The organism is Caulobacter sp. GW821-FHT12D05 (genome assembly GCF_058807295.1).
Window position 1 is genome coordinate 224389 of the sequence record NZ_JBXAQO010000001.1, and the last position, 115343, is coordinate 339731.

Sequence of the window (115343 nt, forward strand, 5' to 3'; positions counted from 1 at the left end):
TCAGCTGGAAGCCCAGCCAGACCGTGCGGCCGTTGTTCTTCACCTGATAGGCCGGGCCGTAGTTGGTCACGCCGTAGCGGTCGGTGATGTCCTGATCGAGCAGATTGCGGCCCTCGACCATGACCCGCAGGTTGCGGCTGACCTGCCAGCTGGCCTGCAGGTCCAGCAGGGAGTCGTACTTGGTGCGCCGGTCGTTGGCCGGGTTGTAGCTCAGGCTCGGGACCGACGATTGCTCCTGCAGGTACAGGTTCGCCGCGAACGGACCCTTGTTGTAGGCCAGCGAGGCGTTGAAGAAGTGGCGAGGCGCGGCGTCGACCAGGCGGGTGTCGCTGGGCGGGGTGCCGCCGCCGCCATTGATCGCCGTCACCTGGTAGACCAGATAGTCGTAGGACAGGGTCAGGCCCAGATTGCCCAGGCGCGCCGGGATCCACGGCAGCTGCGGATCGGACCACACCGCCTCCAGGCCGCGGACCTTGCCGTAGACCTTCTTGCCGTTCACCTCGCGGACGTTGCTTGTGTAGGTGATCACCTCGCGTACGCCGTCCGGGGCGGTCGACTGGCTGCTGCTGCTGGCCGAGATGTCGCGCAGGTCCTTGGCGAAGGCGCCGAACGAGAGGTAGGCCGAGCGGCCATAATAGTACTCGGCCGAGGCGTCGAAATTGGTCGAGCGGATCGGCATCAGGTACGGGTTGCTGTAGCTGATCGAGCGGGTGACCGGGATGTCGTAGCTGGTGATCAGGCGGCGCGAGGCGCTGTTGATCGCGGGCCGTTCCAGCGTCTTGGTGAAGGCGCCGCGCAGCTTCAGGTTCGAGGTCACGTCAAACGAGCCATAGGCGCTGGGCAGGACGTGCCAGTAGTTCTGTTCGTAGTGGCCCTGGACGTACTTGCCCACGGTGTCGGGCTCGTACTGGTCCAGCTCGCGGTGGGTGTGGGCGGCGCGGACGCCGGCCGACAGGCGTGCGCGGTCCCAGCCGTACGAGACGATGCCGTAGCCGACGCCGACCACTTCGGAGCCGTTGAAGTTCTGGCCGTAGCTGTCGGCCGGGTCGGCCGCATAGAGGCGATTGGCGTCCGGCGACGGGGTTCCACGGGCGTTCACCAGGTTCAGGAACGTGTCGACATTCCAGTCGACCGGCTGGAACTGGGTCAGGCTGGACGCGCCTGTGACCTCCGACAGCAGAACGCCGCTGGTCGGCAGGACGCGGGCGTAGCCGCGCTGGACATTGCTGCGGTCCAGGATCTTGAGCTGGGCGCCGGCCTTGAAGCCCAGGCCCTTGGCGGCCAGATCCATGTTGTGGGCGTAGTCGATGCGGGCGAAGTAGTTCTGGTCGCGGCTCAGCGTGTCGCCCACCGTCACCTTCGAGTTCAGGCGGTAGTTGGCCGGGACGCCGGTCTGGGTGTTGGCGCCGGGCGTGAAGGCCAGCGCCTCATGGTCGAAGCTGTAGCCGACCGGCGTCGTCAGCGCGCTGGAGCCCAGGACGAAGCCGCTGGTGGCGATCGAGCCGGACAGGACGCGGTTGTAGGTGACGCCCAGGCGAACCGACAGGCTGTCCTTGTCGCTGATGGCATAGTCGCCGCCCAGCTGGACGATATGGTCCATCAGCTTGGGATGGCCGGCGTTGAAGCCGTAGGTCGATGAGGCGGCGTTGAACTGTCCGGCGTTGGCGGTGGGGTTGCTGACGCCCGCCGCCGCGACGGTCACCGTCGACGTGCGCTGCTCGGTGCGGAAGTCGTGCTCCAGATAGAAGTACTCGCCAAACAGCGACAGCGCGTCGCTGGGCTTGTAGTCCAGGCGGGCCATGGCCGAGACGCGCTGGCTGGCGCTGTAGGTTTCGCCCTTGGTCAGGGCGCCGTTGGGGATCTGGGTCCCATTGATCACGCTGAAGCTGGCGACCGAGACGGCGTCCTGGCGCGAGCCCAGGCGGTCGAGGCTGGCGCCCATGGCCAGGCCCCACTTGCCGGCCTCGTCCAGGCCGCCCTTCCACGAGGCGGCCAGGCGCACCGGGCGGCGCGTGTCCAGGACACCGTCATTGCGGTTGTTGGCGCCGACATAGGCCCGGAAATCGGCGACGTGCTGGCCGCCGCTGTCCAGGCCGCTGATCGTGGTCAGGGCCACATGGGCGGAGTTGGCGTTCTCGTCCAGGTCCGGGGTGACCGTCGAGGTCACGGTGACGTTCTTGATGAAGTTGGCCGACAGCAGCTCGGTCGAGGTGGCGCGCGAGCCGTTGACGTAGTCGGTCAGCAGGACGCCGTCGATCGACTGCGAGGCGGCGGCGTTGTTCAGGCCGCGGATCTGGACGTAGCGGTTTTCGCCGCTCTGGGTTTCGTTGCGGCGCACGCCCGGCAGGCGGGCCAGGACGTCCGAGACGTCGAGGTTCGGCAGGCGCTGGATTTCCAGCTGGGTGATGGTGTTGACCACCGTGTCGCTGTTGCGCTTCAGGTCGCCGGCGCGCGGGCCGCTGGTGACGATGATCTCCTCTAGGGCCGTCGCCGCGTCGCTGGCGAGCCGAGCGTCGTCCCGGGCAGGGCCGGCCTGGAGCATGATCATCTTGCCGTCATCGCCGACGATGCTGAGGCTGGAGCCGGCGATCAACTGGGTCAGGGCCGCGCGCGGCTCCATCGTGCCCCGCACGGCGGGTGAGCGACGGCCGGCGGCGGCCTCGCCGGGGAAGAAGATCTGCACGCCGGCCTGGCGGGCGAACTGGTTCAGCGCCTCGCCCATCGGCTGGGCCTTGATGTCGAAGGCGCGTTCGGCGGCGACGCTGACGGCCGGAGCCATCACGATCGCGGACGTGACAAAGAGCGCCGCGAAAAGCGGCGTGCGTGCGTGAGCACCACGGTTCATGGCTTTGAAATCCTCTGGCCAGGCGCTCTTGGCGCCCCCCTACCTCCAAGGATGATTGGCGACGAGAACGCCTCCAAATCGGCTCAGGAATTTTTTCGCGACAGCAGCATGGCCTGCTGCGACGGCGTCACGCGGACGTTCATCGTCATCTCCAGCGCCTGCAGGAAGGCGCTCGGATCGTCGGCCACGAACCGCCCGCCGACCCGCAGGCCGCTGAGCTGCGGATCGGCGAGGACGATCTTGCGCGTCAGGTGGCGGTTGTACTCTTCGACGGCGCTCGACAGCGGCTCGTCCACGAACAGGATCTCGCCGCTGCGCCAGGCCAGGGTCGCGGCGATGTCCTGTTCGGACAGCGACCGGGGCAGGGGGCGTTCGGCGGTCAAAGCCAGGGCGGCCGGGCCGCGAACCGGCGCGGCGTTCGAGCCCTCCGCGCTGGCCTCGCCCTTCAGCACGACCAAATCCAGGAGGCCATCGCGCAGGCGAGCGTTGTAACGCCCAGGCCCGAGACTCGCGCCGACGGGCCCGCCCTTGAGGTGAACGGGCGGCGCGTTCGCCACGATGTCCAACGCGATCTCGCCGCGTTCGAGCCAGAGACGCAGGCCATCGTGGCCGGACTTCCACGACGCGGCGCTGTCGGTGTTGAGGGTGAGCTCGCCGGTCTTGGCCAAGTCGACGTGGCGCATGCCGCCTACGGGCGTGGAGGCGCGGTCGCGGGCGTTGACCTTGCCGGCGATGAGCGCGCCGCCGCCGAGCGAGAATACGGCCAGGCCCGCGGCGATCGCGCCGCGACGGGTCGGGTCCGGCTTGCGGGCGCGCTTGACGGCGGGGGCTTCGGCACCGTCGGCCGCGGCGCGTCTGGCGGCGTCGGAGACCCGGATGAACGCCAGGGCGTGGCGGGGATCTTCGGCGCGCCATTGTTCGAAGGCCGCCTCGTCCAAGGTCCCGAGGTCGGCGCGCGCCAGCCACTGCGCGGCCGCGCGCAGCACCGGATCGTCTCCGGCTTCTTCCGACGCTAGCGGCTTTTCGAACACGCCTGGGGCCCCCTTTCATCCGCCTATCTTAGGAAGATGTTTGGGCGCGCGAACGCCACCACATTTCAGGAGCGCTTGGTCGAATTTTTTCGACGACCCTCATCCGCCTTGGCCGGACGATCTTCCAGCGGCAGGGCGGGGGCCGGCGCTAGCGCCTTGGCGACGAGATAGTGGGCGCGCGCCAGGCGCTTTTCCAAGGTGGAGGGGCTCACGCCTAGGTGCTGGGCGATCTCGCGCGGCGAGCGCTCCTCGATGCGCCGCATGATGAAGACGCGACGGCAGCGCTCGGGCAGGTCTTTCAGCGCGGCGTCCAGCCGGGCCAGCTGCTCGCGGCCGGAGAGTACGCGGAAAGCGTCGGGGCTCTCGTCGACGACGTCGAAGTCCTCGGCCAGGGTCAGTTGCTCGAAGCGGGCGATCCTGGCGCGGCGCAGCTTCTCGAACGCCAGGTTGCGCATCATGCGCAGCAGATAGGGGTGAGGCGCCTCGATCTGGGCCCAACCCTCTACGGTCAGGAGCCGTGCGAACGCTTCCTGCACCAGGTCGCGCGCCGCGTCGGGATCGCTCACCAGCTTGCGCGCCGACGCCAGGAGCATCGGCTCCAGCGGCAGGATCTGGTCCATGAACCATTGGTCGATGGGGCGAAGGTGCGACAAGGCTTGGCCGTCCTGCATCGGGTTGGCCGTGGCTAGGCGCGATCGGTGTCAGACGCGTGACAGTTTCACGATTGTTTGGGCGGGGCTTCGCCGGGCGGTCGCGCCTGACTTCACCACGCCTTACAGCGCTTTACTGTCGCCTGTTCGCGGGGCGGGGCATCGTGGCGGGAGCCACATGTGAGGATCCGCGATGCCGAAACCCAGTCAGCCCGAGATCGTCCTGCGGCGCGCCGAAGTCGGCGACGTCTCGATCTTCTACCGCGAGGCCGGAGACCCTCAGCGCCCGACGATTCTGCTGCTGCACGGCTTTCCAACCTCGTCGCACCAGTTCCGCGACCTGATCCCACGCCTGGCCGACCGCTACCACGTGGTCGCGCCCGACCTGCCGGGCTTTGGCTTCACGACCGCGCCGGAAGGGTTCGACTATAGCTTCGCACACCTGGCCGAGGCGATGGCCGCCTTCACGGACGCCATCGGGCTGGAACGCTATGCGATCTACATTTTCGACTATGGCGCACCGGTCGGCCTGCGACTGGCGCTCGCACGGCCCGGCGCGATCACCAGCATCATCTCGCAGAACGGCAATGCCTATGAGCAGGGCATGAGCGACGGCTGGGCGCCGACCCGCGCCTACTGGGCCGATCCGTCGCCGGCCAATCGTGAGGCGATGCGCAGCATGTTCACCCTGGAGACCACGCGCTGGCAGTACACGCACGGCGCGCCGGACGAGACCCAGGTGGCGCCGGAGGCCTACTGGCTGGACTACGCCCTGATGTCACGGCCGGGCAATGCGGACATCCAGCTGGGCCTGATCGCCGACTACGCCAGCAACGTGGCGCTCTACCCGCGCTTTCACCAGTATTTCCGCGAGCGGCAGCCGCCGTTGCTGGCCGTCTGGGGCGCCAACGATCCGTTCTTCCTGCCGGCGGGGGCCGAGGCGTTCCGCCGCGATCTGCCCAAGGCCGAGGTGCATTTCCTGGATGCTGGGCACTTCGCCTTGGAGACGCACGGGGGGGTCATCGCCGGCCACATCCAGGACTTCATGGGGCGGCTCGCGACTTAGCGCTGGATCTGATCCAGCCGCTCGCGAAGGGCGCGGTTCTCGGCCTCGAGCGCTTCGAGCTTCTCGTGAAGCGGTTGGACCGCCCGAGAGATCTCGGCCTCGGTGAAGCGTGGGACAATGTGCTGGGGGCAATTCCAGTCGAACGCCGCCAGCCGCAGTCGGAAGATCCGCTCGGGCTTGGCGCGATAGCCGGGATCCGACACTCGCTCCAGCAAGCCCGGCTCGGCGTCCAGCGCCAGACGTTCGGCGTGCGCCAGGATCTTCAGGCGGGCGCGCCGGGGATAGTCGACCAGGATCAGGGCCACGCGGTCATTGGCGTCCAGATTGCCGACGCTGATGTACTGGCGATTGCCGCGAAAGTCGGCGAAGGCCAGTGTGGTTTCGTCGATGACCTTCAGAAAGCCGGGCGGCCCGCCTCGATACTGGACATAGGGCCAGCCCGTCTCCGACACGCTTGCCATGTAGAAGCTGTCGCGCGCAGCGATGAAGGCCTCTTCGTTCTCCGTGAACGCCTCGAACTGCCGATCGACCTGTCCGGGCGTCCACAGATGGTCGACACCCATCTCGGCCTGGGCGGATCTCACGCTCGCCGAGCTGGCGAGGTCCAGGAAGCTGTACCGGCTCACCAAGAGTCCTTCATCGCGCTAAGCCTATTCCACCAGGGCCGCGTCCAGCGTGATCTCGCAGTTCAGAAGCTTGGAGACCGGGCAATTGGCCTTGGCCCCGGCCGCCAGCTTCTCGAAAGTCGCCTGGTCGGCGCCGGGGATCCTGGCCTTCAGGGTCAGGTGCGAAGCGGTGATGGCGTAGCCGCCATCGACCTGCTCGAGCGTGATCTTGGCCGAGGTGTCCATCTGGTCGGCCCGCAGCCCGGCTTCGCCCAGCACCAGCGACAGGGCCATGGTGAAACAGGCAGCGTGGGCCGCGCCGATCAGCTCTTCGGGGTTGGAGCCCGGCTGGCCCTCGAACCGGCTGGCAAAGCCGTAGGGGTAGGCCTGCAGGGCGCCGCTCTCGGTCGAGATCGAACCCTTGCCGTCCTTGATGCCGCCGCTCCAGGCGGCTGCTCCGGTCCTGACGATCTTCATCACGTTCTCCTTGAGGCTGGATGTCGAGGCGACGGAGCCACGATGAGCGCCCGCCGGCTTGAACGAAAGCGTTGTTCTATCGCTTTGACTTGCCACGCGCCGCGATCTCGATCCGGCCATCCGCCAACGGAACCAGGCGAACGGGATAGAGCGTGGCGAGCGTCGTTGCGAACCGCATCGGATCGTCGGTGCGGAACGCGCCGCTGACCCGCAAGGCCCCCACTTTAGGATCGTTCACGACCAGCTTCTGGTCGGTGTAGCGGTTGATCTGCGCCACCGCTTCGGTGAGCGAGATGTTGTCGAACTGGATCACCTGGCGCTCTCCGTCCGACGCCGTCTTCGGCTCGACCTGCGTGATCGCATCGGCCTGGCCGCGACGCGCCACCAGCTCCTGGCCAGGGACCAGGATCTTGGCCGCGCCTGTCGCGACGTGGGGATCACTCCCGACCGTGACGCCCAGCGAGCCTTCGTCCAGGCGCACGCGGGTCTCATCGGCCTGAACCCGGATGTTGAACCGCGTGCCCAGGTCCGAGATCACCCGCTCGCCGGCCGCGACCCTGAAGGGGTGGGCCGGGTCATGCTTGACGTCGAAGAGCGCCTCACCGCGCTGCAAGCGCACCAGGCGTTGGCCGTCGACATAGGCGACGTCCACGGCCGTGGCCGGCTCCAGCGTCAGTTTGGTTCCATCCTCGAGACGCACGTTCAGTCGCTGACCGGCGCTGGTTTCGTAGTCGGCCCGTCCAAACCCATGGAGGTCGGGTTGGCCGGCGCTGGCGACCTGGGTAGGCGTGGGCGCGTGGCGCCCGCCTGCCAACCCCGAGAACAGCACGCCGCCGATGACGACGGCCGCGACCGACGCGGCGGCCAGATACCAGGCCGTCGGCGCGGGGGCCGGCCGGGCCCGCAAGGAGAGGGCGTCCTTGCGCAGGCTTGCCAGGACGTCGTCGGTCTGAGGGTCCTCGAACACGTCCCAGAGGTCGCGCGCACGCTCCCAGGCTCGGCGATTGTCGTCGCTCTGGGCCAGCCATTGCGCGAAGGCCGCGTCGTCTTCTGGCGAAGGGTCGCGCTGCAGGCGTTCCAGCCATAGCGCCGCGGCCGCCTTCGGCCCCAGGTCGTTCAGGGTTTGCGGGGAGGGCGGATAAGCGCTCATGCCTTGTCCTCCTCGTGCATCAGGTGGTCGATGGCGCGGGCCATGTCTTTCTCGACCGTGCTCAGCGAGACCTTCAGGCGCGCGGCGATCTCGCCGTAACGCAGGCCTTCCAGGCGGCGCAGGACGAACACCGCGCGCGTTCGTTCGGGGAGCGCCATCAGGCTTGCCGACACGGCGCGAAGCCGTTCCCTGGCCAGCATGGCGCGAAGCGCGTCGGCGTCTTCGGTCCGGTGGTCCTCAGGTTCGAGGGCGACATGCGCGTCGGCGCGCCGGACGCTTCTCCGTCTGTAGCGATCGGCCAGGACGCTCTCGGCGGTGCGATAGAGATAGCCTTCGAAATGGGCGACCCCTTCGGGCGCCTCGCGCTGCGTGACGCGCAGGAAGGTGTCCTGCAGGAGGTCCTCGGCTTCGGTCGGATCAGGGACGCGTCGCCGGAGCCAGCCCAGCAGCTTGCCCCTGGCGTCGCGGAACTGGCGCGCCACCGAATGGGTCGAATTCGACTGTGGATCCCCGTCCGACATCGACAAGACGTTAGCCCGATCATTTTCAAGAACCAGGGCTCCGTCGGGTGTGGCGAACATGGGTGGCGTCCCTTCATGCCACCCGAGACGCACGCTCGAGGAAAACCCGTAAAGAATAGTGCGGTCTCAGAACCGCGCGGTGGCGCTGAGCTCGAACCGGCGGCCTCGCGGGTCTCCATAGAAGCTGTAGCCGAGCTCTGAATCGACCTCCGCCGGCGGGTCTCGTCCCAGCAGGTTCTGGACCCCGAACCGAATGTCGACGTCGCGAGAGGTCGCCCCCGGTCCCGCGATCTGCAGCCGATAGGTGACGGTGGCGTCCAGGTAGATCCGCGCGGGGATGCGGCTGGAGGCCAGGTTCGCGGCGGTTTTCGAACTGGCATAGCTGGCGTCGACGGCGTGGTAGTCGCCGTAGTACTGGCCATCCAGCCGCAGTGCGAGATCACCGCGCTCCCAGGCGGCGCGGGCGACGCCCCGCCAACGTAGAGGGCCTTCCGCCGTGGCGGTGTACTTCACCAAGGGCGTGTCGGCGGAAAAACGCCGCGTCAGGCGCGGGGTCCAGGTCGCGCCGCCAAAGAGCCGCAACCGGCTGTCGGGGCCCAGGCGAAAGGCCTGGTCCACGTGCACGTCGATCGCGTCCACCGTCGTCCTGCCGATGTTCACGTCCGTCGTGTCGACCTGGACGATCACTCCGCCCGTGTAGCCGGCGGCGATGTCGGCGGGCGTCAGCGGGTCTCGCACGATGCGATCCGGATATTGGGCCTCATGGGCGAGCAGGAGCTCCAGGCTGCCGAAATTACCGATCTCGCCGTGCTTCTCGGTGTGGGTGTAGTCCAGCGATATCCGTGGCCCCCGGCCGCCTTCGGGATTGATGACGAAGCCGAGCGCCACGGTCCGGGCCTGCTCGGGGCGCAGCTTGGGCGAACCGCCCGACAACATCACCGCGGGCTTTTCAGAGCCGATCAACTGGTCGCCGCGCGCCGGGTCGGCCTCGCTGCTCACGGCGGTGTCGGGCAGCCCGACGGTGTAGCTGTCGAGCTTCATTTGCTGCGGCGTCGGCGGCAGCACTCCCGTGGCGATGCTGGCGCGCAGCAGCAGCGCATCCCAGGGGAAGACCCGCAGGCCGGCCGTATAGACGGTGGCGCCCCGGTCGTAGCCGCTTCGCGGGCCGCCGAGCACGGGGCCGGGTATGTCGGCCTGGATGCTGTCGTGGCGCGCGGCCAGTTGCATCTCCAGTCCGCGCAGGGCGGCCAGGTTCGACGCGCGCGAGACCAGTGGCGCGCGCAGCTCGCCGTATACGGAGGAGGTCACGGTCGAGAAGGAATAGTTGGCGAGGGGCGTGATGTCCGGCTGGCCTGCGATATCCCAGGGCGTCATCGTGGCGCTCTCTTCGCGGCGCTCGGCCACCAGCGACAGCACGACGTCTCCGGCCGGGCGGTGCAGGACGGCGCCGCCGAGTCTGAGGCTGGCGTCACGCAGTTGAAGCTTGCGCTCCAACCGCACGGGGTGAGGAACCTTGTAGGCCCGCATCGCGGTGACGAAGTCGTCCCAGGGGCCAAAGGGGTTGGGCGCGGGTTCGCCGCCGGAGCCGGGCTGCATCAGGGCGAGCGCGCGGATGAAGTTCAGGTCGAAGGCCCAGCCGTCCTGCCTGACCCGATTGCGTGTGGCGCCGACGCTGTAAGTGGCCCCGCCGCGCCAGGCCGCGGGCAGCTCGAACAGGACGGTGGCCGAGGTGCGCGTCGTGCGCAGGCGGTTGCGTGTTTCGTTTTCCAGGCCGACCATCGGAAAGGTCAACGCCACGGGCTCGCTGAACGGATAGCTGTCGGCGAGCACGCCGTTCCGGCGCTGCGCCACGGCGGCGCTGCCGGTTCGCCATCCCGTGATGTTGAAGTTCGAGGTCGAGCGGCCCTCGTTCTCCCAGCCGATGAAGTCGAGGGTGGCCTCGATGTGGTCGCCGAACCGATGGCGCAGGTTCACCAGCAGCGACGTCACGGTCGTGGCGCTGGTCAGGCTGCGAAGCTCGCCATTGCCGTCGGGCGACAGGCCGTCAGGGACCTTGCCGGCGTTGGCGAGCAGGACGGCGCCGTCACCCGCGCCAAGGCTGTCGAGCGGCAGGTAGGTGAAGGTCGAGCCCAGGGAAGCGCCACCGAGCGCGGGGCTCAGCGACAGAATATTGCCAGAAAGGCTGCGGATGAAGACGCCGTTGCTGATCGGCGAGTGGGTGTCGGCCGTCCCGCGTGCGATCCGCGCGCGCAGGGCGCTTTCGGCGAACGCGCGGTCGCCGACGCGCAAGCCATCGCCCTGGGCGCGCGAGACGTTGATCATGATGTCGGTGGCGCCGCCGTCGGGCGTGAAGCCGATCCGGCCGTCGATGCGTCGCCGCATCGCGTCGCCCCGGCCCGTGATCCCATACGTGGCGCTGACTTCCAAGCCGCGATAGTCGCGCTTGAGGATCACGTTGATCACCCCGCCGGTGGCGCCGGGACCGTAGATGCCGCCGGCGGTTCCCGTCAGGCTTTCGATCCGATCGATGGCCAGCAGGGGCAGGCCGTTCAGGTCGGACTGGAAGAATTCCAGCTGGTAGTCCTGCGAGAGCGTGGCCGGCATCCGAACTCCGTCGACCAGCACTAGGGTCTGGCTCGGCCCCAGGCCATGCAGGTCGACTTCCGATCGATTGGCGGCGTTGCTGGCCCTGGGGTCGCTGGTCGGGCCGAGACGTTCGGCATTGCTCGACAGTCGGGTTCGCAGGAACTGGTCGAGATTGTCGGCGTGCGAGGCGCGGATGTCCTCGGCCGTGGAGACCCGATAGCCCTGGATGTCGTTCTCGGTCCGCTGGATGTCGGCGTTCTGCGACTTGCGGCCGACCACCAGCAGTTCCGGCAGCGCCGTGGGCTGTTCCGGTTCCAGCCTGAAGACGATGTAGGTTCCTTCGCCGACCCGGCGGTAGCCAAGGTCGGTGCCCTCGAGCAGGCGCGACAGGATCGGCTCGACCTGGAGGGCGCCGACGACGCGTTTGTTTTTCAGGTTGCCCACGACGTCGGGCGCGAACAGCAGATCCGAGCCGCTTCGCACCGACAGGTCCCGCAAGGCGTCGGCGAGACGACCTTCCTTGAGGACGATCCTGGCGCCGCCAAGCAGGCCGCGCGCCTCGGCGCTTGGCGCGAAAGCCAGCGTGCCGGCCAGGGCCAGGATCGAAAAAGCGCGTCGTCTCAAATCATCGTCCCCACGGCGCAACCGTACCCGTTCCCGCGCGAGGGCTCCGGTAAAGAGATGTAAAAAACGACGTTCGCTTACGGGTTTTCCAAGGCCCTGCGTCTCGGGGTTTCAGGTCGCCTGCCAACGGGCTGCGGCTCGAACTCGGGACTGGAGGCACTCAGATGACGCCCTTTATCGAACACCCAAGGTCGTTCGCCTTCGGCCCGTTCGTGCTCAATCCCGAGCAGCAGATGCTCGTCGAGGACGAGGCGCCCGTCACGCTTGGCGGGCGGGCCTTCGACATCCTCACGGCCCTGGTCGAGCGCCCCGGCGTCGTCATCTCGAAGACCGAACTGATCGAGCGCGCCTGGCCCAACCTGACGGTCGAAGAGGCCAACCTGAAGGTCAACATCGCCGCCCTGCGGCGCGCGCTGGGCGAAAAGGCCGGCAGCCTCCAGTACATCGCCACCGTGATCGGCCGGGGCTATCGCTTCGTCGCGCCGGTCCGGTCGGGCCAGCCCGTCCGCGCTGTCCGCGAGGGCCCGGCCTGCGGCGGACAGAGCAACCTGCCGCCCGCCGTCGCCGGCATCATCGGGCGCGCCGAGGACATCGAGCGGATCCGCAAGGACCTGGAGACTGAAAGGGTGCTGTCGATCGTCGGACCCGGCGGCATGGGCAAGACCACCGTCGCGGTCGCCGTCGCCGAGGGTTTCGCGGCGCGCGTCAGGGATGGCGCCTGGTTCGCCGACCTGGCCAGCCTGGATGATCCGACCGGCGTGCCCGCGGCCATCGCCAAGGCCCTGGGCCTGGCGCTGCGCCCGTCGACGCTGTTCGCGGAGCTTCTCGACCACCTGCGCGGCCGCGATCTGCTGCTGGTCCTGGACAATTGCGAGCACCTGATCGAGGCGGCGGCGAGCTGTGTCGCGGATATCCTCGCCCAAGCCCCGGGGGTTCGGATCCTGACCACCAGCCGCGAACCGCTGAGGATCCATGAGGAGCGCGTCTATCGCCTGGCGCCGCTGGACGCCCCGCCGCTCGAGGAACGACTCCCGGCTGACGCGCTCCTGTCCTTCCCCGCCACGCAGCTGTTCGTCGAGCGCGCGATGGCCAGAAACCGGATGTTCCACCTCCAGGATGGCGACGCGCTTGTCGTGGCCGAAATCTGCCAGCGTCTGGATGGCGTGGCCTTGGCCATCGAACTGGCCGCCAACCGCGCCAGCGCCTTTGGGGTGCGCGAGCTTCGAAGCCTGCTGGATGGCCGGTTCCGTCTGACCGGAGGACTCCGCTCCTGGCCCGAGCGTCACCAGACCCTGACCGCGACGTTCGACTGGAGCTACAACCTGTTGTCGGCGGATGAACGCGCGGTGCTGCGACGACTGTCGATCTTCCCGGGCGCCTTCAGCCTGGAGGCGGCCTGCGTGATCGCCCGGGCGGAGTGCGATGTGGCCAAGACGATCGACGATCTGGCCAACCTGGTCGACAAGTCCCTGGTCACAGCCGAGTTGGTCGGCAATGCGGTGTGCTATCGCCTGCTCGACACGACGCGCGCCCATGCCCTGCAGAAGCTCGCCGAGAGCGACGAGGCCGACCAGGTCCGCCAGCGCCACGCTCACTATATCGCCGCGGAAGCGTACTGCTGAAGATCCGAGAGGTGAGGCTTCAGCTCAGATAGAGCTGGCGCAGTTTCTGGCGCATCGCGTCGGTCAGGCCATAGCGGGCCTTGGCCAGCGCCAGCGGACCACCCCATCGGGCGTCGATCGCGGCCAAGGTTCGACGCATGACTTCCGGATCGGAGCCCAGGACCACTTCCGACACCGCCCAAGGGGTCTTGGCGAAGGCCGGGAACTGGGACACGTATCGAGCCGGCGGGACATAGGTCTGGGATAGGGCGTAGTCGGCGATCACAGTCGCGCGCGGGACGCCCAAGGTCGACAGCACCAAGGCCGAGGCCAGGCCCGTGCGGTCCTTGCCGGCGCTGCAGTTCATCGCCAGCGGACCGGCGCCAGCCGCCAGGCGGGCGAAGAGGTCGCTGAAATGCGGGGCCAGGCGGTCCAGCAGCGCGACATAGGCGTCGGCGAAGCCCTGGACGGCCTGCTCGCGGGTGGTCATGGCCACGAACGGCGCGAGCGAGACGGTCTCGTAGTCGAAGGCCGAGACCTTCGGGCCTGCGGTTCTCAGGAACGGACTGGGCTCGGTCGCGCGTTCCTGCGGGCTGCGCAGATCGCAGATGACTGTGACGCCCAGGTCCCGGAGATAGGCGATGTCGGCCATCGTCAGGTCGGTCATGACGCCCGAGCGATAGATCTTGCCCCATTTCACCTGCCGGCCGTCGGCGGTGCGCCAACCGCCCAGGTCGCGGAAATTGCGGCCGCCGGTCAGTGGCAGCAGGCGCTCGGCCATGCGGGTCTGGCGGCCATCCGCGGCGCGGACCAGGAAGTAGGGGCGGGGGCTCACCGGGGCGGCGACTTCGGTCGCGGCGCCGACCAGCGTCTTCAGCGGCCGCATCGCCGACCTAGACGCATCCGGATCGCCGGAGACGAGGATCGAGACGGCTCGCGCGCCGGTCCAGGTCAGGCGGACGGCCTGCGCCGTGATGCGTTCGGCGCGCGCTTCCAATGGAGCGGCGGCGTGGCTGGCGAAGGGCAGCGCCAAGGTACTGGCGGCCGTCAGGAACTGGCGACGATCCATTCTCTGGGTCTCATACAGTCGTGGAAAAAGATCCCGCCCGAGCTCCATGCCCGGGCGGGACAAGTCGGGCGCGGGCCACGGGGCGCCCGCGCTTCAGGGGACTAGAAGGCGTACTTGGCGAAGACCCCGACCGTGCGGTGCGCCTCGCGCGAGACGCGGTGGGTCAGGCTCATGGTGCTGTACTGCTCGAAGGCGGTGGAGAAGTACTTGTCCAGCAGGTTGCGGCCGTAGAGGCCGACCTCGACGCCGCCGTTCTCCGGGGTGACGCTGATGCGGCCGTTGGCGATGCCGTAGCCGGGCAGCTCGGTATTGGCGGCCTGGCCGACCGCGCTCCAGGTGCGGGTCTTGTAGGCGTAGTCCAGGCTGGCCTTCAGGCGATAGTCGCCGATCTGGCGGTCGTAGTTGGCGCTGAACGAGCCCTGCCACTTGGGCGCGTTGGTCAGGCTGGTGCCCTTGTAGTTGGTCGTGGCGTTGTAGCGGAAGTCGGTGAACACCGCGTCGGCATAGGTCACGCCGCCGCTCAGGGTCAGGCCCTCCGTGGCGCGCCAGGCGAAGGTGGTCTCGAAGCCCCGGCTGCGCAGGCCGCCGGCGTTGCCGGTGGCGATCACGGCCACCGGATTGCCCGGCACGAAGGTCAGCAGCGAGGTCTGGAAGTCGGTGAATTCCGAGTTGAACACGCTGGCATTCAGGCGCACCCGGCGGTCGAAGAGCTCGGACTTGATCCCAGCCTCGACGCTTTTGACCGTTTCGTCCTTGTACGGCGAATAGTTGTTGCCGACGAACGCCGTGCCGCCGGGCTTGTAGCCGGTGGCGTACGAAACATAGGCCATGACGTCGCTGTTCAGGCGGTACTGGGCGGCCAGGCGATACGAGAAGTTGTCGCCCTTGACCTGCCCGTAGGGCTGGGTGGGCGCCTTGCCGCTGGGCGTGAAGGTCAGGGGCAGGCCCAGCGCCTTCATCGGGTCGATGTAGAAGAAGGTCTCGGTCTGGCTGTTGTCGTTCTTGGTGTAGCGGGCGCCGGCCGACAGGCTGAGCTTGTCCGAGACGTTGAACTTCAACTGGCCGAAGGCGGCCTGCGTGATGTTGGTGGTGCGGAAGCGTTGGGCGTTGCCCGGATCGCCGGCCACGCCGGTGGTGGTGGTGATATTGGTCAGCGGCAGCGGCGCGCCGAAGGTGGCCCACTGGGCCTGCGTCGCATCCTGGCTCAGGCGGTTGTAGTACAGGCCGGCCAGATATTCGAAGAAGCCGCCGGTGGGCGAGGCCCAGCGCAGTTCCTGGCTGAACTTCCAGGTCTTCACCGTGCCCTGGTTGAACGGCACGAAGGCCCACTTGTCCACCGGGGTGAAATCGCCAGGACCCGCGCCGAACGAGCGGGTGTCACGGTACGAGCTGACCGAGGTCAGGGTGTCGCGCCCGATCTGGAACTGGCCCTTCAGCGTCTGGCCCCAGCTGGTGTTCTTCAGCACGCCCATCTTGCTGTCGGCGTTGCTGTCGTTCTTCAGGCTGGGCGTCACGCCGTTGATGATCTGCAGGTTGGTGAAGAAGGCCGAGCCGCCGCCGACCGTGGTGCGGTTGTTGTTGTCCCAGTGGCGGGCGTAGTCAGTGGCGTAGATCAGCTCGATCCGGTCGTTGGGCGCGAACAGCAACCGGGCCCGGTAGCCGTGCTCCTTGTAGGCGTTCAGCGACTGGTTCAGCGTGGTGTAGCGGCCATAGCCCTCCTGGCCCTGGGCGAAGCCCGAGACGCGCAGCGCGATCTTGTCGCCGATCGGGATGTTGACCGTCAGGTTCGCGGTCCGGTCGGCGCGATCGCCATAGGCCGCGTCGCCCTTGACCGAGAACTGGCCCAGGACCGGCTTGACGGTGGTGATGGCGATGACGCCCGAGGTGGCGTTCTTGCCGAACAGCGTGCCCTGCGGGCCCATCAGCACATCGACCTGCTGGATGTCGGTCAGGCCGATCAGGCCGTTGTCGCGCTGGGCGTCCATCACGACGTCATCGACCACCAGGCTGACCGACTTCTCATTGGAGAAGTCCCACGAGCTGCTGCCGACGCCACGGATGTTGAAGGCCGTGCCGTTGGTGGTCTCGAACTGCACGCCCGGGACCAGATAGGGCAGGTCGGTGATCGAGCGGAAGTTGGACTGTTCCAGCTTCTGGGCGCTGACCGAGGTGATCGAGATCGGCACGTCCTGCAGGCGCTCGGCGCGGCGCTGTGCGGTGACGACGATCGGCTCCAGCGCGGTGTCGCTGGCGGTGGTCGTGGTGTCGGCTGCGAACGCTTGTACGGACGAGGCGCCGCTCAGGGCGGCGCTGGCCAGCAGCAGGGCGCGAAGGTGTTTGGGTGCGAGCATTGGAAATATCCCCGAAAATTCGAACTCGAGGGAGGCAATATCAGCGCTCGATGACGGTTGCGTAACGGATGTACGAGAATCTTGGCTTGAATTTCTGTCCATTGATAACGGATGTACGAATTGAGCCCGTCAGCGCGACGCCAGAGCCGCTTCCCGCATGCGCTCGGCCAGGTCAAAGCCGAAGCCGCCGCCGGCGGTCGGCTCCAGAAGGCCGTCCAGCGTGAACCAGCCCATGGCGGTCAGGGAGAGCGCTTGGCACGCCACCACGTCGAACACCCGCTCGCCGTACTGTCGCTCGTAGTAGAAGACCGAGCTTTCGCCGCGCTGGCGACGCAGGTCCGCCGCGACCGGCTTGAGACTGGGCAGGCGCCCGGCGGCCAGGGCCAGAGCCAGGGTGGCGCGGCTGCTCTGGACGGCCGTCAGGTTGAAGTCGGGCGGCGCGTCGGAGGCCGTGGCGCCCGTCGCGCGGCGAACCTTGGACACGATGTCGTCCAGGCCGGCGCGCAGCAGGTCTTCCTGTCGAGGGAAATGATAGGCCAGGGTCGAGTTGGCCAGGCCCGCTCGAGCGGCGATGGCCCGGTGCGTCACGGCGTCGGCGCCCTCGGCGATGATCAGCGCCGAGATGTGTCCCGCGGCCTTGACCTGCCAGTCGGACATCGGTGGCGTCGCGGCCTGGTCGCCATGAAGATCGTCCAGCGCGGCGCGGAAGGTCGCGTAGGCGCGAAGGTCCTGGCTTCCGTCCGCTGGGATCAGGCCGCGGCACAGTCGGCGCAGGTTCAGGCGGCGCAGCCAGCGATAGGCGGTCACGTCCTCCAGAACCAGGCTGTAGGCGGCGTCGCCGATGCTGAAGCCGTGCAGGATCTCGGCCAGTTCCGGCGTGGGCAGGTGTTCGGTCGCCGCGCGCCAGAAGGCCAGGCGCCGCGCCGACCAGGCGGCGACCGTCTCGGCGATCTCGGGACGCGAGGCGGCCGCCTGCAGCAGCTCGCAATAGAAGCGCGTGCGGCCGGCCTCGGACCCGGCCAGGTCGGACAGCACCGCCTCGGCGACCTCGGCCATGAGCGCGCCGTCGCGCACGTCCAGTGCCCGGATCCGCGCCAGCCAGCCGTCGAGGAAAGCGCCGTCCTCGGCGATGGCGACCTCGACCAGGGCGGCGACCATCTCGTCCTTGCTGCCGAAGCGGCGGATCAGGGCCGGCGCGGTCGTGCCCAGCTGCTCGGCCAGCGGCCGCAGGCTGAGGCCCTTCAAGCCGTCGGCGGCGACCAGCGGCAGGGCGGCTCGGAGATAGGGCTGGAGGTCGGTGATCTTCGTGTTCATTCTGGCGCTCGGTCGTCGTCGGCGTATCGCACATTAGTTTCTGCGTGGATAATTTCCACCGAAGATGCGGGAGATAATTCCCGTACATCTGTATTGAGGTTGTCACATGTCGTCGCTAGAGGTCGCGCCGACTCAACTGGACGACCCATCATGCTGAAAGCGTCTCTCGCCGCCACCGTCGCCGTCTTCGCCCTGCTGGCCGGCCAGCCCGGCGTCGCCCAGACCGCTCCAGAGCGGACCTGGACTCGCGCCAACGACACGCGCCGCATCGATTTCCCGGTCACGGCCAAGGGCGAGGCGGTGCTGGCGGTCGACACCCACACCCACACCCTGTTCAGCGACGGCGTCGTCTGGCCGACCTTCCGCCTGTGGGAGGCCGAGCAGGATCATCTGGCCGCCTACGCCGTCACCGACCACCTCGAGGCGCACCCCTACGCGCCGGACATCGTCACCGACGACCACAACCGGCCCTATGCGATCGCCATCAAGGAAGCGGCCCGCATCAGCTCCAAGGTCCTGCCGATCCCCGGTGTCGAGATCACGCGCGGCGTGCCATGGGGGCACTTCAACGCCCTGTTCATGAAGGACGTCAACGCCTTGGCGGTCGACGCGACCATGTCTAAGGATCCGACCGAAGTCCTGAAGCTCGCGCGCGGCCAGGGCGCGGTGATCATCTGGAACCATCCGTGGGTTCTCCCCGGTCTGGACCCCGCGGCGGCCGAGCTTATGCCGGCCGAACAGCGCGGCCTGCTGAAGGCCGGCCTGTTCGACGCCGTCGAGATCGCCAACAGCTCGCAGTATTCGGCGGCGGCCTTCGATATGGCGCTGAAGCACGGCTTGGCGGTGGTCGGCGCATCCGACGTCCACGGCGCGATCGACGCCGACATGCAGATCCCCGAGGGCCAGCACCGCACCACGACTCTGGTGCTCGCCAAGGATGGCTCAGCCGACGCCATCCGCGCGGCGATGCTGCAGAAGCGCACCGCGGCCCTCTACCGCCAGACGCTCTATGGCCGCGAGCAGGAGCTGTCCGAGATCGTCGGCGCGGCGTTGCGCATGACGGGCAAGGCGCGGGCCCAGAGCTTCCTGACCAAGGACATGGTCCAGGTCGAGTTCCACAACGACGCCTTCATGCCGTTCCAGCTGCGCCTGATCTCCGCCAGCCCGTTGACCGGCGCGCGCGTGCTGACCGTGCCGGCCCATGGCAAGGTCGTGATCCAGTTCGCCAATATCCCCGACATCGCCGCGTTCACCCTGGAGGCCGAAGTGCTGAACGCCTTCGTCGATCCGCAACGGAACCTCAGGGTGGTGCTGAGGTAGCTAACGCGCGGCGAAGCTCTGCATCGCGACCTGCGCCACGGCTTCCAGTTCGGCCCGCGTCGCTCCATCCCGCGCCAGGATCGACATCCCGCTCTGGACCGTCTGAACGAAGCGGGCGAGAGCGTGGACGTCGGTTCCGGCCGGAAGCTCGCCTTCCTCCACACCTTGCTCCAGTCGCGCCTTCAGCCGCTCCAAACTGCCGAGGCGCGCCGCGCGGACCACTTCGCCCAGGTCGGCGTGGCCTTCGTCGCCGACCATGGACAAGGTCACCATGCAGCCCCGGGGCATGTCGCACAGCGAACCGGTCAATGAGGCGGCAGAGTCCAGCAGCCACGCCGCCACCGCCTCGCGCGCCGTTGCGCCGGCCCTAAACCCACCCCAGCCCATCTCGTCGTAGGTCTGGCGATAATAGTCGAGGGCTGCGCCATACAGCGCTTCCTTCGAGCCGAAAGCCGCATAGAGGCTAGGCGCGCCAATCCCCATCGCCGCGGTCAGGTCGGAGATGGATGTGGCTTCGTAACCCCTCTCCCAGAACAGCCGCATCGCCTGAGCCAGCGCTGCGTCGCGGTCGAAGGCGCGCGGGCGACCGCGACGCAGCGCTGGGGAGTTGGGGCCGTTTTCCGGACGTCGTCCTGAATTTTGCATCGATCGTTAGATAAGTCCCTTGAACCGGCCCGGCAACCTCCCCAGCTATTTGTGTATCGATCACTCTACAAATGGACTCTGGACCGACATGACGAATCTGGCTGGCAAGCGCGCCCTGGTGACGGGCGCTTCTCGCGGCATCGGGGCCGCAATCGCCCTGGAACTGGCCGAACAGGGCGCGGACGTCGCCATCACCTACGAGCGCGCCGCCGACAAGGCCGCGGACGTCGTGAAGGCCATAGAGGCCAAGGGCCGCAAAGCCGTCGCCATCCAGGCCGACAGCGCCGACATCGCGGCGGTGAAGCGGTCGGTGGAAGAGGCGGTCGCTGCGCTCGGCGGTCTCGACATCCTGGTCAACAACGCCGCCATCGCCCGCTATGCCCCGTTCGCCGAGATCAGCCAGGAGGACGTCGACGCCCTGCTGGCAGTGAACGTACGCTCGCCGATCTTCGCGGCCCAGGCGGCTATTCCACACCTGAAAGCCGGCGGCCGCGTCATCACCATCGGCTCGGCTGGGGCCGACCGCATCGTGGGCGACCCCGGCGCGGCCTACTACATGACCAAGTCGGCGCTGCAGTCGTTCAACCGCGGCCTTGCCCGTGAACTTGGTCCGCGCGACATCACCGTCAACCTGGTGCAGCCGGGGTCGACCGACACCGACATGAACCCGTCCGATGGCGAGTCCTCCGACTTCCAGCGTTCGCTGATCCCGCTTGGCCGCTATGGCAAACCTGAGGACGTGGCCGCCGCGGTGGCGTTCCTGGCGTCACCTGCCGCCCGTCAGATCACCGGGACGATCCTGAACGTCGACGGCGGCGCGCTGACCTAAACTCAGGTCGCAGGGGGTGTTCTCGCGCCCCCTGCGAACCTTAGCCAGCCGCCGGCTGACTTGGCCAAGGTCAACGTCTTGATCGCGCTCATGCACCAAAAACAAACCCGTGACACAGAACCGGTGATGGCGCGTTGAGTGGTGAAAGCAGGAGGTTCGCCATGCCCGCCAAGTCCGCCGCCCAGCAAAAAGCCGCCGGCGCCGCGCTTTCCGCCAAGCGCGGGGAAACGCCCAAGAGCAAACTCAAGGGCGCGTCCAGGTCGATGTTGTCGATGAGCGAAAAACAGCTCGAGGACTTCGCTCACACCCAGCGCAAGGGCAAGCCCGAGCATGCCCGCGACCGTTGAGGTCGGGGCGTCTCCACCTCTCCCCCTAGCGATGCTGCTTGGCTACAAGCGCGGCTGATTGAGGCGTGGTCCCTCGATCAACCACCGCGGGCGTTCCCGCGCCGTCGAGCGCGGGTCGTTCAGGCGTGAAGCCCGACGATGGGCGGGGCTGTGACTTGCGCGTGAAACCTATTGCGCGCCCAGGGATTGCTCAGCTAGCGCCACAGGCGGCGCGCGTGCGGAGTCTTCCATGCCAACGTCCAGAGGGATCGGCGCCACACCTCTCCATCCGCTACACGCCATCCTGTTGGCGTTTCCGCTGGCGCTGTTTTCGTCGGGATTGGCGTCCGACATCGCCTATCTGAAGAGCGCCCTTGTCCAGTGGTCGAACTTCTCGGCCTGGCTGATCGCCGGCGGCTGCTTCTTCGGCGGGTTGGTGCTGGCCTGGGCGATCGTAGTCGCCGTGTTCCCCGGCCGCACCACGCGGGCTCGGGCCCTGGCCTATCTGGTCGCCGTGGCCGTGATGTTCATCGCCGGCCTGATCAACGCCTTCCAGCACAGCCATGACGGCTGGAGCGCGGTCGGTTCGATCGGCCTGACGCTGTCGATCGTCTCGACCCTGGCGGCCCTGGTCGCCGCCGCCATCGGCTATTCCAGCCAACGCATCGAGGGGATCGTCCGATGAGCGCACGCTGGTTCCTGCTCGCCACGGCGGCGATCACCCTGACGGCCTGCGGTCGCAGCGATCCGGGCCTCGACCAGACCGGCGCCGGCAAGCCGCCGCTGCCCAACCAGCAGCAGACCCTGCTGCCGCCAATGAAGATCGCCAAGCCGGCCGGCTGGAACAATGCGACCCCGACCGCGCCCAAGGGCTTTGTGGTTACGGCCCTGGCCACCGACCTGAAGATCCCGCGTCAGATGCTGGTGCTGCCCAATGGCGACATCCTGGTGGCCGAGGGCTCGGGCGGCGCGCAGGCGCCTAAGGTCCGCCCCAAGGACATCATCGCCGGCTATATCAAGGCCCAGGGCAAGACCAAGGTGAAGGGCGGCAACCGCGTCACCCTGCTGCGCGACGCCGACGGCGACGGCCGGGCCGAGGTCAAGGAGACGCTGATCGAGGGTCTGAACGCGCCGTACGGCCTGGCCTTCGTCGACGGCCAGCTCTACGTCGCCAACCAAGACGCCCTGCTGCGTTTCCCGTTCCAGCCGGGACAGACCAAGATCACCGAGAAGGGCGTCGAGGTCACCAAGCTGCCCTCGCGGATCAACCACCACTGGACCAAGTCGCTGGTCGCCAGCGCCGACGGAAGCAAGCTCTATGTCGGCATCGGCTCCAACAGCAATGTCGGCGAGCGCGGCCTGGACGTCGAGGAAGAGCGGGCCGTGGTCTGGGAGATCGATCGCCTGACCGGCGCGCGCCGCACCATCGCCCACGGCATCCGCAACCCGACCGCCCTGGCCATCGAACCCACGACCAGCGCCCTTTGGGCGGTGGTCAACGAGCGTGACGAGCTGGGTCCGCAACTGGTGCCCGACTATCTGACCGCCGTGCGTGACGGGGCCTTCTATGGTTGGCCCTATAGCTATTGGGGACAGAACGTCGATCCGCGCGTCCACCCGCAGAAGCCGGACATGGTGGCCAAGGCGATCGTGCCCGACTACGCCCTGGGCTCGCACGTGGCGGCGCTGGGCGTCAGCTTCGCGCGCGACGGGGGCTTTGGCGGCGACTTCCGCGAAGGGGTGTTCGTCGGCGAACACGGCAGTTGGAACCGCCAGGACCTCTCGGGCTACAAGGTCGTCTGGATCCCGTTCGCGGGCGGGCGTCCCAACGGCAAGCCCGTCGACTTCGTCACCGGATTCCTGGACGGGCAGAAGGCGCGCGGGCGTCCGGTCGGCGTGGCTTTCGATCCGGCCAAGCGCATCCTGCTGATCGCCGACGACCTCTCCAACACCGTCTGGCGCGTCGCGCCGCGCCAGTGACCTAGCTCAGCCAGGCCGGCGCCGATTGCCAGACGATCGCGACGCCGGCCATGGCCGCGCCCAGGGCGGCGATGTGGTGGCGGAAGGCGCTGCCGGCCTCCGCCACACGCGACTTCCGGTACGCCGCGAGCCCTAGGAAACCCACTGCCATGAGACAGGCCAGGGTCGCCAGGCCGTGGACGACCATCAGGCTCGTTGGCGAGGCCGCGCCGATCGCCTCCAGGCTGGGCAAGGCGTAGACGATCGCGAAGTGGGTCAGCCATACCACGAGACCCGCCAACAGGGTGCGCCAGGCGCTCATGCCGCCGCCGCCAACAGCCGCGGCACGCCCAGGGTGACCAGGCCCTGAGCCGCCACATAGGCGTGGAACAGGCCGACCAGCTGTACGGTCGCTGGTCGGTCGGGACCGACATAGCCAAACAGCCAACGCAGTACGACGTAGACGGCCATGATCGCGCCGACGGCGATAAAGAAGCCCTGCCAGGCCTGCATGGCGTGGACGATCGCGCCCTGGGCGCTGAGGTCGGGGGATAGGCCTGTGCCTTGCCAGGTCTTCAGGTCCTGGGCCCACGCGCCAGCGACCAGCCCGCCGGCGGCCACGGTCAGCAGGACGGTGAGGCGAGGGCGTCTTGATAAGACGCGGCTGGCCAGCCAGGCGCAGAGGATGGCCGCCAGGTTCATCGCCGCGACGGTCAGGGTCTCGATCCCGACCGGTGCGGTCCACGCCGCCTGCGCGCGGCTCCACAGGAAGACGTACGAAAAGACGCTCATCGCCAGCACCATGCCGGCCACCACCAGGGTGATGACCATGGCCCACCAGCCGGTGCTGGAGGGGCCGCTGGCGTAGGTCTTCAGCATCAGGCCTGCGCCGACATCGACTTCCTTCTGGGGGAGCGGATGGTCGAGGAACCAGCACCAGCGGATCACGCAATATGTGGCCAGCACGCCGCTGACGACGCTGGCGGCATAGGCTTGCACGGTCAGCAGCAGGAAGAAGCCCGCCGTGAACACGGCCGCCCAGACGTGCCAGCCCGACGGTTTGGGCATCGGCAGCAGATGCTGGGGCTCGGCCTCGACGGGGCTGGTCACCAGGGTCTCGCGCCCGCCGGTCGGGGCGCCGGGCAGGAAGTAGCGGCCGGCCTCGACATCGCGGGCGAGGTTCTTCTGGTCCCACAGTGGATAGAGCGATTTGACCACCGGGATGCTGCGGACCGAATAGAGCTCGGCCGGCAGCCACTCCAGCCCTGGGCCGTCATAGACATTGCCGGCGTCGCTCCCGAACGGGCGGAAGTTGCGGACCATGTCGATGATCCAGATCAGCACCCCAGCGGCGAAGATGAAGGCGCCGACGCTCGAGATCAGGTTCGGAATCTCCAGGTCGCGACCCGGCGCGTAGGTCCACACCCGCCTCGGCATGCCCATCAGGCCGGACAGGTGCATAGGCAGGAAGGCCAGGTGCATGCCGGTAAACATCAGGCCGAAGGTCCAGCGGCCCAGCCGCTCGCTAAGCGGCCGGCTGGAGACCATCGGCGTCCAGTAGTAGATCGCCGCGAACAGCGGAAAGACCATGCCGCCGATCAGCACGTAGTGCAGATGGGCGACGATGAAATAGGTGTCGTGGGCCTGCCAGTCGAACGGCACCATGGCCGCCATTACCCCGGTCAGTCCGCCCATCACGAAGATCAGCAGGGAGCCCAGCACGAACAGGCCCGGCGTGTTGAACCTCATCTTGCCGCTGGCCACCGTGGCGATCCAGGCGAAGACCTGCACGCCGGCTGGCAAGCTGACCGCCATTGAGGCCGCTGAGAACACGCCGACGGAGGTCCCCGGCAGACCGGTGGTGAACATATGGTGGGCCCAGACGCCGAAGCTGATGAAGCCCGTAGCCAGGAAGGCCAGCACCACCATCCAGTGGCCGACCAACGGCGTGCGCGCCACGGCCGGGATCATGGTCGACATCGCGCCCGCCGCCGGCAAGAAGATGATGTAGACCTCCGGGTGGCCGAAGAACCAGAAGAGGTGCTGCCACAGCATAGGATCGCCGCCGCGCGTGGCGTCGAAGAACGGCCAGTTCAGCGCCCGCTCCAGCTCCAGGAGGGTGGTGGCCAGGATCACCGACGGGAAGGCGATGATGATCATGCCGGCGAAGACCAGCATGGCCCAGGCGAAGATCGGCAGCTTGTCCAGGCCCATGCCCGGCGCGCGGGTCTTCAAGACCCCGACGATGATCTCGATGGCGCCGGCGATGGCCGAGATCTCGATGAAGCCGATACCCAGCAGCCAGAAGTCGGCGTTGATCCCCGGCGAATAGGTCGTCGAGGTCAGCGGCGGGTACATGAACCAGCCGCCGTTCGGCGCCAGCCCGAAGAACAGCGAGCAGAAGAACGCCAGCCCGCCGATCAGATAGGCCCAGAAAGCGTAGGCCGACAGGCGCGGGAAGGGCAGGTCGCGCGCGCCCAGCATCTGGGGAAGCAGCAGGACGCCCAGCGCCTCGACCGCCGGCACGGCGAACAGGAACATCATCACCGTGCCGTGCATAGTGAAGATCTGGTTGTAGGTTTCCTGCGCCAGCACGCCCTGCAGCGGCAGGGCCAGCTGAGTGCGCATCAACAGCGCCAAGACCCCCGCCAGCACGAAGAACAGCATGGCCGCGCCGACATAGTAGACGCCGATGAAGTTGTTGTTGATCGCGGTGATCCACTGCCAGCCCTTGGGGGCGCACCAGATCTCCTTGAGCTGCTCGACCTCGCCCTTGGGCCGACGGCCCTTGGTGGGGAAACGGTCGTAGATCGATCGGTCGAAGCCGGTCTCCGAGCCCTCGGTCACTTCAGGCTCTCCAGATAGGCCGAGACAGCCCGCAGGTCCTGGCCGCTCAATACCGGATAGGCCGGCATGCGGTTGCCGGGCTTGATGGCCTGGCTGTCGGCGATCCAGCCGCCCATGGTCCCGGCGTTGTTGGGCAGGATGCCTGCGCCCAGGGTGCGGCGCGAGCCGACATGGGTCAGGTCCGGTCCGGCGACGCCGTTGGCGCTGGTCCCCCGGATCGTATGGCAGGCGCCGCAGCCGCTCTTGTCGAACACCGCCGCGCCGGACGCCTGTTGCGGCAGGACGGGCTGCTCGGCGCGGGCGCGCCAGCGGGCGTAGTCCTCGGGGGCATGGGCCACGACGACGAAGGCCATCAGGGCGTGGGCCCCGCCGCAGTACTCAGCGCACTGGCCGCTGTAGGTTCCCGGGCTATCGGCCTGGATCCGCAGGACATTTCGGCGACCGGGGATCATGTCCAGCTTGCCGGCCAGCCGCGGGACCCAGAAGCTGTGGATCACGTCGGTCGACTCCAGCTCCAGGGCGATGGTCCGACCGACCGGCACATGAATCTCGTTGGCGTCCTGGAAGACCTCGCGGCCGGCGGCGTCCAGATAGGCCACCCGCCACCACCACATCTCGCCGGTCACCCGCACGCGCAGGTCGCCCGGCTGCGGGCTTTCCGAAAGCTTGTTGGTCAGCGACAGGCCCCAGACCAGCAGCACGCTCAGCACGACGACCGGAAAGCCCAGGCCCGCGATCCAGATCAGCTTCTCACCGCCCAGGCGCTGGCGCCACGCACGAGGGGCGAACAGGGCGATAGCCAGGGCGACCAGCACCACGACCATGACCAGGGCGGCCATGGCCAGGAGGCCCCAGGTCAGGGTGTTCAGCGGCGCGGCGAACGGCCCGGCCGGATCCAGCACCGGCGGCGGCCAGCCCTTGAAGCTCTCGTCGGCCAGCGGCTTATTCGTCATGGAACGTATGGAGATAGGCCGCGATGTCGCGGGCTTGGGCCTCGGTCAAGCCCGAGGCGGGCATGGCGGTGTCGGGCGACAGGGCCGGCGGATCACGCAGCCAGCGCACCAGGACATCTGGCTGGTTGGGGTGACGGCCGGCGATCAGGGCGCGATCGGCGAAGCCCGCGAGGGAGCCTCCGACCCGGCCGCGTGGCCAGGCCACGCCGGGGATCTGGTGACAGGCGCCGCAGCCGTGGCTTTCGATCAAGGCGTGGCCACGGTCCGGATCGGCGCCGGCGATGGCGCGACCGGCCGGCTTCTCGGCGCAGGCCGCCAGGCTCGCCAAGCCGATCATCGCCCCGATCACATTTGGACTGGCCGTTCTCGATCCGCTGGTCACGCCATCCCCACAGTTACTCCGCAGGCTGAACCCGCCGCTGCGGCCAAGGTTCCGACGGAACCCGGTCAAGCGCCGCTGGTTAAGCCGCTGTGCGCCGCCTCCTGATCCTCCTCGCCCTGACCGCCTGTGACCGGACCGAGAGCCGCACCGACGCGGCCCTCAGCGCCACCGGCCGTACGATCGCCATGAGCGGTGGGGCTGGCGGGGCCGAGAAGGCCTGCTTCAGCTGCCACGGCCTGGAGGGCGCCGGCGATGGGGTCTCCACACCCCGGCTGGCGGGCCTGGAGGCGGGATACCTACAGAAGCAGATGGAGGACTACGCCTCGGGCTTGCGCGCTGATCCCGTGATGACGCCGGTCGCCAAGGCTCTGGATGACGACGCGCGCCGGGCGGTGGTCGCCTACTACGCCACGCTGCCGACGCGATCGGGCGGGGAGGGCGGGCCGCCGCCCGAGCTCTGGAGCCAAGGCGATCCATCGCGCGGCCTCCAGCCCTGCGCGGCCTGTCACGGCGACCAGGCGCAGGGCGTCGGGTTCGGCGGCCCCGCTTTGGCCGGTCAGCCTGAGGCCTATACCCGCGAGCAGCTGGAGCGCTGGCGCCTGGCCAAGCGGCGCAACGACCCGCGCGGCGCGATGGGCGACATCGCCCGCAAGCTCACGTCCGCCGAGGTCGACGCCCTAGCGGCCTGGTCGCGGCGGCAACCCGCTTCTCCAAGGCCAGCCAGCGACGCCGCCACCGCGTCCGACGCTGCGGAAGCTGCGGCACGATCGGCAGCATCCCATGCAGGACGTCGTCTCGATCGATGAGGTGGCGCTTGAGCGCCGCCCCGGCGTGAATTGGGATCAGCGCGACCAGACTGACCACGAAGCCCCAGTGCAGCCACTCGGCGGCCGCCTCGATCGCCCAGAGGGTCGGATTGGTGAGCTCGCCCAGCGGCATCAGCGGCCAAGGAATGAACCCTAGCAGGGTAAGCTCCGTCTCGCGCGCCGTGGCCGAGACCATCGCCCAGCCGCTCAGTGGCAGGCCCAGCAGGCAGGTATAGAAGACGTAGTGGGTGACGTGGGCCGCCGTGCTCTCCCAGCCCGGCTTGTCGGCGTCGTTGATCGTGTCCGGCGCGAACAATCGCCAGCCCAGCCGGCCCAGGGCCAGGACCAGCATCAGGATCCCGACCGCGTAGTGGACCTCATAGGCGGACGCCATCGTCGCCCCGGCCGGCGCGCGGCCCATCCAGAAACCCCAGCCCAGCTGGAAGAAGGCCAGGCCCGCCATTGTCCAGTGAAAGACGATGGCCACCGGCGAATAGCGGCCTTCGTCGGCGTGCCCGGCGGCCCATTCGAAGATGTTCTCGATCAGCCGGTCGATCATGCGGCCGCCAGACGGGGGCGCAGCACCCCAGCCAGGATCGACAGGGCAGACGCGAGGTAGACCCCCGCCGCTGGGATCCACATGATCAGACCCGCGATCTGCTGGTCCTCCAGCGGCGTGAGGCCCCAGGCGGCGGTGGTCAGGGCGTGCGGCGCATAGAGGGCGCGCGGGGCGAAGGTCAAGATCGCGCCCAGCAGACCCATCAGCACCGTGGTCGCCAACAGGGCCGCCACGGCGCCGGCCGGCCGGACCGCGCGGACGGCGCGCCAGGCGCTCGCGGCGGTGACCAGCAGACTGGCCTGCATCAGGGCGTAGGTCAGGTCGCTCGACATCGCCCGGCCATAGGCGGCCGGCGCGTGCCAGGCCCAGAACGCCACGACGAAGGCGGTGGTCCAGGCCGCCAGGTGCGGTGGTCGCGCAGGGCGGGGCAGGGCCCAGGCGATCAACGGCGCGGCGACCGTGACCAGCAGGACGTGATGGACGGTGCGCGCGGCAAAGAGCGCCGAGCTCAGCGCGCACAGCGGCGAGACGAAGGCGACGACCAGCACCAGCACGGCCGCGATGGCCAGCTTGCGGTTCTCCGACATCGCCAGCAGCAGCCCGCCCAACGCCGTCAGGAGCACCAGCGCCACGGGATCAAGGTTCCAGCGCGACCACAGCTCGGCCGGTACGGGACCCGCGCCGCAATAGGGCGACCAGAGGCGATCGGCGATGGACATGCGGCGGCGGCTCCCCGGTAGCGCTCTGTCTGCAAATCCTCGGGCGGCGGCGACGTTCCCGGAACCGGTGGTCAAGCCTGACCGTTGGCAGGGCGAACGGCAGGGAGCCAGACGCCTTTGGACGCCAACGCTGCGTACGGCCGCGCCTTAAGCCGCGCCTTCGGCGGCGCGTTGCTGTTTTCGTTCCCGCTGCTGATGACCATGGAGATGTGGTCGCTGGGCATGGCGGTCGAACGCTGGCGACTGCTCGTGTTTCTGGTGCTGGCCGTACCGATGCTGATCGGCCTGTCCTACTACGCCGGCTTTGAGCCGACCTTCCGCCTGAAGGACGAGGTGCTCGACGCCTTGGCGGCCTTTGGTGTCGGCTTTGTGCTGTCTGCGGCGCTGCTGGCCCTGTTTGGCGTGCTGAGCGTTGAGGAAAGCCGCGTGCAGAGCGCCTTGGGCAAGGTCTCGCTGTGCGCCGTGCCGGCGGCGGTCGGCGCTCTGCTGGCCGGCAAGCAACTGGGCGAACGCGGCCCCGGCGCGCGTGAGAAAGCCGACGCCGGACCCTTGGGTGAACTGTTCCTGATGGCGGTCGGCGCAGCCTTCCTGGCCTTCAATGTCGCCCCCACCGAGGAGATGATCGTGATCGCCTATCAGATGGGCCCCTGGGCGACCCTCGTCCTGATGGCGATCTCCGTCGGGCTGCTGCACCTCTTCGTCTATCAGTTGGGCTTTCCAGGAGAGAGCAGGCGGCGCGAGGTTGGTGGTTTTGCGCGAACCTTCGTGGCCTTCACCGCGCCCGGCTATGGCGTGGCGTTGTTGATGAGCCTCTATCTGCTCTGGACATTCGGGCGCACCGATGGCGTGGCCCTTCACGAGATCGCCACCATGACCATCGTCCTGGGCTTTCCCGCCGCGATCGGCGCGGCCACCGCGCGGCTGGTGGTCTGATGGCCAGGACCCGCGCCACGCGCCGCGACACCCCGCCAACGCCCCGCAAGACGCCGTCCAAGCGCGCGCCGGCCAATGACATCCCACCACTGGAATGGGTCGCCGCCGGGATCGGCCTCGTGCTGGCAGGGACGGCGATGGGCTTGACCGCCTGGGATGCGATGTTCGGGGTCAAGGGACCGCCGGCCATTGAAGTACGCCTCACGCAGGTCACCCAAACCGCCCATGGCTACGTCGCCGAGATCGAGGCCTTCAATCACGGCGGAACGCCCGCGGCGCAGGTCGAGATCGAGGGAATGAGCGCCTCGGGCGAGCCGGCCGGCGTGACGATCGACTACATTCCCGAACGCTCGCGCGCCAAGGGCGGGTTGATCTTTGAACAGGATCCGCGCGGCGGAGCGCTCAAGCTGCGCGCCAAGGGGTTCGCGGACGCCTCCTGACGCACGCCATTGCGACGTTGAGCGGTGCGACATATCCATGCTTGTATGGCCGTTCTTCAGCGCTGATCGCGACGGGCGTTCGAGCGGGCTGAAGAGCGTTCCAGGATTTACCAGATGGCGCTTGTGAAGACGACGAGGCTGACTGGTCGCGGGAAGACGCGCGAAACCCTGGCCGGGGCGGATGAGCAGCCCGCCGTCGTCAAACGTACGCCCTCGCGCCGGGCCCGGCTCCATCGGGGCGGCGCGGAGGGCCGCATCGGCGTGGCGGTGCTGGAACTTAGCAGCGGTCTGGCCGAGGCGGCCAGCGCCGTCGAGGAACTGCGACGGGCCCTGGTCCAGATCTCCAGCGGCGCGGAGGAGGCGGCCGGCGCGGCGCATGAATCGCTCGCCGCCACCCAGGCGATGGCCGAGCAATTCCGGCACGGCCGCGAGCGCGCCGAAGCGGCCCGACAAAGAGCCGAGGCCCTGCAGGGCGTCCTGACCGAGTTCGGGGCCGCCGTCGCCGCGTCCATCAAGGCCGTCGCGGCCAATGCCCGCCGCCAGATGACGACCGTCGATGCGGTCAACCTGCTCGATCAGTACGCCGCGCGGATCAACGAAATCACGCTGGCCGTTTCCGACATCGCCGACCAGACCAACCTCCTGGCGCTGAACGCGGCCATCGAGGCTGCGCGGGCGGGGGATGAGGGGCGCGGCTTTGCGGTGGTGGCCGACGAGGTCCGGGCCCTGGCCGAGGCGGCCGAGACGCGATCGGGGCATATCCAGGGCTCGGCCGATCGCATGACCGTCATGGTGCGTGATGTCGGCGAGCGGTTGCGCAACGCCGCGACGAGGGCCGAGGCCGAGGCGGCCTCTGCGGCCAAGATCCTGTCCACGCTGGAAACGATCCGCGCCGAAATGGCGCGATTGAGCGAGGACAGCCAGATGATCCTGATCGCGGCCGTCGAGGCCGCGTCGGCGACGACCGAGATTCGGCGCGGGTCCGAGAGCATCTCCAGCGCGGCCGAGGAACAGGCCGCCGCCGCGACCGAGGCCCAACGCTCGATCCAGCAACAAGGCCAGTCCCTCGATCAGAGTCAGGCCGCGGCCGAATCCTTGAGCGAATTGATCGAGGTCGGAACCGGCGGCGATGGCGCAGCAGCGGCGGCAGCCGAGACCGCGGCGGCGGCCGAGGAGCTGTCGGCCGCGATCCAGGAACTTTCAGGGTCGGCCGACGAGATCCTGGTCGCTATCGACCAGATCAGCCGGGGCGCGCAAATCCAGGCGGCGGCGACGCAGCAAGCCAGCGCGGCGACGACGCAAATCGAACGCGCCGCGCGGCTGTCCAGCGCCAACGGCGCCCAGAGCGCCACCCGGGCCCAGGCGATGGGCGCCCTGTTGGAGGACAGTCGCAAGACGATCCTGTCGCTGGTCGAGAACGTCGAGGCCGCGGCGGCCGAAAACCGCTCGGTGCTGGAAGCGGTCGAGGCCTTGGAGCTGGAAAGCGGCGTGACGGCCAAACTGGTCGACGGGCTGGCGCTGATCGCCGTGCAGACCACCATGCTGGCCACCAGCGGCGCGGTCGAGGCGGCCAGGGCGGGGGAGGCCGGCCGAGGCTTCGCCGTCGTGTCCGGCGACATCCGCACCCTGGCGCGGGACGCCTCGGGCAATGCCGAGTCCGTCAAGGACCTGATCGCGGCGATCGCCGTCCAGATCGGCAAGGTCCGTCGTGAGGTCGACCAGACCCTGGCCGTCGCGGATGTGGAAGTCGACCGCAACCGGGCCATTGAGGAACGGCTGAGCGTCGTCGTGCAGGAAACCGAGGCGCTGGGCGTGGGCGCCAATGAGATCGCTCAGGGCGGCGAGGCCATCCTCGCGGCCTGCGCCCAGGTCGCGTCCGGCGTCAGCCAGATCGCCGTCGCCGCCGAGGAAGCCAGCGCCGCCGCCAGCCAGGCCGCCGTGGCGGCCCGCCAGCAGTCGCAAACCGCCGAAGAGCTGGCCGCCGCCATCGAGGAGGTGGCCCTGCTGGCCGGCGAGCTCCAGCGCGCGGCCCAGGCATGAACGCCGACCACGGCGCTCGCCGACGGTTGACCGTTCGAGCCGCCGGCGCCCGGATGTCGTTGCCCGCCCAGGCCGTGGCCGAGGTGATCAAGCGTCCTCGGCTGACCCGCGTGCCGAACGCGCCGCCTGGCTTGCTGGGCGTGGCGCACCTGCGCGGGGCCGTCCTGCCGGTCGTGTCGCTCGGGCAGATGCTGGGGCTCGACGGCGAGGACGGCGATCGCATCGTCGTGCTTCGGCGCGATCCGCCGGTCGGCTTGGTCGTCGACGGCGTCGAGGCCCTGGGTTTGGCCGAGGGCGCGGAGATCGACGAAACCCGCCTGCGTCTCTTGCGCGCCGACGGAACGTCCTGGCTGGATCTGGACGAGGCGCTGGACGCCAAGTTCGCTTTAGATCGAGGGCGACGTCGGACCGCCACCGCCAGCGTCGAGGCGGCGCGTCCGGCCATCCAACGCGTCGATGAGCGCGAGCTGGCCTTTCTCGGTTTCACCCTCTCGGGTCAGGGCTATGGTCTCCCGTTGGACGCCGTCGTCGAGGTGGCGGCCGTCCCGAAGGCCATCGCCGAACTGCCACGGACCGAGGCGGTGCTGCTGGGCGTCTGCGACTATCGCGGCCAGGTCCTGCCCGTGCTGTCGGCGAGAGGCCTGTTAGGCCTGGCCGGTGACACCGTGAACGGACGTCTCATCGTCTTGCGTCTCGGCGTCGAACGGATCGGCCTGGTCGTCGACGAGGTCAATGCGATCGTGCGCGCCTCGGCCGAGCGCCTTGGCAAGGCGCCAAGCCTGTTCAATCGGGGGGGCGGCGAGGCGCGTATCGATACGGTGCTGAGACTGGCCGATGGTCGGGGCGTCCTGGCGATCCTGACTCCGGTTCGGCTGTTGGCCGACGAGCGCGTGAGCCAGTGGCTGGTGCTCGCAAGTGGTTCCAAGGAGGTCGAGATGGCCGACACTCGACAGGCGGCGATCCGCGAGCGCTTCGTCATTCTGCGTCTGGGCCAAGAGCGTTATGGCCTGCCGATCGCGGCGGTCGACGAAGTCGTGCGCGCGCCCGACCAGCTCACCCGGCTGCCCAAGGCGCCGGCCTATGTGCGAGGGGTCATGAACCTGCGGGGCAAGACCCTGCCGGTGATCGACCAGCGGATGCGCTTCTCCGCGCCAGGCGAGCCGGCGGCCAATGGCCGCGTCGTCGTGGTCACGGTCGATGGCCTTCAAGCCGGCTTTGCGGTCGACGGCGCCAGCGAGATCATGGAGATCGGCGCCGAGGAGCTGCTGACCGCGCCGGAACTGTCGGGAGATCAATCCCGTTTGTTTGATCGCGCCGTGGAGCGCGGGGGCGAAGTCATCTTGCTGGTCGATCCGAAAACATTGCTCGCGCGGGCCGAGGCCGACCTGCTGCGTGATTTGACCCAGGCGTCATCCACTTCGTGACCAAGGTCCTGATCGTCGACGACTCGGCCTTGATCCGGCGCGTCCTGAGCGAGATCCTTTCCGAAGCCGGCTTTGAGATCGCGGTCGCCCGCGACGGTGTCGAAGCTCTGGCCAAGCTGGGTACGTTCCAGCCAGACGTCGTCACCCTGGATGTCCAGATGCCCAATATGAGCGGCCTGGACTGCCTGGACCAGATCATGGTGCAGCGCCCCTGCCCGGTGGTGATGGTCTCTGCACGCACCGCCGCCGGGGCCGAGGAGACGCTCACCGCCCTGGAGTTGGGCGCGGTCGATTTCGTGCCCAAGCCGGACGGCGTGGTGTCCCTGGCCGTCGAGGCGCTGGCGCCGATCCTGGTGGAGAAGGTCCAGGCCGCCGCGACGGCCCGGGTCGGTCGGGCCCATCGCCTGGTCGAGCGCCTGCGCGCGCGGCGCGGCGAGGTCAAAGGCACCGTCAGGCCCGCTCGCCCGGTTCGCGCCGTCAAGCCGGCCAGCACGCTGGATGGCGTGGAACTGCCAGGCGTGGTCGTGGTCGGCGCCTCGACGGGCGGGCCAGCGGCGCTGGAAGCCCTGCTCAGTGACATACCCGGTGATTTTCCGTGGCCGATCCTCGTGGCCCAGCACATGCCGGCGACCTTTACCGGCTCCTTGGCCTCGCGCCTGAACGGGCTGTGCGCCTTGACGGTTAGCGAGGTGGTGGGACCCACGCGCCTGGAGGCTGGCGTTGTCTATGTCGCACGCGGCGGCGCCGACATGGTGGTCAGCCGGCGCGTCGCGGGCCTGGTGGTCCTGCCGGCGCCCGCGGACGAAGCGTATCGCTGGCATCCCAGCGTCGATCGTCTGGTCGCCAGCGCCATGGCCCAGATCGCGCCCGAGCGGTTGATCGGCGTGCTGATGACCGGCATGGGCGACGACGGCGCCAAGGCCATGACGGCGCTCCATCAGGCCGGCGGCCTGACGATCGCGGAGTCCGAGGAGACGGCCGTGGTCTGGGGCATGCCGGGGGCGCTGGTCCGAGCCGGCGGCGCCGATGCGGTCGAGCCGCTGGAGACCATCGCCAGCCGGCTGATCGCCATGGTCCCGCGATGAGCGTCGCCTTCACCGACGAAGAGCTGGAGCGGCTGCGCGACTATCTCTACCGCCAGACCGGCATGTGGTTTGGCGAGACCAAGCGCTACTATATCGAGCGCCGTCTGAACGACCGTCTCGAGCACGCTGGCGTGGATTTCGCCAGTTACATGGCGCTGCTGCGGATCGACAGCGAAGAGCGCCAAGCCCTGGTCAACGCCTTTACCGTCAACGAGACCTATTTCTATCGCGAGGAGCACCAGCTGGCCTGCCTGGGCCGGGACCTGCTGCCCGACATCGTCTCGCGTCGCAGGCCCGGCGACAAGGTGCGGATCTGGTCGCTGCCGTGCTCGACCGGCGAGGAGACCTATTCCATCGCCCTGTGGTTGCTGGAAAACTGGCGCATGGTCGACGCCTACAACATCGAGATCGTCGGGTCGGACATCGACACCCAGGCCTTGGAGGCGGCGCACGCGGGCCTCTACGGCGAGCGCGCCCTGGCGCGGCTGCCGGCGTCGGTGCGGGAGGACTATTTCGAGCCCGCCAAGCGCCATCGCCGCAAGATCATCGACGACCTGCGCGAGTCCGTGACCTTTACCCACGCCAATCTGATCGACGGCATGCGCCTGCGTGAGCAGGGTGCATTCGACGTGATCTTCTGCCGCAACGTCCTGATCTATTTCGACGAGGCCTCGCGCCTGACGGCCGCCCAAAATCTCTATGATCGATTGGCCCCGGGCGGTTATCTGTGTCTGGGCCACACCGAGTCCATGAGCAGGATCGACGAGCGTTTCCGCGTCCGCCGATTTGAGGACGCGGTAGTGTTCCAGCGCCCGGAGGACGCGACGTGATCGACGAACTCCTGGGCCAGTTCTTGATCGAGGGCCGTGAGCAGGCGCTGGAGGCCAGCGCCGACCTGGCGGCCCTGCAACGCGCGCCTCAGGACGCCGCGCGGCTCGACAGCTGCTTTCGCGCCGTCCACACCCTGAAGGGGTCCGCCGACCTGCTGGGGCTGAAGGCGCTGGGGCGCGTGCTGCACGTGGCCGAAGACAGGCTAGGCGCCTTGCGCGGCGGCGCGCAAGCCGCGCCCGATTTCACCAGCCTCGTCGCGGTCGTAGATCAGGTCGAGCGCTGGCTGGACGCGCTGGAGGCGGCAGGCGCGCTGCCGGCCGACGCGGACGCCGTCGCCGATCGCTTGCTGGCCTTGCTAGGATTAACCAAGGACAGCGCGCTCAGGTCCGTCGCCACCGGTCAAGCGTCCTTCGCGGGCAAGGCGGGGATTGCCATCCGCTATACGCCACGCGCCGATTGCTATTTCGCGGGCGACGACCCGATCGCCATCATCTCGAGCGTGCCGGGCTTGGCGGACCTGCGCATGGGTCTGCGCGAGCCGGTCGACGATCGGGCGCTCTATGATCCGTTCGCCTGCAACCTGATCATTGAGGCCCTGTCCACGGCGGACTTGAGCCTGGTCGAGGCGTCTCTGCGGCTGGTGCGCGATCAGGTCGACCTGACCCAGCTGACGCCGACGCCCATCGAACCGGCGGCGCCGATCGAGGCCGACACGGGGCGGCGCACGCTGCGCATCGACGCCGCCCGGATCGATCAACTGGCCGATATCACCGACCAACTGGTGGTCGCCAAGAGCGGCTTTGGCGACCTGGCTGCCCAGGCCGACCGACTGCAAGGCGGGCAGGGTTTGGGTTCGGCGTTGCGAGCGCGTCAAGCCGAGCTGGACCGACTGATCTCGACCCTGCACGCCACGGTCGGTCGCACGCGCCTGACGCCGCTGACGCCGCTGTTTGGCCGTTTCCCGCGGCTCGTGCGCGAGATCGCCGCCGAGTTGGGCAAGACGGTGTCGCTGGAGGTCGAGGGCGGCGAGATCGAGGTCGACAAGGCCATCGTCGATGGCCTGTTCGAGCCGTTGCTGCATGTGGTGCGCAACGCGGTCGACCATGGCGTCGAGACCGCGGCCATTCGCCAGCAGAGCGGCAAGCCCGTCCAGGCCGTCCTGCGATTGTCCGCCCGCGCGGTCGGTGACCAGGTCGTCGTCGCGGTCGCCGACGACGGCGGCGGCGTCGATCCAGCGCGTATTCGCGCCCGAGCCCTGGCGCGCGGCCTGATCGACGAGACGGCGGCGCGCGAGCTTGGTGAGGCCGATCTCGTGGATCTGATCTTCCAGCCCGGCTTCTCGACCGCCGACACCGTCAGCAGCGTCTCCGGGCGCGGGGTGGGCATGGACGCCGTGCGGTCGGCGACCGCGAAGTTGGGCGGTCGCGTCGAGGTCGCCAGCCAACTGGGGCGCGGCTCGACGATCCGTCTTGTCTTGCCGATCCGCATGGTGCTGGCGCGTTTGCTTGTGGTGGCGGGCGGCCAGGAACAGTTCGGCCTGCTGCTGGAAGACATTGTCGAAGTCACGCGTGTGGCCCCTGACCAGATCGTGCCGGTCCGGGCTGGCCATGCGTTCGTCCTGCGTGACCAGGTCGTGCCGCTGGTCTGGCTGGAACAGGCGGTCGGTGGAGCCGACCGCTCCGTCGGCGCCGTCGATCGCGTCGTGGTGGCCAGGGTCGATGGCGAGCTCGTCGGCTTGGCCGTGGACGCGGTCGTGGATCGGATCGACGCGGTCGTCAGGCCGATGAGCGGCCTGTTGTCGGGCGCGGCGGGCGTGGTCGGATCGACCCTGACGTCCGGCGGCGATGTGCTGTTGGTCCTGAACCTGACGGAGCTTTTGGCATGAAGGCCTCGCGGGATGGCGACGTCGTCTATTTGAGCGGCCATTGTCGGGTGGAAGACGCAGAGACCCTCGCAGCTCTGCTACAGGCGTCGCAAGGCGTCATTGTCGACATATCGGGGTGTGACAGCCTCCATGCCGCTGTCGTACAGGTATTGCTGGCATTCGATGCGCCCGTCGTCGGCGAGCCTGCCGAGTCGTTTTTGCGCGACCTTGTTCTTCCGGCGCTGATCCGGAAGGCCGACTAGGTCGAGACTATTGTGTTCGTCGCCGGTGAAGGCGGCAAGGTTGGAGGGTTTCATGGGGACGACGGTCCTAATCGTCGACGATAGCAAGCTGGCCCGCATCGTGGTCGGCAAGGCGATCGCGGCCCTGCAGCCCGAGTGGCGCCGGCTTGAGGCCGGCAATGCCGATGAAGCGCTGTCGCTGTTCGACAACGAGAAAATCGATCTGGTGGTCCTGGACTTCAACATGCCCGGCCGCGACGGCCTGGAGCTGGCCGAGGAACTGCGTGGCCGGTTCGCCGACATGCCGATCGCCGTGGCCACGGCCAACGTTCAGGACGAAATCATCGCGCGGGCCCGCGAGGCCAACGCCACCTTCATCGCCAAGCCCGTCACCGAGGACGGCATGCGCGGTTTCATCTCCGGCGCGGCTCTAAGGCTGCGGTCGAACGGCCAATGACGGTTCAGTCCATCTTCCTGGAAGAGCTGGAGCGCGACGCGCTGACCGAGCTGGTCAATATCGGCGTCAGCCGTGCCGCCAGCAGCCTGCGCAAGATGGTTGGCCAGCAGGTATTGCTGTCGGTGCCTTCGGTCGAAGTCATGACGCGCGAGAGCGCCGCCACCCTGATCCGTGAGCGCGAGGCGGGCGAACTGGTCGCCGTGCGCCAGGACTTCGAAGGCGTGTTCTCGGGGCGCGCCCTGCTGATCTTCCCTCAGACCAACAGCCTGGCCCTCGTCCACGCGGTCACCGGCGGCGCGCTCTCCCAGGGCGAAGCCTTGGAGATGGAAGACGAGGCGCTGGCCGAGACCGGCAACGTGGTGCTCAACAGTTGCCTGGCGACCATGGCCAACATGCTGCAGCGGCCGTTGCAGATGTCGCTGCCGGAGGTCCTGCGGGGCGACGGCGCGGCGCTGTTCAGCCTCTCGGCCAAACACGCCGATGGCGGCGTGGTGCTGTTCCTCTACATCAACTTCGCGATCAACGACCGCGACATCCGCGGCTATATCGCCATGCTGATGGACCTGCCGTCGCTGCAGGCCCTGCGATCCCTGATCCATGATTTCATCGAGCGCGTTGCGGGCGATGTCGCTTGATTGGCATCGCTGAACCTATTGCCCAGCTTGGCGTTCTAGCAGCGTCATGAACGACATCGTCGATCCAGCGATCCGCCGAGGACACCGGGGGGCGGCCGCGGACCTGGACGCCCTGCGCGCCCTGGCCGGCCCGCTGTTCGACGCGCTGGTCGGCTCGGGCATGGCGGTCGCCGTCAGCGACCCCCGCCGCAAGGACGACCCGATCGTCTTCGTCAACGCCGCCTTTGAGGCCCTGACCGGCTACGACGCCGCCGAGGTCGTCGGCCGCAACTGCCGCTTCCTGCAGACCGCCGAGACCGACGCCGACACGGTGGCGCGGATCGCCGCCACCCTGGCCCAGTCCGGCGTCGCCAACGCCGACCTGCTGAACGCCCGCCGCGACGGCTCCAAGTTCTGGAACCGCCTCAACATCACCACCGTCTCCGACGCCGAGGGACGTGCGGCCTTCCGCATCGCCACTCAGGCCGACGTCAGCGGTGAGTACAGCAACGAAGACCTCGGCCGCGAACTCAACCTGACGCGCCAGCGCCTGATCGAAGCCAAGGAGCGGTTGCGGGTGGCCCAGGCCGTGGCCGGCGCGGCCGGCGCCTGGGAGTGGGACATCGCCAGCGGCCGGTTGGTCGCCGACGCCCGTTTCGCCAGTCTCTATGGCCTGGACCCCGTCGCGGCCTCGCAAGGCCTGCCCACCTCGGTGTTCTTCGCCACCGTCTTCGCGCCCGACCGCATGCGCCTGAAGATCGCCGTGGCAGGCGCCCTGAACGGCGCGGAAGTCTTCGCGCGCGACTACCGCGTCGTGATCGACGGCGAAGTGCGCTGGGTTTCGGCGCGCGGGCGGACCTTCCTAGACGAGCAGGAGAACCCGGTGCGGTTCTCGGGCGTCCTGGCCGACATCACCGATCAGAAGCGCGTCGAGGAGCGGCTACGGATCGCCCAGACCGCCGGCGGCGTCGGCAGTTTCGAATATCTGAGCGGTTTTGGCACGGCCGAGGTCTCCGACGAGTTTTGCCGGCTGCTCGGCCTGCAGCCCGCGCACAGCCTGCCGATCCGCACGATCAATGCGGTCATGCATCCCGACGACCCGCCGCTGATCAGCGGGCGCGAGCGTGAGAGCGATATCGGCGCGGCCTTCCATGAGTTTCGGATCCGCCGCGCCGACACTGGCGAAGAGCGCTGGCTGGTCTGCCGCGGCGAGTACCAGCAGGCCCCGACCGGCGGCGTCAGCTTCATCGGCGTTCTGTACGACATCACCGCCACCAAACGTTCCGAGGCGCGCCTGCGGACCTTGGCGGCGGCGCTTGAGGAGCGGATCGAGGTCAGCCAACAGGAGCGCGACCGGATCTGGAACCTGTCGCGTGACCTGCTCAGCATCGGTGATCGCGCGGGCGTCTATCGCGCGGTCAATCCGGCCTGGAAAGATCTGCTCGGCTATGACGCGGCCGACCTCGTCGGCGTGCCGATGGGCGGCTTGGTCCATCCCGACGACAAGGCCCACGCCCGCGACCAGGCCGCGGGGCTGCTCGCGGGCGAGGCCGTCGCGGACTTCGACTGCCGCGTCCTGGCCAAGGACGGCGGCTATCGCTGGATCAATTGGACCGCCGTGCCCGAAGGCGATGTCGTCTATGCCGTCGGCCGCGACATCACCCAGCGCAAGCTCCTGGAAGACCAACTGCGCCAGAGCCAGAAGATGGAGGCCGTGGGTCAGTTGACCGGTGGTCTGGCCCACGACTTCAACAACATGCTGACCGGCATACTGGGCGGCATCGACATGGTCCGTCGCCGCATAGGCGAGGGCCGTGTCGCCGACGCTGATCGGTTCCTGGAAGCGGCGATGCAGTCGGGCCAGCGCGCCGCGGCGCTGACCCATCGCCTGCTGGCCTTCTCGCGTCGGCAGTCGCTGGACAGCCGCCCCTTGGACGTCGAGACGCTGGTCGGCTCCATGGAGGACCTGTTGCGGCGCACGCTGGGCGAGCAGGTTCGCCTCGAGACCGCCGTCGCCAAGGATGTCTGGACGGCCGTCGCCGACGACAACCAGCTGGAAAGCGCCATCCTCAACCTGGCGATCAACGCGCGCGACGCCATGCCTCGCGGTGGACGCCTGACGATCGCGGCTCGCAATGTCGCGCTGTCGGCCGAGCGATTGGTCAAGAGCGACCGCGCCGAGCCGGGCGACTATGTCGAGCTCGGTGTTTCAGACACGGGCCTGGGCATGTCGCCCGACGTCCTGGGCAAGGTGTTCGATCCGTTTTTCACGACCAAACCGCTGGGGCAGGGCACCGGCCTTGGCCTGTCGATGATCTACGGCTTCGTCCAACAATCGCGAGGCCATATCGAGATCGAAAGTCGGGAAGGCGCTGGCACGACGATCCGCCTCTATCTGCCTCGCCACCACGGCGACGTCGCCGAGGCGACAGCCGATCACGACGAAACCACGCATGTCGGCGCGGGCGAGACGGTGCTGGTTGTCGAGGACGACCCTTCGGTTCGCATGCTGGTCATCCAGGTGCTGGAAGAGCTCGGCTATCGGGCGATCGAGACCGAGGGCGGGCGCGACGCCACGCCGATCCTGCAATCTCGGCGTCCGATCGACCTGATGATCAGCGACGTGGGTCTGCCGGGTCTGAACGGCCGTCAATTGGCCGAAATCGCTCGGGAAAGCCGACCGAACCTGCCGATCCTATTCATGACCGGCTATGCCGAACAGGCCGCCGACCAGGCCGAGTTCCTGGCGCAGGGCATGGAGATCATCACCAAGCCCTTCGCCATCGACAACCTCGCCCGCAGGATCGGCGCAATCCTGGAGCGGGCGGACGGTCCCGCCGCCTAACCGCCGCGAGCCGCGCGTTGGCAAGCAGGGTGCTGCGGGACCCAGCAGATTCCGAATATGCGTGGCCCCGTCGATGCCAGGCGGCATGCAGCGCCCTCGCGCTGGCGGAAATAGCCAGCCTCGTCGACAGACTGCACACACCCGTCGTTCGTGTGCGGCCAGGGTCAAAATTCGGCATGTCGAGGCCGCCCGCGTCGCCGCCCCCGGGACCTCGGGTCAGTCGGCACAGTGCGCCATGGGCGCGGTTTCTGAGAAATCTATTTAATAAATCAAAGGCTTATGGCAAAATTTTCTGTTGCACCCATGATGGATCGGAGCGATTCATTATAAAATTCAATAGCTTGCGGGGTGTCGCGTGCACAAATTGCACACGAAATTGCCATTCCTTTCCGTTCCTTTTCCATTCTTGGTGTGCGCGGAGGTGCATCGGGCAGCCACAAGCGGGTGCTTGAGGTCTCTGAGGCTGAGATCGTGAGTTTCGTGCGATAGGCTGAGTGGCCTTGTGCGCCCGACGCCTTGGATGTTCGACTCCCGGGCCGAGTGGAATTCCCGCTTCGGGCGTAGCTCAGCCGGTTTTCATGATGCTGGCCGCTTGGCCTCGGTCTGGACGTTCGCGTCTTGCGCTTTGGCAGGTTCGCGATCCTGTGCCGGCCAGAAGGACGATCGTCGTAAATTGGTTGACCAATTTTGACGCGTTTTCACTGATTATTGGTGTGAAAATAGGTTGACAGAGTAGCTGTGCCAATCCAGCGTCCGGGCAACAAAAAAGGACATTGGGAGGCTATGATGCGTCGGACGTTGAACGGCGGGGCACGGACCAGCGCCAACATGCGGTTGGCGTCCGCTCTTCTGGCGGGAACCGCGATCATGCTCGCAGAGCCGGCTTTCGCTCAGACCGCGCCGGCCGCCACTCCCCAGGATCAGGCCGGCGCGCCCACGGAGGTCGACGCGGTCGTGGTCAGCGGCATCCGCGCCTCGCTGCAAAGCGCGCTGGTCCAGAAGCGCAACGCCGACAACCTGGTGGAGGTCATCAAGGCCGAGGATATCGGCAAGCTGCCCGACCAGAACCTGGCTGAGGTGTTGGAGAACGTCACCGGCGTCCAGATCACCCGCGAGGCCGGCGTTGGCCGGGGCGTGCAGATCCGGGGCACCGACGCCAACCGCGTCGAGATCAACGGCGTCTCCACCGTCGGGTCCGGTTCAGGCCGCTCGGGCATCAGCTTCGACGACTTGGCCGCGTCGATGATCAGCTCGGTCGAGGTGATCAAGGTCTCCGAAGCCAAAACGATCGAAGGCTCGGTCGGTGGTACGATCAACCTGCGGACTATCCGCCCGCTGGACCTGTCCAAACCACTCTTCGCATTCCGGGCCCAGTCCGAGCACAGCGACCTGTCCAAGACCTGGACGCCCAGGCTGTCGGGCACGGTGGGCAAGCGCTGGGACACCAAGCTGGGCCAGTTCGGCCTGGTGGGCAGCTTCAGCTACGCCGAGCAGGACGTCGTCGCCTTCCGCCCGCGCGTCGACCGCGACGCGGTGGTCACGCCCACCTCCGGCCGGGCTAGCGCCGAGGCGTTTCCGTTCCTGCGGATCCAGTTCTTCAATCAGGACCTGGACAATTTCGAGTATGAAACCAAGAACTTCGCCGGTTCAGCGGAGTGGAAACCAACCGACAACCTGAAGCTCTATTTCGACGCGACCCTGAACAATCAGCAGCGCGCCGAGCAGAGCTCGACGGTCCAGATCTCGACCGTTTCCGACAACGGCGTGGTCGACAACACCAAGAACACGGCGTTCGAGACAATCAATCTGGGCAAGGCCCAAGGTCCGAACGGCGACATCGACCTAGGCTCGGTCAAGGCCGCGGTGGCCGGCCTCATCCTGCCCCGCACCAACGGCAATCTCGCGCCCTATCTGCGCACGACCAGCGACACCGGTTCACGCTTGACCAAGAGCCGCGTCTTCGACTTCGGCGGCGAGTGGAAGGGCGATCGCCTGACCGTGAAGGCCCAGGCGGCGCTGTCGACCTCGGACTCGACGCTGCCCAGCTTCAACACGACGCTCGAGTTCGTGAACCCCAAGTCGCCGGCCCCGACGGCGGGGGTGACCCTGGCCAACGGCGTGCCGATCGAGTTCGACCTGCGGGGCGGCGCCCTGCAGTTCGGCATCGCCCAGGGCCAGGCCACCACCCCGACCGCGGCCGACCTGCTCAACCCGGCCAACTACCGCCTGCAGCAGGTGGCCCAGTCGCGCAGCCTGCGGGAGAACAAGGAAAAGGCCGTGCGTTTCGACGTGTCCTACGACACGCGTGAGATCCTGCCGTTCATCAAGTCGGTCGACGCCGGGGTCCGCTGGAACGAGACCCGCGCGCTGAACGACAACGTCACCGGCACGACCAACTTCACCAACGTGACCTCGTCGTTCTATCGCCCGAGCGGCAACCTGTTCGCCGATCTGATGATCGCCGGCCCGAACAACTTCAACGGCGCCGACGGACGACGCCTGTACTTCCCCGACTTCATGATCCTGGACGGCGCCAAGGCCTTCAAGGATCCGGTTGGGACCTTGGCGGCGCTGAACAAGGCGATCACCGCCAGCAACGCCGCTAACGGCGCCAGCATCCCGCAGATCGGCGCGCCGACCTCGCAGGCCAGCGCCTTCTTCGAGATCACCGAGGACACCAAGACCGCCTATTTCCAGGCCAATTTCGACACCGAGGTGTTTGGGAAGGGCGTGCGCGGCAATGCCGGCGTGCGTTATGTGGACACCAAACTGAAGTCGGTCGGCAACACGATCGCGACCGGCGGGGTCTCGACCCGTTCCGAGAACGAGACGTCCTACAAGTTCTGGCTGCCGCGCTTCAACCTGGTGGCCGAGCTGGCCGATGACGTCATCCTGCGTGGCGGCATCGCGCGCGACATCCGCCGGCCCGACTTCAACACCCTGTCCTCGTCGGTGACCTTCGCGACCAGCGAGAACACCGCCGTCGCGCGGGGCAATCCGGCCCTCGAGCCGGAGACGGTCCTGTCGTTCGACCTGTCGGCCGAATACTATTTCGCGCCATCCAGCCTGATCAGCGTCGGCGTCTTCCACAAGGTTCGCGACAACTTGTTCGCCAGCGTCACCGAAAGCCCGCCCGACAACGCCGTGGGCGGGGTGGTCAACCGCAGCCGCGATCCGTCCTGCCCAGGCGGCGGCATCTACAACCCGATCGCCGTGATCAACGTCAACAATCCGGCCCGGGGCCAGACCGGCATCTGCGTGCCGCTGACCTCGACCTTCAATGTCGACGGCGAGACGACCCAGACTGGCGTCGAGGTGGCTGTCCAGTACGACCTGTCGCAGTGGGAGGACAAGCTGGGCTGGGCCTCGGGCTTTGGCGTGATTGGCAACTTCACCTACCAGAAGACCGGTGGGAACGTGGCCAGCTACCGCACCATCGGCCTGACGCGCAACACCACGCGGGACCTGGGTTTCACTACCCTGCCGCAGGACCGGGTCGAGCTGGAGAACCTCTCCAAGTACGCCTACAACGCCACGCTCTACTTCGAGCGCGGCGGCCTCAGCGCGCGGGCTCGCTACACCTGGCGCTCGCACTTCATCAACACCGAGGCCTTCACCTCGGCCTTCGACGTGCCGCGCATCAGCGGCGATCGCGGCCAGCTGAACGCCAGTGTGAACTACGACATCAACGACTGGGCCACCCTGGGCGTCGAGGGCGTCAACCTGACCCGCGAAGACGCCAACGAGTACTGCATCAATGACAAGGCGCTGCTTTGCTACAACGGCCTGACCGATCGTCGGGTGGTCGTGGGCCTGAGCGTCAAGTTCTAGGCCAAGGTCTAGGAACCGGCTTCCCCTGCGCAACTGGAAAGCCCCGCCGTGGCGATCACGGCGGGGCTCTTTTGTCAGCGGGTTGAAAGGGCTTTAGGCCTGGGCCGACAGGGTCGCCATGAAGCGGTCGCGGTCGTGCTGCATCCGCCGGCGCACGGCGGCCAGGGCCTCGGCCTCCTCGGCCGCCAGCATGGCCTCGAACAGACGGTGGAAGTGGTCGCGCATGGCGGCGCGGGAGGCCTGAGGATCGCGCGCGCGCAGGGCCGACAGAATGGCGGCGTGCTCGGCGGTCCGCGAGTCCCAGTCGTGGTGGCAGACGCTCTGATAGACCTGCTTGACCTTGGGCAGCTCGTTGCGCATGCGCCAGATCAGCTTGATGCAGTATTCGACCACGGGGTTGCCGGCGATGCGGGCGATCGCCTCGTGGAACTTCTGGTCCGCCGCGCTGGCTTGAGCGTCGCTGGTGGACGGATCCGACATGGCGGCGATCAGGGTCTCCAGCTCGGCCAGGGCCGTGTCGTCGATATTGGCGGCCGCCAGGGCCGCGGCCTCGGCCTCGAACACGGCGCGGGCCGCGGTCAGGTCGAAGGCGGTGACGTCGGGCAGGCGGCCGGCGACGTGGGGGTCGCGCGACAGCACGTAGACGCCCGAGCCGGTCTTGATCGAGATCCAGCCCAGGGTCTCCAGCGAGATCTCGGCCTCGCGGATGGTCACGCGGCTGACATTGAAGCGTTCGGCCAGTTCGCGTTCGCCCGGCAGGCGGGCGCCGACGGGGAATTCTCCGGCCTCGATCGCGTCGCGGATCTGTTTCGCGACCGACTGATAAAGGCGTTGCTCGGACATCGGCGACTCTTGGACCTCTTTGGCTGATCAATACACTCTTACGGGCGGGTCTTCGCAAGCGTCTCGGCGGGGCGGTTGCCGCGACTGGCAGGGTGGGGGCGTTGAGCATGCGCGGCGCTGTCGGGCATTGTCGGGTTTCCGTGACCCCGTTGGGCGCATGTTTGTCAGTCGGATCTGTCAACCAATTTCTCGGCCGTAATCCTACCGTGATAATCCGGAGAATGTCGAGTTGGCGTGAATATTGGTCTGGAAATCTGGTTGACGGGTTGGTCGCAAGTTTCTAGCGTCAGGCTAGAGGTCACGAAGATCCGTCGCGGGAGGAACGATGTCGAAGCCGGGTCTGAAGCGGTCCTTCCTCGCGCTGTGCGTCGCGGCGGCTGGTGGCGGCGCGCCGTCCCTGGCCCTGGCCGACTCCGCCCTGGCGCGGACCCCGGCGGAGTTCGCCGCGGCCGTCGCGCGCCTGCAGCCCGGTGACACCCTGACCCTGGCCGACGGTGAGTGGCGCGACTTCCGGGTCGTCTTCACCGGCAAGGGCGTCGAAGGGCGTCCCATCACCCTGACGGCCCAGACGCCGGGCAAGGTGATCTTGACGGGCCGCTCCAACCTCAGCCTGGCCGGCGAGCATCTGGTCGTCTCGAACCTGGTGTTCCGCGACGGCTTTTCCCCGACCGGCGAGGTGCTGTCGTTTCGCAAGTCGCGCACCGAACGCGCCAACTACAGCCGGGTGACCGGCGTGGTGATCGACGGCTTCTCCAAGCCCGATCGCGCCGAGAGCGACAACTGGGTGGCGCTGTACGGCCACCACAACCGCTTTGACCACAATCAGCTGACCGGCAAGACCAACGCCGGCACGACCCTGGTGGTGATCCGAGACGCCGAGCAGGGGCTTGAGAACCGTCACGCCATCGACCACAACTATTTTGGCCGCCGCCCCGTGCTGGGCTCGAACGGCGGCGAGACGATCCGGGTCGGCACCAGCCACGACTCGACCTCGGATTCGTTCACCACCGTGTCGGAGAACTGGTTCGAGCACTGCGCGGGTGAGGTTGAGATCGTCTCGAATAAGTCCGGCGGCAACGTCTATCGCGGCAACGTCTTCTTCGAGTCCCAGGGCGCACTGGTGCTGCGGCACGGCGACGGCAACCTGGTCGAGGGCAATGTCTTCCTCGGCAACGGCGCGCCCAACAGCGGCGGCGTGCGGGTGATCAACCGCCGCAACACTGTCCGCGACAACTACATGGAAGGCCTGGCGGGCTCAAACTTCGGCAGCGCCCTGACCATCATGTACGGCGTGCCCAACTCGCCGGTGAACCGCTACGTCCAGGTCGACGGCGCGGTGATCGAAAACAACAGCCTGGTCGACACCCGCGAGATGGCGTTCGGCGCCGGCATGGACGCCGAGCGTTCCGCGCCGCCGATCAACAGCCGCTTTGCCAGCAACCTGATCGTCAATCGCGACGGTCGCGACCCGATCCTGGTCAAGGGCGATATGGGTGGCGTCGCCTTCACCGGTAACGTCCAGGCGCCGGTGGCGAGCAAGGCCCTGCCGGGCGTGGTGGGACGTAAGGTGGTGTTGGAGCGCGGCAAGGGCCAGCTGCTGCTGCCCAAGGGTCTGAAGGGCGTCGGCGTTCGCGCGGACCTGACCTACATCCCTCGCGAGGACACCGGCGTCAGCTGGTATCCCAAGACCACGCCGGTCGCCGCCCTCGACAGCGGCGCGGTCGTCAGCGCCGCGCCCGGTGAGGACACCCTGACCCGCGCCATCGCGGCGGCCAAGCCGGGCGACCGTGTCGCGCTGCAGGCCGGGGTCTATATCGTCAACCAGGTCATCGGCGTCAGCCGCGCCGTGACCGTCCAGGGGCCGGCCAACGGGCGGGCCGAGATCCAGTTCGCGCGGCCAAACCTGTTCGAGATGGCCAGTGGCGGCGCGCTGCGCCTGTCGCACGTGACGATCTCCGGCGCCCTGGCGCCCGACGTCGCCGGCGCCGCCGTGATCAGGGCCGGGCAGGGCGCGGCGCAGTACCAGCTGGTCGTCGAGGACTCCACGTTCCAGGACCTGACCGTCAACCGCAGCTTCAACGTCTTCGCCGCCGCGCCTGGCAGTCTGGCCGACCGCATCCGGCTGGAGCGCGTCACGGTCGACAAGGCCACAGGCTCGGTGATCGCCGCCCATACCGAGACGGCGGACCTGGGGACCTACAATGCCGAGGTGGTCGAGGTGATCGACAGCGCCTTCCGCGACGTGGCCGGGCCGGTGCTCGATCTCTATCGCGGCGGGACGGACGAAAGCACCTTCGGTCCGCGCCTGACCCTGACCGGCTCGACCTTCGAGCGCAGTGGCAAGGACGGCGGCGCGGTCAAGCTCTATGGCGTCCAACGCACGGAGGCGAAAGGCAACCGCTTCGTCGACAGCGGCGCCCCGACTTTCTTCCGCCGCGTGGGCGCCCCGGTGCTGGTGTGGAGCGGCAACGCGCTCGAGAAGACGCCCGACCTGGTCACCAACGTGCCGCCGCTGGAGACCGCCCCATGAACCGTCCGGTCCTGATCGCCCTGCTGGCGACCCTGTCGGCCGGCGTCCCGGGCGCCGTGCTGGCCCAGGCCGCCAAGCCCGTGGTGGCCGCGCGCATCGACGACGCCAAGCCCATGCTGGTCACCGCCGAGCAGTGGCGCGCCATGCGCGAGGCGGGCCAGCGGTATCCGATGTTCGCGGCCGAGCAGCAGCGGGTTGAGCGCGAGGTCCGCGCCGCCATGGCCGCCGGGATCAAGGTTCCGCAACCGCGCGACCTGGGCGGCGGCGTCACCCACGAGCAACACAAGGCCAACTACAAGGCCATCGCTGGCGCGGGCGCGCTGTACCGTCTGACCGGTGATGCGGCCTATGCCGACTATGCCCGCGACCTGCTGCTGGCCTACGCCAAGCTCTATCCGACCCTGAAGGACCACCCCGCCGGCAATTCGTCGGTAAAGGGGCGCCTCTTCTGGCAAGCGCTGAACGACTCCGTCTGGCTGGTCTATGGCGCGCAGGGTTACGACGCCATCCGCGACACCCTGACCCCCGAGCAGCGCCGCACGATCGATGACGACGTCTTTCGGCGCATGGCCGCCTTCCTGTCCGAAGGCAAGAACGCCGCCTATTTCGACCGCATCCACAACCATGCCACCTGGGCCACGGCCGGGGTTGGCATGACCGGCTATGTGCTGCGCGACCCGGAGCTGGTCGACCGCGCCCTGAATGGAACCAAGCACGACGGCAAGGCCGGCTTCCTGCGCCAGGTGGATTTGCTGTTCTCGCCCGACGGCTACTATGCCGAGGGGCCGTACTATCAGCGTTACGCCCTGGCGCCGTTCATCATCTTCGCCCGCGCGATCCAGCAGAACGAGCCGGAGCGCGGCATTTTCAAGCGGCGCGACGGCGTGCTGCTCAAGGCCGTCGACGCGGTGATCCAGTCGTCTTACGCGGGCAAGCTCTTTCCCATCAACGACGCCATGCCCGACAAGGGCCTGGACACCGAGGAGATCGTCACCGGCGTCGCCGTCGCCTATTCGCAGACCAAGGATCCTGGCCTGCTGACCATCGCCAAGGCGCAGGGGCGCACCCTGCTGTCGCCCGACGGCCTGGCGGTGGCGCAAGGCGTCGCCGGCGGCGGGGCCAAGCCCTTCGACTTCCGCTCGATGGCGCTGCGCGACGGCCCCAACGGCGACCTCGGCGATCTGGTCTTCCTGCGTCGCGGCGGCGCCAACGGCCAGGCGCTGGTGATGAAGAACACCCAGCAAGGGCAAGGTCACGGCCACTTCGACCGCCTGAACTGGTTGTTCTATGACAACGGCCAGACGGTGGTGCGCGACTATGGCGCGGCCCGCTTCCTGAATGTCGAGGCCAAGGGCGGCGGCGGCTATCTGGACGAGAACGACAGCTGGGCCATGCAGACCGTGGCCCACAACACACTCGTCGTGGACGGCAAGAGCCAGTTCGGCGCCGATTGGCGCGTGGGCGAGGAGCATCCGACCACGCCGTTGTTCTACCAGGCCGGCGAGGGGCTGCAGATCGCCTCGGCGCGGATCGACAAGGCCTATGACGGCGTCGTCCTGACCCGCACCCTGGCCATGGTAGAGCATCCCGACCTTACCTATCCGGTGGTCATCGATCTGTTCCGCGCGCACGGCGCCAAGCCGGCCGACTACGACCTGCCGCTGCACTTCAACGGCCAGGTCATCACCGCCTTCGACGCCGAGCATTCGGTGCGCGAGCGGCCGGTGCTGGGCCAGGACGCCGGCTATCAGCACCTGTGGGTCGACGCGGTCTCGCCGCCTTCGGACAAGGCGCGCAGCCTGACCTGGCTCTTGGGCCAGCGGTTCTACACCTACCACTTCGGCGCCTCGGCCCCGACCAGCGCCTTGCTGGTCGAAAGCGGCGCCAATGATCCCAAGTTCAACCTGCGGCGCGAGCCGGCGCTGATCCAGCGGATGCAGGGCCAGGCCGACGCCAGCTTCTTCTCGGTGCTGGAGCCGCACGGCGCCTATGACCCGACCGCCGAGACGGTGTCGGGCGCGACCAGCCAGATCCGAGACATCGCCCGCCTGCGCGGCGCCGACGCCGAGGTGATCGTCCTGACCCTGACCTCGGGTCGCAAGCTGGCGCTGGGCGTGGCCGACGAGCCTTCCAAGGCCGCGACCCACGCCGTTCGCGTCGATGGCCAGATCTACGCGTGGACAGGGCCCTACGCCCGGTTCGACCGCTGAGGAGATGACGATGAAGTCCGGCATGAGGTGGGTCATCATCGGCCTGATCGCGGTGGCCACCGTGGTCAACTACATCGACCGCAACGCCCTGGCGGTGATGTGGCCTGAGATCGCGCCGCAGGTGGGCGCGACCAAGTCGGACTACGCCCTCTTGGTCACCATCTTCATGCTGTTCTACGCCCTGGGGCAGTTCGTGTTCGGCAAGCTGTTCGACGCCATCGGCGTGCGGCTGGGTTTCGCGCTGTCGATCGGGTTCTGGTCGGTCTCGATCATGCTGCATTCGCTGGCCAGCTCGGTGCTGTCGTTCAGCGTCTTCCGCGCCATGCTGGGCGTCAGCGAGGCCGGCGCCTGGCCCGGCGCGGTTAAGGCCAATGCCGAGTGGTTCCCGGCTAAGGAACGCGCCTTGGCGCAAGGGATCTTCAACGCCGGCGCTTCGGTCGGGGCGATCATCTCGGCCCCGCTGATCGCCGTGATCTTCCTGTGGCTGGGCTGGAAGGGGACATTCCTGCTGATCGGCGTGCTGGGCTTTGTCTGGCTCTTGCCCTGGCTGGTGATCTACCGCGCAGGTCCCGACAGCCACCCCTGGGTCAGCGCCGCCGAGCGCGCCCTGATCCTCGACAAGCCGCAGGCGCACGCGACGGACGAGGCCCTGGCCCCGGCCTATGTGCCGACCCTGGCCCAGCTCTTGTCGCACCGCCAGAGCTGGGGCGTGATCCTGTCGCGCTTCTTCCTGGACCCGATCTGGTGGCTGTTCGTCTCGTGGCTGCCGATCTACCTGGCCGAGACCTTCCACTTCGATATCAAGCAGATCGGCATCTTCGCCTGGGTGCCTTACGTGGGCGCGATGATCGGCAGCATGGTCGGCGGCTGGCTGTCGGGCGCGCTGATCAAGGCCGGCCGTGAGCCAGGCCTGGCCCGCAAGATCACCGTCACCCTAGGCGGCGCGATCATGATCCCGTGCTTGATGGTGGCCCCGAACATGACCGACCCGACCCTGGCGGTCTTGGTCATCGCCGGCGTGCTGCTGGGCTTCCAGATCGCTATCGGCAACATCCAGACCATTCCTGGCGACCTGTTCGACGGCCGCTCGGTCGGCTCCCTGGCCGGCGTCGGCGGCATGGCGGCCGTGGCCGGCACGCTGATCACCACTTGGCTGGTGCCGGTGATGACCAAGGTCTCGTACGGCCCGATCTTTATCCTGGTCGCGGCCCTGGTTCCCCTTTCCATCCTCTCCCTGTGGTTCGTCACCGGTCGCATCGCGCCGGTCCAACCAGCCACCTCCAAGACTCTGAAGGACTAGCTCATGCGCCTCAAGGACAAGGTCGCCATCGTCACCGGCGGTGGCCGCGACATCGGCCGCGACGTCTCCCGTGTGCTCGCCCGGGAAGGCGCGAAGGTCGTGATCAACTTCGCCAATGACGAGGCCAGCGCGGCCACTACGCTGGAGAGCGTCCGCGCGGCGGGCGGCGAGGCCATCGTGCATCGCGCCGACGTGACGACCGCGCAGGGCGTCGACTCCCTGGTCGCGGCGGCCAAGGCGGCCTATGGCGACGCGGTCCACATCCTGGTCAACCTGGCTGGCGGCATGGTCGAGCGGCGTCCCCTCGCCGAGATCGACGAGGCGTTCTTCGACAAGGTCATGACCCTGAACCTGAAGTCGGCCTATCTCATGACGCGGGCGGTCGCGCCGCTGATGCCGGAGGGCTCGTCGATCATCAATTTCTCGTCCCAGGCCGGGCGGGACGGCGGCGGGCCGGGGGCCTCGATCTACGCGACGTCCAAGGGCGCGCTGATGACCTTCACCCGCGCGATGGCCAAGGAGCTGGGCCCCAAGGGCGTGCGGGTCAACAGCCTGTGCCCAGGTATGATCGCCACCAGCTTCCACGACACCTTCACCAAGCCGGAAGTCCGCACCGCGGTGGCCGGCAACACCCCGTTGCGCCGCCAGGGGCGGCCCGAGGAGGTCGCCGAGACGGTGGCGTATCTGGCCTCGGACGCCTCATCGTTCGTGACTGGCGCGAACATCGACATCAATGGCGGGATGTTTTTCTCGTGATGCGGCGCGGGCCGGTCGCGATCGCGCTGTTGCTGGCGCTGGCCGGCCCGCCCGCCTTCGCCCAGGAGTCTTGGCGGCCGGCCTGGACCGCGGCCGCAGCCCCGGCGCGGTTTGACGTCGACGCCGCCAAGGCGCCCATCGGCTACCAGGACCAGACGATCCGTCAGGACCTGCGCATGGGCCTGGCGGCCAAGGCTGTGCGCCTGCGCATCAGCAACGAGGTGGGGCAGGAGCCCCTGGCGCTGGACGGCATGACCGCTGCAGGTCCCGACGGCCGCTCGGTTCCCGTCACCTTCGACGGCGCGCGCGACGTCATCGTACCGGTAGGCGTGGCCCTGGTCAGCGATCCGCTGTCGATCAAGGTCAGGCGCGCCGACCTGCTGACGGTCAGCGTGCATGCGCCGGGACCGACACGCGGCGTTGTCCGGCGCACGGCGGTGCGGCTGGGCGCCGGCAATGCGCCGGTCTCCCCCGACGCCACGCTGGAGCGTCGCCAGAGCTTCATCTCCGCCGTTTACGGCCTGAGCGACAGGTCGCCGGCGGTGGTGGTGGCGCTGGGCGACTCGATCACCGAAGGCGCGACCTCGACCCTGGGCGCCGACGCCGACTGGCCCTCGGTGCTGGGCCGACGGCTCGAGGCGGCCTGTCCCGGCGCCTATGTCGTCGTCAACGCCGGCATCAGCGGCAACCAGATGGTGCGTGACGGCCGCAGCCCAAACGTCCGTGCGCGCCTCGACCGCGACGTGCTGTCGTTGCCTGGCGTCACCCACGTGGTGCTGATCGAGGGCATCAACGACATCCGCCACGACGGCGACCCGACCCATCCCGGCCGCAGTCCGGAGGAAGTGATCGCCGCCTACCGCCAGGTCATCGTCCGCCTGCACCTGCGCGGGATTAAGGTCATCGGCGGCACACTGACGGCCTTTGGTGGCTCGGAGCGCTTCGACGAACGCTCAGAGGCCGCGCGCCAGGTCCTCAACGCCTTCATCCGCAAGGGCGGGGCGTTCGATGGCGTGGCGGAGTTCGACAAGGCGACGCTGGACCCGGCCAAGCCCGAGGCGATGCGACAGGACTTCGTCCGCGATGATCGCCTGCATCCTAATGATCACGGCTATGCGGCGATGGCCGACGCCATCGACCTGTCGACGTTAATGGGGCCAGGAACACCTTGCGCGACGCGATGAAGGCGCCGAACGACTTGAGTAAGCTCCCATAGACTCCCGCACCGCTAAGCAGTGCGTGTTTCCACGCAGGCGACGCTTTCCTTCGTGGCCGAGCCGTCGTCGCGAACATAAGGTTCAAGATCGGCGTCAAACTAGCCTGAACGTCTTGTCCCCGGAGGCGCGCGACGGCAGCAATTGGCGCTGCCCGGCCACACTAGCGGACGCGCCGAATGACGGGGCAGGGTGGAACCCCGCCAGCAGCGGCGTCGTCGCACACGCCCCGGTCAAGCGCCTAGTCTAGCACGGGTCCGGACCGTCGCCTCGCGGCGGCGGTCCGGGCGCTGGGCGAACGATCCGGCCCCCGCGCCCAGCGGCTCGAACTTGGCGAACTGCTGGGTGCTGGGACAGTCGGCGCAGTCGCGCGACGGCGTTCGCCACTGCAGCTCGCGCAGCCGGCCCGGCAGCGCCTCCAAGTCCGAGGGCTCGCGCAACTCGTCGACCGACAGCGCGAAGTGCTGCGGCGTGAAGCTGCACGGCGCGATGCGGCCCGCCTCGTCGATGAATAGAAAGCGCTCGGCCACCCGGCAGTCGTCAATCGGCAGCGGCCGGCCCGCCACGGTGTCGGCGATCCGCGCCACATAGGCCGCCCCGCCCACCAGGGCCGTCCTCCGCGCCGCAAGCTCCGCCCGCAGCCCCGGCAGTAGCCCGGCCAGGAACGTCACGTTGTCCGGACGCAGGCGATGATCGGGGAAGAACTCGGGCCGGTCGCGGCCGCCGAGCTGATTGAAGCTGATCTCGTCCACACCCCAGCCGGCCAGGGTCCGGCACAGGGCTTCGAAATCGGCGATGTTGTCACGCATCAGCACCACGTTAGCGCGGACCTTCAGCCTTGCGCCGGCGGCGTCGCGGTCGGCCACCAGCGCCGGGACGTAGCGCGAGAGCTTGTCGAACGCCCCCGGCCAGCCGCGCATCGCGTCGTGAAAGACGGCGGGGCCATCGATGCTGACCGTCACCTCGCGATAGCGCCGCACCAGGTCCTCGCGAACCCTGGGCGACCCCAGCAGAGTTCCGTTGGTAGTCAGGCTGAGGTCCAGGCCCTGCTCGGCGGCCCGCGCGCTCAGCGCCGCCAGCGGCGCCCACATCAGCGGCTCGCCTCCGAGCCAGCTTAGCAGGACGGGACGGCCATAGGCTCGCCGCCAGTCGCCGAGCAGGTCGACGACCCGCTCCACCCGGCCGGGATCCACGGCGTGGCGAGGCCCGCCCAGCCGCTTGTCGTAGGCGCAGAACGGGCACGACAGGTTGCAGTCGTCGAAGACCCGCCACAGCAAGATCAGGCGACGGTCGGTCTCAGCGGAGTGCGTCACGGGCAATTCTCCTGATCGAAAGCGGAAACCTCAGACCGCCTGGCTGCACGCGCGTACCTGCGCCAGGGTGTGGTCGATCCAGACGCCGTCGACCTTGGCGGCCGAGCACTTTAGGGCGAAGCGTTGGGTGTCGCGGCGCGGATCATCACGGCCCGCCCGGCGGCATGAGTTATGCTAAGTTTGAGCAAAAGGGTTTGTCAACCCCGGCGTGCATCACTCGCCCTCCATTTATCCCCATCATTCCTGCCCTCGTGACGGGGGGCACCGATACCGACACTCGCCGGTTAGCGGAAGCATCGAGAGTCCGAGACGGGTCGTGAGCGGCGGTTGAGATCTAGTTTCGAACCTCGCCTTCCTGGAGGCGCGCCAAGGTCAGCTATCGGTGCCAACAGGCCTGTTATTAAGCGTCATACGCCCGCGAGGTAGGCTGCCGCAGCCAAATCCTGCACGATGTGACCGAGTGATTTATAGGCCGTGATCTGCGATTTGCCCTCGCGGCCCGGAATGGAGCCGGCCAGCACTTCACCGATCTCGCCGACGATATGGTCGTTGGCAACGCGGCCTGCGGCCTTGGCTCGCAAGAACTCCGCGCCCTGGACCAGGACGCCGGCCCGGCTGTCGGCGATGAAGCGAGACATGGCCACCAAGTCTTCGTCGGCCTCGGCGGGACCGGCGACGCTGGAGCCGACCAGGTTGACGTGGACACCGGGCTCCAGCCAGCGGCCGCGCAGGATGGGTTCGCTCGCGTTGGTGCAGGCGCAGACGATGTCCGCGCCGTCCACGGCGGCTTCGACGGTGCGCGCGGAGGTGATCGCCAGGCCGGTCTCGGCCGTCATCCCTCGGGCGAAGTCCGCGGCGCGCTCGGGGTTTCGTCCCCAGACACGGATTTCGTGGAGCGACCGGACCCGCGAAAGGGCGCGGACATGGCCTTCGGCCTGCTCGCCGTAGCCTAGAACAGCCAGGCGCGCGGCGTCGGGAAGGGCCAGGGCGTCGGTGGCGACGGCGCTCGCGGCCGCGGTGCGAATGGGCGGTGATCGCCCCGGCGTCGACGACGACGGTCGGCGCGCCGCTGACCGGGTCGAACAGCACGACGACGCCTTGGTGGGAGGGCTTGCCGGCCGCGAAGTTCTCGGGCCAAACGCTGACCAGCTTAGCCCCGAACACCCCGTCCGGCGCTAGCGCGCCGGGCATGATCCCGAACATGTGGCCGTCGGCCAAGGGGATCACCGCGCGCAGCAATTGGCGGGTCTGGCCGGTCGAGAAGGCGATCATCGCCTCGCGCATCAGCGGGATGCAGGCGGCAAGGGTCAGCTGGCGGCGCACGGTCTCGGCGTCGATGACCTTCATCGGACGGGTCTTTGGAACGGCGAGGCGGGCTGAAAGTCCAGCTTGGCGTCGGCGCGGCTGAAGGCCAGCCCCGCCCAGTAGGAGAGGTCGACGTCCTCGGCCGCGCCGGTCAGGTCGACGTCCCGCGCCAACTCGTCGGCGGGGGTGTGGACGCGCTTACCGATGAAGTCGACGAAGGCCTGACCCTTGTCCGGTCCGGCGCGCGAGATCACGCTCGACAACACGAAGGCCGGGACGCCGGCGCGCAGCAGCGGCCAAGCGTCGGAGCTCTTGTAGACGAACCGCGCGCCGCCGCCGGGATCTAGCACCCGGCCTTGGTCGGCGGCCAGGCGGGTCAACAGGGGATCGGCATCGGTGAGACCAGCGCCGACATAGCCGACCGGATGGCCTTTGCCGTAGAGGGCGATGGTGTCGATGTTGATCGAGGCGATCGTGCTGGGCAGCGGCGCGGCCGGGGCGGCGACATAAGCGCGGCTGCCGAGCAGGCCATGCTCCTCGGCCGTGGTGGCGACGATCAGGATGTCGCGCTCGGGTCGTGGGCTAGCGCGGAACAGGCGCGCGACCTCCAGCACGCCCGCGACGCCGCTGGCGTTGTCGACCGCGCCGTTGCAGATCGGATCAGGCTCGGCCGGCCGGCACCGGCCGAAGGCGTCCCAGTGGGCGGTGTAGAGCACCGCGCCCGCGCTGGGCTTCGAGCCTGGGATGCGGCCGACGATGTTGGCCGAGATGAACCGGCGGACGCTCGTCGTCGCGGTCGCGTCGAGACGGGCCGCGAGCCGCGTCGGTCGGAAGTCCGGTCTGGCCGCCGCCGCATCGAGGGCGGTCAGGTCGCCGCCGGCCGCAGCGATCAGCCGGCGGGCGGCGGACTCGCGGATGAAGCCTCGGATCGAGAGGGCCTGGTCCTGCGGCAGCTGCAGGGCGGGAAAGATCCGCGCCTTGCGCTTGTCGAAAGCCGCGTCGGGCAGGATGGCCAGCGCCGCGCGGGCGCGGCTAGCCTTCAGGGTCGCCGTGCGGGTCGTGGCGTCCAGCGGCTGGGGCGCAGTCTCGGCCGGGCTGTCGGCGTCGCGATAGAGGGCCAAGGCGCCGGCAAGGTCCGCGCCTTGATCGCCATAGCCTGCGAAAGCCAGGGGAGCGTCGACGATCGTCTCGCGCGCGGCCTCGCCCAGCAGGATGACATCGGCGGAGAGGTCCAGGATCTGGCCGCCGGCGCGGACGGTCAGGCGGCCGCTCTGGGGCATACGGGCGACCAACGGTACGGGCTGACGCCAGCCCTTGACGCCGGCGGGCTTCAACCCGGCCGCGGCGAAGGCCTTCTCGATCCAGGCCAGCGCCTTGGTCTCCCCCGCCGTGCCTGGGAAGCGGCCCTCCATGTCGTTAGCCGACAGGGCGGCGATGTCGACGGCCATACGCGCTGTGGAGGCGGTCTGGGCATGAGCGGCGGTCGCCACGGCCAATACGGCCGCGGCCAGGAGGAAGCGTCTCATGCCAGACTCCTGGTGACGGCCAGGCATCGGGCAATCTCCTCGGCGGTGTTGAACAGGGCCGGCGCTATGCGGACGCGGCCGCCGCGCACGGTGACGTCGATCTTGGCGGCGGCGAAGGCGGCGCGGGCGGCGTCCAAGGCCTGGGGTGTCTCGAAGGCGACGATCGGCGAGCGGTTGCCCGTCGGCGTCGCCAGCCGGTGGCCCTGGGCGGCGAGGCCCTTCTGCAGATCCAGCGCCAGGCTAACGGTGTGGGCCTCGATGTTCGGAACGCCGACACCTTCCAAATAGGAAAGGCCCGCGCTCAGGGCGTGGGCTTCGCCGAACGCACGGCTGGAATAGTCGAAGCGGCGGGCGGTGGCGTCGATCTGGAAGTCGCCGTCGGGCAATTCCTTGTCGGCATGGAACTCGCCGTAGCGATCCAGCGCCAGACGCTGGGAGAGCTCGCGGCGGACGTAAAAGGGCGCGACGCCCCACCCGGCCAGTAACCACTTGTAGCCGCCGGCGCAGAGGAAATCGACGCCGGCCGCCTTCACGTCGACGGCGATCGTCCCGACTGCCTGGATGGCGTCGGCATAGACCAGCGCGCCGCGCGCGTGGGCCAGGTCGCACAGCGGCCGCAGGTCGTGGCGGAAGCCGTTGCGATGCGAGACCCAGGCGACAGAGACCAGTCGTGTGCGGCCGTCGATCAGAGGCTCGAAGTCCTTGGCCTCGACCGCGCCGCCGCGGCTGCGGGCGATGCGCAGTTGGATGCCGCGGGTTTTTTCCAGACGGCGATAGAGGACGAACTCGGTGTCGTAGTGCAGATCGTCGATGACGACATTGTCGCCGGGTTTCAGGTCGAGGCCGCTGGCGACGACATTTTCCCCCTCGGCGGTCGAGAACAGCAGGCCGACCTCGTCGGGCGAGGCGTTGATCAGCCGCGCGAACTGACCGCGCACCTTCTCACAACCGCGCAGCAGCTCGCCCACCTCCATCGGCCGCATAGCCTTGGCCTGAGCGAACTCGGCGGTCGCCGCGGCGACCTGGCGCGGGATCGGCGTGATGTAGGCCGAGTTCAGGAATGTCCGACCATTGCCGATGATCGGAAAGTCGGCGCGCACGTCGAGGGACGTCGAGGGGGGCGGCGACTTCGCGGTCTTGGCCACGGCGGTGGCCGGGCCGGCGGCCAGCATTCCCGCCAGCAGGACGCGTCGACTGGGCTTGGATCCTCGCAACAGAGCCTCCTCAGAGCGCGTCGGGTTTGCGGACGAAGGTCAGGCCGACGGCCGCCAATCCGGCCAGAGCCACGCAAGGGGTCGCGGCCAGCAGCACGGCGGCCGGCGCCAGGCCTATGGCCAGCAGCTTGCCCGCCGCCAGCGGGCCGGCGATGCCGCCCAGCCGGCCGAACGACACAGCCGATCCAACGCCGGTGGCCCTGGCCAGGGTCGGGTAGTAGCCCGGCGCCAGGGTGTAGAGCACCAGCTGACCGCCGATGGCGAAGAAGCCGACGACGATCCCGACCGCGGCCACTGGCAAGAAGCCGTGCGCCGCGCCCAGGCCCCAGAGTCCGGCCGCGATCGCGATATAGGTGACGATGAGCACGCTACGCAGGCGACCCTGGTCGGTGATCATGGCCAGAACGATGCAGCCCAGCACCGCTCCAGCGTTCTCGATCGCTGAGATCATGCCCGCCTGCTGGGGGCTGAAACCCTTGGCGACCATCAGGGTCGGCAGCCAGTTGTTCATCAGATAGACGACCACCTGGGTGAAACCGTAGGCGACCCACATCAGCAGGGTGATGACCGCGCGGCCTTCGGCGAACAGGGCGACGGCGATCGACGGCGGCTTGGCGCGCTCGGCGCCGTCCTTGGCCTGGCGGAAGGTCTCCGACTCCGGCAGCGCGAAGATCAGCACCGGCAGCAGCAACAGCGGCGCGATCCCGCCGATATAGAAGATTTGCGTCCAGTCCAGCTGGCCCGCCTGGCTGGCGACGAACAGGCCCAGGGACATACCGCCGGTCGGCTGGCCGGCGAACATCAGGCCCACGCCCGTGGCGCGGCGATCGGAGCGGGCGGCCTCGGCGGCGATCGAGATCAGGTTGGGGAAGGCCGCGCCGATGCCCAGGCCCGCCAGGAAGCGGATGGCCGTGAACTGGATCAGGTCGCCGGCGTGGGCGGTGAGGATCGAGAACACGCCCAGCACCGCGAAGGCGCCGATCATCACCCGCTTGCGGCCGATCCAGTCGCCCAGGCGTCCGCCAGCCGCAGCCCCGACCATCAGGCCGACGATGGTTGCGGTCAGCACGTAGGAGACCTGCGCGGGATTGAAGTGAAAGGCCTTGGCCACAGACGGCGCAGCCAGGCCCATCGAGACGATATCGGCGCCTTCCAGCAAGGCGGCCAGAAAACAGATGAAGATAGTGGACGCGCCGCTGCGGCGGCCTCCGGTCCCGGATGTGTCGCTCATGATCTCCCCCAAGACGCGTCCTCGCACGGCTTGTCAGCCCGCCGAGGCGATCGCGATCCCTCGAAACTAATACGCGGGCGCCCGGACGATCCGCATGCGCATTTCAATGATCGCCGAACGCCGGGGTTTTCGAGGGCGGGGCGTATTACCCGATGAAGGCTTGGCCATGCGCTCAGGTCGCATAACGGGGGATCTGCGATGTCGAAATGGTTGGCGGCCAGCGCGGCCGTGGCGCTTCTGGCGGGAGCGAGCCAGGCGCAGGCGCAGGCGCAGGCGCCGCTGATGCGAGCGACGATCGCGCCGGGCAAGATCAGCGAGGCCGAGAACAAGGGCGAGGTGAAGATCACCGTCACCGCCGAGGCTGTCGATATCCCGGCCGGCGAGACCGTCTTCAACTTCGCCACCTCGACTCCGGGCGCCGGACGTCCGCAGCCGGTGGCCGACATGGTCGTCACCGACTCCGCCGGAGCCGTGCCGCTGGTCGAGGCCCGGGGCAAGGGCTGGACCTCGAGCCGGCCGGTGAAGGGCGACCTGACGATCGGTTATCGCCTGCCGCTGGAGAACGTGCCGCCCGTGGCTGGCGGGCCGCCGATCAATCTGCGCATCGACGGCGATGGGCTCTCGGCCGAGGGCGTGGCCCTGGTCGCCCAGCCCAATCTCAAGGGCGACTACCGCATGGCCCTGCACTGGGACCTGTCGGCCATGGCGCCGGGCGCGGCCGGGGTGTCCAGCTATGGCGACGGCGATGTCGAGCTACCCGCCGGCCCCGCCAACCGCTTCGGCCACGTGGTCTTCATGGCTGGGACGATCAAGCGCGCCGACCATGGTCCGTTCTCGGCCGTCTGGACGGGCCAGCCGCCGTTCGATCCCGTTCCGGCCATGGCCTGGACCGCCAAGCTGCACACCTGGATGAGCGGCTTCTTCCAGGACAAGACCGAGCCGCCTTACCGCGTGTTCGCACGCTACAACCCGATGAACGCCGGCGGCGGGGCGGCCTATCCGCACTCGTTCCTGATCACCTGGGGCAAGGGCGTCACCGGCGAGAGTATCAAGTCGATCCTGGGTCATGAGATGACCCACACCTGGACCGCCGCCGACATCGGCAAGTGGTACAGCGAGGGCAATGCGGTTTTCTATCAGGAGCTTCTGCCCTGGCGGGCGGGCCTGATCACCACCGATCAATATCTGGACGGCGTCAACAAGACGGCCAGCCGCTACTACACCAACCTGCTGGCGAACACGCCCGAGGACCAGGTCGGACCGCGCTTCTGGGAGGATACCCGGATCCGCGTCCTGCCCTATGACCGAGGCGCGATGTACTTCGTGGTGCTGAACGGCAAGATCAAGCGCGCCTCGGGCGGCAAGCGCTCGATCGACGACCTGATCCTGACGATGGTCGATCGCGCGCGGGCGGGCCAGCCGATCACCGAGGCGATCTGGCTGGACATGCTGCGCCAGGAGATCGGCGAGGACGGCCCGGCCGTCCACAAGGCGATGATGGCCGGCCAACTGATCTTGCCGGAGTCCGGCGACTTTGGGCCGTGCTTCCGTCGGACGACCAGGAAGATCCGCCGCTTCGACCTGGGCTTCGATCCCAGCTCGATCGTCTCGCCCGACAAGATCATCAAAGGCCTCAAGCCCGGCAGCGAGGCGGCCAAGGCCGGCCTGCGCGACGGCGACAAGATCGCCTACGGCGTGGCCATGGACGCGGTGCAGGGCGACGTCGCCCGCACCCTGACCTACCAGGTCACCCGCGACGGCAAGACCTTCCCGCTGACCTACCTGCCGCGGGGCGAGGCCGTGGACGCCTACCAGTGGGAGCGCATCCCCGGCGTCGCCGAAACCGCCTGCAAGAAATGAGGGGGAAGACTATGACCAAAACCCGTTTCCTATCGGCCCTGCTGGCCGCCTCGCTCCTGACCGCCGTTCCGGCCTTCGCGCAGGACGCCGCGCCTAAGCCGCAAAGGCCGTCCAACGAGCCGCAGGACTTCCTAAAGACACCGCCCAAGCCGGGTAGCATCAAGGGGCCTTTCACCCTGGTCGCCCTGGGCGAGCAGCTCTATTCGCACCCGGTCGCCGACCGGCCCGATCCAGAGATGCAGAAGGTCTTCGCTCTGGCGCGCAGCGGCGATGTCACCATCGCCAACCGTGAAGGCATGTTCTTCGACCTGGAGACCTTCAAGGGGCAGGGCTACGGCAGTGGCATGCTGTGGGGGGAAGCCGCCCTCGCCAAGGACGAGAAGGCCTTGGGCGTCGATATGCTGACCATGGCCAACAACCACTCCACCGACTGGGGCTGGGAGGGCCTGCTGGAGAGCCAGCGCCTGCTCGACGAGGCCGGCGTCGTCCATGCCGGCGGCGGCAGGACCCTGGCCGAGGCCCGTCGCGCCGCCTTCTTCGACACGCCGAAGGGCAGGGTGGGGCTGGTGGGAACCGCCTCCAGCTTCCGCGCCAACGCCGGGGCCAATGACCGCTTCGCCGACGTGCCGGCCCGGCCGGGGATCAGCACCCTGCGGCTGCGAAAGGTCAATCTGGTCACCGCCGACCAGCTGGCCAAGGTGCGCCTGTTGGCGACCCAGCTGGCTTCGCCCAACAAGCCCGCGCCCAAGCCCGAGGCGACCGAGATCACGCTGGGCGAGGAACTTTACCGCCTGGCCGACAAGCAGGGCCTGACCTACGAGATGGACCTCTACGACCACGCGGCCCTGCTGAAGGCGGTGCGCGAGGGCAAGGCGCAGTCCGACCTGCTGGCCTTCACGATCCACGCCCACGAGAGCCCGACCGGCTTCGACGACGACGATCCGTTCCCGCCCGATTTCCTGGTCCGCCTGGCGCACGACACGATCGACGCCGGCAGCGACGCCTTCCTCGGCCATGGCCAGCACGGCATGCGCGGCATCGAGATCTACAAGGGCAAGCCGGTGTTCTACGGCCTGGGCGCCTTCTTCATCCGGGGCGAGATCAAGGCCCTGCAGGAGAGCGCGCTGAAGGTCTATCCGGACGCGACCGGCCACGCACCGCCGCCGCCGCCGGCCGAGCGCTCGGTGCGGCCTGGCGGCAACCCGGCCGCCTGGTACGACGGCATGGTCGCCACCGTGGACTACGACGCCGGCGGCAAGGCGACGACGGTGAAGATCTACCCGCTGGACCTGGGCAACACCTACGAGCCCATGCGGCGCGGCATGCCGTACTTCGCCGACCCGGCCAACGCCCAGCGCATCCTGGCCAACCTGCAGAAGTTCTCCGCCCCGTTCGGCACCCGGATCGAAATCCAGGGCTCGGTCGGCGTCATCCGCATTCCCTGATCGCAAGAGGCCGTCATGAAGTGTTTCCTCCTGGCCTCGCTCGCCGTCGCGAGCCTGGCCTCCACGCCCGCCCTGGCCGACCCGCTGTTCAAGCTGCAGGTCAAGCCGTCCCAGCTGGATCCCGCCAAGGGCACGGCCATGCTGGACGTCGTCCTGACCGTCGAGGGGACGAAGGTCCCGGCCGGCCAGACGCTGCTGACCCACCTGAATGGCGCGCCGGGCATCCGCGGCAAGTTCCTGGTCGAGGACCTCGCCGTCACGGACGATCACGGCGCCGTGCCGCTGGTCGACGCCGGCGGCGGCCCGCGCGCCTGGACGTCCAGCCGCGACGTCGAGGGCAAGCTGGTCGTGCGCTATCGCCGCCCGATCGACAACGCTGTTGGCGGCGGGCTGACGACCATCCCGCACGTCGATGGACCCGGCCTGTTTGGCATCGCCAACATGTTGTTCGTGCTGCCGCCGCAGACGCCCGCCCGCTACCACTTCGTGCTTGATTGGGATCTGTCGGCGCTGCCGGCCGGCTCCAGCGCGGTCACGGCGTTGGGCGAGGGCAATGTCGACATCGCGTCGATGCCACTGACCCGCCTGACCTACGCGATGATGATGGCGGGTCAGATCAAGCGTGAGCCCGATCCGCCGCAGGGGGCGTTCAGCGCCGTGTGGACGGGCAGCCCGACCTTCGACGTCAAGGCGACCATGCAGTGGGCCAGCAAGCTGCACGCCTATATGAGCCGGTTCTTCGCCGACCCGAAGGAACTGCCCTACCACGTCTTCATGCGCGACAATCCCGCCGGCAACGGCGTCGCCGCGCCGATGTCCTTCGCCATCGGCTACAAGCCCGACACCACCCCGCAGAGCGTGCAGTATCTGCTTGGCCACGAGATGACCCACACCTGGACCGCCGCCGACATCGGCAAGTGGTACAGCGAGGGCAACGCCGTCTACTACCAGACCCAGCTGTCCTGGCGCGCGGGCCTGTTCCCGATCGAGAAGCGTCTGGCCGACATCAACCTGACGGCGGCGCGCTACTACACCAACGACGTGATGCACGCGCCTGACAGCGAGGTGTTGCCGAAGTTCTGGTCGGACCTGCGCTACAACGTGCTGTCCTATGACCGGGGTGCGATCTACTTCGCGGTGCTGAACGGCAAGATCAAGCGCGCCTCGGGCGGCAAGCGGTCGGTCGACGACCTGATCCGCGCCATGGTCCAGCTGGACCGCGAGGGCAAGGAGATCACCGAGCAGACCTGGATCGACATGCTTCGCAAGGAGCTGGGCGATGAAGGTCCGGCGATCCACAAGGGCATGATGACCGGCCAGGCGACCCTGGTTCCGGAGTCCGACGACTACGGACCCTGCTTCCGGCGCGTGGCGGTGAAGATCCGGCGCTTCGATCTCGGCTTCGGTCCCGAGGAGGTCGGACGCCGCACGGTGGTCGAGAACCTGCGCCCCGACTCCAACGCCGCCAAGGCCGGGCTGAAGGAGGGCGACAAGATCAGCTACCAGTTCAGCACCGACGGCATCCTGCGCGACCCGAACATGATGGCGACCATGCATGTGACGCGCGGCGACCAGACCTTCGACATCAGCTACCTGCCGCGCGGCGAGCTGCGCGACGCCTATCAATGGGAGCGCACCGACGTTCCCGAGAGCGCCTGCAAGTGAGCCGGGGGAAGAGCATGTCGAAGCTGTCCCGCCGTTTCACGCTCGGCCTCCTGGCGTCCGCCGCCTGTGGTCCGGTCTTGGCCCAGGCCGTCAAGCTGTCCAAGGAGCCTGAGGACTATCTGAAGGCCCCGGCCAAGCCGGCTTCGATCAAGGGGCCGTTCAGCCTGGTGGCGATCGGCGACCTGCTGAACTCGCGCCCGACCGCCGACATCGAGGATCCGCCTTTCCAAAAGGCGCTGGAGATCGTGCGTGGCGGCGACGTCGCCATCGGCAACCGCGAGGGCGTGATCCTCGACCTGCCGACCTTCAAGGGCCAGCCCTACGGCAACGGCCAGATGTACGGCGAGGCCTCGCTGGCCGGCGACATGAAGGTCATGGGCGTGGACATGGTCTCGATGGCCAACAACCACTCCACCGACTGGGGCTGGGAAGGCGTGATCGAGGCGGGGCGACTGCTCGACGGCGCTGGCATCGTCCATTCCGGTAGCGGCCTGACCCTGGCCGAGGCGCGCAGGGCCGGGATCATGACCACGCCCAAGGGCAAGGTCGCGCTGGTGTCGACGGCCTCGACCTTCAAGGTCAACGCCGGGGCCAACGACGCCTTCGACGGGGGCGTGCCGGCCCGACCGGGGATCAGCACCCTGCGCCTTCGCAAGGTGAACCTGGTCAACGCCGAGCAACTGGCGGCCGCTCGCGCCCTGGCGACCGAGCGCGCCTCGCCGCTGGCGCCGGCGCCAAAGCCCGACGCGCGCGATATCGAGTTCGGCGGCGAGATCTATCGTTTGGCCCCGATCCCGGGCTCGGGTCCTCGCATCGCCTACGAAATGGAGCTCTATGACCAGGCCGCCCTGTTGCGGGCTGTGCGCGAGGCCAAGGCCGCCGCCGATCTGGTGGTTTTCACCATCCATGCCCACGAGAGCCCGACGGGCCTGGACGACGACACGCCCGCGCCGCCGGACTTCCTGCTGAAGCTGTTCCATCAGTGCGTCGACGCCGGCGCCGACGTGATCCAGGGCGGCGGGCCGCACGCACTGCGCGGCATCGAAATCTACAAGGGCAAGCCGATCCTCTACGGCATGGGCCTGTTCATGCTGAAGGCCCAGATCAAGGCCATGCAGGAGACGGTCTTCCGCATGTGGCCCGACCTGGACGGCCATCCGCCAAAGCCCGGATCGGGCGGCGGCGATGGCGGGGGCACGCCGGCGCGCTGGCTGGAAGGCGTGATCGCGGTGGTCGACTACGACGCCCGGGGCCGCGAGAAGCAGGTCCGGCTCTATCCGCTGGACCTGACGGGCGGCGGCGATCGCAAACTACGCGGTCTGCCGCGCCTGGCCGAGGGCGAGACCGCGACGCGCATCCTGGCCGAGCTGCAGGCGGATTCCGATCAATTCGGGACCAGGATCCAGGTCAAGGACGGGGTGGGCGTGATCCGCATCCGTTGACCCTGCGACGACACGGCATGTGGATGTGGAGACGCCGCGCGTAATACTGGGCGAGAGCCTTGTCTTCCGCCGGAGCCCCAGTCTTTGCAGCCCCACACCGAGGCCGTCGCCAACGCCATGAGCCAGCGCTTCCGGCCGGCGTTGATGGCGTTTTTCCTGCGGCGGATCCGGAACCACTCCGAGGCCGAGGACATGACGCAGGAAGTGCTGATGCGGGTGGCCGAGCGCGGCTCGGCCATCGACGCGTCGCGGCCCGACGGCTACGTGTTCCAGATCGCGGCCAATCTGCTGCGCGACCGGGGACGTCGAATGAAGGTGAGGGCGGTCTATCAGCAGGGGCTCGGCGCGAACGAGGCCACGCGGGTGGAGGAGCTGGACCCCGACCGCGTCCTGCAGGGGCGTCAGTCCCTGGCCACGGTCGTCAACGCCCTGCGCGAAATGCCCGAGCGCACGCGCACGATCTTCATCCTGTTTCGCCTGGAAAACATGAAGCAGCGCGAGATCGCCGACATGCTCGGGATTTCGGTCCGGACCGTGGAGCAGCACGTCATTCGCGCTAGCGCCTGGCTGCGCGAACGACTAGGAGGCGACCAGTGAGCGCCTTCTCGAGCCAATCCGCCGATCCCGCCGTCGAGGCCGCGGCCGCCTGGGCCATGTGCCTGGCCGACAGCGAGCTGACGGCCGAGCAGCAGAGCGCTTTCGACGCCTGGCTCGACGCCGATCCGCGCCACGGCCAGCTGCTGGAAGAGATCATGGGCGCGTGGCGCTCGGTCGACCGCTACGCCAGCGCCGAGCCGATGACGGCCCTGCGCGAACAGGCCCTGGCCTCGGCGCGCCGCAGCATGCGGCGGGGGACGCGGCCGTTCCTGACGCGCGAGCGCATCGGCGGCCTGATCGCCGCGGCGCTGGTCCTGGCGATGGGCGCCGGGGGGCTGTGGGCGTGGCAGACGCCGCGGCTTTACGAGACCGGCGTCGGCGAGCGCCGTGTCGTCGCCCTGAAGGACGGCTCGAAGATCTCCCTCGACGCCGACACCGTCGTGAAGGTCCGCTACACCGGCGACAAGCGTCTGCTGTGGCTGGAACACGGTCGGGCCAAGTTCGATGTCGCCAAGGACGCGCTGCGGCCGTTCTCGGTCAGCGCCGCCGACAAGATGGTGGTTGCCACCGGCACAGCCTTCAGCGTCGAACTGATCAACGCTCAGGTGCGGGTGGTGCTCTACGAGGGCCATGTGGCGGTGCTCAAGCGCGCCGCCCAAGGCGGCAATGCCGAGACCGCGCGCGAGACACCGATCGAGGTGGGCGGCGCGCCCGCCGATCGGCTGCTGACGCCTGGCCGCGAGCTGATCATGCCGGATCGCTCGCCCGCCCAACTGGCGACGCAGGAGGCGCTGTTGGAGCCAACGGATCCAGAGCGGTCATTGTCCTGGGAGGGGGGGCTCCTGGTGTTCAATGACGAGCCGCTGGACATCGTCGTGCAGCGCATGAACCGCTACGCGGCCAAGCCGCTGTCGGTGGGGAACGCGACGACGGGGCGCATGCGAATCTCAGGCGTCTTCCCGGCGGGCGACACGGAGTCGCTCGTGCAGGGACTGGCCCTGGGTTTTGGCGTGCAAGCGCGCACATCGGGCGACGGAATAGCGCTCTATGCGGGCGCCGCCCGGGCTAAGCCGGGCTAGGCCCGTACTTTGGCCAAGCTCGCGCGCGACAGCGTCGAGACTGGGACGATGAGTTTGTCCCGCCCCCGGATCGCCTCCCCCCCCGATTTCAGGCGATCATGCTTTGCGACGGTCGCGACCTTGGCGGTGCTGCTCGCGGCGGCCGCGCCCGAGACGGTCCTGGCCCAGGACCGCGCCGTGCGTTTCGATCTTCCCGCGCAGGGGCTGGGCAGCGCGCTTCGGGCTTTCGGCCAGCGGGCCAACAAGCCGATCCTCTTTTCCGAGCCGGCGGTGCGCGGCAAGCTCAGCCGGCCGGTGCGTGGTGCGTTGAGCGTGGAAGACGCGCTGCGCCGCCTGATCGCGGGCAACGATCTGGTCATCAGCCGCACCGGTTCCGGCGTTCTGGTGGTGTCGCCAGCGCCCGCGCTATCGTCCAGTGAGCCCGCGCCGGTGGTGCCTGGGGCGTCATCCCAGGACGATGATGGGGCGGCGGTCTCCCAGTTGGTGGTCACCGGCTCGCGCATTCGCCGCACCGATCCGGAGACCGTGGCGCCAGTCACGGTGGCTACGGGCGATGACCTGAACGACCGCGGCTTCGCCCAGTTCGGCGACTTGCTGAACCAGAACACCTCCAACAGCCCGTCCACGCCGATCACCACCACCCAGGGCTTGCCGGCCCTGACTGGAGGCCGCCAGGCGCCTAATCTGTTCAACCTCGGCCCCGGCCGGACCCTGACGCTGGTGAACGGTCGCCGGATGGTGACCTCGGGCTCGGGCCTGGGCGACCGGACGATCGACGCCAACCTGATTCCGTCGGGCCTGGTGCAGCGGGTCGAGGTGGTGCAGGGCGGCGGGGCGGCGGTCTACGGCTCCGAAGCCATCGCTGGCGTCGTCAACTACGTGCTCAAGAAGGACTTCGAGGGCTCGGAGTTCAACGCTCAGTATGGTCAGAGCACCCGGGGCGACTACCCGCAGACGGCGCTACGCTACACGGGCGGTCGCGACTTGGCGGCAGGGCGTGGCAACATCGCGCTGAATGTCGAATGGTCGAAGACGGGCATGTTGCGCGAGGTCGACCGGCCGTTCACCGCCAGCGCTCGGCGGATGGTGACCAATCCGCTGAATGTATCGACTAGCGATGGGCAACCGCCGACCATCTCGGTCTCCAACACCCGCCTCTGGTACTACAATCCAAGCGGCGTTCTCTTCACCAGCAACGGCCTTTCCGCCGCCAACCTGCTGGCCGTCAACGGCGCACCGGCCCAGATCAGCGCCGACGGCCAGGGTATCGTCGCCTACGATCCCGGTATGATCCAGGGCGCCGGCGGAACAGCCGTCGGCGGGCAGGGGCTCGACACGCGTCTGCTGTCGTCGCTGGCGGCCGAGGTGGAACGCTATACGGCGGCGATCATCGGCCACTACGACCTGACGCCCAAGGTTCGGCTGTCGGGGGAATTGATCTATGGCGATACGGCCTCCGCCGAGCCCTATGGCACCCAGAGCATCGTGCGTGTCGTGTCGGGATCGGTCGCGTCGGGGCAGGGGCCGATCGCCTTCACCCGCGCCAATCCCTTCCTGACGCCGGCCCAAGTCGCGAGCCTGTCGGCCGCCAGTTCCAGTTTCGCGGCCGGCGGGCCCCTGTACCTGTCGAAGTTCCTCGACATTTTGCCCGACCGCGAGCGCCTCAACGCGACCCAGAGCGGCCGAGCGCTGGTCTCGCTGGACGGCGATTTCGCCGCCGGCGAACGGCGCTTCTACTGGAGCGCCGCGCTCAGTCGCGCTCGCACCCACGCCAAGCAGTCGGTCTGGGCGCCCTACACCCTGCACCTGACCGACGCGTTGAACGCCACGCGGGACAGCTCGGGCCGTATCGTCTGCGCGATCAACGCCGACGCCGTCGCGGGCAATGACGATCCGGCGTGCGCGCCGCTGAACCCGTTCGGTGTTGGCCAGGCCTCGGCGGCGGCCCGCGCCTATGTCTCGGCGCGCTCGGGGGCCAGCTACGTCAATGTCCATGACGACTTCCTGGCGTCTCTGGGCGGCGACCTGGTCAAGCTGCCGGGCGGTCGCGCTCAGTTCAGCCTGGCCTATGAGCACCGCCGGGAGACCGCGCGCTATACGCCGTTCGCCGCCGACCAGGCGGGCCTGCTGTTCTCGGGCGCCAAGAGCCTGCCAGAGCGCGGGGGTTATCATACCAACGAATATTCCGGCGAGCTGCTGGCGCCGCTGCTGGGCGGCGCCTTCGCGCCAAAGGGTGTTGAGCGGCTGGAGTTGAGCGGCTCTTACCGCTTCGTCGACGACAGCCGGGCGGGCCGCGAAGCCGTCTGGGGCGCGGGCCTGCGCCTGAAGACGACCTTCGGTCTTGGCCTGCGCGCCTCGCGCAGCCGCAATTTCCGGGCCCCGACCCTGGACCAGCAGTTCGCGCCGACCACCATCGGCTTCACCTTCATCGGCGCTGATCCTTGCGACGCCGATCGGATCAACGCTGGCTCCAGGCCGGCGATCCGGCTGGCTAACTGCCAGCGCGAGTTCGCCGCCCATCCCGGCTATGGACCGCTGGCCAACTTCCAGGACCCCGCCGAGAACACTTCGATCACGGCCGTCACCACAGGCGGCAATCCGGACCTCAAGAACGAAACCTCGCACACCGTGACCTGGGGGGCGGTGTTCCAGCCGACCTATATTCCCGGCCTGACCCTCTCGGCCGACCGGCTGGAGATCGACCTGCGCAACGGTCTCTCTAGCTTCGCCCCGGCCAGCTACCTGGCCCTCTGCTATGATACCGAGCCCCAGCTCACCTCGGCTTGCGACACCATCACCCGCGACGCGACCGGGACGGTGGTCGCCGCGCGCCAGAGCACCTTCAACGCGGGCCTCGTCCAGTATCGCGGCGAGATCTACAACGTCAGCTACCGCTTCCAGCTGGGCGGGCCTTGGGACAAGGACCTGGGCACGCTGGAGCTGGCGGTGGAGGCCACCCACACCAGCCGCTACCTGACGTCGGTCACGGGCCTGGATCGATCCCATGCCGAGGGTACGATCTCGGCGCCGTCGTGGCGGACGCGCTGGGACGCCCGCTATGCCCGAGGTCCGTTGCGCCTGACCTGGTCGGTCTATCGCCTGCCGTCGGCGAAGAGCGGCTACACCGACACGATCGAGACCACGCCCTATCCGATCGTGGCCGCCAACACCCAGCACTCGGTTTCGGCGGCGTATGACTTCGGTCGCCTCACCTTGCGCGGCGGGATCACCAACCTGACCGACGAGCAGCCCAGCTTTCCGGCGCGCAACTACGGCGACATCATCGGCCGCCGCTGGTTCATGGGGCTGCGGGCGCGGTTCTAGCCAACAAAGAAAACGCCGGGCTGGAGGCCAGCCCGGCGTCGTGTCCTTCGAAGGAGAAGGCGTTTAGTAGCGGGCGCGCAAGCCGATGTAGAACTGGCGGCCGAAGATGTCGCCATAGGTTCTGGTCGGGAACGACGGACCCTGGTCAGTGAAGTTGTTCACCCCGGCGCGCAGGGTGTAACCTTTGTAGTTGTACTGCGCCGAGATGTTGTGGGTCGTGTTCGAGGCGATGACCGGCACAGGCGTCGTCTCGATCGTGTCGGTGTAGCCGCTCTTCATCGACGGCATGTAGTAGGCCGAATAGAAGACCCGCAGCGGACCCTTGCTCCAGCGAACGTCGAAGCGGGCGCGGATGTCGGGAACCGACGTCGTGCCGTCCGAACGGGCGTGGGTGATGCCGTTGGTCGAGACGTCGTAGCGCGTGGTGTGGGTGACTTCGGCGCCCAGTTCGAGCTGGCCCAGATCCTTGTTCCACATCGCGCCCAGCGGGAAGCGGTAGTTGACGTTCCAGATGTCGCCGTTCCAGGTGATCAGGCCGGCGTTGAACGTCGTTGACCGGGCCTGGGTGAGATAGCCCTGGGCGTTGCGGCTGAAGGTGGCGCAGGCGCTGGCGTCGCCGAGGTCATAGCAGTTGACCGCGAACGAGGCCGGGCTGAACGCCACCAGGCCGTCCGTCAGCACCACTTCCACGCGGTCGACGGTGATCGTCAGGCCCTTGATGTAGTCGGGCTGGAAGACGACGCCCCAGGTCTTGGTGTTGGAGATCTCGTTCTTCAGGTCCGGGTTGCCGCCGCTGGTGACGTTGACGATGCCGGTGTTCTCGGCCGGATCCTGGAAGCCGGCCAGGGGACCCCATTCGGGGTGGGCGGCGAACTCCTTTTGGCAGGCGGCCAGGCGGGCGGCCGGATTGGTGCCGCCGTTGATCCGGTCGGCGTCGCAGGGGTCCTGGCCCAGCGGCTGGCCGGACGCCGTCGACGTCGGCGCGAACAGCTGGTCCAGCGACGGGGCGCGGAAGTTGCGGCTCTTGGAGGCGCGCAGCGAGAAGCCCAGGCCCGTGTCCCAGCGCCCGCCATAGCCCCAGACCTTCTGGACCCCGGCGATCGAGTGGTCGACATAGCGGTACGAGCCGTTGACCTCGAACGCCCGCACGCCAGGCAGGGTGAAGTCGCCGCCGACGATCGGTACGAGCAGTTCGCCGGAATATTCGTCGGTCTTGTAGCCGGCGTCGCGGTTCACCGCCGGCGAACCGGTGGTGGCGATGCCGCGCAGGTCCGCGTCATACGGCCGGAACGCGGTGTGCTCCTTGCGATGCTCGTAGGCGGCGCTGAACTTGGCCGTGCCGGCAGGCAGTTTGACTAGGTCGCCGCCCACGACCGCCAGGAAATCGTCCTGGGTGTTGTGGTATTTCGAGCCGGTCAGGGTCGTGACGTAGGCGCGGGCGGCGGCGGACTCGTTGCCCTGGCCGAACGGATTGAGCGGTGCGCAGGCAGCGTCGTCATTGGTGGTGATCGCGTCGGCGTTGATGGCGCAGACGATCTGGCCGGCGCTGTTCTTGACCGCCGACTGGGCGTTCAGCATGTGGGCCAGATAGGGCGCCCAGGTGTGGACCTCGTAGTCGCTGACGGCGTGGCTGCCCGAGAGGCTCCAGGTGAAGTCGCGATTCAACACGGCGAAGTCGCCGTCCAGTGCGCCGGCCACGCGATAGACGTCGGTCTGCGTGCTCCGGTCGCGGCTGGGCAGGATGTCCATGAAGCGGGTCATCGACAGATTGCCACCGGCCGCGAAGGTCGGGCTGGCCGCGCTGAGCGTGGCGATGTCGGACGCGCTCAGGAACGGGTTGGTGTTGTTGAAGGTGATCGGGCCGGAGGCGCCGCTGTTGCCGATCGTGCGGAACACCTGCTGTGTGCCGTAGGGGTCTTTGGACTCCTGATGCCCATACAGGAACTCGCCCGACGCCTTGATGTGCGGGGTGATGTCGTAGTGGCCGATGGTAGTGAAGTTGTAGCGCTGCAGGCCCGCGGCCAGGGTCGACAGGTCGCGGGTGTCCAAGCCTTGGCCGCCGATCGCCGTGCTGCCGCCGGCCTGGATCACGCCGGTGTCGTAGGGAATGACCGACGCGCCGTCGGGCGAGAACTGCAGCGGTGTGCCGTTGCCGCGCAACAGGCCTGCCGCCGTACCGTTCGGGGTCGCCCAGATCACGCCGTAGCGGTTGTACTGCCAGAGGCGACCGTTGAAGACGTTGATCGTCGGCGGGATGCCGTCGGTGGTCGAGGTGTTGGCCGGGTTAGTGACGTTGCGGATGCCCGAGGCCGTGCGGGGCCGCGCGATTTCCAGCAGCGGATCGGTCTTCGACCACGCGAGATCCATCGCGATGTTGCCGCGGCCGTCGAGGAAGTTCCTGCCCCAGGTCACGCGCGCCGAGCGCTTGGGATAGTCGCCGCGCGAGCTCTCGCCGTACTGCGCGTCGAGCTCGAGGCCCTGGAAGTGATCCTTGAGGATGTAGTTCACGACCCCGGCGATGGCGTCCGAGCCATAGACCGACGCGCCGCCGCCCTGGACGATGTCGACGCGCTGGATCAGGCCGCTGGGGATGATGCCGGCGTCGACGACGCGATCGCCCAGGCCAGACGAAGTGGCCACCATGCGGCGCCCATTGACCAGGGTCAGGGTGCGCCCTGCGCCGAGATTGAAGAGGTTCGGCGATTGCTTGGCGTCGCCGCCGGGGAAGCCCTGACTGGTCGAGATCGGCAGCACCGGCACGTTCGACGTCACCTGGTTGAGCAGCTCTCCCAGATTGACGATGCCGCGTTCGTCCAGGTTCTCTTGGGTCAGCACCGTCACGGGCGAGACCGTCTTGGTGTCGCTTCGCGGGATGCGCGAGCCTGTTACCACCACCTCGGTGACCGTGCTCGTCCCCGCCGTGCTGGTGGTTTGCGCCTGAGCGCCGCCGCCGATGGCGAGGATCGCCGCGACCGCCGTCGAGCCGCATAGGCTCGCCAGTCTCATACCGTACATTCTGAAACCCCCTCTGTTGAGGTGACGGGTCCCATCCCGCCTCCTGAAGGGTGCTACGCACGAGATCGAGAAATACCGGCGATATGGCGACGAGAAGTGATTGTGATCGTCACAAATCGCCATTCGATGGCCGCGAAGCCAGATCGGCAGCGCTTCGCCCGGTGTGGCGGCAGCTTGGCGTTTGGGGCGAAATCACCGGCTGGCGCGGTTCGGGTCGGGGAACCTCGTGCGTAAGACCCCCAAGGGGGGGCGAGGGACCGTCCTCGACGTTCGCACGCAGGAAGATCGACATGCTCACCCGCCGAAACCTGACGACCCTGGCCGCCGCGACGGCGACCATACCCGGATTGTTGGCCGCGCCGGATCGCGCCGCCGCTCAGGTTCCGAAGTTCCAGGGCAAGGACCCCTTACGCGACATGATCGTCATCAACAGCCTGGGCGAACTGGACGATCCCAACACCAGCGATCTGGACGCCGGCGCGCCGATCAGCAAGCGCGTGATCGACGACGCCATCGCCTCGGGCCTAACGGCGACGAACTGGACCCTGGGCTATGTCAGCGGCAAGGCCGAGCCATTCGAGTCGACGGTGCGCGGCGTCGTCCAGTTCGACGGCATGATCCGCGCGCATTCCGACAAGCTGCTCAAGGTGCTGACTACGGCCGATATCCGCCGCGCCAAGACTGAAAAGAAGGTCGGGGTGATCTACGGCTTCCAGAATTCGGCGATGATGGGTGATCGAGCCGACCGTGTGGACTTGTTCGCCGATATGGGCGTACGGGCAATCCAGCTGACCTACAATCCGCAGAACCAGCTCGGCGGCGGCTCCATGGCGCCGGGCGACACCCCGCTGACGCCATTCGGCCGCGAGGTGATCGATCGCCTGAATACGCGCCGCGTGATCGTTGACCTCTCGCACAGTGGTGAGCGGACCTGCCTGGACGCTGCGCGCCATTCCAAGGCGCCGATCTGCGTCAGCCACACCGGCTGTCGCGCCCTGAACGACGTGCCGCGCAACAAGACCGACGAGGAGCTGCGCCTTGTCGCCGAGAAAGGGGGCTATGTCGGCATCTATTTCATGCCGTTCCTGTCCGACCGCCAGATCACCAGTGAGGACGTCTGTCGCCATATCGAGCACGCCATCAACATCTGCGGCGAGGATGCGGTCGGGATCGGCACCGATGGAGGGGTCACCGGCATCGACGACCTGGAGCGCTGGAAGATGGCTTTCGCCGCTCAGATCAACCGTCGTCGCACGCAAGGCGTCTCGGCGCCAGGCGAGCGACCGGATTCCTACACTTTCGCCATCGACATGTTCGGACCCGACCAGTTCCGCATCCTGGTCGCCAAGCTGGCCGGGCGTGGGCATCCGCCGCGCAGGATCGAGAAAATTCTGGGCCTGAACTTTCTGCGCTATGCGCAGAACGTCTGGGGCGCCTAGCAGCGCGAGTTCGCCATCCGCATCGCGATCAGTGTCCAGAATCTGGCGTCAGTCCGAGGTCTGCTATTGGCGCGACACAGGCGGACAGAGAACGCGGCTAGTGCGCCCAATACCGGTCGGCGCGTGCCGCCAGCCACGAGAACAGGGTCCGGCTCAGCTTGACCACGAACTTGCTGAACATGAGGACCTCCTAGTGCTCCGGCGATGATGGTCCTGTGGCTGCGCCCTGCAAGACACGCCGCGCGCATCTGATGTCCACGGCCCTCCTGGCGCGAGATTCGGGCGCCGAAGTCGCGCTCGGCCTTCTTTTTCAGCAGTTGGGTGGAATCGCCGGCGACTTCGGAATGGTCGTCGGTATTACGATTGCTCATTTTCGTAATATGCCCCTCCACTGGCGTCAGCGAATGTCGAGGGAGCCGCTGATGAGTGTCCTATTGAACCGCAAGCGTTTCATCGCGGCCCTGGCCGTGTCCTGCCTGGCCTTGGCGTCGTGTGGGCAAAAGGCCGACGACAAGGCCGCGCCGGCGGCGCCCGCCGCGGCCGCCAAGACCGAGTACAAGATCGGCTGGACGATCTATGCCGGCTGGATGCCGTGGGCCTACGCCCAGCAGTCGGGCATCGTGAAGAAGTGGGCCGACAAGTACGGCGTGAAGATCGAGCTGGTGCAGATCAACGACTATGTGGAGTCGCTGAACCAGTACTCGGCCGGCAAGCTGGACGGCGTCACCGCCACCAACATGGACGCCCTGACCGTGCCGGCCGCCGCCGGCAAGGACACCACCGTGGTGATGATCGGCGACTACTCCGACGGCAATGACGGCGTGGTGCTCAAGAATGGGGCCAGCCTGGCCGACCTGAAGGGGCGTTCGGTCAATCTCGTCGAGCTGTCGGTCTCGCACTACCTGCTGGCCCGCGCCCTGGAAAAGGCCGGGCTGAAGATGAGCGATGTCAAGACGGTCAACACCTCGGACGCCGACATCGTCGCCGCGTTCGGCGCCAAGGAAACCCAGGCCCTGGTGACCTGGAACCCGCAGCTGTCGGAAGTGAAGAAGGCGCCCGGCGCGACCGAGGTCTTCGACAGCTCCAAGATCCCGGGCGAAATCCTGGATGGCCTGATGGTCAGCACCGAGGCGCTGAAGGCCAATCCGAACCTGGGCAAGGCCCTGACCGGCATCTGGTACGAGACGATGGCCCTGACCGTGGCCCAGACGCCGGAAGGCAAGGCGGCCCGCGAGCAGATGGCCAAGCTGTCGGGCGCCGACCTGGCCAGCTTCGAAGGCCAGCTGAAGACGACCCACCTCTATGCCGATCCGAAGGCGGCCCTGGCCGCCACGGTCAGTCCCGACCTCGTCACCGCCAACGACCGCGTGCGCAAGTTCAGCTTCAGCATGGGTCTGTTTGGCCAGGGGGCGAAGTCGGTGGACGACATCGGCATCAGTTTCCCGGGCGGCAAGACCTTGGGTGATCCCAAGAACGTCAAGCTGCGCTTCGACCCCAGCTACGTGCAGCAGGCGGCGGACGGCAAGCTCTAGCCCTCATGCGCCTTCTCAACATCAGACCCAGGGGCGGTCTCGCGGTCCTGCTCGGGATGATCCCGCTGCTGGCCGCGGGGCTGCTCTACCTGATGGCCTCGCAGGCCCGTCACGCCGAGAACCCGCGTGACAAGCTGCTGCCGACCCCAACCGCCATGGTCGAGGCCGTGCAGCTGATGGCCAAGGTCGACCCGCTGACCGGCCACGCGCCGCTGCTGGTCGACACCCTGGCCAGCTTGGAGCGCATCGGCCTGGCCCTGGCGATCGCCACGGCGCTGAGCCTGATCCTGGGTTTGGGGCTTGGCCTGCTGCCGCTGCTGCGGGCCAAGTTCGGACCGCTGGTGGCGGCGATCGCGGTGATCCCGCCGATCGCCGTGCTGCCGATCCTGTTCATCGTCTTCGGCCTGGGCGAGACGGCCAAGATCGCCCTGATCGTCATCGGCGTGACGCCGGTCATGGTCCGGGATCTCGCCGCCCACGTCGCCGCGACCCCTGAGGAGCAGCTGGTCAAGGCCCAGACCCTGGGCTCCAGCACCTGGCAATTGGCCCTGCGCGTGGCGTTGCCCCAGGCCATGCCGCGCCTGATCGACAGCTTGCGCCTCTCGCTGTGTCCGGCCTGGGTCTATCTGATCTCGGCCGAGGCGATCGCCGCCGACACCGGCCTAGGCTACCGCATCTTCCTGGTCCGCCGGTACCTGTCGATGGACATCATCCTGCCCTACGTCGTCTGGATTTCGTTGCTGGCGGTGGCGATGGACGTGACGCTGAAGCTGGTCGCTCGCCGCGCCTATCCGTGGGCCTATCCCGAGAGAGGGCGCTGATGGGTGGCCTGCTGACCTTCCGCAACGTCTGGGTCGAATACGGCGACAAGGTCGTGCTCGAGAATGTCGACCTGTCGATCCAGCAGGGCAGCTTCGTCTCGATCGTCGGTCCGTCCGGAGCGGGCAAGAGCACCTTCCTGCGGCTGATCATCGGCCAGGAAAAGCCCACGCGCGGCGCCATCGATCTGGACGGCGAGAAGCTGCGGCCCGAGCCCGGTCCCGACCGGGGCGTGGTGTTCCAGAAGTACTCGGTGTTCCCGCATCTGTCGGCGCGCGACAATGTTGTGTTCGGCCTGGACTGCGCCGGCTCGCCGCTGCTGGGCAAGCTGTCGGGCGCGCGGCGTCGCAAGGCGCTGGAGGAGGCCGACGCCATGCTGGCCGCCGTGGGTCTGGGTGACAGCCGCGACCTCTATCCGGCCCAGATGTCGGGCGGCATGCAGCAGCGCCTGGCCATCGCCCAGGCCCTGATCCGCAAGCCGCGCATCCTGCTGCTGGACGAGCCGTTCGGGGCCCTGGATCCGGGCGTGCGCCTGGACATGCACGAGCTGATCACCGGCCTTTGGCGCGACAACGGCCTGACCATCATGATGGTCACCCACGACATCAAGGAGGCCTTCAAGCTGGGCACCCGCGTTCTGGCTTTCGACAAGCGCCGCCGCGATCCGCACGCGCCGCATCGTTATGGCGCGACGGCGGTCTACGATTTCCCTTTGGACAAGCCGGGGGCGGTGGGGCCGGAGGCCTTGGCGGGGCTGGGCAAATAGGTGCGATGTTGCGCCGCAGCATGATGGCTTGCAATGACAACGTTGTCATCGTATGTGGGTTGTGTTGCGGGGAAACGTCCTCGCCTTGATCGCAGCCCGGAAAGTCCGATGTTCAGCCTGATCTACTACACCGTTTCGGCCCTGAAGGCCGCTCGCGCCACCGCTTAAGGCGCTCTTCGTACCTGACGATGCTGAAAGGCCCGCGAACCTGGTTCGCGGGCTTTTTCGTTGTGCGGTGCGGAAATGGCTAGACCGTGAGCGAGGCGATATAGGCCCGCCAGCCGCCCAGGTGGGTGATGTCGGTGGCGCCGTCCAAGGCTCGAGGCTCGGCGACGAAGCCCTTCACCGTGGTCCCATCCTCCAAGGTCACATTGCCGATCGCCAGAGGGGCGGGGACCTCGACCGTGAAGCTGCCGAAGGCCTCGACATCCAACTCGTAGACCTCGACCAGGATCGAGCTGCCGCCATCGCCGACATGCACCAGCGCCGGCTTGGGCGGGGTCGAGTTGGCGATGGCGTAGAGCTTGTAGGCTGGCGCGGTCTTGGTCGCCGAGACGAGCCGCGCCTCGCGCGAGGTCAGCTGCCAGTGCAGCGGCATGCCGCCCAGGTGCGCGCCGACCACGGCCAGCTTCACGCCGGGCTTGTGGGGCGTCAGGTCCAGCGGAGGCGTGTCGGCCATGGGGAGGGTCTCCAGATAGTGCGCGGCCAGGTCCAGCAGCGCGCGGTCGGCGAAGGCGGGACCAACCAGGGTTACACCGAAGCCCGTGCCGTCGGCGCGGAAGCCGGCCGGGACGGCGAGGGCGGATAGGTCCAGCAGGTTCACGAAATTGGTGTAGAGGCCGAGATTGGCGTTCAGCGCCAGTGGCTCGGCCTTAAGTTCCTTGAGCCGATAGATGGTCGGCGTGGTCGGCAGGAACAGGAAATCGGCTGCCTCCCAGATCGCTTCGGCCGCGCGGCGATAGCCTTCCAGGGCGTAGAGGCCCTTGAAGGTCTCGACGCCGGTGACAGCCAGACCGCCCTGGACGATGGCGCGGACAGTCGGTTCGATGGCGCTGGGCGTGGCCCGCAGCAGGGGCTCGACGGCGGCCGTGCGCTCGGCGACCCATGGGCCGCTGTAGAGTAGCTTGGCCGCGTCCAGAAGCGGGGCGATGTCGACCTCGACGGGTGTGCCGCCGGCCGCCTGCAGCCGGGCGATGGCGGCGGCGTAGAGGGTCTCGGACTCGCCATCGCCGAAGAAGATGCGCTGCTCGGGCCGGGGGATCGCGAAGCGCCGGCCGTTGATGCTCGCCTCTTGCAGGCGGCGGGAATAGTCGTCCTCGGGATCGAAGGCGGTCAGCACCTCGTCGACCAGAGTCGCGCCAGCGAGGTCGGCGGCGAAGACGCTGATGCAGTCCAGTGACCGGCAGGCGGGCACGAGGCCGCGCGTGCTCCAGCGACCCTTGCTGGGCTTGAGGCCGACCAGGTGATTGAACGCCGCGGGCACCCGGCCTGAACCGGCCGTGTCGGTGCCCAGCGAGAAGGCGACGAGGCCCGCCGCGACCGCGACCGCCGAGCCCGAGCTCGAGCCGCCGCTGACGAAGGCCTGATTGAACACGCAGCGCGGCGCGCCGTAGGGACTGCGGGCGCCGACGAGGCCGGTGGCGAACTGGTCGAGATTGGTCTTGCCGATCAACACCGCCCCGGCCGCGACCAGTCGATCGACCACGGTCGCCGAGCGCTCCGGCGTGTAGGCGAAGGCGGGGCAGGCGGCGGTGGTCGGCAGGTCGCCGACGTCGATATTGTCCTTCACCGCGAACGGCACGCCGGCTAGCGGCAGGACCTCGCCGGCGGCGATGCGGGTATCGACAGCGCGGGCTTGAGCCAGGACGGCCTCGGCGGGCAGGCGTAGGATCCAGACCTGGGGCTGGATCAGGTCGTATTCGGTGACCGCATCCAGTGTGGCCTGGGCGACCGCGACAGCGCTCGCGCCGCCGTTGACGGCCTTGGCGATGGCCTCGACGGAGAGACGCTCGAAACTCACGCGGCGGCCTCCAGGTCCGGGGTCACGGCGATCACCGGCGCGCCGGCGGCGATGGATTGCGCGGGCTGGGCGTAGACCGCGCTGACCACGCCGGCGACCGGGGTGTTGACGTCGCACTCGGCTTTCATGGCCTCGATGATGGCGATGACCGCGCCGGCCTCGACCCGCTGGCCGGGCTCGACCAGCACCTTCCAGACATTGCCGCCCAGAGGGGCCTCGACCAGGTCGGCGCCGGGCGGGACCTCGACGGCGGCCGTCTCCTCCTCGGCGTCGGCGAAGCCAGACAGGGCTTCGACCCGCGCGAACTCGCCCTTGGCCTCCCAGTCGGCGCGTTCGGCGTCGAAGGCGGCCTGGCGGGTCGCCTGGAAGGCGGCGATGCTGTCGGCCTCGTCGGCCAGCATCTTGCGGTAGTCCGAGAGGCGGAAGGTCTCTTCCTCGATACGGATCTGGCGACGGCCCAGCGGGAAGTCGCGCCGCCATTCGGTCAGCTCGTCGGCGCTGACCGGGAAGAAGCGGATCTGGTCGAAGAACCGTAGCAGCCAAGGCTTGCCATCGGTGAAGGCCTCGGTCTGCCGCCACGTGTTCCAGACCTGGATCGTGCGTCCGAACAGCTGGTAGCCGCCCGGACCCTCCATGCCGTAGATGCACATATAGGCCCCGCCGATGCCGACCACGTTCGGCGGGGTCCAGGTGCGGGCGGGATTGTATTTGGTGGTCACCAGCCGGTGGCGCGGGTCGACCGGCGTGGCCACCGGCGCGCCCAGATAGACATCGCCCAGGCCCATCACCAGGTAGCGGGCGTCGAAGACGATGCGTTTGACGTCCTCGATGCTGCCCAGCCCGTTGACCCGGCGGATGAACTCGATGTTGTCCGGGCACCAGGGCGCGTCGTCGCGGACGGCCTGCATGTACTTGTCGATGGTCTGGTAGATCGCCGGGTCTTTCCAGCTCAGCGGCAGGTGGACGACGCGCGAGGGGATCTCGAAGTCGTCCAGCCCGCCCAGCCGGTCCTCGGCGGCGACCAGGATCTCTAGCAGCTCGGCTTGGGTCAGGCGGCGGCTGTCGTAGTGGACCTGCAGCGAGCGGATGCCCGGCGTCAGGTCGATGACGCCTTCCGGCGCTTGGCCTTGCAGGTCCAGTAGCAGGGCGTGGATGCGCAGGCGCAGTTCCAGGTCCAGCACGATCGGGCCGTACTCGACCAGCAGATGTTGGTCGCCCTGGCGGCGATAGAGCACGCGGGGGCGGTGGCCGTCCTGGGGCAGCTCATGGAGGATTGGGCTGCTCTGCTCGTCCACCGGCGGCGCGGCGGGCTCGGGCGAGGCCGCGAGATCGGCGATCAGCGCCTCCTGGGCGTCGAGCGCGGCGGCGGCCGTCGCGTCGTCGACCACGGCGAAGCGGACCGCATCGCCCGGCGCCAGTTGGCCGGCCTTCCACAGGTCGGCCTGGATGATCACGAACGGGCAGACGAAGCCGCCCAGCGACGGGCCGTCAGGACCCAGGATGATCGGCATGTCGCCGGTGAAGTCGATGGCCCCGATGGCGTAGGCGTTGTCGTGGATGTTGGACGGATGCAGTCCGGCCTCGCCGCCGTCGCGCCGCGCCCATTCGGGCTTGGGGCCGACCAAACGCACGCCGGTGCGGTTGGAGTTGTAGTGAACCTTCCAGTCCGTGCCGCCGATCATGGCGACGTCGGCGGGGGTGAAGAAGTCGGGCGCGCCGTGAGGGCCGGGGAGGACGCGGATGGTCCAGGCCTTGGTCGTTTCGGGGCGCAGGTCGCTTGCCAGCGCAGGTGCGGCGGTCGCGCCGGCGGGCTCGAGCAGCCGCAGCGCATCGCCGGCCGTCAGGTTTCGTCCGGCATGGCCGCCGAAGCCGCCCAGGGTGAAGGTCGAGCGGCTGCCCAGATATTCCGGCACGTCCAGACCGCCCTGAAACAGCAGGTAGCCGCGCAAGCCGGCCTCGATCGCGCGGCTGATCTTCAGCACCTGGCCGGCGGCGACCGCGAGCGGCGCATAGGGCTCGACCGGCGCGCCATCCAGGCGGGCGTCGAAGCGGGCGCCGGTCAGGCACACCGTGGCGGTGCGATTGAACTTCAGGGTCGGGCCGAGTGCGGTGATCTCCAGCCCGGCCGCGTCCTCGCCATTGCCCAGCAGGCGGTTGCCCAGCCGGAAGGCGAAGGCGTCCATCGGCCCCGAGGGCGGCACGCCGACATCCCAGTAGCCTTGGCGCCCCGGCCAGTCCTGCACGGTGGTGGCGGGACCGCCGCTCAGCACCTGGATGGTGTCGGGCGTCCAGGTCACGGTCTCCAGGGTGCGGGTCGAGACTTGGCCGCTCGTGAACGGCTCGCTGCGGACCACGGCGCGCAGCCAGTCCAGATTGGTCTCGATACCGGCCAGGCGCGTGTCGTCCAGCGCCTGCTGCAGGGCCACGACCGCCGCCTCGCGATCCGGCGCTGTGACGATCAGCTTGGCCAGCAGCGGGTCGTAAAAAGCGCTGACTTCGGTTCCGTCGACCACCCAGCCATCGGCGCGGACGCCGTCCGGGAACGCGACCTGTGTCAGCACGCCGGAGCTGGGGCGATAGTCCTGGGCCGGATCTTCGGCATATAGCCGCACCTGGATTGATGCGCCCTTGGGCTTGGGCGACAGGACGTCCAGGAACGCGAAGTCGCCGGCCGCGCCACGCACCATCCATTCGACGAGATCGACGCCGGTGACCTGCTCGGTCACGCCGTGTTCGACCTGGAGCCGGGTGTTGACCTCCAGGAAAAAGAAGTCGTCGCGATCGGCGTCGTACAGGAACTCCACCGTGCCGGCCGAGCGGTAGTTCGCCGCCTGGGCCAGGCGCACGGCGGCGTCCAGCAGGGCTGCTCGGGTGGCGGCGGGCAGGCCGGGGGCGGGGGTCTCCTCGACGACCTTCTGGTTGCGGCGCTGCAGGGAGCAGTCGCGCTCGCCCAGGGCCACGACCTTGCCGGCCCCGTCGCCGAACACCTGCACCTCGACGTGTCGGGCCTTGCGGACATAGCGCTCCAGGAAGACACCGCCGTCGCTGAAATTGCCGGTGGCCAGGCGCTGGACGGCCGCGAAGGCCTCCTCGACGCCTTGCGCGTTCTCGCAGACCCGCATGCCGATGCCGCCGCCGCCGGCCGTGGCCTTCAGGATCACCGGGAAGCCGATCCGCTCCGCCGCTTCCAGCGCCGCCGCCGGATCGACCAGCAAGTCGGTGCCCGGCGCCAGCGGCACGCCGTGGGCCTGGGCCAGGTCGCGCGCGGTGTGCTTGAGGCCGAAGGCGCGGATGTTCTCGGCCGTCGGACCGATGAAAGCGACGCCCGCCGTCTCGCAGGCCTCCGCGAAGGCCGCGTTCTCGCTGAGGAAGCCGTAGCCCGGATGGATCGCCTGGGCGCCCGTGGCCTTGGCGGCGGCAAGCACGAGATCGGCGCGCAGGTAGCTCTCTGCGGCCGGCGCGGGGCCCAGGCGCACGGCCTCGTCGGCCAGGGAGACGTGCAGCGAGCCGGCGTCGGCGTCGCTGAACACCGCCACCGACTTCACGCCCATGGCGCGCAGCGTGCGGATGATGCGGCAGGCGATGGCGCCGCGATTGGCGATCAGGACCTTGTCGAACATGAGTGCGGTCCTACTGGGCGATGATCATGCGCACCGGCGTCGGGTCGAAGCCGTTGCAGGGGTTGTTGATCTGCGGGCAGTTGGAGACCACCACCACCACGTCCATCTCGGCGCGCAGGTCGACATAGAGGCCGGGCGCCGAGATGCCGTCGACGATACCCAAGGCCCCGTCCGCCTCGACCGGCACGTTCATGAACCAGTTGACGTTGCTGACCATGTCGCGCTTGCCGCGTCCCTGGGCCGCGTTGGCGACCAGGAAGTTCTCGACACAGGCGTGCTGGCTCTTGGTGTGGTGGCCGTAGCGCAGGGTGTTGCTCTCGCACGAGCAGGCCCCGCCGATGGTGTCGTGATAGGCGACGGCCGTCGCCGTCACCGTCATCATCGGGTTGCCTTCGTTGGACAGCAGGACGGAGCCTTCGCGCAGGAAGATGTTCTTCTGGGCGGCGATGGTGTCCTGGGCGCTGTAGCGTTCGGCGTCGTCGGCGGCGCTGTAGGCCAGGAAATCGACGGCCTGGTTGCCCTCCAGATCGACGATCCGCAGGGTCTGGCCGGCTTTCACTTCATGCAGCCAAGGCGCGCGGGCGGGGACGACCTCGTCGTGGATGATGGTGTTCAGGGGCGGGGGATCGAACGCCATGAATGGGGCCCTCAGCGCGAGAAGTAGTCTTCGACGTTCAGGAAGGCGCGCAGGCCTTCGGGCGTCGCGTTGCGGATCGGGTCGGCTTCCGGCGTGACCAGACCGCGCCAGGCGGTGGCGCGCACCGGGGTCACGGCATAGGCCTCGCGCGGGTCCAGCACGTGCGGGCAATTGGCCAGCACCACGATCAGATCCATCTCGGCGCGAAGGGTCAGGGCGCGGCCGGGCGCATAGGGACCGACATCGATCACCGTCTCGCCGCCTTGACCCACGCGCACCTCCTTGAAGAGGTTCAGGCAGGGATGGATGTCCTTGCGACCCAGGCCGAACTTGGCGACGCCCAGCGAGAAGCGGTCGCGGGCGTTGGGGTGGGCCCCGTGGTTGAAGCCGTCGCCGTACTTGCGGGCGTTACTGGCCTGGTTGGACGCGCCGCAGAAGGCGTCGTGCGTGCCGGCCTCGTCCTCGACGATGCTGGCCAGCACCCGGCCCATGTCGGACAGCAAGAGGCGGCCCTGGCCGAGATAGCCGTTCCACTGGACCTTCAGGGTGTCGGCGATGTTGAGGCGCTCGATCGGGCGCTCGGCGTTGAAGATCAGCAGCGAGACGGCCGCGTCGCCCGCGATGTCGGTCAGGCGAAGGCGCGAGCCCCGGGCGATCTGGCGGCTGGCGTAGCCGCCAGGCGCGATGGTCTCGTCCCAGACCACGTCGGCGGTGGCGACGCCCGGCGGCAGGTCGACGGCGGCGCTGGCCGGCACGATGGGCATGGCCTCGACGCGCGTCCCGGCTTGGGCGCGGGCATGGGCCTGGGCGGCATAAGGCGTTGCGGTATCGCTCAAGGAGACTCTCCGTCGGGCTCGTCGCCGTGGAAGTGCAGCGGCGGCAGCAGGGCGGTGGTGGTGACGAGCTTGATCTGCTGGACGCCGCGCACCTTGCGCAGGTCGTCGCACAGCTGCTGCAGGCGCTCGGCCGGTCCCTGGACCAGCAGGACCTCCATGGCCTGATCGTCCTCCAGGAAGACGTTCTGGGCCGAGATCACTTCTTTCACATAGCCCAGCTGGGCCTGGGCCAGGGCGTGGCGCACCCGGCCGCTTTCCGCGCGATAGATCAGGGTGATGGTTCCGGCCAGCACGGCGTCCGGGCGTTCGCCGCTGTGCTCGGCCAGCTCATGCCGGATGAGCTCGGCGATCATCTGCGAACGACTGGGCAGGCCGCGCTCGGCGACCATGGCGTCGAGCTGCGTCATCAGCTCGGCCGGCAGGCTGATGCTCAGGCGCGCCAGGGTGGAGGAGGTATCCATGAGGGCATCCCTTCGTGTTATTACGAAGCTATCAATACGTAATAACACGAAGGGCTTGCCGACAACTCCGGCGCCGCCGAATTGGGCGCGGGAAGGCTAATCGCTAGGCAGCGGGCTTCGCCGTGAATCGAGCGCCGGGTTGTCGTCAGGGCGCTAATGTCGGCTACTGGCGCTATCCCTCCGCTGAAAACCGTTGCGCCAAGTTCAGCTCCTTGAACCCGGCGATCACGTGGTCGATGAAGGCGCGGGTTTTGGCGGGCAGCAGCTTCTGGCCCCTGAAATAGAGCGATATGGCGCCGATGTCGGCGTGCCAGTCCGGCGCCAGGCGCAGCAGCGCCCCGCTTTGCAGATGCCGCTCGACATAGGGCACGGCGATCATCGCCACGCCCAGGCCCATCAGGGCCGCCCTGCATAGGGCCTCCGGGTCATTGGCCACGATGCTGGCCTTGTGCTCCAACGTTGTCTCGACGCCCTCGCGATCGCGCATTCGCCAGACCCGCACGCGGCCGGTGAGGGCTGAGCGCATCGATAGCCCGTCCAGCGCGGCCAGGTCCTGCGGGTCCAGTGGCGACGGGCGGCCTCGCAGATAGTTGGGCGAGGCCACGGCGACGACATGCAGCGGCGCCAGACGCCGGGCGACGATCCCTGCCGGCAGTTCCATGCCGCCGCCGATGGCCGCATCGAAACCCTCGCTGATCAGGTCGACCTGACGGTTCTCGAAACCCAAATCCAGCTGCACGTCGGGATAGCGCGCCAGGAAGGCCGGCAGCATCGGCATCACGTGGTCGTGGCCGAAGGTCGACGGCATGCTGACCTTCAGCACCCCGGCCGGCTTGCCCGCCTGCGCGGTCACCTGGGCGATCGCCGATTGGATGGACTGCACGCCGTCCGAGACCGACGCCAGGAAGCGCTCGCCATCCTCGGTCAAGGTCAGGTTGCGCGAGCTGCGCTGGAACAGCCGCACGCCCAGGCCGCGCTCCAGATTGGCGACGTTCCGGCTGATCGCCGCGGGCGTCACGCCCAGCCGGCGGGCCGCGGCGGAGAAGCTCCCGCACTCGGCGCTGCGAATGAAGGACTCCAGATTGGCGAGGGTTTCCATGCCAGACCTTATACAAATGCTTGAAGCTAGTTCCAGATATCGATGACTACAGCGAACAGGTCCGGCGCGGTCATATCGCCGCAACACGCCGCCGCCCCCGAGCTTCCACCATGCCGAACAGATCGAACGCCGGCCCCGACGAGGCAGGTCTGCTGCACGCCAATCTCGAGCGCGTGTTCGGCGAGCGTGACGGCGTCCGCCGGCTGGCGGTGATACAGGCGCTGTACGCCGAGGACGCCTCGTTCCTTGAGCCCCACGCCGTGGCGACCGGCCATTCGGCCATCAACCAGGCGGTGGAGACGCTGCTTTCCAGCCTACCGCCCGCCTTCGTCTTCGTCGCGGTCGGCCCCGCCGCCGCCCATCACGGAGTCGGCCGTCTTCGCTGGTCCTGTGGCCCCACGAACGGTCCCGTCGCCGTCACCGGAACCGACGTCGCCCGCTTCTCGGATGGCCGGATCCACACCCTCCACGTCTTTCTCGACCCCGCCGGCGCCTGAGGCGTCGAAGCGTGCTTTTTCAAGGAGTATCCATGCCCAAGACCGGTCTCGACGCCCTGCTGCGTCCCGAAGACAGCTTCCTCGTTCTGATCGACCACCAGCCCTACCAGTTCGCCAACCTGAACAGTCACGAGCCGACGATGATCGTCAACAACGTCATCGGCCTGGCCAAAGGGGCGAAGGTCTTTGACGTGCCGACCCTGCTGACCACGGTGATCGAGGAACGGGGCGGCTATCTGATCAGGGGCCTGCAGGAGGTCTTCCCCGACCAGAAGCCGATCGACCGTACGTTCATCAACACCTGGCAGGACCCGAAGATCACCGACATCGTCAAGAAGAGCGGCCGCAAGCAGTTGATCCTGGCGGCGCTGTGGACCGAGGTCTGCTTGGCCATGCCGACGATCCAAGCGCTGGGCGAGGGTTATGACGTGTTCATCGTCACCGACGCCTCGGGCGGCGTCTCGGCCGAAGCCCATGACATGGCGGTGCGCCGCATGGTCGCCGCCGGCGCTGTGCCGATCACTTGGATGGCCGTGCTCGCCGAGTGGCAGCGCGACTGGGCGCGTGAAGAGTCGGCCGCCGGCCTCTCGGAGGTGCTGCTCGATCACGGCGGCGGCAGCGGCGTGGCCTTCGCCTGGGAGCTTCAGTTGCTGGCGAGCCGCGCCGGATCGCCGGCCTAAGGCCTCACGCGCCGACGTCCAGGATGGGGCGGCCCATGGGGCCGTCCCGTCTACGCGTCCGACCTGCCCATGGAGAGTGCAAGAATGACGATCACCCGCTTCCCCGTCGGACTGGAGATGGACGTCTCCTATCCGAACTTCCAGGTCAGCCTGACCCTGCTATCCGACACCCATTTGCAGTTCGAGATCAAGCAAGGTCCGTATGCCCGGACCGAGGTCGTCGACATCCAGGTCGTGTCGCTCGGCAATAGCCTCTTCGCCGTCAGCTGGCAGGAGAAGGACGGCGCCACCGTCACCAACGTCCAGGACTACGACCGCGGGACGGTCCACTCCTTCGCCACCCTGCCGGACGGCCGGTTCCTGCGGATGAGCGGGCCGGTGACGATCACGCGACCAGCGGGCCGGGCCTTGGACGACACGCCCCAGAGGAACAAGACGTTGGTGCTAGAGGCGATGACGGCGTTGTTCCAACGTCGCGACGCTTCGGCGGTGGAGCGCCTCTATGCGCCGGACTACATCCAGCACAATCCCGGCATCCCGCAGGGGCGCGAGGCCTTGCAGGCGCTCGTCGCCAGCCTGTCGCCGGCCGTGTTCTACGAGCCTGGCCTGATCGTCGCGGAAGACGATCTCGTCGCCATTCACGGCCGCATCCGGGGTTGGGCCGACACCCCGCAGGTGGTGATCGATATCTTTCGGGTAGAAGGCGGCAAGCTCGCAGAGCACTGGGACGTGTTACAGAATGAGGTCCAGGCGACTGTCGGCGGCGTCTCCATGTTCGACCCCGAGGAGGCCCTGCGTCGCGATCTACCGAGAGCATGGTGAGTCATCGCCGAACGTCCGCTTCTTGGAGATAGGCCAATGGCAGCTCATAGCGCGCACGGTAGCTCAAGCCTCGGTCAGCCAGAGCGTGTGAGAAGCCGTTCCAAGGCGCGCGCCACGTTCTCGATGGTGTAGGGCTTCTGCACCACCATCCGGTCGGCGTGGGCGGCGGGCAGGTGAGCCTGCTCGCCGTAGCCCGACGCGAACAGGAACGGGATGCCCATGTTCTCGAGCCGGTCGGCGATCGGGAAACTCGATTTGTCGCCGAGATTGATGTCCAGCATGGCGATGTCGGGCCGCAGGCTCTCGCCCAGCAGATCCAAGGCGGCGGGCACCGTGGCGGCAGTCATCACCCCATCGGCGCCGAGCTTCTTGACGACGTCCTCGGCGTCCAGGGCGATGATGAGGCTGTCCTCGACGATCAGGACCATCTTGGCGGCCAGGATCTGGCGCGGCGCCACGCCCCGCTCGACCGGCTTGCGCGGCGCCTTGAGCGGCGCCAGGCGGTCGCCGGAGGCTTCGGAGACATGCCGCGCCGGGATGCTGAACCGCGCCCGCACCCCGTCCGAGGCATAGTCGATCTTGGCCTCGCCGCCCAGGTCGTAGGGCACTGAACGGCCGATGATCGTGGTGCCAAAACCACGCCGTTCGGGCGGAGTGACGGGCGGGCCGCCGCTCTCGACCCACTCGACCACCAAGTTGCCGACATTGTCGCGCCGCCAGGCGATGTCGACCGCGCCGTCCGCCGACAGGCTGCCGTACTTGGCCGAGTTGGTGATCAACTCGTGGAACACCAGCGCCATGGTCGAATAGGCCTGGGGGTTGAGCAGGACGAAGCCGCCGGTCGTGGCTACTCGGTCTGGCCGGTCGGCCAGGAAGGCGGCGGTCTCGGCGTCGACCAGCGCCTGGATCGGGGCAGGGCCCCAGTGGTCGTCGGTGATCTGGTTGTGGGCGCGCGCCAGGGCGTGGATGCGACCGTCGACTTGGCGGACGAAGCTCTCCAGATCGCCGTCCGAGGGCTTTGACTGGCGGATCAGGCCGCGGATCACGCCCAGGATGTTGCGGACGCGGTGATTGAGCTCGGCGATCAGCATCTCCTGCCGCTCGCTGGCCGACTGGCGCTGGGAGGCGGCCTCGTCGGCCATGCGCAGCACCACCTCGATCAGCGTCGCGCGCAGGGTCTCGGCGACCCGGATCTCCGAGGCGTTGAACGGCTTGGAGCGGCCCTGGACCGTCTCCTTCCACTCCTCGAAGCTTTCGCGCGGCGTCAGGCGAGGCCCGTTGGGGCCGTACTCGACAGGCTTGTGAGGATCGCCGCCCCAGCGCACCGAGCGGACGATCTCGCGTCGGAAGATCACCACGTAGTCGCGGGCCGCGCGGGAGATCGGGATGGCCAGCATGCCCGCGGCGTTGTCGGCGAAACGCTCGGCGCCTTTCATGAAGCCGCCGATGTGGTCGGTGGCCAGCACTTCGCCGTCGGAGGTCGCGGTCAACTCGCCGATCAGCTGCCGGAACTCACCCGTCGAGGGCGTGCTGCCCGACAAAACGCTGGTGCCGTTGATCCATACGCCCACGCCGTCGGCGGGGATGGCGTTGGTCAGGATCGAGGTCAGCCAGTCGGGGTTGTTGAGCAGGCTGTCGTCGGACGCCACCGCGCCTAGCAGCTGGTCGGAAATGTCGCGGGCGCGCCGCTCGAACTCCATGATCTCCCGGCGTTCACGGCTTTCCAGGCGCATGGAGAACATCTGAGCGAACAGTTCGCACACCGCGCGGGTGTTGAAGTCAAGCACACGCGGCCCGTAGTGATGGCAGGCGAACAGGCCCCAAAGCTCGTCGTCGACGATGATCGAGATCGACATCGACGCGCCCACGCCCATGTTCTTCAGGTATTCGATGTGGATCGGCGAGACCGAACGCAGGGCGGAAAGCGACAGGTCCAGCGGGCGGCCTTTGTCGTCCAGTTGCGGCACGATCGGGGCGGGCGCGGCGTTGACGTCGGCGATCGTGCGGATCAGGTTGCGCTTGTAGAGGATCCGCGCCTGGCGCGGGATATCGCTGGCGGGATAACGCAGGCCCTTGAACGAGCCGATCCCCGCGCGCATCGCCTCGGCCACCACCTCGCCGGAGCCCTCGCTGTCGAAGCGATAGACCATTACGCGGTCATAGCTGGCCAACCCGCGGATCAAACGCGCGCCTTCCTGGAAAAAGGCGTCCATGGACCGCGTGCGGTCCAGGCGGGCGATCATCGAGCGGACTGTGTTGGTCGCATCGCCACGCCCCTGCTCGGCCGCCTCGATCTCGATCACCAGGAGATCGTCGGAGGCGTGGACCACCAGGTCGAAGAGCTGTTCGGAGCGACGTAGCCGAACGCCGAAGATCCGCTCGATCGCGTCGGGGCCGACCAGCAGCGTCGCGCGGTTGCGCACCTCGTGCAGCGCGTCGTTGATTAGCAGCGCGTCGAGGTTGCGTCCGATCGCCTCGGACGGCTCGATGTCGAAGACGTCGTGCAGATTGGCCGAGACGCGCTCGATGATCCATTGGCGGGTGACGGCGACCAGAACGCCCGTGGGCTGGATCGCGCCCAGCAAGTGGATCGGCTCGCGGTCGCAATTGGTCAGATCGGTTGTGGGGAGATCCTTCACGGGCGCCCTTCGTGCATCTTGGTCGATCAAGCGCCGGGCGATGGCCCTGATGCTAAGCTTGACCGAACGCGATCTTCGAGAGCCAGTTCCTCGACCATGCCGCTTTCGGGTACGCCGTGGCGGCAGACCTATCGGCGACTTTCGCAAAAGCCGGCAACTCGTGCTGCTCCGCCGAGGCCGAATGTCGAGTTTAAGCGCGCGAGACAGTGTCCGTTGATGGCGCTACCCAGCCGGCGGAAAGCTCAGTCGGGCGCCGCAGCGCCTTGGCGCACCGTGTCTATGAAGGCGCGTAGGGCCGGGCTCATCTGTCGTTGCTGAGCAAAGCAAAGGTGATGGCCCGGGAAGGGTTCGCACCAAGCCTCCAGCATCGGGACCAGCCGGCCGTCGGCAATAGCGTGGCGAGCGGTGCGCTCGACCGAGAAGGCGATGCCGGCGCCGTCTATGGCGGCCTTCAGCGCCATGTCCTTGCTGTTCACAATCAGCGGCCCATCGACCTCGACTTCGAACCAAGCGCCGTTCTCGAAAAACTCCCAGCGATAAGGCTGGGTGCGGCCCGGCCAGCGCCAGCGGATGCAGTCGTGGCCTAGGAGGTCCCGCGGATGAGCCGGCAGACCGCGTTCTGCGACATAACTTGGGGCGGCGACGGGGACTTGCCGCACCGGCGGCTCCAGAGGCACGGCGATCATGTCGCGCTCGATGACCTCGCCGATGCGGATTGCGACGTCGAAACCCGACGCGACCGTGTCGACCACCTCGTCATCGACCGTGATGTCCAGGACGACCTTGGGGTAGGCGCGGCGGAATGCGGGTAGGATCGGCTGGACGTAAAGGTCGGCGGCCGACCGGAAAACGTGGACCCGCACCGTCCCCGAAGGTTGCTCTTGATAGAGGCGGACTTGGCCGACAGCTTGGCTGAGTTCGGCGACAGCGGGGGCGACGCGGTGAAGCAGGGTCTCGCCCGCGTCGGTCAGAGAGACGCTACGGGTGGTGCGGTTAAGCAGCCGTACGCCGATCCGGTCCTCGAAGGCGCGCACGACTTGACTGAGCGCCGAGGGCGTGACGCCCAGGGTCTCGGCGGCGCGGGTAAAGCTGAGCGCCTGGCCCACGGCCACGAACGCACGCAGATGGGCGAAGTCGCCGCTGCTCAGCAGTGTATCAGTGCTTAAGGCCATTGTTTAGCACGCCTTACAAGCTCACGCAGAATTAGCTCCATTCTGAAGTCGCGAAAGCGGGCGCACAAGACGCGCCTGACAAGGAGCATGCGATGACGAAGCATTGGTTCATCACCGGGATTTCGCGCGGCCTAGGGTTGGCGCTGGCCCAGGCCGCGTTGGCGCGGGGCGACACCGTCGTCGGCACGGTCCGTTCGGGCGCGGCCCCCACCGAGGCGGGGCCGGGCAAGCTGCATGTCCTGACACTGGACGTCACCGACGGCCTGGCCATCGAGCGGGTGGTCGCCGAGGCCTTCCGCCGAGCCGAAGGGCGGTTGGACGTCGTGGTCAACAATGCCGGCTACGGCCTGCTGGGCGCGCTGGAAGACGCCACCGATGAGGAGGCTCAGCGCCTGTTCGCCACCGACGTCTTCGGGCCGTTCAAGGTGATCCGCGCGGTCTTGCCCGGGCTGCGGGCCCAGGGCGAGGCGCGGATCCTTAACATCACTTCGATCGCGGGCCGGGCGCCGGGCGCGGCGTCGGCGCTGTATGCCGCGGCCAAGTACGCGTTGGAGGGTTTGACGGCGTCGCTGCACCAGGAGGTCGAGCCGCTGGGCATCAAGCTGACCGCCGTCGCGCCGGGGGCCTTCCGGACGGACTTCCTGTCGACGCACTCCATCCGCCTGAGCGCCCCAAGGGCCGGGGGTTATGACGCGACGGTCGGCAAGGCCAGCCAGGCTTTCTCGTCGATGGCCGGCCAGCAGCTGGGCGATCCGGATCGCGCGGCCGCCGCCTTGCTGCGCATCGTCGATGCGCCTGATCCGCCGCTGCACCTGCTGCTCGGCTCCGACGCCTTGCGTCGGGCGCGCGCCAAGCTCGGGGCGGTCCAGGCGGAGATCGCAGCTTGGGAGGACCTCACGATCAGCACCGACTTTCCGGAAGCTTGAGGTGGAAGGCGGAGCCGCGGCGCCGCGGAACCGTCGCGCGGCGCCGGCAACCCGGAAGGAGACGAACTTGGAGCATGCCCAAGGCCCAGGCGCCCATCGCGACCCTCGCAGATGGATCGCCCTGGTCGTCCTGCTGGCAGGGGCGCTTCTGCCTCCGCTGGACTTCTTCATCGTCAATGTGGCCTTGCCGTCGATCCAGGCGGACCTGCAGGCCTCCGCGGCTATGATGCAGCTGATCATCTCGGGCTACGCCACGGCCTATGCGGTGATGCTGGTCACCGGAGGCCGCCTGGGAGACCTTTACGGGCGTCGAAACATCTTTCTGATCGGCATGGCGGGCTTTGCGGCTTCATCGGCCTTATGCGGATGGGCGTCGACCGCCCACGCTCTGATCGTCGGTCGCGTCCTTCAGGGGGGGGCGGCCGCCATCATGGCCCCTCAGGCTCTGGCCTCGATCAATGCGATCTTTTCGGAAGACGAAAAATCCAAGGCGCTGAGCCTCTATGCGATGACCTTTGGTCTAGCGTCGATGGCGGGGCTGTTTCTTGGCGGAGCCTTGATCGCGCTCGATATCTTCGGTCTCGGCTGGCGAAGCATATTCCTCGTCAACCTGCCGGTGATCGCGATCGCCGCGCCGGCGGCGCTTGTCCTGGTGACGGACACGCGATCGGATCGTCCCAGCAAGCTGGACGTCGGTGGCGCCATTCTGCTCGCGCTTGGTCTTTTTGCGCTCATCGCGCCTTTGATCGAAGGTCGCGAGCAGGGGTGGCCGCGATGGGCGCTCGTCATGCTGGCCACCGCCGCCCCGCTCTTGCTCGCGTTCTGGCGATTTGAGCGAAAGCTGGAGATCGCCGGTGGCGATCCGATCGTGACGCCAAGCCTACTTCACGCTCCCGGGCTCATGCGAGGGCTGCTTGCCGCCCTGTTCTTCTACGTCGTTGCGGCCTTCTGGCTGATATTTTCGATCTACCAACAAGGGGGGCTGGGCCGGACGCCTCTCGCCGCCGGATTGGCGATCCTTCCGGCCGCTGCTGGCTTCTTTCTTGGCCCCTTTGTCAGCGGGCGGGTGCTCAAGGTGTTCGGGCGATACGCGGCCGCCGCCGGAATGGGCGTGCAAGCTGGGGGCTTGGCGGCCACGGCGGTTCTGATTTCAGTCGGCGCTCCCCGCTTTCTGTTCGTCGCATTGTTCTTCATCGGCGTGGGGCAGGGGATCGCGCTTCCCAATCTCGTCCAGACCGTTGTTCGGAATATCGACAAGACGCGATCGGGACTGGCGGCCGGCTTAGTCAATTCGATGTTCCAGATCAGTGCGGCGCTGGCCGCCGCCTTGATCGGCGGATTGTTCTTCTCGGTGCTTGGAGCGGCGACCGACGTTGGATCCTTCGGCCATGCCTACAGCATCGCGGCCCTTGCGATCGCTGCCTGTCTTCTGATCGCCGGATGGCTGTCCAGCGGCCCTGCCGTCCCCAGGAACGGCGACCGGCCATGACCCGATCAACCTGTTCAGGCCTCGCTCAAGTCTTCGTCGCTGTCGACGCAATGCGTCGCCACGCCAGCGGCCGGTAGCCCGCTCTTTCCAGAGCACCGCAGAAACAATTTCACACAGGAATACCGATATGAACGTCGCCTCTCTTAGTCTTGCGGGCAAACGCGCGCTCGTCACCGGTGCGGCCCGCGGCATAGGTGCGGCCATAGCACTGAAGCTGGCCGAGGATGGCGCAGACGTCGCCATCACCTATGAAAAGTCCGCGGCAAAGGCCGAGGCTCTCGTCGCCGAGCTTCGCGCCCTGGGTCGCAAGGCTGTCGCCATCCACGCCAACGCCGCGAGCAGTGAAGCCGCCAAGGCGGCGGTGGAGCAGACTGTCGCCGACCTCGGTGGCCTCGACATCCTGGTCAATAACGCCGGCGTCCTCTTCGCGGGTGACTTTTCCGAGCAGCCGCTTGAGCAGATAGATCTGCAATTGAACGTCAATGTGCGCGGCGTCTTCCTGATCACCCAAGCCGCGCTGAAGCACATCCCGAACGGCGGCCGCATCATCAGCATCGGCAGCAATGCGGGCCTGGCTGTTCCGTTCGCCGGCATAGCCGTCTACGCGGCCACCAAATCGGCGTTGGAAAGCTTCACGCGTGGTCTTGCGCGTGAACTGGGACCGCGGGAGATCACCGTCAATCTGGTCCGCCCCGGTCCGATCGACACCGACATGAACCCCGCCGATGGCGCTCTGGCGCCGGCCATCCTCCCGAGCCTGTCGATTGCCCGCTATGGTCAGGCGAGAGAAGTCGCTGAAGCCGTCACCTTCCTCGCCGGGCCTGGCGCTGCCTACGTTACCGGTTCGGGCATCCTTGTTGATGGCGGTATAAGCGCTTGAGTTGCCCCGCGAGGGGAGACGAGCCCTGCGCGCTAGCACACGAGGGGTGCGAGAGGCACGTCCAGTCCAAGCGCTTACCGCTGGATCCGCATCCCCGCCATCCATGCACAGTTGCCGTGGCTCTACACGACGCACAGCGAGATGTTGCGGTGCTTTCGTTGCCTGCGAGGTCGTCGACTCATCGAGCGCGTAGATCACCTTTGCTCGAGATCGCGTTCTCGATGAAGGTCGCATTTCCGGAGTCGTGCCAACGTCCGCTCCTGGCGCTGCCCTGCCGGGGATATGGACCTTCGGATCAGCCGGGGAGGGGAGGGCGTGACCCTCCGACTCCGATATCCGCGCCGCGCGCTACCCCTTGCAGTCCGACTTGCCGACATTCTGCCACTTGCGGAAACCCTTGCCTGTCTTGGCCTGGAGGCTGTCGCCACTTCGGCGCAATTCGATGTCGCCTGAGCGGCCCGTCTGGACGTCGCAGCGTCCGGCGAACACGCGGTCGACGCACGTCGCGCGGGGCGCATAGCCCAGTTCTTCCCAGGCCCCGCCGGCAAAGCGACGACAGGCCACGTGGTCGGCGGGAAGCTTCTCGGGCTCCGGCGGCGGCGCGGCCACCACCGGCGCGGCGGCATTCGCGGCGGCCTCGGCGGCGGCGGCCTTCTGCGCGGCCTCGGCCAGCTTCTGGGCGCGCAGCGTGGCGGGGTCGACGGCCGGGAGGTCTGGCTGGTCCGGCTGATCGTTGGCGAGCTGGAACCAGGCCATCTGCATCGTCCAGCCTTTGGACTTGGCGAGCTCGCCCAGGCGCTGGGCGAAGTCCCGCGGCGGCTTCGCGGCGACGCCCGCGCGGAGACCGAGGTCGAAGGGGCCCGCGCCCTCGACCATCAGCAGCCCGGCCAGGCCCGGCTCGCTCAGGCACATCGAGACGCGATGACGGCCGTTTCCCAGGTCCTGATAGAGATTGGGGTTGCGGGCGGCGAGCCTGTCCAGCTGCTCGCGGCTGGCGGCGAACTGCTCCAGGCGACCGGAAGGTTGGACCGCGACCAGGCTGTAGTTTTTCGACGGATCGGGCGTGATGTTGATGACAGGCTGCGCCCACAGGCCCCTGGGGCAGCCCTGTATGCCCCGGTCGATCTCGAAGCGTGTCTGGAGGGCGATGACGGCGGGCGCGGCGATGGCCTTGGAGTCGCGCGCGCCGCGCGCCGCGTCGAGCAGGGGGCAGGCGGCCTGGTCCGCCGCCAGGACGCCGGTGGAATCGACCCGCAGGCCCGACGCGCCGGCGCGACGGGAGGCTGACGCCACCGCGCGGTTCACGGCCGTGGGATCACCGGCCGCGCCGGAGACCTGGATGACGGTCGAGCCGTCGCCGGTCTGGCCGTGTCCCACGGTCAGCCACGAACACGGGATGCTCGGCAGCGCGGCGGCGATCGCCTGTTCGGCCTGGAGGACGTCCGGAGAGGCGGGCGGGGCCTGGGTGGTCGAGGTCGCGGCGGTGGGCAATCGGCCCTTGCTCTGCGACGACAGGATGGTGATGCCGACGCCGGCGACGACCACGGCGGCCACCGCGCCGATCGCGATCAGCTTGCCGCTCGGGCGAGCGCGGGCGGGCGAAGGCGCTGATGACGGCGAGACCGTCTCGGTCTTGTCCGGGCCCGAGCCGTAGGCGAAGTCCATAGCGGGGGGAGCGGGCGAGACGGCGTCGTCGTCATCGTCGGTCTCCACCGACGCGGGGGTCTCGATCCGCCCCCCTTCGTCGTGCGAGGGAGCGCCGACGTCACCGATGTCGGACGCGACTTCCGCCTCGTCTTCGATCGCAGGGGCGGGTTCGATCTCCGGCTCGGGCGCGGCCGAGAAGACGGTGCGCTCGGGGAGCGGCGGTTCGGTCGTCTTGGGAGCTTGTGGAAGCGGCGAGGGCGCGAAGACCGTGCGCCCCTGCGCCGGCTCTTCAGGCGTTTCGAGTGGGATGTCGGGATCGGCGATATCGGGACTGGCGACGATCGGCGGCGTGGTCTCTTCCGCGCGCGGTTCGGCGCTGAACCACGACGGCGGCTCGGTCCCGAAGTGCACGACCGTCCGTTCGCTGTCCGCCGCCAGGTCCGACGCCAGGGCGTCGCTGGCGGGGACCCAGGACGGCGTGGAAGGCGTCGACGGCTCGTTCGACAGGTCCAAAGCGTCGAGGGCCGCGATCAGCTCAGCCATGGTCTGGGGGCGGTTGCTGGGATCGGGGCTCAGCATCCGGGCGAACAGCGGCCGCAGGATCGCCGGCACCGCATCGATATCCGGACCGGCCCGGCGACGGTCGATCGCGTCGACCAGGGTCGCGCCCATGTCGGGCGCCTTGCCGCCGGCCAGGGCGAGGGCCACCAGGCCCAGGCTGTAGACGTCGGTCCAGGGGCCGACACGACGGCCGAAATCGCCGAACTGTTCGGGCGCGACATAGCCCAGCTTGCCCGCGAACCCGTCTCCCACCACGGTCTGGGCGCCGATCTCCATGCTCTTGGCGATGCCGAAGTCGATGATCTTGGCGCGGTTGAGCGCGCCGTCGGGCAGCAGGATGTTTTCCGGAGAGATGTCACGGTGGATGGCACCGTGGCTGTGGGCGGCCTCGAGCCCCTCGGCCAGGCGTCGCGTCAGGCGCACCAACTCCGTCGTGGCGGGCGGAGGACCCTTGCCGATCAGCTGGGTGAGCGGCGCGCCATCGATATAGTCGGTGACGATGTAGAGCAGGTCCTTCCGCGGCTCGCGGGCCAGCACGCGATACTGGACAAGGGCCGGGTGCGCCAGGCTGATGAGGGTCTTGGCCTCCTTGCGGAACAGGGCCTGGACCTTCGGGTCGGCGGCCAGGTGAGGCAGGATGACCTTGATCGCCACACGCTCGTCGGCGTTGACGTTGACGCCCTCGTAGACCTCGCCCATGCCGCCCCGGGCGATGAAGCGCTTGACCTCGTAGATGCCGTTCAGGACGAAGCCGATCGGGAGGATACCCTGCCGTCCAGCTTTTCGCGCGCCGCGCTTGCCCAATGAGGATTGGGTGAAGCCGGTGGTCGAGGCCACATCGTCAGCGGGATCGTCGGACATACTCAGGCCACGGCTTCCTGGATCAGAGTGGCGTCGCTCTGCGGTGACGCTTCCACCTGTTCGAACGCGTAGGTGAAGGTTGAGTTCTCAACCGAGACGGTAATCTTCGCTATTTCTTCGCCGGCCATCTGCCGCTCCAGCAGGACGACCGACAATTCGGGCAGCATGGTGTTGGTCAGGATGGCGTCAATCATCCGGCCGCCCGACGCCACCTCGGTGCAGCGCGAGACGATCAGCGCCGTGACCGTCTGGTCGTAGGCGAAGACGATGCCGTGGTTCTCGGCGATCCGGTTCTTGATGCGGTCGAGCTGCAGGCGGACGATGCCTTCCAGCATGGCGGGCGACAGCGGATAGTAAGGCAGCACGATCAGGCGGCCCAGCAGCGCGGACGGGAAGACCTTTAGCAACTCCGGCCGCAGGGCCTGGGCCAGGGGCTCGGCCTCGGGTTTCATTTCCTCGTCCTCGGACAGCGAGGCGATCAGGTCGGAGCCGACATTGGAGGTCAGCAGGATCAGGGTGTTCTTGAAGTCAATATGGCGACCTTCGGAGTCGTCCATGTAGCCCTTGTCGAAGACCTGGAAGAACATCTCGTGGACGTCCGGGTGGGCCTTCTCAACCTCGTCGAGCAGCACCACGGAGTAGGGGCGGCGACGCACCGCCTCGGTCAGGACCCCGCCTTGCCCGTAGCCGACATAGCCGGCTGGCGCGCCCTTCAGGGTCGAGACGGTGTGGGCCTCCTGGAATTCGCTCATATTGATGACGATCAGGCTGTCGTCGCCCGAATAGAGCAGTTCGGCGAGGGCGTGTGCTGTCTCGGTCTTGCCGACGCCCGAGGGGCCGGCCAGCATGAAGACGCCGACCGGCTTGTTGGGATTGTCTAGCTTGGCGCGGCTGGTCTGGATGCGCTTGGCGATGGCGTCCATCGCGTGATCCTGGCCGACCACCCGGCGCTTGAGCTGGTCGGCCAGGGTCAGGACCGAGGCGATCTCGTCCTTGACCATCCGGCCCACCGGGATGCCGGTCCAGTCGCCGACCACGGCCGCGACGGCGTCGGCGTCGACCTCCGCGAAGACCATCGGACTGTCGCCCTGCACGGCGGTGACCGCGCGCAGGGCCGAGTCTAGCGCGGCCTTGCGGTCGGCGAGGTCGGGCGCGTCGGCGACCTTGGCTTCGGCCAGGGCGTGACGGGCTTCCTTCAGCTTGCCGATCGCGTCCTGCTCGGCGGCCCATTGGGTCTCGATCAGATCGAGTTCGGACTGGGCGGTGACGATTTCGTCCTTCAGCCGGGTCAAGCGACCGTCGTCGGTGTAGTGGCCCTCGGCTTCGCGGGTCGCGATCTCCAGCTCGACGTTCAGCAGCTGGACGCGGCGGCGGCGGTTCTCCACCGCGGCGGGCGTCGCGTGCTGCGAGACTGCGACGCGGGCGCCGGCGGTGTCGAGCAGGCTGACGGCCTTGTCGGGCAGCTGCCTGGCCGGGACGTAGCGCTGCGACAGCTTCACGGCGGCCTCGACGGCCTCGTCCAGGATCACGACCTGATGGTGCTTCTCCATGGCCGGCGCCACCGAACGCAGCATCGAGACGGCGATATTGGTCTCCGGTTCGCCGACATTGACGGTCTGGAAGCGGCGGGTCAGGGCCGGGTCCTTCTCAATATACTGCCGGTACTCGGACCACGTGGTGGCCGCGATCGTGCGCAGGCGTCCGCGCGCCAGGGCGGGCTTGAGCAGATTGGCCGCATCGCCTGAGCCGGCCTGGCCGCCGGCCCCGATCAGGGTGTGGGCCTCATCGATGAACAGGATGATCGGCTTGGGCGAGGACTCCACCTCGTCGATCACCTGCCGAAGGCGTTTCTCGAACTCGCCCTTCACGCCGGCGCCGGCCTGCAGCAGGCCGATGTCCAGCGCGCGCAGGGTGACGTCCTTCAGCGCCGGCGGCACGTCGCCGTCGACGATGCGGCGGGCCAGGCCTTCGACCACGGCCGTCTTGCCGACGCCGGCCTCGCCGGTGAGGATCGGGTTGTTCTGGCGACGGCGCAGCAGGATGTCGATGACCTGGCGGATCTCGGCATCGCGGCCGACGATCGCGTCGATCTCGCCCGTGCGGGCTCTCTCGGTGAGGTCGACCGAGTACTTGGCCAGGGTCTCGCCGCCGGCGAACGACCCGACCGATGCGCCGGAAGGCTCCGCCGCGCTCTCAGCGACCGGCGCGCCGCCCACCTCGGCCGAGCCAGCGACGATCTGATCGTAGCCATCGGCCAGGGCGTCGGGCGCGATCTTGCGAAACTCGGTCGAGATCGAGAACAGGGCGTTGCGCAGCGTTGGGGTCTTCAGCATCCCGAACAGCAGGTGGCCCGTGCGGACCTTGCCGGCCTGGAACATCAGCGAAGCGTAGAGCCAGCCCTTCTCGATGGCCTCCTCGATCTGCGGCGAGAAGTCGGAGATCGCCGTGGCGCCACGGGGCAGGGCGTCCAGGGCGGCGACCACGTCGCGGACCAGCTTGACCTCGTCCAGGCCGAAACGGATGCGGATGGCCCCGACATCGTTGCGCGGGTCCTGCAGCAGGACGTGGATCCAGTGCGCTAGCTCGACATACGGATTGCCCCGAAGCTTGCAGAAGCCCGTGGCCGTCTCGATGCTCTTGAGGCCCGTGGGGCTGAGGCGACCGAACAGCGCGGAGCGGTTGATCTCGGTCATGCGACACCTCTTGTGACTATGGTGCTCTTGGCGGCGTTTCGGGCGCTGCGAGCGATCCGACGGGCGCTGGGGCCCAGGCGGGTCTCCGCGCGGGGGCTGCAGCCGAGCGGCGGGTTCATCCAACTGGTCCAGCCCAGGCGCGCGCGGCCGTCCAAGGCGGTGGGGCGCATCGCCGCCTCGCTGACCTCGACCTCCAGGTCCCACTCCAGGTGGGAAGGGGCGAACGAATCCAGCGCTTCGGCCACGACGGCAAAGCGCGGACCGCCGGGCATCAGGTCCTCGTAGTCGCGATAGGTGTCGACGTGGACGGCGATGCGGTAGGCGTCGGTGATCGTGCTGACGCGGCGACCGCAGACCGCATCGCCGCCCAGCTGGCTGAATGCGCCGCCGAGGCGCGTCTGGTCCGCGACCTCGATGTCGCGCCAGCGGGGCTGGTACTCGATCAGGCGCACCGGCGAGCCCACCAGGTCGGCGACCGCGTCCTCGATCCCCGCCGCGCTGCGCCGCGAGGCGTAGAGGCCCGCATAGTAGAGACGCGCGCGGGCCGGAAACGCCGCGTCCTCGCGCACGCCGTCGGTCGCGCCGGTCAGGGCCGCCAGGTACGAGGCGAAGCGATCATCGCGCGGACGGTCAGCATTGGCGGCCGGATTGGACTCGGCCCAGGCGCGGTAGAAGAACTGCAGCATGCGCCCGGCGATGACGTCCAGGAACCGGCCGAACGGATGGTTCTTGGCGTAGCGGCGCTCATAGTGCGCGAACTCGGTCATGTGCAGGGGCAGTGGACCCATCGGCCCGGTCAGGCCGAACCAGTAGCCCTGGACCCGGGTGCGGCCGCCTTTGACCGTGATGCTGTCCAGTGTCGATCCCGGAAACCCCAGGGCCGGGGTCTGGGCCAGGTCGACCAGGTTCTGAGAGGGCAGGCGGGCGTCGCCGATCCGCGGCAGGTCCACGGCGCGCGACTCCGCCGCGCGCAGAAGCCCGAACAGGCCGAACCGCCGCGCCTGCCCCGCCGCCCGGCGGAGAAAGTCTAGATGTTCCGACGTTCGCCCATTCTCGGGGGCCATTGCGCGAAGGTTCCTTCCTGGGGGCTGTCGAAGACGCTTTCGGTGAAGGCGTTGACGGTGGCGAATTCGCCGAGAAAGCGCTCCAGCACCGCCGAGAACAGGAACATCCGCCCGTTCTCGAAGGGCGCGTCGTCCAGCTTCACGCGCAGGCGCTGGCCACGGGCGAAGGCGCTGCGCCCGGCGCCTGGAACCCGCCGCGTCACGGGTTCGGAGCGCACCGCCAGCACGCCGTCGATCTGGCGACGCAGGTGCGGATCGTCGGTGCGGCCGTACAGCGCCAGGTGATCGCGCAGCACCGAAGGGTCGTCGTCATTGTCGAGCGCGAAGGCGGCATAGTTAGGGGTCAGGTGACCGATGACCCGCCAGGCCCCATCGCTGATGCCCATAGGCGGACGCGGCTTGGTTGGCGCACGGACGATCGTTGCGGCCTTGACCGGCACGCCGCTGATCCGGAAGTCGGTGATCCCGCCCACGCGCAGGTTCTCGGCCAGCTCGCGGTTGGTGACCAAGGCCCGGACGCCCAGCTCGTAGACGCTCTCCAGCCGCCTGGGCTCGCCCGGCGCGACCAGGCTGATCCAGGTCTCGGTGCCCAGATAGTCGGCGCGGCGGCGCAGCCGCTGCTCCTTGGTTGACAGGCGTCGGTGGCGCAGGCGCGTGATGTAGAACAGCGCCTCGCTCCAGTCGTAGAGCAGGCTGCCGAACGCGTGCAGCGGCGCGACCGGGCGGGCGTCCCCGTTCTTCTGCGAATAGGCGGTAACGTCCAGAACGCGATAGACCTCGAAATCCAGCGGCCGGGTGCGGTCGGCCATCAGCTGGTGCTCGTGGTCGAACTCGTTGATCGCGACGCGGTCGAGCTGTTTCTCGAACAGATTGATGGCCGGCGTGGCGAAGAGCCGGAAGTTGGCCGGCGACACCGCCCCGGCCAGGGCGCTGGCCGAGCGGTTGAACAGCAGCACGACCTCGCACTCGCCCTGGCAGCCAGCGAAGGCCTTGCCCAGCTCGCGCAGGCGCACGAACAGGAAGCGCTCGGGACAGGCGAAATATTCGGAGAGGATCCGGTACCCCCGGAACGACCGGCGGCCATTGGGCAGCAGGGCGCACTCCTCCTCGAAGCCATGCTGCTCGGCGACCGGCAGCTTGACCCAGGCCTTGGCGCCGGCGGCGGACTCCACCGAACGGGCGACGATGGCCACGGCGTCGCCGATCAGCTGTCGATAGAGCTCGCCCGGCACCAGCTCGGAGCCGTCGAGATAGATCGGCAGGGAGTCCGGCGCGAAGGCCGACAGCGGGATGCCGCCTAGGCCGGCGAACTTCAGGCGCAGCCCGGCCTCGGCCCGCACGCCGGCCGCCCCCGCATAGGCCGAGACGGCCGCGCGGGTCGGCAGGTACTCGGCTTCGGTGATCCGAAGGGGCCAGAGGGTGACGTCCTGGCCGGTGCGGAAGGTCACGGGCGTGGCCGCATCGTCGCGGCCGGTGGCCGACATCTCGGTCAACCGCGGCACCTTGAAGCCCGCGGCGATCGCATGATCGCCCTCGCGCGGCTCCAGCGCCACAACGCACATCGACGGCGTCGGCGCCAGGTAATGCGGTTGGATGGCGTTCAGCAGATGCTGGGTGAAGTCCGGGAACTGGTCCTGCAGCTTCAGCTTCACCCGGGCCCCGAGGAAGGCGACGCCCTCCAGCAGGCGCTCGACATAGGGGTCGGTGTCGGCCGGGGCGTTCAGGCCCAGGCGGCCGGCGACGGACTCGTATTCCTCGCCGAACTCCTTCGCCGTTTCGCGGAGATAGAGCAGCTCTTCGTTGTAGGCCCTGAGCAGTCGGGGATCCATGCGCTACTCCCGCAGGGTCGCCGAGCCGGTGTCGATTTCCACGTCCGTCTTGAACTCCACCGGCAGGGCCTTCACGGCGCTGGTGACGTCGGCGCGGATGACGAAGGTGACCGCGTTGGGTTTGGCGGCGGCGGTGGCGGCCGTGACCTCCAGTCGCCGCGGCGCGATACGCGGCTCGTAGCGGCGGATGCCTTCCTTGATCTCGCGAGCGCGGGCCTGGATCGCGCCGCGCTGCAGCAGCTTGCCTGCCATGTCCGGCACGCCATAGTTCAACACCGAGGTCGCCACTTCGGGGTAGGCCTTGAGGTTCTGGACCGAGCCCAGGTGCGTGGTGTTGAGGATCCAGTTCAGTTCGCGCAGCACCGTCGCCCGCAAGGCGGACTCGTTGAAACGCTCCAGCTTCATGATCGGATAGAGCCGCAACGTGGACGCGCGGCTGACCTGGCCGGTCTCGATCTTGGGATCGTCGCGCACGCCTTCGATGTCGAGGTCGGCGACCAGCTTGTCGAACAGGGTGGGGTTGATCCGTGTCGCCATTATGCCAGCACCAGACGGCGCAGGGCCAGGACGCCGACCTCGTCGTCGCCGCCCAGCGACCATAGCTTCTGGCCGACGGCCCAGGCGCCCAGCGGGCCGTCTCGCCAGTCCGTGGCGCGTGACAGCAGCAGGCTGGCGTCCGCTTCGCGGGGTGTTCCAGGATAGCGAGCCGGGAGCAGGGCGCCGACCGATCGCCCGGTCTTGAATTCGATCTCGACGGGCAGCCAGACAAGATCGCGCAGGTCCTGAGGACCCTCGCTGGTGATCTGGGCGACGGCCTCGAAGGGGATCAGTCCCCAGTGGCCGTGGAGGAAGGCCTCGAACGACGGGCCAAAACGCGGGTCGGCGTCGGCGATCCAGTCGAAGGGCTGGTCGTTGAAATGTCCGGGGGTGTCGGGCGCGGCGTCGAAGGCGCGATCGCGCGCGGCCTCGGCCTCGTCGTTCCGGCCCTGGATGGCGGCGCCCAGCGCGGTGGCCAGATCGCTCGTCCAAGCTTCGCCGCCGACGAGCAGGGCGGGCGGGATGCGGCCGGCGAAGGCTTCCTCGCGTTCGAGCTCGGCCTTGATCGCCGTGTTGTAGGCGACCACCAGCATCTGGGCTTCGGGCGACAGCTGGGCCAGGGCCTTCAGCTGAGCCAGCGCCTTGTCCCACTCACCCAGGATGCAGAAGAACTGGAACAGAAACATGCGGGCCGGCTGGTCGTCCGGCGCGCGCTTGACCCTTTCGACAAGGGCCTTGCGCGCGCCGTCCAGATCACCGGCACGCAGCAGGTCGTCGGCGTTCATCGTCATTGATTTCATGATCTCGCCGAAAACCGGCGCGAGCCGTTTAGAACTTCACGTTGCCCGCGATATCCCACTTGAAGTCGCCGGTGCCGGCGGCCTTGCCCGCCTGCGACTGCTCCTTGTACGAGACCTCGACCTTGGAGAAGTTCAGCGAGACGTTCTCGGTGAGACGGTCCTCACCGCCGCTGCCGCCGGTCGAGACCGAGGTCACCAGCACGTCGGTCATGGTGAGCGTGATGTATTCCAGCGGGTTCTCGCCCGCCTTGCGGACCACCAGGGTGGCCTTGCTGATGTGCTTGCCGTTGGCGGCGGCCAGCATCAGCGGGGCCGAAGCCAGATCGACATACTTCGTGAACGAGAGATCCTGAACATTGACCTTGCCGGCGCCGGCGCCGCCGCCGACATGGGCGGTGCCCGAGTTCGTCATGCCCCAGCTCCAGGCCAGGACGTCGATCTCTCCTTTGTGGGTGCTGTCCTTGGACTCGCCACTGATGCCTTCAAGTTTCAGGAACATATCCACGGCCATAAGGCGCTCTCCTCACGAGAAATGATTACTGATGACTAGGTCGCGCTCTTGGGGAGACGCGAAACCATGCTGAGCGAAACGTCCATCCCCTCGAGTTGGTAGTGCGGCACCATGCGGAAGACGCCGCGGTAGTAGCCCGGGTTTTCCGGGTCGGGGATGACATCCACCGAGGCGGATTTCAGGGGCTTGCGGGCCTTGTCCTCTTCGGTCGAGAAGTCGGGCTGCATGTCCACGTACTGCATGATCCAGGACTGGAGATCGCTGGTCAGGGCGGGGGCCTCGCGGCTGCTGCCGATCCAGTCGCGCACCATGCACTTCAGGTAGTGGGCGAAGCGGCAGCTGGCGAAGATGTAGGGCAGGCGGGCCGAAAGGTTGGCGCTGGCCGTGGCGTCCGCGTCCTCGTACGCCTTGGGAGCGTGCAGGGTCTGGGCGCCGATGAAGGTGGCCTGGTCGGTGTTCTTGCGATGGACCAGGGCCATCAGCCCGGCCTTGGACAGCTCGGCCTCGCGCCGGTCCGAGATGGCGATCTCGGTCGGGCACTTGGCGTCCAGGGCGCCGTCGTCGGTCGGGAACATCGCCGTCGGCAGGTCCTCGACCGTGCCGCCGGACTCCACGCCCCGGATGCGCGTGCACCAGCCGTAGGTCTTGAAGGCCTCGGTGATCCGCACGCCCAGCGCATAGGACGCGTTCAGCCACAGATAGTTGTCGTGCTGGCCGCCGTCGGTGTCCTCCTCGAAGGCGAACTCCTCGACCGGTTCGCTGTTGGCGCCGTACAGGGGGCGGCCCAGGAAACGGGGCAGGGTCAGCGCCATGTAGCGGCTGTCGTTCGAATTGCGGAACGAGCGCCACGCCATGTAGTCGGTGGCGTCGAACTGCTTAGCGATGTCACGCGGATTGGCCAGCTCCTGCCAGCTCTGCATGCCCAGCAGTTCGGAGTCCGCCGCCGCGATGAACGGGGCGTGCGCCGCGGCGCCGATCTTGGCCAGACCCTTCATCACCTCGATGTCGGGGGCGGTGTGATCGAACGCGTAGTCGCAGATGAACGCGCCATACGGCTGGCCGCCCAGCTGGCCGAACTCTGCCTCGTAGATCTTCTTGAACAGCGGGCTCTGGTCCCAGGCCGCGTCGCGGAACTGCCGCAGCATCTTGCGGGTCTCGTCCTTCGACACGTTGAGCACGCGGACCTTCAGGTCCTTGCCCGTCGGGGTGTTGCCGACCAGATACCAGAGGCCGCGCCAGGCGGACTCCAGCTTCTGGAACTCGGCGTTGTGGATGATCTTGTTGACCTGCTCGGTCAGCTTGCGATCGATCGCCGCCTTCAGGGCGTCGACGGTCGAGAAGACGTCGCCGCCGATGACCTGGGTGTCGACCAGCGCCTGCTGGGCCAGCGTCCGGACAGCCTCTTCGATCCGCGCCTGCTTGGCGTCGGTGTTGGGCTTGAACTCGCGCTGCAGCAGCGCGGTGAAGTCGTCGACCGTGACGGTCTCGTCGGCGACCGGGGCGACCGTCTGTTGAAGGGTCTCTGCCATCGAGGGGCTCCCTGGCCTTACGCGTTGCTGTCTGCGGCTTTGTCGGCGTCGGCGGGCGGCTTGGCCGCGGCCAGCGCCTTCATCAGCTCGGCGTCCTTCAGGACCTTGTCGAGCAGGTCCTGGGCGCCGTCCTTGCCGTCCATGTAGAGCATCAGGTCGTTGAGCTGCTGGCGGGCCTCGAGCAGTTTGGCCAAGGCCGGGACGTTCTTGGCCACCTGACCAGGCGAGAAGTCCTCCATGGACTTGAAGGTCAGATCGACGCCGATCTTGCCCTCGCCCGTCAGGGTGTTTTCGACCGTGAAGGCGGCGCGCGGGGCGATCGCCTCCATCTTCTGTTCGAAGTTGTCCATGTCGAATTCGACGAAGTCGCGCTTGTCCATCGGCTTCTTCTCGACGTTGGACTTGCCCGACAGGTCGGACATCACGCCGACCACGAACGGCAACTCAATCTTCTGGCGCGAGCCGAAGGTTTCGACCTCGTACTCGATGTGGACGCGAGGAGCGCGGTTCTCTTTGATAAACCGCTGCCCGCCTTTATTTGACGCCATGATTAGTCACCCGTAATTAGAGCTTACGTGGATATTAAAGGCTTGTTCGATCTCATGAAGATGTCAAGCGACGTTCTAATAATATTTCAAGACTGTTCGCGTTGCTTTCGCGATTGTAGAACTGAGCGCGCCTCATCGAGACTGCCGGGGGCGATATCTTCTAGGATCGTCATGAAATCCTGACCCACCCACTCCCTCGCGCGGCGCATCAAGGTCAGGATCGGATGTCCCGGCTCTTTGCGTTGGTAGTAGTCGCTGAGCGCATCGAGGGCCCGGATGACATCGTCCCGGGTCTCGATCCGCGCCGCCGTCGCGGCGACATTTGAAAAGCTTGACGGTGCAACGTGCGGCTGCACGGGTGGTTCCGAGGCCTCTTGCGCGACGGGCTCGGGGCTGAAGGCCTGGATGGCGCGACGCATCTGCCCCAGGGCCTCATAGGCGGCCTTGAAGTTGGTCCCGCCCGCCTCGTCGGCGTTGGACGTCAGCACCAAGTCGGCGCGCCGGAGGTTGTCCGCGATCGTGTCCAGGCGCTCGACGATCTCGTCCAGGCCCTCGTAGTGCAAATCCTCGAGGGCGGCGCGGAACATTCCATAGCCTTCCTCGCTTTCACCTCTCAAGCGGAACCGTTCGAAGTCGTCGATCGAGTAGCGGCCAAGGCGTGGATGATTGATCAGGGTGATCTTGCGCAGCGGCGCCAGAAACTGCGCCTGGCTGACCAGGGAGTCGCAGGGCCCCTTGCGGCCCTGGAAGCCGTAATCCTCCAGTCTGGGATGCACGCTGGGCCAGTAGGCCTCCAGCAGACCCGAAAGGTTGCGCGCGCCCAACTCGACCGTCTCGAGCTGACCGGCGCGGGCGCCGGCGCGACACAGATAGGCTGCCAGCCACAGGTCCTTGGTCCTGTCGCTCTGCTCGACGATGCGGTCGACGATCGTGCGCCAGTCGACCTCGGAGGGCTGGCTCTCGACGCCCGAAGCGTCGATCGAGACCTCCGTTTCAAATGCCTGCTCAATTTCGTAGCGCCCCGGGTCGTAGGCGAGGTCGGGACCGGTAGGGTCCTCGTCGGAGACCGGCGCCAACAGTCGACCGAGATCAAGCGCCATGTTCGAAGCCGCTGCCGTTGTTCCGAACCCGGAATTCCTCAACCTCGGCTTGAGAGATTGGGCGTCGACGGGTGGCGCGAAGTGTGGCCAAAGAAACGGGTTTGGCAAGTGCATCTGGTTGAGATTTGATATTTAGCAGCTACACCTAGCTGAATAACCGCGATAATCGTACGGTAAAGCTTAGTAACAGGAGCGATTAATGGATCGGCAGGCGGCCATATCTGTCTCGCTTGGTACGGCTAAGCTTAACCTTGAGCGTTTTGAGTGCCTTGAGCGTCTGAGTGAGCCATTCACCATTATTGCTGAAGGTTTTTCGAGCGACGAAATCGACTTCCTGCCGCATGTCGGAAAACCGGTCTCGTTCGACGTCGGCGACGAGATGGATCACGTCCGCTACTTCCATGGGTTGTTGACGGACGCCGTCCTGATCAAGGTCGATATCAGCGGCGCGCACTACCGTTTGACGGTGAAGCCATGGTTCGCCCTGCTCGACCAGAACCGGAACTACCGGATCTTCCAGGACAAGAGCATCATCGACATCGCCAAGCAGGTCTTCGCCGACGCCGGTATGAAGGATGTCGAGTTCGACAAGCTCACCGGCGCGTACAAGCCTCGCGAGTACTGCGTTCAGTACAAGGAGAGCGACTTCAACTTCCTGTCGCGCCTCTTCGAGGACGAGGGTGTCTACTACTATTTCCGGCATGAGGAGGCGGCCCACAAGCTGGTGCTCTGTGACGGCAAGTCGGCGCACCAGCCCACGCCGGGCTATGAGACCATCCGCTTCCTGCCCGTGTCCGGCGACGAGGCGACCACGCCCGACACCCTGTCGGAATGGAACGAGCGCATCAGCTCGGTCAGCCAGGCCAAGGTGACCCTGCGCAGTTTCGATTTCACCAAGCCGCAAAACCCGGTCGAGGCGGTGGCCAACAGCGCCGAACAGCATCCCGGCGACGCCCTGGAGGTCTACGAATACCTCGGCGACTTCACCGAGCAATCCGACGGCGAGACGCGCGGCAAGTCGCGCCTGGCCGCCAGCCGCGCGCCGCGCCGGCTCTATACGGGCGGCGGCGACGTGCTGGGCCTGGCCTGCGGCGGCCTGTTCACGCTGACCGAGGCGGGAGTCGATCGCTTCAATCAGGAATATCTGATCACTGGTCTGAACCACGTGATCGAGGCCGAAAGCCATCGCAGCGGCGATGACCGCCAGGCGCGGCGCGTCAACGTCATCGCCATCCCCGGCGAGACCCTGTTCCGCCCGCCGCTGACGGCCGCCAAGCCGGTGTCCACGGGGGTGGAGACCGCGACGGTCACCGGACCGCCCGGCGAGGTGATCTACGTCGACGAATGGGGCCGGGTGAAGGTCCGGTTCCATTGGGACCGCTCGCCCGACCAGCCAGGCAAGACCTCCTGCTGGATGCGCGTCTCGCACCACGCCGCGGGCGAAGGCTTTGGCAATGTCGATCATCCACGTGTCGGCCAGGAGGTTATCGTCGACTTCCTCAATGGCGACCCGGACCGACCGATCATCACCGGCCGCGTCTACAACGGCGCTCGCAAACACGCCTACGGCCTGCCGAGCGACAAGACCCGCTCGCTGTGGAAGAGTCAGACCGTCGGCAAGCTGGGCGACTACGGCGGGGCCGAGAAAACGCCGGCGCCCAACAGCATCGGGTTCAACGAGATCCGCCTGGAGGACAAGGGCGGCTCCGAGGAGATCTACATCCACGCCCAGCGTGAGATGGTGCGCGACGTCCTGCTGGACGACAAGCTGACGGTCCAGCGCGACCGCGCCACGCGGGTGGGGCGCGACCGGGTGACGGCGGTCAAGCGAAACGAGACCACGACCGTCGAGACCGGCGACCAGACCCACGAGGTCAGCGCGGGCAAGCGCACGACGACGATCGAGAAGAATGATGCAACGACCATCCGGTCGGGCGATTATTCGGTCACCGTCGACAAGGGCGCGGTGACCATCACCGCGGCCACGAGCATCACCCTGAAGGTCGGCAAGAGCACGATCACGATGGATCCCTCCAGCATCACCCTGGATTCGCTGACGATCGTCAGTGACGCCAAGGTCGTGCAGAGGGTCACGAGCAAGAAGACCGAGGTCAACGGCACAACCATGACCACGGTCACGGGCGGCATGGTCAAGATCAACTAGGACCCGCATGAAACGCTGGAAACAGGTTCGCTGGACGGAGGCGGGCCAAGTCACCGCGATCCTGGAATGGCCCGTGTCGGAGCATGACCAGGAGCCGCCGGAGGCCGTCTTCGATCGTTTGCGCGAGGAAGGCCGGGACGATGATGCGGTCCTGTTCCTGGGCCAGGCCTTGCCGCGTTATGAGGTCGTGGCCTGGGCCGTCAGGACGGTGCGCGAGCTCTCGCCTCCGGACCTGGCGCCGCGCGACGCCGCCGCCCTGGATGCGGCGCAGCAGTGGCTGCGCGACCCCAGCGATAGTCGCCGACGCGCGGCGTACGATGCGGCGGAAGCCGCCAGCAGCGTCAGCGCGCAGCGGATGTGCGCCCTGGCGGTGTTCTTCTCGGGCGGATCGCTGGCCCCGCCGGACCTCGAACCGCTGCCGGCGCCCAAGGACGCCTTGGGCGCCTTCGCGGCCGGGGCGGTGCTGACGGCCGTGACCCGTAGCGGTCGTCGACAGGAAGGCTTGCGCGCCGCCCTCGCGCTGGGCGACGCTCTGGCCGTCGGCAGCGAAGACGCTCTTCAATGACCCTTGTCCTGACCATCAAGTCCCTGGATCGACTCGACAACGGCGAGGCGGCGCAGCTCACCCTGGACCGTCACGGGGCCAGAATCGGGCGCTCGCCGCATATGGACTGGTGTCTGCCGGACCCGCGCAGCTACATCTCTTCCTCGCATTGCGAGATCGAATATCGCGACAGCGGCTATGTGCTGGTCGACCGCAGCACCAACGGCACCTTCGTCAACCGATCGACCACGCGGCTCGCGGCGCCGCACCGCATCGACGACGGCGACGTGATCCTGATCGGCCACTACGAGATCGAAGCCCGGCTAAACCAGGCCGTGGCCAACGACGCAGCGCGCGATCCCCTCGCCTGGAGCGGGTGGGACAGTCACGGTGGCCGCGAGGTCGTGGGCGATCCGGGGCGCTGGGACCAGCCCGCGGCTAGGGCCGCGATCACAGGGCAGGGCGCCGCCTCGGGCGCCTGGGCGCCGCCGCGCATGCAGGCCGAGCCACAGCCGGCCTCCGCCTGGGCGGCCGAAGCGCCTCAGGCGCCGCCGCCCTCGGCCTGGTCCAGCGAGCCACGGGCGCCCGCCGCGCCGACGGCCGACGATGTCTGGGGCCGACTGGCGGTGACCAACGAGGTGGACTGGGATCGTGGTTTCGCGCCGACGCCCGTCACCACGCCGACGCCCGGCTGGGATCACAGGACGACCGCCCCCTCGACGCCGGTCCAGGCTCCCGCCGCCGAGGCGCCGATCCCGCCGCGCGCGCCGCCGCCTTCGTCCGCGGGCGGCGGCGACTGGAACGCCTTCCTGGGCGGGGCGGGTCTGCAGCCCGAGGACTTCCGTGAGTCCCCGCAGCAGGTGCTGGCGACCGCCGGCGGGCTGTTGCGGCGGTTGATGGGCGGGCTGGTC

At 68.0% G+C, this 115343-nt stretch carries 87 protein-coding genes and 2 pseudogenes (2 of these 89 only partly in view); 44 read left to right on the top strand and 45 right to left on the bottom strand.

What is annotated here, in order from left to right:
- The 3 genes from AC1RRR_RS01045 to AC1RRR_RS01055 form a co-directional block, all read right to left on the bottom strand.
- Nucleotides 1-2845 carry the 5' portion of a TonB-dependent receptor gene (locus AC1RRR_RS01045; RefSeq protein WP_492809821.1) on the bottom strand. 11 nt of this gene lie to the left of the window's left edge, so only the first 2845 of its 2856 coding nucleotides appear in the window; it begins with the start codon at nt 2843-2845; its stop codon lies off the left edge, out of view.
- 83 nt (nt 2846-2928) lie between these two features.
- Complete coding sequence (locus AC1RRR_RS01050) at nt 2929-3876, bottom strand: DUF4880 domain-containing protein (protein WP_492809823.1); 948 nt, start codon at nt 3874-3876, stop codon at nt 2929-2931.
- Between the two features lie 65 nt (nt 3877-3941).
- Nucleotides 3942-4529: an RNA polymerase sigma factor gene (locus AC1RRR_RS01055; RefSeq protein ID WP_492809825.1), complete on the bottom strand. Its 588-nt coding sequence runs from the start codon at nt 4527-4529 to the stop codon at nt 3942-3944.
- Nucleotides 4530-4719: 190 nt separating this feature from the next.
- Between AC1RRR_RS01055 and AC1RRR_RS01060 the strand changes: the two genes are divergently transcribed.
- Nucleotides 4720-5592, top strand: a complete 873-nt coding sequence (locus AC1RRR_RS01060) for an alpha/beta fold hydrolase (protein ID WP_492809826.1) — start codon at nt 4720-4722, stop codon at nt 5590-5592.
- Here the strand turns inward: AC1RRR_RS01060 and AC1RRR_RS01065 are convergent.
- The 5 genes from AC1RRR_RS01065 to AC1RRR_RS01085 all read right to left on the bottom strand — a co-directional run bounded on the left by AC1RRR_RS01065 (nt 5589) and on the right by AC1RRR_RS01085 (nt 11555).
- Nucleotides 5589-6218 carry a pyridoxamine 5'-phosphate oxidase family protein gene (locus tag AC1RRR_RS01065; protein ID WP_492809827.1) on the bottom strand — a complete coding sequence of 210 codons (630 nt, stop codon included), beginning with the start codon at nt 6216-6218 and terminating at the stop codon, nt 5589-5591. The two genes, AC1RRR_RS01060 and AC1RRR_RS01065, sit on opposite strands and share 4 nt — an antisense overlap.
- 24 nt (nt 6219-6242) lie before the next feature.
- A complete protein-coding gene (locus AC1RRR_RS01070; RefSeq protein WP_492809828.1) occupies nt 6243-6674 on the bottom strand; it encodes an OsmC family protein in 432 nt (143 codons plus the stop codon).
- 76 nt (nt 6675-6750) lie between these two features.
- On the bottom strand, nt 6751-7824 hold the full coding sequence (locus AC1RRR_RS01075; protein WP_492809830.1) for a FecR family protein: 1074 nt from the start codon (nt 7822-7824) through the stop codon (nt 6751-6753).
- Complete coding sequence (locus AC1RRR_RS01080; protein WP_492809831.1) at nt 7821-8405, bottom strand: RNA polymerase sigma factor; 585 nt, start codon at nt 8403-8405, stop codon at nt 7821-7823. Before AC1RRR_RS01080 ends, AC1RRR_RS01075 begins: the two co-directional genes overlap by 4 nt.
- 66 nt (nt 8406-8471) lie before the next feature.
- Complete coding sequence (locus AC1RRR_RS01085; RefSeq protein ID WP_492809833.1) at nt 8472-11555, bottom strand: TonB-dependent receptor; 3084 nt, start codon at nt 11553-11555, stop codon at nt 8472-8474.
- 164 nt (nt 11556-11719) lie between these two features.
- Here AC1RRR_RS01085 and AC1RRR_RS01090 point away from each other — a divergent pair, with 164 nt between their 5' ends.
- On the top strand, nt 11720-13177 hold the full coding sequence (locus AC1RRR_RS01090) for an ATP-binding protein (protein ID WP_492809834.1): 1458 nt from the start codon (nt 11720-11722) through the stop codon (nt 13175-13177).
- 19 nt (nt 13178-13196) lie between these two features.
- On the opposite strand, the gene AC1RRR_RS01095 is transcribed toward AC1RRR_RS01090, so the two are convergent.
- The 3 genes from AC1RRR_RS01095 to AC1RRR_RS01105 form a co-directional block, all read right to left on the bottom strand.
- Nucleotides 13197-14225 carry a tyrosine-protein phosphatase gene (locus AC1RRR_RS01095; RefSeq protein WP_492809836.1) on the bottom strand — a complete coding sequence of 343 codons (1029 nt, stop codon included), beginning with the start codon at nt 14223-14225 and terminating at the stop codon, nt 13197-13199.
- Between the two features lie 101 nt (nt 14226-14326).
- Nucleotides 14327-16576 carry a TonB-dependent receptor gene (locus tag AC1RRR_RS01100; protein WP_492809837.1) on the bottom strand — a complete coding sequence of 750 codons (2250 nt, stop codon included), beginning with the start codon at nt 16574-16576 and terminating at the stop codon, nt 14327-14329.
- A 129-nt stretch (nt 16577-16705) separates the two neighbouring features.
- The gene (locus AC1RRR_RS01105) at nt 16706-17890 is read right to left on the bottom strand and encodes a TetR/AcrR family transcriptional regulator (RefSeq protein ID WP_492809839.1); all 1185 of its coding nucleotides are present in this window, start codon (nt 17888-17890) and stop codon (nt 16706-16708) included.
- A 150-nt stretch (nt 17891-18040) separates the two neighbouring features.
- Between AC1RRR_RS01105 and AC1RRR_RS01110 the strand changes: the two genes are divergently transcribed.
- Nucleotides 18041-19210 carry an Sb-PDE family phosphodiesterase gene (locus AC1RRR_RS01110; protein WP_492809841.1) on the top strand — a complete coding sequence of 390 codons (1170 nt, stop codon included), beginning with the start codon at nt 18041-18043 and terminating at the stop codon, nt 19208-19210.
- Here the strand turns inward: AC1RRR_RS01110 and AC1RRR_RS01115 are convergent, their stop codons facing one another.
- Entirely contained in the window at nt 19211-19753 is a 543-nt protein-coding gene (locus tag AC1RRR_RS01115; protein ID WP_492809843.1) for a TetR/AcrR family transcriptional regulator, read from the bottom strand.
- A gap of 190 nt (nt 19754-19943) precedes the next feature.
- On the opposite strand from AC1RRR_RS01115, the gene AC1RRR_RS01120 reads away from it, so the two are divergent.
- From AC1RRR_RS01120 to AC1RRR_RS01135, 4 genes are all read left to right on the top strand, one after another.
- A complete protein-coding gene (locus tag AC1RRR_RS01120; protein ID WP_492809845.1) occupies nt 19944-20684 on the top strand; it encodes an SDR family NAD(P)-dependent oxidoreductase in 741 nt (246 codons plus the stop codon).
- A gap of 161 nt (nt 20685-20845) precedes the next feature.
- Complete coding sequence (locus AC1RRR_RS01125; protein WP_492809847.1) at nt 20846-21031, top strand: DUF3008 family protein; 186 nt, start codon at nt 20846-20848, stop codon at nt 21029-21031.
- 229 nt (nt 21032-21260) lie between these two features.
- A complete protein-coding gene (locus tag AC1RRR_RS01130; RefSeq protein ID WP_492809849.1) occupies nt 21261-21695 on the top strand; it encodes a DUF2231 domain-containing protein in 435 nt (144 codons plus the stop codon).
- A complete protein-coding gene (locus tag AC1RRR_RS01135; RefSeq protein WP_492809851.1) occupies nt 21692-22990 on the top strand; it encodes a PQQ-dependent sugar dehydrogenase in 1299 nt (432 codons plus the stop codon). Before AC1RRR_RS01130 ends, AC1RRR_RS01135 begins: the two co-directional genes overlap by 4 nt.
- Nucleotide 22991: 1 nt before the next feature.
- On the opposite strand, the gene AC1RRR_RS01140 is transcribed toward AC1RRR_RS01135, so the two are convergent.
- The 4 genes from AC1RRR_RS01140 to AC1RRR_RS01155 are packed head-to-tail and all read right to left on the bottom strand — an operon-like array spanning nt 22992 to nt 27106.
- Nucleotides 22992-23291, bottom strand: coding sequence for a hypothetical protein (locus AC1RRR_RS01140; protein WP_492809853.1), 300 nt, complete (start codon nt 23289-23291; stop codon nt 22992-22994).
- Nucleotides 23288-25816 carry a cbb3-type cytochrome c oxidase subunit I gene (locus AC1RRR_RS01145; RefSeq protein ID WP_492809855.1) on the bottom strand — a complete coding sequence of 843 codons (2529 nt, stop codon included), beginning with the start codon at nt 25814-25816 and terminating at the stop codon, nt 23288-23290. The genes AC1RRR_RS01140 and AC1RRR_RS01145 overlap by 4 nt, the downstream gene beginning before the upstream one ends.
- Nucleotides 25813-26769, bottom strand: a complete 957-nt coding sequence (coxB, locus tag AC1RRR_RS01150) for a cytochrome c oxidase subunit II (protein WP_492809857.1) — start codon at nt 26767-26769, stop codon at nt 25813-25815. The genes AC1RRR_RS01145 and coxB overlap by 4 nt, the downstream gene beginning before the upstream one ends.
- Entirely contained in the window at nt 26759-27106 is a 348-nt protein-coding gene (locus AC1RRR_RS01155) for a c-type cytochrome (RefSeq protein WP_492809859.1), read from the bottom strand. The genes coxB and AC1RRR_RS01155 overlap by 11 nt, the downstream gene beginning before the upstream one ends.
- A gap of 230 nt (nt 27107-27336) precedes the next feature.
- On the opposite strand from AC1RRR_RS01155, the pseudogene AC1RRR_RS01160 reads away from it, so the two are divergent.
- Nucleotides 27337-27780: pseudogene (locus AC1RRR_RS01160) on the top strand (c-type cytochrome); the annotation flags it as partial.
- 25 nt (nt 27781-27805) lie between these two features.
- Here AC1RRR_RS01160 and AC1RRR_RS01165 read toward each other — a convergent pair.
- Both AC1RRR_RS01165 and AC1RRR_RS01170 read right to left on the bottom strand, forming a co-directional pair.
- Nucleotides 27806-28516 carry a cytochrome b gene (locus AC1RRR_RS01165; RefSeq protein WP_492809861.1) on the bottom strand — a complete coding sequence of 237 codons (711 nt, stop codon included), beginning with the start codon at nt 28514-28516 and terminating at the stop codon, nt 27806-27808.
- Nucleotides 28513-29235 carry a cytochrome c oxidase assembly protein gene (locus tag AC1RRR_RS01170; protein ID WP_492809862.1) on the bottom strand — a complete coding sequence of 241 codons (723 nt, stop codon included), beginning with the start codon at nt 29233-29235 and terminating at the stop codon, nt 28513-28515. Before AC1RRR_RS01170 ends, AC1RRR_RS01165 begins: the two co-directional genes overlap by 4 nt.
- A gap of 117 nt (nt 29236-29352) precedes the next feature.
- Between AC1RRR_RS01170 and AC1RRR_RS01175 the strand changes: the two genes are divergently transcribed.
- The 7 genes from AC1RRR_RS01175 to AC1RRR_RS01205 all read left to right on the top strand — a co-directional run bounded on the left by AC1RRR_RS01175 (nt 29353) and on the right by AC1RRR_RS01205 (nt 37873).
- Complete coding sequence (locus tag AC1RRR_RS01175) at nt 29353-30168, top strand: TIGR02587 family membrane protein (RefSeq protein ID WP_492809864.1); 816 nt, start codon at nt 29353-29355, stop codon at nt 30166-30168.
- Nucleotides 30168-30608: a hypothetical protein gene (locus AC1RRR_RS01180; RefSeq protein ID WP_492809866.1), complete on the top strand. Its 441-nt coding sequence runs from the start codon at nt 30168-30170 to the stop codon at nt 30606-30608. Before AC1RRR_RS01175 ends, AC1RRR_RS01180 begins: the two co-directional genes overlap by 1 nt.
- A 114-nt stretch (nt 30609-30722) precedes the next feature.
- Nucleotides 30723-32648, top strand: a complete 1926-nt coding sequence (locus AC1RRR_RS01185) for a methyl-accepting chemotaxis protein (protein ID WP_492809868.1) — start codon at nt 30723-30725, stop codon at nt 32646-32648.
- Nucleotides 32645-34072: a chemotaxis protein CheW gene (locus AC1RRR_RS01190; RefSeq protein ID WP_492809870.1), complete on the top strand. Its 1428-nt coding sequence runs from the start codon at nt 32645-32647 to the stop codon at nt 34070-34072. Before AC1RRR_RS01185 ends, AC1RRR_RS01190 begins: the two co-directional genes overlap by 4 nt.
- Complete coding sequence (gene cheB, locus AC1RRR_RS01195) at nt 34069-35157, top strand: chemotaxis-specific protein-glutamate methyltransferase CheB (RefSeq protein WP_492809872.1); 1089 nt, start codon at nt 34069-34071, stop codon at nt 35155-35157. The genes AC1RRR_RS01190 and cheB overlap by 4 nt, the downstream gene beginning before the upstream one ends.
- Entirely contained in the window at nt 35154-35987 is an 834-nt protein-coding gene (locus AC1RRR_RS01200; protein ID WP_492809874.1) for a CheR family methyltransferase, read from the top strand. The genes cheB and AC1RRR_RS01200 overlap by 4 nt, the downstream gene beginning before the upstream one ends.
- The gene (locus tag AC1RRR_RS01205; protein WP_492809875.1) at nt 35984-37873 is read left to right on the top strand and encodes a chemotaxis protein CheA; all 1890 of its coding nucleotides are present in this window, start codon (nt 35984-35986) and stop codon (nt 37871-37873) included. The genes AC1RRR_RS01200 and AC1RRR_RS01205 overlap by 4 nt, the downstream gene beginning before the upstream one ends.
- Before the next feature lie 77 nt (nt 37874-37950).
- Here AC1RRR_RS01205 and AC1RRR_RS01210 read toward each other — a convergent pair whose 3' ends face one another.
- The gene (locus AC1RRR_RS01210) at nt 37951-38169 is read right to left on the bottom strand and encodes a hypothetical protein (RefSeq protein ID WP_492809876.1); all 219 of its coding nucleotides are present in this window, start codon (nt 38167-38169) and stop codon (nt 37951-37953) included.
- On the opposite strand from AC1RRR_RS01210, the gene AC1RRR_RS01215 reads away from it, so the two are divergent.
- From AC1RRR_RS01215 to AC1RRR_RS01230, 4 genes are all read left to right on the top strand, one after another.
- Entirely contained in the window at nt 38168-38551 is a 384-nt protein-coding gene (locus AC1RRR_RS01215) for a response regulator transcription factor (RefSeq protein ID WP_492809877.1), read from the top strand. The two genes, AC1RRR_RS01210 and AC1RRR_RS01215, sit on opposite strands and share 2 nt — an antisense overlap.
- Nucleotides 38548-39186: a chemotaxis protein CheC gene (locus tag AC1RRR_RS01220; RefSeq protein WP_492809879.1), complete on the top strand. Its 639-nt coding sequence runs from the start codon at nt 38548-38550 to the stop codon at nt 39184-39186. The genes AC1RRR_RS01215 and AC1RRR_RS01220 overlap by 4 nt, the downstream gene beginning before the upstream one ends.
- Nucleotides 39187-39232: 46 nt before the next feature.
- Nucleotides 39233-42010: a hybrid sensor histidine kinase/response regulator gene (locus AC1RRR_RS01225; protein WP_492809881.1), complete on the top strand. Its 2778-nt coding sequence runs from the start codon at nt 39233-39235 to the stop codon at nt 42008-42010.
- An 867-nt stretch (nt 42011-42877) separates the two neighbouring features.
- Nucleotides 42878-45841 (top strand): TonB-dependent receptor, encoded by a 2964-nt coding sequence (locus AC1RRR_RS01230; RefSeq protein WP_492809883.1) that lies wholly within the window; start codon nt 42878-42880, stop codon nt 45839-45841.
- Between the two features lie 93 nt (nt 45842-45934).
- On the opposite strand, the gene AC1RRR_RS01235 is transcribed toward AC1RRR_RS01230, so the two are convergent.
- Nucleotides 45935-46684 (bottom strand): FadR/GntR family transcriptional regulator, encoded by a 750-nt coding sequence (locus tag AC1RRR_RS01235; protein WP_492809884.1) that lies wholly within the window; start codon nt 46682-46684, stop codon nt 45935-45937.
- A gap of 325 nt (nt 46685-47009) precedes the next feature.
- Between AC1RRR_RS01235 and AC1RRR_RS01240 the strand changes: the two genes are divergently transcribed.
- The 5 genes from AC1RRR_RS01240 to AC1RRR_RS01260 are packed head-to-tail and all read left to right on the top strand — an operon-like array spanning nt 47010 to nt 54664.
- Nucleotides 47010-49214, top strand: coding sequence for a polysaccharide lyase 6 family protein (locus AC1RRR_RS01240; RefSeq protein WP_492809885.1), 2205 nt, complete (start codon nt 47010-47012; stop codon nt 49212-49214).
- A complete protein-coding gene (locus tag AC1RRR_RS01245; RefSeq protein ID WP_492809886.1) occupies nt 49211-51424 on the top strand; it encodes a heparinase II/III domain-containing protein in 2214 nt (737 codons plus the stop codon). The genes AC1RRR_RS01240 and AC1RRR_RS01245 overlap by 4 nt, the downstream gene beginning before the upstream one ends.
- Before the next feature lie 10 nt (nt 51425-51434).
- Entirely contained in the window at nt 51435-52724 is a 1290-nt protein-coding gene (locus AC1RRR_RS01250; RefSeq protein WP_492809888.1) for an MFS transporter, read from the top strand.
- 3 nt (nt 52725-52727) lie between these two features.
- Nucleotides 52728-53480 carry an SDR family NAD(P)-dependent oxidoreductase gene (locus AC1RRR_RS01255; protein ID WP_492809890.1) on the top strand — a complete coding sequence of 251 codons (753 nt, stop codon included), beginning with the start codon at nt 52728-52730 and terminating at the stop codon, nt 53478-53480.
- Nucleotides 53480-54664, top strand: a complete 1185-nt coding sequence (locus AC1RRR_RS01260; protein ID WP_492809892.1) for an SGNH/GDSL hydrolase family protein — start codon at nt 53480-53482, stop codon at nt 54662-54664. Before AC1RRR_RS01255 ends, AC1RRR_RS01260 begins: the two co-directional genes overlap by 1 nt.
- Nucleotides 54665-54927: 263 nt before the next feature.
- On the opposite strand, the gene AC1RRR_RS01265 is transcribed toward AC1RRR_RS01260, so the two are convergent.
- From AC1RRR_RS01265 to AC1RRR_RS01290, 6 genes and pseudogenes are all read right to left on the bottom strand, one after another.
- The gene (locus AC1RRR_RS01265; RefSeq protein WP_492809894.1) at nt 54928-56007 is read right to left on the bottom strand and encodes a radical SAM protein; all 1080 of its coding nucleotides are present in this window, start codon (nt 56005-56007) and stop codon (nt 54928-54930) included.
- Nucleotides 56008-56414: 407 nt separating this feature from the next.
- Nucleotides 56415-57032, bottom strand: coding sequence for an ornithine cyclodeaminase family protein (locus AC1RRR_RS01270; protein ID WP_492811732.1), 618 nt, complete (start codon nt 57030-57032; stop codon nt 56415-56417).
- A 61-nt stretch (nt 57033-57093) separates the two neighbouring features.
- Nucleotides 57094-57354: pseudogene (locus AC1RRR_RS01275) on the bottom strand (hypothetical protein); the annotation flags it as partial.
- Nucleotides 57351-58838 (bottom strand): M20/M25/M40 family metallo-hydrolase, encoded by a 1488-nt coding sequence (locus AC1RRR_RS01280; protein WP_492809896.1) that lies wholly within the window; start codon nt 58836-58838, stop codon nt 57351-57353. The gene AC1RRR_RS01280 and the pseudogene AC1RRR_RS01275, both read right to left, overlap by 4 nt.
- Nucleotides 58835-60052 (bottom strand): aminotransferase class V-fold PLP-dependent enzyme, encoded by a 1218-nt coding sequence (locus AC1RRR_RS01285; protein WP_492809898.1) that lies wholly within the window; start codon nt 60050-60052, stop codon nt 58835-58837. The genes AC1RRR_RS01280 and AC1RRR_RS01285 overlap by 4 nt, the downstream gene beginning before the upstream one ends.
- Before the next feature lie 10 nt (nt 60053-60062).
- Entirely contained in the window at nt 60063-61283 is a 1221-nt protein-coding gene (locus AC1RRR_RS01290; RefSeq protein WP_492809900.1) for an MFS transporter, read from the bottom strand.
- A 198-nt stretch (nt 61284-61481) separates the two neighbouring features.
- On the opposite strand from AC1RRR_RS01290, the gene AC1RRR_RS01295 reads away from it, so the two are divergent.
- From AC1RRR_RS01295 to AC1RRR_RS01325, 7 genes are all read left to right on the top strand, one after another.
- Nucleotides 61482-63143 carry a M61 metallopeptidase family protein gene (locus AC1RRR_RS01295; RefSeq protein WP_492809902.1) on the top strand — a complete coding sequence of 554 codons (1662 nt, stop codon included), beginning with the start codon at nt 61482-61484 and terminating at the stop codon, nt 63141-63143.
- 11 nt (nt 63144-63154) lie between these two features.
- Complete coding sequence (locus AC1RRR_RS01300) at nt 63155-64588, top strand: CapA family protein (RefSeq protein WP_492809904.1); 1434 nt, start codon at nt 63155-63157, stop codon at nt 64586-64588.
- A 15-nt stretch (nt 64589-64603) separates the two neighbouring features.
- Nucleotides 64604-66253 carry a M61 metallopeptidase family protein gene (locus tag AC1RRR_RS01305; protein WP_492809906.1) on the top strand — a complete coding sequence of 550 codons (1650 nt, stop codon included), beginning with the start codon at nt 64604-64606 and terminating at the stop codon, nt 66251-66253.
- A gap of 14 nt (nt 66254-66267) precedes the next feature.
- Entirely contained in the window at nt 66268-67695 is a 1428-nt protein-coding gene (locus AC1RRR_RS01310) for a CapA family protein (protein WP_492809907.1), read from the top strand.
- A gap of 117 nt (nt 67696-67812) precedes the next feature.
- On the top strand, nt 67813-68292 hold the full coding sequence (locus tag AC1RRR_RS01315; RefSeq protein ID WP_492809909.1) for an RNA polymerase sigma factor: 480 nt from the start codon (nt 67813-67815) through the stop codon (nt 68290-68292).
- Entirely contained in the window at nt 68289-69371 is a 1083-nt protein-coding gene (locus AC1RRR_RS01320; protein WP_492809911.1) for a FecR family protein, read from the top strand. The genes AC1RRR_RS01315 and AC1RRR_RS01320 overlap by 4 nt, the downstream gene beginning before the upstream one ends.
- Nucleotides 69372-69497: 126 nt before the next feature.
- Nucleotides 69498-72695, top strand: coding sequence for a TonB-dependent receptor domain-containing protein (locus tag AC1RRR_RS01325; RefSeq protein ID WP_492811734.1), 3198 nt, complete (start codon nt 69498-69500; stop codon nt 72693-72695).
- A gap of 63 nt (nt 72696-72758) precedes the next feature.
- Here the strand turns inward: AC1RRR_RS01325 and AC1RRR_RS01330 are convergent, their stop codons facing one another.
- Complete coding sequence (locus tag AC1RRR_RS01330; RefSeq protein WP_492809912.1) at nt 72759-75710, bottom strand: TonB-dependent receptor domain-containing protein; 2952 nt, start codon at nt 75708-75710, stop codon at nt 72759-72761.
- A 290-nt stretch (nt 75711-76000) separates the two neighbouring features.
- On the opposite strand from AC1RRR_RS01330, the gene AC1RRR_RS01335 reads away from it, so the two are divergent.
- The 4 genes from AC1RRR_RS01335 to AC1RRR_RS01350 all read left to right on the top strand — a co-directional run bounded on the left by AC1RRR_RS01335 (nt 76001) and on the right by AC1RRR_RS01350 (nt 80266).
- Nucleotides 76001-77149, top strand: a complete 1149-nt coding sequence (locus AC1RRR_RS01335; RefSeq protein ID WP_492809913.1) for a dipeptidase — start codon at nt 76001-76003, stop codon at nt 77147-77149.
- A 422-nt stretch (nt 77150-77571) separates the two neighbouring features.
- Entirely contained in the window at nt 77572-78681 is a 1110-nt protein-coding gene (locus AC1RRR_RS01340; protein WP_492809914.1) for a putative urea ABC transporter substrate-binding protein, read from the top strand.
- Nucleotides 78682-78686: 5 nt separating this feature from the next.
- On the top strand, nt 78687-79502 hold the full coding sequence (locus tag AC1RRR_RS01345; protein ID WP_492809915.1) for an ABC transporter permease: 816 nt from the start codon (nt 78687-78689) through the stop codon (nt 79500-79502).
- The gene (locus tag AC1RRR_RS01350) at nt 79502-80266 is read left to right on the top strand and encodes an ABC transporter ATP-binding protein (RefSeq protein WP_492809916.1); all 765 of its coding nucleotides are present in this window, start codon (nt 79502-79504) and stop codon (nt 80264-80266) included. Before AC1RRR_RS01345 ends, AC1RRR_RS01350 begins: the two co-directional genes overlap by 1 nt.
- A gap of 247 nt (nt 80267-80513) precedes the next feature.
- On the opposite strand, the gene atzF is transcribed toward AC1RRR_RS01350, so the two are convergent.
- The 6 genes from atzF to AC1RRR_RS01380 all read right to left on the bottom strand — a co-directional run bounded on the left by atzF (nt 80514) and on the right by AC1RRR_RS01380 (nt 88939).
- The gene (gene atzF, locus AC1RRR_RS01355) at nt 80514-82286 is read right to left on the bottom strand and encodes an allophanate hydrolase (protein ID WP_492809917.1); all 1773 of its coding nucleotides are present in this window, start codon (nt 82284-82286) and stop codon (nt 80514-80516) included.
- Nucleotides 82283-85906 (bottom strand): urea carboxylase, encoded by a 3624-nt coding sequence (uca, locus tag AC1RRR_RS01360; RefSeq protein WP_492809918.1) that lies wholly within the window; start codon nt 85904-85906, stop codon nt 82283-82285. The genes atzF and uca overlap by 4 nt, the downstream gene beginning before the upstream one ends.
- Before the next feature lie 10 nt (nt 85907-85916).
- Nucleotides 85917-86543, bottom strand: a complete 627-nt coding sequence (locus AC1RRR_RS01365) for an urea amidolyase associated protein UAAP2 (RefSeq protein WP_492809920.1) — start codon at nt 86541-86543, stop codon at nt 85917-85919.
- A gap of 11 nt (nt 86544-86554) precedes the next feature.
- The gene (locus AC1RRR_RS01370) at nt 86555-87379 is read right to left on the bottom strand and encodes an urea amidolyase associated protein UAAP1 (protein WP_492809922.1); all 825 of its coding nucleotides are present in this window, start codon (nt 87377-87379) and stop codon (nt 86555-86557) included.
- Nucleotides 87376-87840 carry a CopG family ribbon-helix-helix protein gene (locus AC1RRR_RS01375; RefSeq protein WP_492809923.1) on the bottom strand — a complete coding sequence of 155 codons (465 nt, stop codon included), beginning with the start codon at nt 87838-87840 and terminating at the stop codon, nt 87376-87378. The genes AC1RRR_RS01370 and AC1RRR_RS01375 overlap by 4 nt, the downstream gene beginning before the upstream one ends.
- Nucleotides 87841-88012: 172 nt before the next feature.
- Nucleotides 88013-88939, bottom strand: a complete 927-nt coding sequence (locus tag AC1RRR_RS01380; protein WP_492809925.1) for a LysR family transcriptional regulator — start codon at nt 88937-88939, stop codon at nt 88013-88015.
- Between the two features lie 110 nt (nt 88940-89049).
- Here AC1RRR_RS01380 and AC1RRR_RS01385 point away from each other — a divergent pair, with 110 nt between their 5' ends.
- From AC1RRR_RS01385 to AC1RRR_RS01395, 3 genes are all read left to right on the top strand, one after another.
- Nucleotides 89050-89436 carry a nuclear transport factor 2 family protein gene (locus AC1RRR_RS01385; RefSeq protein ID WP_492809927.1) on the top strand — a complete coding sequence of 129 codons (387 nt, stop codon included), beginning with the start codon at nt 89050-89052 and terminating at the stop codon, nt 89434-89436.
- 32 nt (nt 89437-89468) lie between these two features.
- Entirely contained in the window at nt 89469-90116 is a 648-nt protein-coding gene (locus AC1RRR_RS01390; RefSeq protein WP_492809928.1) for a hydrolase, read from the top strand.
- Between the two features lie 84 nt (nt 90117-90200).
- Nucleotides 90201-90938 carry a nuclear transport factor 2 family protein gene (locus tag AC1RRR_RS01395; protein ID WP_492809930.1) on the top strand — a complete coding sequence of 246 codons (738 nt, stop codon included), beginning with the start codon at nt 90201-90203 and terminating at the stop codon, nt 90936-90938.
- A 74-nt stretch (nt 90939-91012) separates the two neighbouring features.
- Here the strand turns inward: AC1RRR_RS01395 and AC1RRR_RS01400 are convergent, their stop codons facing one another.
- Both AC1RRR_RS01400 and AC1RRR_RS01405 read right to left on the bottom strand, forming a co-directional pair.
- A complete protein-coding gene (locus AC1RRR_RS01400) occupies nt 91013-93577 on the bottom strand; it encodes an HWE histidine kinase domain-containing protein (protein WP_492809931.1) in 2565 nt (854 codons plus the stop codon).
- Nucleotides 93578-93819: 242 nt separating this feature from the next.
- Entirely contained in the window at nt 93820-94749 is a 930-nt protein-coding gene (locus AC1RRR_RS01405; RefSeq protein ID WP_492809932.1) for a LysR family transcriptional regulator, read from the bottom strand.
- A gap of 92 nt (nt 94750-94841) precedes the next feature.
- Here AC1RRR_RS01405 and AC1RRR_RS01410 point away from each other — a divergent pair, with 92 nt between their 5' ends.
- From AC1RRR_RS01410 to AC1RRR_RS01420, 3 genes are all read left to right on the top strand, one after another.
- Nucleotides 94842-95675 carry an oxidoreductase gene (locus AC1RRR_RS01410; RefSeq protein WP_492809934.1) on the top strand — a complete coding sequence of 278 codons (834 nt, stop codon included), beginning with the start codon at nt 94842-94844 and terminating at the stop codon, nt 95673-95675.
- A gap of 67 nt (nt 95676-95742) precedes the next feature.
- A complete protein-coding gene (locus AC1RRR_RS01415; RefSeq protein ID WP_492809935.1) occupies nt 95743-97164 on the top strand; it encodes an MFS transporter in 1422 nt (473 codons plus the stop codon).
- A 127-nt stretch (nt 97165-97291) separates the two neighbouring features.
- A complete protein-coding gene (locus AC1RRR_RS01420; protein ID WP_492809937.1) occupies nt 97292-98044 on the top strand; it encodes an SDR family oxidoreductase in 753 nt (250 codons plus the stop codon).
- 348 nt (nt 98045-98392) lie between these two features.
- Here AC1RRR_RS01420 and AC1RRR_RS01425 read toward each other — a convergent pair whose 3' ends face one another.
- The 10 genes from AC1RRR_RS01425 to AC1RRR_RS01470 all read right to left on the bottom strand — a co-directional run bounded on the left by AC1RRR_RS01425 (nt 98393) and on the right by AC1RRR_RS01470 (nt 111724).
- Nucleotides 98393-101113: a serine/threonine-protein kinase gene (locus AC1RRR_RS01425; RefSeq protein WP_492809939.1), complete on the bottom strand. Its 2721-nt coding sequence runs from the start codon at nt 101111-101113 to the stop codon at nt 98393-98395.
- A gap of 2 nt (nt 101114-101115) precedes the next feature.
- Entirely contained in the window at nt 101116-103806 is a 2691-nt protein-coding gene (gene tssH, locus AC1RRR_RS01430) for a type VI secretion system ATPase TssH (protein WP_492809940.1), read from the bottom strand.
- A complete protein-coding gene (gene tssG / locus AC1RRR_RS01435; protein ID WP_492809941.1) occupies nt 103803-104870 on the bottom strand; it encodes a type VI secretion system baseplate subunit TssG in 1068 nt (355 codons plus the stop codon). Before tssG ends, tssH begins: the two co-directional genes overlap by 4 nt.
- Nucleotides 104834-106699 carry a type VI secretion system baseplate subunit TssF gene (gene tssF / locus AC1RRR_RS01440; protein ID WP_492809942.1) on the bottom strand — a complete coding sequence of 622 codons (1866 nt, stop codon included), beginning with the start codon at nt 106697-106699 and terminating at the stop codon, nt 104834-104836. Before tssF ends, tssG begins: the two co-directional genes overlap by 37 nt.
- A 3-nt stretch (nt 106700-106702) precedes the next feature.
- Nucleotides 106703-107236 carry a type VI secretion system baseplate subunit TssE gene (gene tssE, locus AC1RRR_RS01445; RefSeq protein WP_492809943.1) on the bottom strand — a complete coding sequence of 178 codons (534 nt, stop codon included), beginning with the start codon at nt 107234-107236 and terminating at the stop codon, nt 106703-106705.
- The gene (locus AC1RRR_RS01450; RefSeq protein ID WP_492809945.1) at nt 107236-108036 is read right to left on the bottom strand and encodes a type VI secretion system accessory protein TagJ; all 801 of its coding nucleotides are present in this window, start codon (nt 108034-108036) and stop codon (nt 107236-107238) included. Before AC1RRR_RS01450 ends, tssE begins: the two co-directional genes overlap by 1 nt.
- 28 nt (nt 108037-108064) lie before the next feature.
- Nucleotides 108065-108547, bottom strand: coding sequence for an Hcp family type VI secretion system effector (locus tag AC1RRR_RS01455; RefSeq protein ID WP_492809946.1), 483 nt, complete (start codon nt 108545-108547; stop codon nt 108065-108067).
- A 35-nt stretch (nt 108548-108582) separates the two neighbouring features.
- Complete coding sequence (gene tssC, locus AC1RRR_RS01460; protein ID WP_492809947.1) at nt 108583-110076, bottom strand: type VI secretion system contractile sheath large subunit; 1494 nt, start codon at nt 110074-110076, stop codon at nt 108583-108585.
- Between the two features lie 17 nt (nt 110077-110093).
- Entirely contained in the window at nt 110094-110624 is a 531-nt protein-coding gene (gene tssB, locus AC1RRR_RS01465) for a type VI secretion system contractile sheath small subunit (protein WP_492809949.1), read from the bottom strand.
- Nucleotides 110625-110710: 86 nt separating this feature from the next.
- The gene (locus tag AC1RRR_RS01470) at nt 110711-111724 is read right to left on the bottom strand and encodes a type VI secretion system protein TssA (RefSeq protein WP_492809950.1); all 1014 of its coding nucleotides are present in this window, start codon (nt 111722-111724) and stop codon (nt 110711-110713) included.
- A gap of 199 nt (nt 111725-111923) precedes the next feature.
- Between AC1RRR_RS01470 and AC1RRR_RS01475 the strand changes: the two genes are divergently transcribed.
- The 3 genes in view from AC1RRR_RS01475 to tagH are tightly spaced (at most 7 nt apart) and all read left to right on the top strand, a layout consistent with a single transcriptional unit that may run on beyond the window.
- Nucleotides 111924-113888: a type VI secretion system Vgr family protein gene (locus AC1RRR_RS01475; RefSeq protein ID WP_492809951.1), complete on the top strand. Its 1965-nt coding sequence runs from the start codon at nt 111924-111926 to the stop codon at nt 113886-113888.
- A gap of 7 nt (nt 113889-113895) precedes the next feature.
- Complete coding sequence (locus AC1RRR_RS01480) at nt 113896-114453, top strand: DUF6931 family protein (RefSeq protein ID WP_492809953.1); 558 nt, start codon at nt 113896-113898, stop codon at nt 114451-114453.
- Nucleotides 114450-115343: the 5' portion of a type VI secretion system-associated FHA domain protein TagH gene (gene tagH, locus AC1RRR_RS01485; RefSeq protein ID WP_492809954.1), read on the top strand. 483 nt of this gene lie beyond the right edge of the window; 894 of the gene's 1377 nt are visible here — the first part of the coding sequence; its start codon is at nt 114450-114452; its stop codon lies off the right edge, out of view. Before AC1RRR_RS01480 ends, tagH begins: the two co-directional genes overlap by 4 nt.

Coding starts and splice junctions, on each gene's coding strand:
- AC1RRR_RS01060 (WP_492809826.1), top strand. CDS start 4,720: ATGCCGAAACCCAGTCAGCCCGAGATCGTCCTGCGGCGCGCCGAAGTC.
- AC1RRR_RS01070 (WP_492809828.1), bottom strand. CDS start 6,674: ATGAAGATCGTCAGGACCGGAGCAGCCGCCTGGAGCGGCGGCATCAAG.
- AC1RRR_RS01075 (WP_492809830.1), bottom strand. CDS start 7,824: ATGAGCGCTTATCCGCCCTCCCCGCAAACCCTGAACGACCTGGGGCCG.
- AC1RRR_RS01080 (WP_492809831.1), bottom strand. CDS start 8,405: ATGTTCGCCACACCCGACGGAGCCCTGGTTCTTGAAAATGATCGGGCT.
- AC1RRR_RS01090 (WP_492809834.1), top strand. CDS start 11,720: ATGACGCCCTTTATCGAACACCCAAGGTCGTTCGCCTTCGGCCCGTTC.
- AC1RRR_RS01095 (WP_492809836.1), bottom strand. CDS start 14,225: ATGGATCGTCGCCAGTTCCTGACGGCCGCCAGTACCTTGGCGCTGCCC.
- AC1RRR_RS01100 (WP_492809837.1), bottom strand. CDS start 16,576: ATGCTCGCACCCAAACACCTTCGCGCCCTGCTGCTGGCCAGCGCCGCC.
- AC1RRR_RS01105 (WP_492809839.1), bottom strand. CDS start 17,890: ATGAACACGAAGATCACCGACCTCCAGCCCTATCTCCGAGCCGCCCTG.
- AC1RRR_RS01110 (WP_492809841.1), top strand. CDS start 18,041: ATGCTGAAAGCGTCTCTCGCCGCCACCGTCGCCGTCTTCGCCCTGCTG.
- AC1RRR_RS01115 (WP_492809843.1), bottom strand. CDS start 19,753: ATGCGGCTGTTCTGGGAGAGGGGTTACGAAGCCACATCCATCTCCGAC.
- AC1RRR_RS01120 (WP_492809845.1), top strand. CDS start 19,944: ATGACGAATCTGGCTGGCAAGCGCGCCCTGGTGACGGGCGCTTCTCGC.
- AC1RRR_RS01125 (WP_492809847.1), top strand. CDS start 20,846: ATGCCCGCCAAGTCCGCCGCCCAGCAAAAAGCCGCCGGCGCCGCGCTT.
- AC1RRR_RS01130 (WP_492809849.1), top strand. CDS start 21,261: ATGCCAACGTCCAGAGGGATCGGCGCCACACCTCTCCATCCGCTACAC.
- AC1RRR_RS01135 (WP_492809851.1), top strand. CDS start 21,692: ATGAGCGCACGCTGGTTCCTGCTCGCCACGGCGGCGATCACCCTGACG.
- AC1RRR_RS01140 (WP_492809853.1), bottom strand. CDS start 23,291: ATGAGCGCCTGGCGCACCCTGTTGGCGGGTCTCGTGGTATGGCTGACC.
- coxB (WP_492809857.1), bottom strand. CDS start 26,769: ATGACGAATAAGCCGCTGGCCGACGAGAGCTTCAAGGGCTGGCCGCCG.
- AC1RRR_RS01155 (WP_492809859.1), bottom strand. CDS start 27,106: ATGATCGGCTTGGCGAGCCTGGCGGCCTGCGCCGAGAAGCCGGCCGGT.
- AC1RRR_RS01165 (WP_492809861.1), bottom strand. CDS start 28,516: ATGATCGACCGGCTGATCGAGAACATCTTCGAATGGGCCGCCGGGCAC.
- AC1RRR_RS01170 (WP_492809862.1), bottom strand. CDS start 29,235: ATGTCCATCGCCGATCGCCTCTGGTCGCCCTATTGCGGCGCGGGTCCC.
- AC1RRR_RS01180 (WP_492809866.1), top strand. CDS start 30,168: ATGGCCAGGACCCGCGCCACGCGCCGCGACACCCCGCCAACGCCCCGC.
- AC1RRR_RS01185 (WP_492809868.1), top strand. CDS start 30,723: ATGGCGCTTGTGAAGACGACGAGGCTGACTGGTCGCGGGAAGACGCGC.
- AC1RRR_RS01190 (WP_492809870.1), top strand. CDS start 32,645: ATGAACGCCGACCACGGCGCTCGCCGACGGTTGACCGTTCGAGCCGCC.
- AC1RRR_RS01200 (WP_492809874.1), top strand. CDS start 35,154: ATGAGCGTCGCCTTCACCGACGAAGAGCTGGAGCGGCTGCGCGACTAT.
- AC1RRR_RS01215 (WP_492809877.1), top strand. CDS start 38,168: ATGGGGACGACGGTCCTAATCGTCGACGATAGCAAGCTGGCCCGCATC.
- AC1RRR_RS01210 (WP_492809876.1), bottom strand. CDS start 38,169: ATGAAACCCTCCAACCTTGCCGCCTTCACCGGCGACGAACACAATAGT.
- AC1RRR_RS01220 (WP_492809879.1), top strand. CDS start 38,548: ATGACGGTTCAGTCCATCTTCCTGGAAGAGCTGGAGCGCGACGCGCTG.
- AC1RRR_RS01225 (WP_492809881.1), top strand. CDS start 39,233: ATGAACGACATCGTCGATCCAGCGATCCGCCGAGGACACCGGGGGGCG.
- AC1RRR_RS01230 (WP_492809883.1), top strand. CDS start 42,878: ATGCTCGCAGAGCCGGCTTTCGCTCAGACCGCGCCGGCCGCCACTCCC.
- AC1RRR_RS01235 (WP_492809884.1), bottom strand. CDS start 46,684: ATGTCCGAGCAACGCCTTTATCAGTCGGTCGCGAAACAGATCCGCGAC.
- AC1RRR_RS01240 (WP_492809885.1), top strand. CDS start 47,010: ATGTCGAAGCCGGGTCTGAAGCGGTCCTTCCTCGCGCTGTGCGTCGCG.
- AC1RRR_RS01245 (WP_492809886.1), top strand. CDS start 49,211: ATGAACCGTCCGGTCCTGATCGCCCTGCTGGCGACCCTGTCGGCCGGC.
- AC1RRR_RS01250 (WP_492809888.1), top strand. CDS start 51,435: ATGAAGTCCGGCATGAGGTGGGTCATCATCGGCCTGATCGCGGTGGCC.
- AC1RRR_RS01255 (WP_492809890.1), top strand. CDS start 52,728: ATGCGCCTCAAGGACAAGGTCGCCATCGTCACCGGCGGTGGCCGCGAC.
- AC1RRR_RS01260 (WP_492809892.1), top strand. CDS start 53,480: ATGCGGCGCGGGCCGGTCGCGATCGCGCTGTTGCTGGCGCTGGCCGGC.
- AC1RRR_RS01280 (WP_492809896.1), bottom strand. CDS start 58,838: ATGAGACGCTTCCTCCTGGCCGCGGCCGTATTGGCCGTGGCGACCGCC.
- AC1RRR_RS01290 (WP_492809900.1), bottom strand. CDS start 61,283: ATGAGCGACACATCCGGGACCGGAGGCCGCCGCAGCGGCGCGTCCACT.
- AC1RRR_RS01295 (WP_492809902.1), top strand. CDS start 61,482: ATGTCGAAATGGTTGGCGGCCAGCGCGGCCGTGGCGCTTCTGGCGGGA.
- AC1RRR_RS01300 (WP_492809904.1), top strand. CDS start 63,155: ATGACCAAAACCCGTTTCCTATCGGCCCTGCTGGCCGCCTCGCTCCTG.
- AC1RRR_RS01305 (WP_492809906.1), top strand. CDS start 64,604: ATGAAGTGTTTCCTCCTGGCCTCGCTCGCCGTCGCGAGCCTGGCCTCC.
- AC1RRR_RS01310 (WP_492809907.1), top strand. CDS start 66,268: ATGTCGAAGCTGTCCCGCCGTTTCACGCTCGGCCTCCTGGCGTCCGCC.
- AC1RRR_RS01315 (WP_492809909.1), top strand. CDS start 67,813: ATGAGCCAGCGCTTCCGGCCGGCGTTGATGGCGTTTTTCCTGCGGCGG.
- AC1RRR_RS01330 (WP_492809912.1), bottom strand. CDS start 75,710: ATGTACGGTATGAGACTGGCGAGCCTATGCGGCTCGACGGCGGTCGCG.
- AC1RRR_RS01335 (WP_492809913.1), top strand. CDS start 76,001: ATGCTCACCCGCCGAAACCTGACGACCCTGGCCGCCGCGACGGCGACC.
- AC1RRR_RS01340 (WP_492809914.1), top strand. CDS start 77,572: ATGAGTGTCCTATTGAACCGCAAGCGTTTCATCGCGGCCCTGGCCGTG.
- AC1RRR_RS01345 (WP_492809915.1), top strand. CDS start 78,687: ATGCGCCTTCTCAACATCAGACCCAGGGGCGGTCTCGCGGTCCTGCTC.
- AC1RRR_RS01350 (WP_492809916.1), top strand. CDS start 79,502: ATGGGTGGCCTGCTGACCTTCCGCAACGTCTGGGTCGAATACGGCGAC.
- uca (WP_492809918.1), bottom strand. CDS start 85,906: ATGTTCGACAAGGTCCTGATCGCCAATCGCGGCGCCATCGCCTGCCGC.
- AC1RRR_RS01365 (WP_492809920.1), bottom strand. CDS start 86,543: ATGGCGTTCGATCCCCCGCCCCTGAACACCATCATCCACGACGAGGTC.
- AC1RRR_RS01375 (WP_492809923.1), bottom strand. CDS start 87,840: ATGGATACCTCCTCCACCCTGGCGCGCCTGAGCATCAGCCTGCCGGCC.
- AC1RRR_RS01380 (WP_492809925.1), bottom strand. CDS start 88,939: ATGGAAACCCTCGCCAATCTGGAGTCCTTCATTCGCAGCGCCGAGTGC.
- AC1RRR_RS01385 (WP_492809927.1), top strand. CDS start 89,050: ATGCCGAACAGATCGAACGCCGGCCCCGACGAGGCAGGTCTGCTGCAC.
- AC1RRR_RS01390 (WP_492809928.1), top strand. CDS start 89,469: ATGCCCAAGACCGGTCTCGACGCCCTGCTGCGTCCCGAAGACAGCTTC.
- AC1RRR_RS01395 (WP_492809930.1), top strand. CDS start 90,201: ATGACGATCACCCGCTTCCCCGTCGGACTGGAGATGGACGTCTCCTAT.
- AC1RRR_RS01405 (WP_492809932.1), bottom strand. CDS start 94,749: ATGGCCTTAAGCACTGATACACTGCTGAGCAGCGGCGACTTCGCCCAT.
- AC1RRR_RS01410 (WP_492809934.1), top strand. CDS start 94,842: ATGACGAAGCATTGGTTCATCACCGGGATTTCGCGCGGCCTAGGGTTG.
- AC1RRR_RS01420 (WP_492809937.1), top strand. CDS start 97,292: ATGAACGTCGCCTCTCTTAGTCTTGCGGGCAAACGCGCGCTCGTCACC.
- AC1RRR_RS01425 (WP_492809939.1), bottom strand. CDS start 101,113: ATGTCCGACGATCCCGCTGACGATGTGGCCTCGACCACCGGCTTCACC.
- tssH (WP_492809940.1), bottom strand. CDS start 103,806: ATGACCGAGATCAACCGCTCCGCGCTGTTCGGTCGCCTCAGCCCCACG.
- tssG (WP_492809941.1), bottom strand. CDS start 104,870: ATGGCCCCCGAGAATGGGCGAACGTCGGAACATCTAGACTTTCTCCGC.
- tssF (WP_492809942.1), bottom strand. CDS start 106,699: ATGGATCCCCGACTGCTCAGGGCCTACAACGAAGAGCTGCTCTATCTC.
- tssE (WP_492809943.1), bottom strand. CDS start 107,236: ATGGCGACACGGATCAACCCCACCCTGTTCGACAAGCTGGTCGCCGAC.
- AC1RRR_RS01450 (WP_492809945.1), bottom strand. CDS start 108,036: ATGAAATCAATGACGATGAACGCCGACGACCTGCTGCGTGCCGGTGAT.
- AC1RRR_RS01455 (WP_492809946.1), bottom strand. CDS start 108,547: ATGGCCGTGGATATGTTCCTGAAACTTGAAGGCATCAGTGGCGAGTCC.
- tssC (WP_492809947.1), bottom strand. CDS start 110,076: ATGGCAGAGACCCTTCAACAGACGGTCGCCCCGGTCGCCGACGAGACC.
- tssB (WP_492809949.1), bottom strand. CDS start 110,624: ATGGCGTCAAATAAAGGCGGGCAGCGGTTTATCAAAGAGAACCGCGCT.
- AC1RRR_RS01470 (WP_492809950.1), bottom strand. CDS start 111,724: ATGGCGCTTGATCTCGGTCGACTGTTGGCGCCGGTCTCCGACGAGGAC.
- AC1RRR_RS01475 (WP_492809951.1), top strand. CDS start 111,924: ATGGATCGGCAGGCGGCCATATCTGTCTCGCTTGGTACGGCTAAGCTT.
- AC1RRR_RS01480 (WP_492809953.1), top strand. CDS start 113,896: ATGAAACGCTGGAAACAGGTTCGCTGGACGGAGGCGGGCCAAGTCACC.